General features: G+C 64.2%; 102 protein-coding genes and 1 pseudogene (2 of these 103 cut by a window edge). 38 read left to right on the forward strand and 65 right to left on the reverse strand.

Annotation, left to right across the window (positions count from 1 at the left end):
• Positions 1–625 carry the 5' end (the start) of a MocR-like pyridoxine biosynthesis transcription factor PdxR gene (gene pdxR / locus IC761_RS24885; protein WP_195799329.1) on the reverse strand. It extends 824 nt beyond the left edge of the window, so 625 of the gene's 1,449 nt are visible here — the first part of the coding sequence; its start codon is at positions 623–625; its stop codon lies off the left edge, out of view.
• An 82-nt stretch (positions 626–707) separates the two neighbouring features.
• Between pdxR and IC761_RS24890 the strand changes: the two genes are divergently transcribed.
• Positions 708–1,625: a DMT family transporter gene (locus IC761_RS24890; protein WP_195799330.1), complete on the forward strand. Its 918-nt coding sequence runs from the start codon at positions 708–710 to the stop codon at positions 1,623–1,625.
• On the opposite strand, the gene IC761_RS24895 is transcribed toward IC761_RS24890, so the two are convergent.
• The 16 genes from IC761_RS24895 to IC761_RS24970 form a co-directional block, all read right to left on the reverse strand.
• The gene (locus IC761_RS24895; RefSeq protein ID WP_195799331.1) at positions 1,604–2,659 is read right to left on the reverse strand and encodes a YeeE/YedE family protein; all 1,056 of its coding nucleotides are present in this window, start codon (positions 2,657–2,659) and stop codon (positions 1,604–1,606) included. The two genes, IC761_RS24890 and IC761_RS24895, sit on opposite strands and share 22 nt — an antisense overlap.
• Before the next feature lie 114 nt (positions 2,660–2,773).
• Complete coding sequence (locus tag IC761_RS24900) at positions 2,774–3,778, reverse strand: quinone oxidoreductase family protein (RefSeq protein WP_195799332.1); 1,005 nt, start codon at positions 3,776–3,778, stop codon at positions 2,774–2,776.
• 64 nt (positions 3,779–3,842) lie between these two features.
• A complete protein-coding gene (gene paaK / locus IC761_RS24905) occupies positions 3,843–5,174 on the reverse strand; it encodes a phenylacetate--CoA ligase PaaK (RefSeq protein ID WP_195799333.1) in 1,332 nt (443 codons plus the stop codon).
• A gap of 28 nt (positions 5,175–5,202) precedes the next feature.
• Positions 5,203–5,652 (reverse strand): hydroxyphenylacetyl-CoA thioesterase PaaI, encoded by a 450-nt coding sequence (gene paaI, locus IC761_RS24910; RefSeq protein WP_195799334.1) that lies wholly within the window; start codon positions 5,650–5,652, stop codon positions 5,203–5,205.
• A 50-nt stretch (positions 5,653–5,702) separates the two neighbouring features.
• Positions 5,703–6,785, reverse strand: a complete 1,083-nt coding sequence (gene paaE / locus IC761_RS24915; protein ID WP_195799335.1) for a 1,2-phenylacetyl-CoA epoxidase subunit PaaE — start codon at positions 6,783–6,785, stop codon at positions 5,703–5,705.
• Between the two features lie 2 nt (positions 6,786–6,787).
• Complete coding sequence (gene paaD, locus IC761_RS24920; protein WP_195799336.1) at positions 6,788–7,291, reverse strand: 1,2-phenylacetyl-CoA epoxidase subunit PaaD; 504 nt, start codon at positions 7,289–7,291, stop codon at positions 6,788–6,790.
• Positions 7,285–8,061 carry a 1,2-phenylacetyl-CoA epoxidase subunit PaaC gene (paaC, locus tag IC761_RS24925; RefSeq protein ID WP_195799337.1) on the reverse strand — a complete coding sequence of 259 codons (777 nt, stop codon included), beginning with the start codon at positions 8,059–8,061 and terminating at the stop codon, positions 7,285–7,287. Before paaC ends, paaD begins: the two co-directional genes overlap by 7 nt.
• Positions 8,061–8,348, reverse strand: coding sequence for a 1,2-phenylacetyl-CoA epoxidase subunit PaaB (gene paaB, locus IC761_RS24930; RefSeq protein ID WP_195799338.1), 288 nt, complete (start codon positions 8,346–8,348; stop codon positions 8,061–8,063). The genes paaC and paaB overlap by 1 nt, the downstream gene beginning before the upstream one ends.
• A gap of 10 nt (positions 8,349–8,358) precedes the next feature.
• Positions 8,359–9,351, reverse strand: a complete 993-nt coding sequence (gene paaA, locus IC761_RS24935) for a 1,2-phenylacetyl-CoA epoxidase subunit PaaA (protein ID WP_195799339.1) — start codon at positions 9,349–9,351, stop codon at positions 8,359–8,361.
• 76 nt (positions 9,352–9,427) lie between these two features.
• Positions 9,428–10,294 (reverse strand): phenylacetic acid degradation operon negative regulatory protein PaaX, encoded by an 867-nt coding sequence (gene paaX / locus IC761_RS24940; RefSeq protein WP_195799340.1) that lies wholly within the window; start codon positions 10,292–10,294, stop codon positions 9,428–9,430.
• A 101-nt stretch (positions 10,295–10,395) separates the two neighbouring features.
• A complete protein-coding gene (locus IC761_RS24945) occupies positions 10,396–11,166 on the reverse strand; it encodes an esterase/lipase family protein (RefSeq protein ID WP_195799341.1) in 771 nt (256 codons plus the stop codon).
• A gap of 188 nt (positions 11,167–11,354) precedes the next feature.
• On the reverse strand, positions 11,355–12,641 hold the full coding sequence (locus tag IC761_RS24950) for a DUF445 domain-containing protein (RefSeq protein WP_195799342.1): 1,287 nt from the start codon (positions 12,639–12,641) through the stop codon (positions 11,355–11,357).
• A 159-nt stretch (positions 12,642–12,800) separates the two neighbouring features.
• A complete protein-coding gene (locus IC761_RS24955; protein WP_195799343.1) occupies positions 12,801–13,256 on the reverse strand; it encodes a phasin in 456 nt (151 codons plus the stop codon).
• 201 nt (positions 13,257–13,457) lie between these two features.
• Positions 13,458–14,051, reverse strand: coding sequence for a GNAT family N-acetyltransferase (locus IC761_RS24960; RefSeq protein ID WP_195799344.1), 594 nt, complete (start codon positions 14,049–14,051; stop codon positions 13,458–13,460).
• Complete coding sequence (locus IC761_RS24965; RefSeq protein ID WP_195799345.1) at positions 14,048–15,130, reverse strand: PHA/PHB synthase family protein; 1,083 nt, start codon at positions 15,128–15,130, stop codon at positions 14,048–14,050. Before IC761_RS24965 ends, IC761_RS24960 begins: the two co-directional genes overlap by 4 nt.
• Positions 15,127–15,507, reverse strand: a complete 381-nt coding sequence (locus tag IC761_RS24970; RefSeq protein WP_195799346.1) for a hypothetical protein — start codon at positions 15,505–15,507, stop codon at positions 15,127–15,129. Before IC761_RS24970 ends, IC761_RS24965 begins: the two co-directional genes overlap by 4 nt.
• A gap of 154 nt (positions 15,508–15,661) precedes the next feature.
• Between IC761_RS24970 and IC761_RS24975 the strand changes: the two genes are divergently transcribed.
• Positions 15,662–16,582, forward strand: a complete 921-nt coding sequence (locus IC761_RS24975) for an alpha/beta fold hydrolase (RefSeq protein ID WP_195799347.1) — start codon at positions 15,662–15,664, stop codon at positions 16,580–16,582.
• On the opposite strand, the gene IC761_RS24980 is transcribed toward IC761_RS24975, so the two are convergent.
• From IC761_RS24980 to IC761_RS25005, 6 genes are all read right to left on the reverse strand, one after another.
• Complete coding sequence (locus tag IC761_RS24980) at positions 16,579–17,253, reverse strand: spermidine synthase family protein (protein ID WP_195799348.1); 675 nt, start codon at positions 17,251–17,253, stop codon at positions 16,579–16,581. The two genes, IC761_RS24975 and IC761_RS24980, sit on opposite strands and share 4 nt — an antisense overlap.
• A gap of 136 nt (positions 17,254–17,389) precedes the next feature.
• Positions 17,390–20,620: a bifunctional cytochrome P450/NADPH--P450 reductase gene (locus IC761_RS24985; protein ID WP_195799349.1), complete on the reverse strand. Its 3,231-nt coding sequence runs from the start codon at positions 20,618–20,620 to the stop codon at positions 17,390–17,392.
• Positions 20,621–20,751: 131 nt separating this feature from the next.
• Positions 20,752–21,747, reverse strand: coding sequence for an alpha/beta fold hydrolase (locus IC761_RS24990; RefSeq protein ID WP_195804764.1), 996 nt, complete (start codon positions 21,745–21,747; stop codon positions 20,752–20,754).
• A 22-nt stretch (positions 21,748–21,769) separates the two neighbouring features.
• Positions 21,770–23,320, reverse strand: a complete 1,551-nt coding sequence (locus tag IC761_RS24995; protein WP_195799350.1) for a WS/DGAT/MGAT family O-acyltransferase — start codon at positions 23,318–23,320, stop codon at positions 21,770–21,772.
• 48 nt (positions 23,321–23,368) lie between these two features.
• Complete coding sequence (locus IC761_RS25000; protein WP_195799351.1) at positions 23,369–24,169, reverse strand: esterase/lipase family protein; 801 nt, start codon at positions 24,167–24,169, stop codon at positions 23,369–23,371.
• The gene (locus IC761_RS25005; RefSeq protein WP_011085662.1) at positions 24,170–24,427 is read right to left on the reverse strand and encodes a DUF6489 family protein; all 258 of its coding nucleotides are present in this window, start codon (positions 24,425–24,427) and stop codon (positions 24,170–24,172) included.
• A 381-nt stretch (positions 24,428–24,808) separates the two neighbouring features.
• Between IC761_RS25005 and IC761_RS25010 the strand changes: the two genes are divergently transcribed.
• The 12 genes from IC761_RS25010 (at position 24,809) to IC761_RS25065 (ending at position 38,556) form a co-directional block, all read left to right on the forward strand.
• A complete protein-coding gene (locus tag IC761_RS25010; protein ID WP_195799352.1) occupies positions 24,809–26,410 on the forward strand; it encodes an ABC transporter substrate-binding protein in 1,602 nt (533 codons plus the stop codon).
• Between the two features lie 115 nt (positions 26,411–26,525).
• Positions 26,526–27,506 (forward strand): ABC transporter permease, encoded by a 981-nt coding sequence (locus IC761_RS25015; protein ID WP_195799353.1) that lies wholly within the window; start codon positions 26,526–26,528, stop codon positions 27,504–27,506.
• A gap of 1 nt (position 27,507) precedes the next feature.
• A complete protein-coding gene (locus tag IC761_RS25020; protein ID WP_195799354.1) occupies positions 27,508–28,470 on the forward strand; it encodes an ABC transporter permease in 963 nt (320 codons plus the stop codon).
• A 13-nt stretch (positions 28,471–28,483) separates the two neighbouring features.
• On the forward strand, positions 28,484–29,470 hold the full coding sequence (locus IC761_RS25025; protein WP_195799355.1) for an ABC transporter ATP-binding protein: 987 nt from the start codon (positions 28,484–28,486) through the stop codon (positions 29,468–29,470).
• Positions 29,467–30,456, forward strand: a complete 990-nt coding sequence (locus tag IC761_RS25030) for an ABC transporter ATP-binding protein (protein ID WP_195799356.1) — start codon at positions 29,467–29,469, stop codon at positions 30,454–30,456. Before IC761_RS25025 ends, IC761_RS25030 begins: the two co-directional genes overlap by 4 nt.
• 87 nt (positions 30,457–30,543) lie before the next feature.
• Positions 30,544–32,349, forward strand: a complete 1,806-nt coding sequence (locus IC761_RS25035; RefSeq protein ID WP_195799357.1) for a gamma-glutamyltransferase family protein — start codon at positions 30,544–30,546, stop codon at positions 32,347–32,349.
• Positions 32,350–32,359: 10 nt separating this feature from the next.
• The gene (locus tag IC761_RS25040) at positions 32,360–33,070 is read left to right on the forward strand and encodes a DUF1028 domain-containing protein (protein ID WP_195799358.1); all 711 of its coding nucleotides are present in this window, start codon (positions 32,360–32,362) and stop codon (positions 33,068–33,070) included.
• Positions 33,067–34,056 carry an ABC transporter ATP-binding protein gene (locus tag IC761_RS25045; RefSeq protein ID WP_195799359.1) on the forward strand — a complete coding sequence of 330 codons (990 nt, stop codon included), beginning with the start codon at positions 33,067–33,069 and terminating at the stop codon, positions 34,054–34,056. The genes IC761_RS25040 and IC761_RS25045 overlap by 4 nt, the downstream gene beginning before the upstream one ends.
• A complete protein-coding gene (locus tag IC761_RS25050) occupies positions 34,056–35,156 on the forward strand; it encodes an ABC transporter ATP-binding protein (RefSeq protein WP_195799360.1) in 1,101 nt (366 codons plus the stop codon). The genes IC761_RS25045 and IC761_RS25050 overlap by 1 nt, the downstream gene beginning before the upstream one ends.
• Positions 35,157–35,179: 23 nt before the next feature.
• Positions 35,180–36,691: an ABC transporter substrate-binding protein gene (locus IC761_RS25055; RefSeq protein WP_195799361.1), complete on the forward strand. Its 1,512-nt coding sequence runs from the start codon at positions 35,180–35,182 to the stop codon at positions 36,689–36,691.
• Positions 36,692–36,722: 31 nt separating this feature from the next.
• Positions 36,723–37,664 (forward strand): ABC transporter permease, encoded by a 942-nt coding sequence (locus IC761_RS25060; RefSeq protein WP_195799362.1) that lies wholly within the window; start codon positions 36,723–36,725, stop codon positions 37,662–37,664.
• Between the two features lie 4 nt (positions 37,665–37,668).
• Entirely contained in the window at positions 37,669–38,556 is an 888-nt protein-coding gene (locus tag IC761_RS25065; RefSeq protein ID WP_195799363.1) for an ABC transporter permease, read from the forward strand.
• On the opposite strand, the gene cnbZ is transcribed toward IC761_RS25065, so the two are convergent.
• From cnbZ to IC761_RS25115, 10 genes are all read right to left on the reverse strand, one after another.
• Positions 38,553–39,299, reverse strand: coding sequence for a 2-amino-5-chloromuconate deaminase CnbZ (gene cnbZ, locus IC761_RS25070; RefSeq protein WP_195799364.1), 747 nt, complete (start codon positions 39,297–39,299; stop codon positions 38,553–38,555). The two genes, IC761_RS25065 and cnbZ, sit on opposite strands and share 4 nt — an antisense overlap.
• 9 nt (positions 39,300–39,308) lie before the next feature.
• Positions 39,309–40,559, reverse strand: a complete 1,251-nt coding sequence (locus IC761_RS25075; RefSeq protein ID WP_195799365.1) for an adenylate/guanylate cyclase domain-containing protein — start codon at positions 40,557–40,559, stop codon at positions 39,309–39,311.
• Complete coding sequence (locus IC761_RS25080; RefSeq protein WP_195799366.1) at positions 40,556–40,945, reverse strand: response regulator; 390 nt, start codon at positions 40,943–40,945, stop codon at positions 40,556–40,558. The genes IC761_RS25075 and IC761_RS25080 overlap by 4 nt, the downstream gene beginning before the upstream one ends.
• Complete coding sequence (locus IC761_RS25085; protein WP_195799367.1) at positions 40,942–43,521, reverse strand: sensor histidine kinase; 2,580 nt, start codon at positions 43,519–43,521, stop codon at positions 40,942–40,944. Before IC761_RS25085 ends, IC761_RS25080 begins: the two co-directional genes overlap by 4 nt.
• 54 nt (positions 43,522–43,575) lie before the next feature.
• On the reverse strand, positions 43,576–44,556 hold the full coding sequence (locus IC761_RS25090; protein ID WP_195799368.1) for an ABC transporter substrate-binding protein: 981 nt from the start codon (positions 44,554–44,556) through the stop codon (positions 43,576–43,578).
• A 112-nt stretch (positions 44,557–44,668) separates the two neighbouring features.
• Positions 44,669–47,767 (reverse strand): MexW/MexI family multidrug efflux RND transporter permease subunit, encoded by a 3,099-nt coding sequence (locus tag IC761_RS25095; protein ID WP_195799369.1) that lies wholly within the window; start codon positions 47,765–47,767, stop codon positions 44,669–44,671.
• A gap of 74 nt (positions 47,768–47,841) precedes the next feature.
• The gene (locus tag IC761_RS25100; protein ID WP_195799370.1) at positions 47,842–49,035 is read right to left on the reverse strand and encodes an efflux RND transporter periplasmic adaptor subunit; all 1,194 of its coding nucleotides are present in this window, start codon (positions 49,033–49,035) and stop codon (positions 47,842–47,844) included.
• Between the two features lies 1 nt (position 49,036).
• Entirely contained in the window at positions 49,037–49,738 is a 702-nt protein-coding gene (locus IC761_RS25105; RefSeq protein WP_195804765.1) for a TetR/AcrR family transcriptional regulator, read from the reverse strand.
• Positions 49,739–49,873: 135 nt separating this feature from the next.
• Entirely contained in the window at positions 49,874–50,464 is a 591-nt protein-coding gene (locus IC761_RS25110) for a thiamine pyrophosphate-dependent enzyme (protein ID WP_195799371.1), read from the reverse strand.
• On the reverse strand, positions 50,461–51,003 hold the full coding sequence (locus IC761_RS25115) for a phosphonopyruvate decarboxylase (protein WP_195799372.1): 543 nt from the start codon (positions 51,001–51,003) through the stop codon (positions 50,461–50,463). The genes IC761_RS25110 and IC761_RS25115 overlap by 4 nt, the downstream gene beginning before the upstream one ends.
• A gap of 107 nt (positions 51,004–51,110) precedes the next feature.
• Between IC761_RS25115 and IC761_RS25120 the strand changes: the two genes are divergently transcribed.
• The 3 genes from IC761_RS25120 to IC761_RS35935 are packed head-to-tail and all read left to right on the forward strand — an operon-like array spanning position 51,111 to position 53,030.
• Positions 51,111–52,343, forward strand: coding sequence for a cytochrome P450 (locus tag IC761_RS25120; protein WP_195799373.1), 1,233 nt, complete (start codon positions 51,111–51,113; stop codon positions 52,341–52,343).
• 10 nt (positions 52,344–52,353) lie between these two features.
• Positions 52,354–52,857, forward strand: coding sequence for an ion transporter (locus tag IC761_RS25125; protein ID WP_246791310.1), 504 nt, complete (start codon positions 52,354–52,356; stop codon positions 52,855–52,857).
• Complete coding sequence (locus tag IC761_RS35935; protein WP_246791311.1) at positions 52,854–53,030, forward strand: potassium channel family protein; 177 nt, start codon at positions 52,854–52,856, stop codon at positions 53,028–53,030. Before IC761_RS25125 ends, IC761_RS35935 begins: the two co-directional genes overlap by 4 nt.
• A gap of 138 nt (positions 53,031–53,168) precedes the next feature.
• Here IC761_RS35935 and IC761_RS25130 read toward each other — a convergent pair whose 3' ends face one another.
• The 9 genes from IC761_RS25130 to IC761_RS25170 all read right to left on the reverse strand — a co-directional run bounded on the left by IC761_RS25130 (position 53,169) and on the right by IC761_RS25170 (position 62,887).
• The gene (locus IC761_RS25130) at positions 53,169–54,032 is read right to left on the reverse strand and encodes a sugar phosphate isomerase/epimerase family protein (RefSeq protein ID WP_195799374.1); all 864 of its coding nucleotides are present in this window, start codon (positions 54,030–54,032) and stop codon (positions 53,169–53,171) included.
• A complete protein-coding gene (locus IC761_RS25135) occupies positions 54,032–55,222 on the reverse strand; it encodes a dihydrodipicolinate synthase family protein (protein WP_195799375.1) in 1,191 nt (396 codons plus the stop codon). Before IC761_RS25135 ends, IC761_RS25130 begins: the two co-directional genes overlap by 1 nt.
• A gap of 119 nt (positions 55,223–55,341) precedes the next feature.
• The gene (locus IC761_RS25140) at positions 55,342–56,493 is read right to left on the reverse strand and encodes a Gfo/Idh/MocA family protein (RefSeq protein ID WP_195799376.1); all 1,152 of its coding nucleotides are present in this window, start codon (positions 56,491–56,493) and stop codon (positions 55,342–55,344) included.
• Positions 56,490–57,887 carry an enolase-like domain-containing protein gene (locus tag IC761_RS25145; RefSeq protein WP_195799377.1) on the reverse strand — a complete coding sequence of 466 codons (1,398 nt, stop codon included), beginning with the start codon at positions 57,885–57,887 and terminating at the stop codon, positions 56,490–56,492. Before IC761_RS25145 ends, IC761_RS25140 begins: the two co-directional genes overlap by 4 nt.
• Before the next feature lie 208 nt (positions 57,888–58,095).
• The gene (locus IC761_RS25150; RefSeq protein ID WP_195799378.1) at positions 58,096–58,941 is read right to left on the reverse strand and encodes an ABC transporter ATP-binding protein; all 846 of its coding nucleotides are present in this window, start codon (positions 58,939–58,941) and stop codon (positions 58,096–58,098) included.
• Positions 58,942–59,092: 151 nt separating this feature from the next.
• Positions 59,093–60,085, reverse strand: coding sequence for an ABC transporter substrate-binding protein (locus tag IC761_RS25155; protein ID WP_195799379.1), 993 nt, complete (start codon positions 60,083–60,085; stop codon positions 59,093–59,095).
• A 51-nt stretch (positions 60,086–60,136) separates the two neighbouring features.
• A complete protein-coding gene (locus IC761_RS25160) occupies positions 60,137–60,946 on the reverse strand; it encodes an ABC transporter permease (RefSeq protein WP_195799380.1) in 810 nt (269 codons plus the stop codon).
• A gap of 225 nt (positions 60,947–61,171) precedes the next feature.
• Complete coding sequence (locus IC761_RS25165; protein ID WP_195804766.1) at positions 61,172–61,831, reverse strand: TetR/AcrR family transcriptional regulator; 660 nt, start codon at positions 61,829–61,831, stop codon at positions 61,172–61,174.
• Between the two features lie 207 nt (positions 61,832–62,038).
• Positions 62,039–62,887 (reverse strand): VOC family protein, encoded by an 849-nt coding sequence (locus IC761_RS25170; protein ID WP_195799381.1) that lies wholly within the window; start codon positions 62,885–62,887, stop codon positions 62,039–62,041.
• Positions 62,888–63,107: 220 nt separating this feature from the next.
• Here IC761_RS25170 and IC761_RS25175 point away from each other — a divergent pair, with 220 nt between their 5' ends.
• Together IC761_RS25175 and IC761_RS25180 are read left to right on the forward strand one after the other, a co-directional pair.
• The gene (locus IC761_RS25175) at positions 63,108–64,001 is read left to right on the forward strand and encodes a sugar kinase (protein WP_195799382.1); all 894 of its coding nucleotides are present in this window, start codon (positions 63,108–63,110) and stop codon (positions 63,999–64,001) included.
• 9 nt (positions 64,002–64,010) lie between these two features.
• Positions 64,011–64,943 carry a ribokinase gene (locus IC761_RS25180; RefSeq protein ID WP_195799383.1) on the forward strand — a complete coding sequence of 311 codons (933 nt, stop codon included), beginning with the start codon at positions 64,011–64,013 and terminating at the stop codon, positions 64,941–64,943.
• On the opposite strand, the gene IC761_RS25185 is transcribed toward IC761_RS25180, so the two are convergent.
• Positions 64,940–66,160 (reverse strand): NAD(P)/FAD-dependent oxidoreductase, encoded by a 1,221-nt coding sequence (locus IC761_RS25185; protein ID WP_195799384.1) that lies wholly within the window; start codon positions 66,158–66,160, stop codon positions 64,940–64,942. The genes IC761_RS25180 and IC761_RS25185 overlap by 4 nt on opposite strands.
• 251 nt (positions 66,161–66,411) lie before the next feature.
• On the opposite strand from IC761_RS25185, the gene IC761_RS25190 reads away from it, so the two are divergent.
• Positions 66,412–67,206, forward strand: a complete 795-nt coding sequence (locus IC761_RS25190) for an enoyl-CoA hydratase/isomerase family protein (protein WP_195799385.1) — start codon at positions 66,412–66,414, stop codon at positions 67,204–67,206.
• 12 nt (positions 67,207–67,218) lie between these two features.
• On the opposite strand, the gene IC761_RS25195 is transcribed toward IC761_RS25190, so the two are convergent.
• The 4 genes from IC761_RS25195 to IC761_RS25210 all read right to left on the reverse strand — a co-directional run bounded on the left by IC761_RS25195 (position 67,219) and on the right by IC761_RS25210 (position 72,053).
• Positions 67,219–68,556 carry a TRAP transporter large permease gene (locus IC761_RS25195; protein ID WP_195799386.1) on the reverse strand — a complete coding sequence of 446 codons (1,338 nt, stop codon included), beginning with the start codon at positions 68,554–68,556 and terminating at the stop codon, positions 67,219–67,221.
• Positions 68,553–69,131, reverse strand: coding sequence for a TRAP transporter small permease (locus IC761_RS25200; protein WP_195799387.1), 579 nt, complete (start codon positions 69,129–69,131; stop codon positions 68,553–68,555). The genes IC761_RS25195 and IC761_RS25200 overlap by 4 nt, the downstream gene beginning before the upstream one ends.
• Before the next feature lie 134 nt (positions 69,132–69,265).
• Positions 69,266–70,273, reverse strand: a complete 1,008-nt coding sequence (locus tag IC761_RS25205) for a TRAP transporter substrate-binding protein (RefSeq protein ID WP_195799388.1) — start codon at positions 70,271–70,273, stop codon at positions 69,266–69,268.
• A 61-nt stretch (positions 70,274–70,334) separates the two neighbouring features.
• A complete protein-coding gene (locus tag IC761_RS25210; protein ID WP_195799389.1) occupies positions 70,335–72,053 on the reverse strand; it encodes an IlvD/Edd family dehydratase in 1,719 nt (572 codons plus the stop codon).
• 173 nt (positions 72,054–72,226) lie between these two features.
• Between IC761_RS25210 and IC761_RS25215 the strand changes: the two genes are divergently transcribed.
• Positions 72,227–72,910 carry a GntR family transcriptional regulator gene (locus tag IC761_RS25215; RefSeq protein ID WP_195799390.1) on the forward strand — a complete coding sequence of 228 codons (684 nt, stop codon included), beginning with the start codon at positions 72,227–72,229 and terminating at the stop codon, positions 72,908–72,910.
• A gap of 136 nt (positions 72,911–73,046) precedes the next feature.
• On the opposite strand, the gene IC761_RS25220 is transcribed toward IC761_RS25215, so the two are convergent.
• The 3 genes from IC761_RS25220 to IC761_RS25230 form a co-directional block, all read right to left on the reverse strand.
• A complete protein-coding gene (locus IC761_RS25220) occupies positions 73,047–73,514 on the reverse strand; it encodes a universal stress protein (RefSeq protein ID WP_195799391.1) in 468 nt (155 codons plus the stop codon).
• Positions 73,515–73,659: 145 nt separating this feature from the next.
• The gene (locus IC761_RS25225) at positions 73,660–74,067 is read right to left on the reverse strand and encodes a hypothetical protein (protein WP_195799392.1); all 408 of its coding nucleotides are present in this window, start codon (positions 74,065–74,067) and stop codon (positions 73,660–73,662) included.
• Positions 74,068–74,317: 250 nt separating this feature from the next.
• Positions 74,318–75,142 (reverse strand): NAD-dependent epimerase/dehydratase family protein, encoded by an 825-nt coding sequence (locus IC761_RS25230; protein WP_195799393.1) that lies wholly within the window; start codon positions 75,140–75,142, stop codon positions 74,318–74,320.
• 91 nt (positions 75,143–75,233) lie between these two features.
• Between IC761_RS25230 and IC761_RS25235 the strand changes: the two genes are divergently transcribed.
• A complete protein-coding gene (locus tag IC761_RS25235) occupies positions 75,234–76,214 on the forward strand; it encodes an SMP-30/gluconolactonase/LRE family protein (RefSeq protein WP_195799394.1) in 981 nt (326 codons plus the stop codon).
• A gap of 119 nt (positions 76,215–76,333) precedes the next feature.
• A pseudogene (locus IC761_RS25240) lies at positions 76,334–77,618 on the forward strand (IS701 family transposase).
• Between the two features lie 311 nt (positions 77,619–77,929).
• Here the strand turns inward: IC761_RS25240 and IC761_RS25245 are convergent.
• Positions 77,930–79,360: an aldehyde dehydrogenase family protein gene (locus IC761_RS25245; protein WP_195799395.1), complete on the reverse strand. Its 1,431-nt coding sequence runs from the start codon at positions 79,358–79,360 to the stop codon at positions 77,930–77,932.
• Positions 79,361–79,652: 292 nt separating this feature from the next.
• Positions 79,653–82,016, reverse strand: a complete 2,364-nt coding sequence (locus tag IC761_RS25250; RefSeq protein WP_195799396.1) for a thiamine pyrophosphate-binding protein — start codon at positions 82,014–82,016, stop codon at positions 79,653–79,655.
• Between the two features lie 131 nt (positions 82,017–82,147).
• Here IC761_RS25250 and IC761_RS25255 point away from each other — a divergent pair, with 131 nt between their 5' ends.
• The 3 genes from IC761_RS25255 to IC761_RS25265 all read left to right on the forward strand — a co-directional run bounded on the left by IC761_RS25255 (position 82,148) and on the right by IC761_RS25265 (position 85,107).
• The gene (locus IC761_RS25255) at positions 82,148–82,609 is read left to right on the forward strand and encodes an Lrp/AsnC family transcriptional regulator (protein ID WP_195799397.1); all 462 of its coding nucleotides are present in this window, start codon (positions 82,148–82,150) and stop codon (positions 82,607–82,609) included.
• Between the two features lie 97 nt (positions 82,610–82,706).
• The gene (gene ppk2, locus IC761_RS25260) at positions 82,707–83,627 is read left to right on the forward strand and encodes a polyphosphate kinase 2 (protein WP_195799398.1); all 921 of its coding nucleotides are present in this window, start codon (positions 82,707–82,709) and stop codon (positions 83,625–83,627) included.
• A gap of 49 nt (positions 83,628–83,676) precedes the next feature.
• Positions 83,677–85,107, forward strand: coding sequence for a TAXI family TRAP transporter solute-binding subunit (locus tag IC761_RS25265; RefSeq protein WP_195799399.1), 1,431 nt, complete (start codon positions 83,677–83,679; stop codon positions 85,105–85,107).
• A 93-nt stretch (positions 85,108–85,200) separates the two neighbouring features.
• Here IC761_RS25265 and IC761_RS25270 read toward each other — a convergent pair whose 3' ends face one another.
• The 6 genes from IC761_RS25270 to IC761_RS25295 form a co-directional block, all read right to left on the reverse strand.
• Entirely contained in the window at positions 85,201–86,136 is a 936-nt protein-coding gene (locus IC761_RS25270) for a DMT family transporter (protein ID WP_195799400.1), read from the reverse strand.
• 205 nt (positions 86,137–86,341) lie between these two features.
• Positions 86,342–87,181, reverse strand: a complete 840-nt coding sequence (locus IC761_RS25275) for an aldo/keto reductase (protein WP_195799401.1) — start codon at positions 87,179–87,181, stop codon at positions 86,342–86,344.
• A gap of 228 nt (positions 87,182–87,409) precedes the next feature.
• Complete coding sequence (locus IC761_RS25280) at positions 87,410–90,115, reverse strand: nitrate reductase (protein WP_195799402.1); 2,706 nt, start codon at positions 90,113–90,115, stop codon at positions 87,410–87,412.
• 16 nt (positions 90,116–90,131) lie between these two features.
• The gene (locus IC761_RS25285) at positions 90,132–91,346 is read right to left on the reverse strand and encodes an NAD(P)/FAD-dependent oxidoreductase (protein WP_195799403.1); all 1,215 of its coding nucleotides are present in this window, start codon (positions 91,344–91,346) and stop codon (positions 90,132–90,134) included.
• 10 nt (positions 91,347–91,356) lie between these two features.
• Complete coding sequence (locus IC761_RS25290; protein WP_195799404.1) at positions 91,357–91,785, reverse strand: globin family protein; 429 nt, start codon at positions 91,783–91,785, stop codon at positions 91,357–91,359.
• A 122-nt stretch (positions 91,786–91,907) separates the two neighbouring features.
• Positions 91,908–93,290, reverse strand: coding sequence for an MFS transporter (locus IC761_RS25295; protein ID WP_195799405.1), 1,383 nt, complete (start codon positions 93,288–93,290; stop codon positions 91,908–91,910).
• Positions 93,291–93,989: 699 nt separating this feature from the next.
• Here IC761_RS25295 and IC761_RS25300 point away from each other — a divergent pair.
• Positions 93,990–94,829 (forward strand): formate/nitrite transporter family protein, encoded by an 840-nt coding sequence (locus tag IC761_RS25300; RefSeq protein WP_195799406.1) that lies wholly within the window; start codon positions 93,990–93,992, stop codon positions 94,827–94,829.
• A 66-nt stretch (positions 94,830–94,895) separates the two neighbouring features.
• A complete protein-coding gene (locus IC761_RS25305) occupies positions 94,896–96,629 on the forward strand; it encodes a bifunctional protein-serine/threonine kinase/phosphatase (RefSeq protein WP_195799407.1) in 1,734 nt (577 codons plus the stop codon).
• Between the two features lie 15 nt (positions 96,630–96,644).
• On the opposite strand, the gene IC761_RS25310 is transcribed toward IC761_RS25305, so the two are convergent.
• The gene (locus IC761_RS25310; protein WP_195799408.1) at positions 96,645–97,562 is read right to left on the reverse strand and encodes an intradiol ring-cleavage dioxygenase; all 918 of its coding nucleotides are present in this window, start codon (positions 97,560–97,562) and stop codon (positions 96,645–96,647) included.
• Between the two features lie 172 nt (positions 97,563–97,734).
• Here IC761_RS25310 and IC761_RS25315 point away from each other — a divergent pair, with 172 nt between their 5' ends.
• Positions 97,735–99,009 (forward strand): serine hydrolase domain-containing protein, encoded by a 1,275-nt coding sequence (locus IC761_RS25315; RefSeq protein WP_195799409.1) that lies wholly within the window; start codon positions 97,735–97,737, stop codon positions 99,007–99,009.
• A 151-nt stretch (positions 99,010–99,160) separates the two neighbouring features.
• Here IC761_RS25315 and IC761_RS25320 read toward each other — a convergent pair whose 3' ends face one another.
• Complete coding sequence (locus IC761_RS25320) at positions 99,161–99,394, reverse strand: hypothetical protein (RefSeq protein WP_195799410.1); 234 nt, start codon at positions 99,392–99,394, stop codon at positions 99,161–99,163.
• Positions 99,395–99,531: 137 nt separating this feature from the next.
• Here IC761_RS25320 and IC761_RS25325 point away from each other — a divergent pair, with 137 nt between their 5' ends.
• From IC761_RS25325 to IC761_RS25340, 4 genes are all read left to right on the forward strand, one after another.
• Complete coding sequence (locus IC761_RS25325; RefSeq protein WP_195799411.1) at positions 99,532–99,876, forward strand: DUF1236 domain-containing protein; 345 nt, start codon at positions 99,532–99,534, stop codon at positions 99,874–99,876.
• Positions 99,877–100,223: 347 nt separating this feature from the next.
• On the forward strand, positions 100,224–101,681 hold the full coding sequence (locus IC761_RS25330; protein WP_195804767.1) for a sensor histidine kinase: 1,458 nt from the start codon (positions 100,224–100,226) through the stop codon (positions 101,679–101,681).
• Between the two features lie 16 nt (positions 101,682–101,697).
• On the forward strand, positions 101,698–102,816 hold the full coding sequence (locus IC761_RS25335) for a mandelate racemase/muconate lactonizing enzyme family protein (protein WP_195799412.1): 1,119 nt from the start codon (positions 101,698–101,700) through the stop codon (positions 102,814–102,816).
• Between the two features lie 216 nt (positions 102,817–103,032).
• The gene (locus tag IC761_RS25340) at positions 103,033–104,124 is read left to right on the forward strand and encodes an amidohydrolase family protein (protein ID WP_195799413.1); all 1,092 of its coding nucleotides are present in this window, start codon (positions 103,033–103,035) and stop codon (positions 104,122–104,124) included.
• Positions 104,125–104,135: 11 nt separating this feature from the next.
• Here the strand turns inward: IC761_RS25340 and IC761_RS25345 are convergent, their stop codons facing one another.
• Positions 104,136–104,867 carry a cytochrome c biogenesis CcdA family protein gene (locus IC761_RS25345; protein ID WP_195799414.1) on the reverse strand — a complete coding sequence of 244 codons (732 nt, stop codon included), beginning with the start codon at positions 104,865–104,867 and terminating at the stop codon, positions 104,136–104,138.
• A 207-nt stretch (positions 104,868–105,074) separates the two neighbouring features.
• On the reverse strand, positions 105,075–105,341 hold the full coding sequence (locus tag IC761_RS25350; RefSeq protein WP_195799415.1) for a hypothetical protein: 267 nt from the start codon (positions 105,339–105,341) through the stop codon (positions 105,075–105,077).
• 495 nt (positions 105,342–105,836) lie between these two features.
• On the opposite strand from IC761_RS25350, the gene IC761_RS25355 reads away from it, so the two are divergent.
• From IC761_RS25355 to IC761_RS25375, 5 genes are all read left to right on the forward strand, one after another.
• Positions 105,837–106,886: a LysR family transcriptional regulator gene (locus tag IC761_RS25355; protein ID WP_195799416.1), complete on the forward strand. Its 1,050-nt coding sequence runs from the start codon at positions 105,837–105,839 to the stop codon at positions 106,884–106,886.
• Between the two features lie 29 nt (positions 106,887–106,915).
• Positions 106,916–107,287 carry a helix-turn-helix domain-containing protein gene (locus tag IC761_RS25360; RefSeq protein ID WP_028179980.1) on the forward strand — a complete coding sequence of 124 codons (372 nt, stop codon included), beginning with the start codon at positions 106,916–106,918 and terminating at the stop codon, positions 107,285–107,287.
• A 318-nt stretch (positions 107,288–107,605) separates the two neighbouring features.
• Entirely contained in the window at positions 107,606–108,958 is a 1,353-nt protein-coding gene (locus IC761_RS25365; protein WP_195799417.1) for a L,D-transpeptidase family protein, read from the forward strand.
• A gap of 108 nt (positions 108,959–109,066) precedes the next feature.
• The gene (locus IC761_RS25370) at positions 109,067–109,882 is read left to right on the forward strand and encodes an enoyl-CoA hydratase (protein ID WP_195799418.1); all 816 of its coding nucleotides are present in this window, start codon (positions 109,067–109,069) and stop codon (positions 109,880–109,882) included.
• A 395-nt stretch (positions 109,883–110,277) separates the two neighbouring features.
• Positions 110,278–112,053, forward strand: a complete 1,776-nt coding sequence (locus IC761_RS25375) for a B12-binding domain-containing radical SAM protein (RefSeq protein WP_195799419.1) — start codon at positions 110,278–110,280, stop codon at positions 112,051–112,053.
• A 51-nt stretch (positions 112,054–112,104) separates the two neighbouring features.
• Here IC761_RS25375 and IC761_RS25380 read toward each other — a convergent pair whose 3' ends face one another.
• The 3 genes from IC761_RS25380 to IC761_RS25390 form a co-directional block, all read right to left on the reverse strand.
• A complete protein-coding gene (locus tag IC761_RS25380; protein WP_195799420.1) occupies positions 112,105–113,184 on the reverse strand; it encodes an isocitrate/isopropylmalate dehydrogenase family protein in 1,080 nt (359 codons plus the stop codon).
• A 135-nt stretch (positions 113,185–113,319) separates the two neighbouring features.
• Entirely contained in the window at positions 113,320–114,387 is a 1,068-nt protein-coding gene (locus IC761_RS25385) for an alcohol dehydrogenase (protein ID WP_195799421.1), read from the reverse strand.
• A gap of 67 nt (positions 114,388–114,454) precedes the next feature.
• Positions 114,455–115,343, reverse strand: partial view of a CaiB/BaiF CoA transferase family protein gene (locus tag IC761_RS25390; RefSeq protein ID WP_195799422.1) — the 3' portion only. The gene runs 284 nt beyond the window's last position; only the last 889 of its 1,173 coding nucleotides appear in the window; the start codon falls outside the window, past its right edge; the stop codon is at positions 114,455–114,457.

The following is a 115,343-nucleotide window of genomic DNA, read 5'->3' on the forward strand; positions in this document are numbered from 1 at the left end:
TCGCCGCAATCAGGGTCAGCGCGGCCTGCGCGCTCGGCAAAATCATGATCTGGTCGGCGGTGGCGCGGACACCCCTGCTGGTCGCGAGATAATGCGCCAACACCTCGCGCAGCCGCGGCCGGTTGACCGGGCCGAGCTCGCGCCGTGCCGCCCGCACCGCGCTGCGGCGCAGGCAGCGCGCCCAGACCTCGTTCGGAAACTCCCTGGCATCGCCATGCCCCGGGCGCAGCGGCCGCAGCGGCGCCTGATAGGACATTGGCCAGTCGGTCTGCGTGAGCTTCGCGGCCCACGGCGACAGCCGCGGCCTGGTCGCGCGTGCCTGCGGCTTCGCGGCGCCCGCTCCCTGGACAGCGTCGCCGCCATCAGCCATCGCCACCGGCCGCCGCCCGTGCGACGCCACCAGATATCCTTCGGCGGCGAGCTGCTCAAAGGCATAGGTGACGGTGTTGCGGGACACGCCGAGATCGCTCGCGAGCTGCCGGCTCGACGGCAACGCGCGGCCCCTGCCGATACGGCCACTTCCGATCAGGCCCCTGAGCTGGCTCGTCAACTGCGCCGTCAGCCCGTGCTCGCCTGATCGCTTCAGCTCGATCAGCCCGGCGATCGTGTCGTCCGAAACTGGCACCTTATTCCTTCTCGATCTGGCGCTTTTTCAGGAGCCATTCGGGATGCTATCCGCAGCATCGGACTGCTTCAAGGACCTTGCAATGAACTCTCCCCTGTCTCCCCGCACAGCCGTCGGCCTCTTCCTGATCGTCGTCTTGGCCTGGGGTGTGAACTGGTCGATCACGAAGCAACTGGTCCAGTTCCTTCCGCCACTATGGACTTCGGCGATCCGGAGCTGGATCGCGCTGGCTGGACTGTTCGTGATCCTCGGGCTCAGCAACAATCTGATGATCCCGGAGCGGCGCGACATTCCGGTGGTCCTGAGCGTGGCGCTGTTGCACATGACGGTGTTCTCTGTCCTGGTTGCGGCCGGTGTGCGCTTCCTCCCCGCGAGCAAGGCCATCGTGCTCGGCTACACCACGCCGCTCTGGGTCGCGATCGCCGCGCCTCTGCTCGGGAAAGACACGCTGACGGCGCCAAAGCTCGCCGGCGCCCTGCTCGGGCTGATTGGGCTAGCCGTGATCCTGAACCCGGCATCGATCGACTGGACCAATGCGAACGTCCTGCTCGGCGCCGGCATGGTGATCCTGGCCGCGATCTCCTGGGCCGCGAACATCATCTATATCCGCGCGCATCGCTGGATCGCCTCCCCGCTCCAGCTCCTGATCTGGCAGGTGCTCGTGGCGACGATCGTGCTGACAGCGTCGGCGGTGGTCGTGGATGGCCTGCCGCACGTGCAGTGGTCGTGGAAGCTCGTGCTGCTGTTTCTGTATTCCGGCCTGATCGGAACAGCGCTGGCCTATTGGGCGATGTCGATGGTCAACAAGAGCATCTCGGCGCTGACGACGTCGCTCGGCACCACCGCCACGCCGCTGGTCGGCATCGCCAGTGCCGCGATCCTGCTCGGTGAGCCCATCGACATGAGTCTGGCGGCTGCGGCCGGACTGATCGTCACCGGCATTGGCCTGGCGACTTTGGGCGACCGGCTGCTGCGCCGTCAGGCCGTCGCGAGAGGCTGAACGCGGAGCATGCCGCGAAGGCCTGCCGTTGTGCCCGACAGGATGCCGGCGACCGCGACGAACGACGCCAGCGCCAGCGTCGACACGCCGGTGAGCCCCTGCCCGATCGAGCAGCCGAACGCCATCACGCCGCCGATACCCATCAGCGCCGCGCCGCTCGCTGAACGCAGCATGTGGCGCGGCGAGGAATAACCTTCGAGCTTGAAGCGGCCCGTGGCGAGCGCCGTCACCAGGCTGCCGGCGAACACGCCGGCCACAGTCGCGATGCCAAAATTCAGCGTCAGGCCGGTCGAGAGCATGGCGTATTGCAGCGTGTCCGCAATCGGCGCGACGAAAGTGAGCGACGTCACCGGCACCGGATTGAAATCATCGGCGCCGAGATAGCCGGTGACGAACCAGCCGCCGGCGACGAGGAGACCGACGATCATTCCGGCCGCAATCTGGCCCGGGGAACGGCGGAATGCCGGATGCGCGAACGCGAACAGAAGGAGTGCGACGACAATCGCGGCCGCGGCGAGCGCGCGCGAAAATGCTTCGCCAGCCCCGAGCGTCACCAGCAGCGACGGTAGCGAATTCGCATTGACGGCGGTCTGCGAGACCTGAACCAGCGCAATACGGGCCGGCGCAATCAGGCCCTTGAGCGTCATCTGCGCGGCAATCGCGAGCACGGTCACGACGACGAAGGAGCGGAGATTGCCGCGCCCGAGCAGCACCAGCGCGCGCGAGCCGCAGCCATTCGACAGCACCATGCCGTAGCCGAACAAGAGGCCGCCGAGGAACAGCACCGGCACCGAAAAATTCTGCTGCAAATAGATCGACTTGCCGAGGTCGACCATGCGACCTCCGGCGAGGAACTGGCTCGCGGCAATCGCAACGGCGATCGCGAGCGCATAGGTCCGCACCAGCCGTTCGTCGCCCTTCGCGAGCCAGCCGCGCATGCTGCTCATGAGGCAGAAACCGCTGAGCAGGCCGACGGCACCATAGATCAGCCCAATGGCGAAGCCGGCGAGGATGACGAGTTGGCTGGATTCCATCAGTTGTTCTCAGGTCTCTCGCCATTCTCCGTCATTGCGAGCGCGGCGAAGCAATCAGAATCTTTCCACGGCGACAGTCTGGATCGCTTCGCTGCGCCCGGAATGACGGGTGTATTACGGCTTCAGGATCACCCGGTCGCGCGATGAGCCGGCGACGGCGACATAGGCCTGCCTGGCGCGCTCGAGCGGATAGACCGCATTCGGCTTGATCGGGAATGGCTTCAGGTGGCCGCTGGCAAAGCCGGGACCGAGATCGCGCAGCACATCTCCTGTCGCGGCAGAGGACAGGCCGAGCGTGTCGATGCCGACATAGGTGTGCTGCCCGCGGTAGAATTCGAGGATGTTGAACTGGACGATGCGGTCGATCGCGGCAATGAAGATCTGACGGCCACGCAAGGCGAGTGACTTGTGCGCGGCCTGAAAATAGGGATCGCCCACGGTGTTGAAAATGATGTCAGCGCCCTTGCCGACGGTCACTTCGCGCACGTGCGCGGCAACGTCGGTGGCGGACGCATCGATCACCTCGACCGGCGCGTTGGCGTGGCCTTCATAGGCCTCCGCCTTGCGCACCACGCCGATGACACGGGCGCCCTGCCAGGTCGCGATCTGCACCGCGGCCTGGCCGACCTTGCCGTTGACGCCGAACACAAGAACAGTCTCGCCGGGTTTGGGAATGCCGGCGCGACGAAAGCCTTCCATCGCGGTGACGAAGGGCACGCCGATGCCGGCGGCCTCCTCCCACGACACGGTCTTCGGCTTCTCCACGACCGCGTCAGCCTCGACCACAAGATGGGTTGCATGCGTGCCGTCGCGGCGGATGCCGAGATCGCCGGAGGAGCCGAACAGCTCCCGGCCGAGCGTGCCGGCCGGTCCGTCGATCACCACGCCGGCGTAATCGCGGCCTGGCGTGCGCGGGAAAACGGCATAGGGCATCAGCCCGGTCGCGGCCTTGACGTCAGACGGATTGACGGCCGCGGCCTTGACCTCGATCAGGAGATCGTTCGGACCGCGCGCGAGCGTATGACGCTCGACAACCGGCGCAATCGCAGCGGCGTCTTTGGCCTTGGCAGTGAGGCGCACACAGCGCGCTTCGACGGTTTTGGGATCGGCTGGAGACATGGAAAGACCCGCGGTTTCTCGCGGGCCTTGTCGCCCCTGGGGGCGGTCAAGTCAATCCGTCAAGTCAGTCCTTGGGCCGCTTGTCGTAGAGCCGCTTGGCCTTGCCGAGCGAGCGCTCCAGCGTGGCGGGGGCGACCACCCGGACGTTGGAGCTGATGCCGATCGTGTTCTTGATCTGGGTCGAGATCCCTTCGGCATGGTCGAGGAGGCCGCGGCCGTCCCAGCTCTCGGGCCGCGCCTCGGCGATGATGGTCAATTCGTCCATGCGGCCCTCGCGGGTCAATTCGAGGATGAAGTGGCCGCCGCACCAGTCGGTCGCGAGCAGCACCTCCTCGATCTGGGTCGGGAACAGATTGACGCCGCGCAGGATGATCATGTCGTCCGAGCGGCCCGTCACCTTCTCCATCCGCCGCATGCCCGGCCGCGCCGTCCCCGGCAGCAGCCGCGTCAAATCGCGGGTGCGATAGCGGATCACCGGAAACGCTTCCTTGGTGAGCGAGGTGAAGACCAGCTCGCCCTTCTCGCCATCCGGCAGCACCGCGCCGGTCACGGGATCAATCACCTCGGGATAGAAATGATCCTCCCAGATGTGCAGGCCGTCCTTGCTCTCGATGCATTCCTGCGCGACGCCGGGGCCGATCACCTCGGAGAGGCCGTAGATGTCGGTGGCATCCATGTCGAAGGCCTCCTCGATCTCGCCGCGCATGGCGTTGGTCCAGGGCTCGGCCCCGAAGATGCCGACCTTGAGCGAGCACTGCCGCGGATCGAGCTTCTGGCGCTTGAACTCGTCGAGGATCGCCAGCATGTAGCTCGGCGTCACCGTGATGATATCAGGGCGGAAATCGTTGATGAGCTGCACCTGCCGCTCGGTCATGCCGCCCGAGATCGGCACCACGGTGCAGCCGAGCTTTTCCGCGCCGTAGTGCACCCCGAGCCCACCGGTGAAGAGGCCATAGCCATAGGCGTTGTGGATGATCATGCCGGTGCGGCCGCCGGCGGCACGGATCGAGCGCGCCATCACCTCAGACCAGGTGTCGATGTCGGCTCGCGTATAGCCGACCACGATCGGCTTGCCTGTCGTGCCGGAGGACGCATGCACGCGCACCAGCTTTTCGCGCGGCACGGCGAACATGTTGAACGGGTAGTTGTCGCGCAGGTCCGTCTTCACCGTGAACGGAAATTTCGCAAGATCGGACAGTTCGCGAAAGTCGGACGGATGCGCGCCAGCCTTGTCGAAGGCTTTGCGGTAATGCCCGACATTGTCGTAGGCGTGCTTCAGCGACCAGGCCAGCCGCTGCGTCTGCAAGGCCTTGATCTCGTCACGGGACGCGCGCTCATGCGCGTCCATCTCCGGACTATAGGTGTTGCCACCTTCCTTGAGCCTGGTCAGAGCCATCCTCGTTTCCCCACATTGGTGTTCTTCTTTATCGATCCTGCACCGGCAGCCAGGTGCCGGGGATGACACGTGAGTGCCCGCGGAATTCCGCGATGACGGTGTCGCCTGCGGTGACGCGCACATCGTAGATGCCGGAGCGACCGCTGCGGGTGACTTCGCGCGCCTTCGCAACGAGCCGGTCGCCGAGCCTGCCCGGCCTGATGAAGGTGATCTGCCCCTGCGCCGCCACCACACGGTCGTTGTGCGAGTTGCAGGCAAAGGCAAATGCGGAATCGGCGAGCGTAAAGATAAAGCCGCCATGGGCGATGCGCTGGCCGTTGACCATGTCCGGCCGCACCGTCATTGCGAGCGTCGCGAAGCCGGGGCCGATCTCGACGATCTCCATGCCGAGCCCCTTCGAGGCATCGTCCTCCGCCCACATCGCATCGGCGCAGGCGCGGGCAATATCCTCAGGCGACAGGGCGGCTTTGACGTTCACGCGCTTCTCCCGGTCAACTCTCATGATGTTCTGCCGGATGGCCAACACTGTCAAACATGGTCGTAATCGACCACAACCCGCTCGGAACATGGCTTGGCCTGGCAGGTCAAAACGAAGCCGGCCTTCAGCTCCCAGGGCTCCAGCGAATAATTGAGGTCCATCGGCGCCTCGCCTTCGACCAGCTTGGCCCGGCAGGTCGAGCACATGCCGCCCTTGCAGGCGAAGGGCAGATCGATTCCGGCGCGTAGCGCGGCATCGAGGATCGCCTCGTCCTCCGCGACCGGCACGTCGCGGCGCTTGCCATCGATGATCAGCGAGGCGATCGCCTTCGGCGGCGCGTCGGGCGCAACGATCTTCTTCGGCCGCGGCTTGCCGCCATATTCGGAGACGAAACGTTCGACATGGATGCGGTCCTCGGCGATGCCGAGATCGCGGCAGGTTGCCTCGACCTCCTCGCTCATCGCGACCGGACCACAGACGAAGACATGGTCGATGCTTTCGGCCGGCACCAGCGAGCGCAGCAGCACCCTCACCTTGTCGCGGTCAAGCCGGCCATGCAGGATCGGGATGTCCTGCTCCTCGCCGGAGATGACGTGGAAGATCGAGAGCCGTTCGATGAAGCGGTCCTTCAATTCCTCGAGCGCCTCGAGGAACATGATGTTGTCGGTCGCGCGGTTGCCGTAGAACAGGAAGAAGCGGCTGTCGGGTTCGCGCGCCAGCACGCCCTTGACGATCGACAGGATCGGCGTGATGCCGGAGCCTGCGGCAAAGCCGACATGAACTTGCCCGCCGTCGGCCGGCGGGACCCATCCGAAGCGTCCGGTCGGTGTCATCACCTCGAGCTCATCGCCGCATTTCAGCTCGTCTGCCGCCCAGCTCGAGAACGCACCGCCCTCGACCTTCTTCACGGCAATGCGGATCTCGCCATCGTCAGGGCCTGAGCAGATCGAATAGGAGCGGCGCACCTCCTCCCCGTCGAGTGTGGTGCGGAGCGTGAGATACTGGCCGGGGCTGAAGGCATAATCGCCCGCGAGTTCGCGCGGGATCGCGAAAGTCATCGAGACGGCGTCCGACGCCTCGCGGCGGAGGTCGTTGACGGCCAGGCGATGGAAGCGCGGTGCAGCTGCTGACATGGTCAATGACACTTGAAATAGTCGAAGGGTTCGCGGCAGGCCTTGCAGCGCCACAGCGCCTTGCAGGAGGTCGAGCCGAATTCAGACAGAAGCTCGGTCTTCGCCGAGCCGCATTGCGGGCACGCGACCGCCTGCTCCCCGAACAACGTGCGGCGCGAGTGTGAGGCTTGCGGCGGCGCAATGCCGTAGGCGTGCAGCTTGCGGCGGCCCTCCTCGCTCATCCAGTCCGTGGTCCAGGCCGGCGACAGCACGGTGCGCACCTTGGGATGCCGGAAACCGGCGCGCTCCAGCGCGAGCTCGATTTCGACCGCGATCATGTTCATCGCCGGACAGCCCGAATAGGTCGGGGTGATCGCGACCTCGACGACATCGCCGTCGACGGCAACGTCGCGCAGCACACCAAGGTCGGCGATCGTCAGCACCGGAATTTCGGGGTCGACGACGCTCGCCGCGGCATCCCAGGCGCGCTGGCGCAGATCGGTGTCATGATCGAGCATCGTCACCATGTCAGCCCCGGGAAAGTCCGCTGCATCGATTGCAGCTCCGACAGAAGATGGCCGAGATGCTCGCTGTGGCGGCCGGCGCGGCCGCCCTGCTGCATCCAGTCGTTCTTCGGCAATTCGAGCGTGGCTTCACCGGCGACGTCTGAGAGCGTCGTCAGCCAACGACCGCGCAAGGTGCCGGGATCGATGGCGATGCCGGCATGGATCAGGGCGCGCTCGCTGTCATCGACACCAAACATTTCGCCCGTGAAGGCCCAGAGATGATCGATCGCTCCTTGCGCGCGCGCGTGGCTTTCGTCCGTGCCGTCGCCGAGCCGGACGATCCACTCAGAGGCGTGGCGCAGATGATAAGCAGTCTCCTTCTCCGACTTGGCGGCGATGGCCGCGAGCGTCGCATCGCGCGAAGTCATCATCGCGCGCCAGTAGAGATCGGCGAAGGCGGAATAGAAGAACTGCCGCACCAGGGTCTGGGCAAAGTCGCCGTTCGGCTGCTCGACCAGCAGCAGATTGCGGTACTGCCGGACGTCGCGCAAATACGCGAACTTGTCCTCGTCGTTGTCCTTGCCCTCGACCTTGGCCGCATAGGAGTAGAGCTCGCGGGCCTGGCCGATCAGGTCGAGCGCGATGTTGGAGAGCGCCATGTCCTCTTCCATCATCGGCGCATGCCCGCACCATTCGGACAGCCGGTGGCCGAGGATCAACGCATCATCGGCACGGCGCAGCGCGTACAGAACCAGCGGCGTCTCCGAGATCTGGATGTTGGCGACCGGCATCACATGTGCCCCACGTCTTCGGGCACTTCGTAGAAGGTCGGGTGCCGGTAGATCTTCGATTCCGCCGGCTCGAACATCATGCCCTTCTCGGCGGGATCGCTCGCCGTGATCGCGGTCGACGGCACCACCCAGATCGAGAGGCCCTCGCCGCGGCGGGTGTAGATATCGCGGGCAGCCTGAAGCGCCATGGTGGCATCGTTCGCGTGCAGCGAGCCGACATGCTTGTGCGCGAGCCCGTTGCGGCTGCGAATGAAGACTTCCCACAGCGGCGTGTTCGGCGTGGCCATATTGATCCCTTTATTCGGCAGCTTGCGCGGTCTGGCGATGCGCGCGCTTTGCGGCGTAGGCGGCGGCCGCCTCGCGCACCCAGGCGCCGTCATCATGTGCCTTGCGACGCGCGACCATGCGGTCGCGGTTGCAGGGGCCGTTGCCGGCAAGCACCTGCTTGAATTCCGTCCAGTCGATCTCGCTGTAGCGCCAGTGCCCCTCGGCATCCTGACTCATGCCGGGATCTGGAATATTGAGGCCGAGAAATTGCGCCTGCGGCACGGTGGCATCGACGAACTTCTGGCGCAGCTCGTCGTTCGAGAAGCGCTTGATCTTCCATTTCGTCGAGATGTCGCTGTGCTGGCTGGTGGCATCCGGCGGGCCGAACATCATCAGCACCGGCCACCACCACCGGTTCAGCGCATCCTGCGCCATGGCCTTCTGCTCGTCCGAGCCGCGGCATAGCGTCAGCATGATCTCGTAGCCCTGACGCTGATGGAACGATTCCTCCTTGCAGACGCGGATCATCGCGCGCGCATAGGGGCCGTAGGAGCAGCGACACAGCGGGATCTGATTCATGATCGCGGCGCCATCGACCAGCCAGCCGATGGTGCCGATATCGGCCCAGGTCAGCGTCGGATAGTTGAAGATCGAGGAATATTTGGCCTTGCCGGCGAGCATGGCATCGACCAGCTCCTCGCGCGAGGTGCCGAGCGTCTCGGCGGCGGCATAGAGATAGAGCCCGTGGCCGCACTCGTCCTGCACCTTGGCGAGCAGCGCGGCCTTGCGGCGCAAGGTCGGCGCGCGCGTGATCCAGTTGCCTTCGGGCAGCATGCCGACGATCTCGGAATGGGCGTGCTGGGAGATCTGTCGGGTGAGCGTCTTGCGATAGGCCGCCGGCATCCAGTCGTTCGGCTCGATGCGCTCCTCGGCATCGATGCGGGCCTGGAACTGCGCGGCCCGCGTCGCATCCTCGACGTTGCGGTCGTCGGCCTCGGCCGTATTGAGCGCCTGGGTGTACATGCGCATCCTCCCGAATTGTCGGGAGGCAACATATAACAAAAATTATTTCATGCAAGATATTTCTGTAACATAAAACTCAACTGCCAAATCTCCGTTCCAAGAGCTTCCGCGCCGGCGGCAACGGCCCTTTTTCGTTGGTTCCATGGTCATCCAGCCATTGTTCCGACGGGAGGAGCAGCGCGCGATAGATCTCGCCGCAGAGCTCTCGCGCAGCCCTGCCCGGCCAGTCCGCCGGCAAGAGGCTCTCGGGCAATAGCGGATCGCGCAGCACGACGCGACGGTAATAATGGATCAGCAAAACGCGCGCAGTGAAGGCGTCGGCCTCGGAGAGAGACGCCCCGCGTGCGATGGCGGCGCGCAGCGGCTCGAACATCTTCATGAACTTCAGATAGGCGTCCGCAGTCCGCTCCAATGGCCAGCTCTCGCTGAGTAACCGACGCCCGCTGTCGCCCTCGGCGGAGACTTCGAGGCGGATAGCACCGGCAGCCTCCTCCGGCACCGGCACGCCCGACGGCGCGACCCAGACGCCCGGCAGCGGACTGCCAAAACCGGCATTTCGCAGCGCCTCGCGCGAGGCGTCGCGGTCCTCGCCGTTACCGATCAGCAGCAGCTCGAAACGGCCGGTCCAGCCGGATGGCGGCGGATCGTAGATGTGGCGGGTCGCGGCCTCGAACGTCTGGCGGCCTTTGTCGGCGAGACGATAAAAGCTGTTGCGGCCCACCTTCTCCCGCGTCAGCCAGCCATCGGCCGCAAGCCGCGACATCGCCGTGCGCACCACGCCGCTGTCGATGTCGAGGCCCTCGAAGAATTCCAGCAGCGTGCCGAGCCACACCACACCGCCGCGCGGCACGATGGCGTCGCCGAACACGGTGATGACGATGGAGCCGGTGCGCGACGGCTCGCGCTTGAGCTGGTCGATGATGCGGGAGAGCGGATGCGCCATGCGCGAGGCATAGCGCGTTTGATGCGGGCGGGACAATGGACGGGAGCGACGCTGGCTGCGACGCCGCCTCCCCCGCAAGCGGAGCGAGGCGAAGAAGAGCGCTACCTGTGCGGGTCGGGATAGACCAGGCTGCGCCAGCCGCTGCGGTCGAACGGCCGCCATTCGCCTTCCTGCTGCGCGAGGCGATCGGCGACTGCATAGACCGCGGCGGGGTGATGCCCCATGCCGCAATGGCTGCTGTCGATCTCGATGCTCTCGGTCTCGGCGCCCGTCTTCTCCATGCAGCCCTGCCAGGCGCAGACGCCGTCGGTGCGGCTGAAGATGGCGGTGGTCGGCACCGGCGGCGGCACGGCGAGCTCGCCGCCGAACTGCGGATCGACCTCGTCGGACTTGCGGCCGCTCGCCCATTCATAGACACGCCAGGCATTGGTCGAATGGGGATCACCGGCAAAGGGGCTGCCGAGCGTGATCACCTGGCGAACGCGCTCCGGCATCATCTTGGCGAGCTGGCGCGCATAGAGGCCGCCGAGGCTCCAGCCGACCAGGCTGACCTTGCGGCCGTGCTTGTCGCTGAGCTCCTGGACCAGATCGACCATCGCATCCTGCACGCCCGGGCGCAGGCCGTAATTGCGGCCCTGCCGCCAGCCGCTCTCCGCATAGCCCTTGCTGGTCAGAAACGTGCGCAGCGCGCGCGTCGACACGTCGGAGGCCACGAGGCCCGGCAGCACGAGAACGGGGTGCCCATCACCGCGCGGCGCGAGGCTAAGCAAGGGCAGCGCGCCGAGGAATGCGCCGAACTCGTGGATCGCGCGCCCCTCCAGAAACATCAGAGTGCGGGACGGCGGGCGCAGCGTCTGGGCAGTAGCGGTCATCAACGAATCCCCCGGGAAAGACGCCGGCTCGATGCCGGCAAATGGGCAAGAATTCCAATACGCCGGCTTCTTGAACGTTCCGCAGCGCAGCATGAATCAGGTAGGCGGGCGGTTCCCCACATTCAAGCGGGAGAGACACGAGGCCACAATAGGCCTGTGCGTTAATGCTAACGGGCGTGACGCAAAAGTCACAACAATCGAAGCAGGAATTCTACGGAGTAGAGCGCGAGGCCCGCGAGCCCACCGATCAGCGAGCCGTTGAAACGGATGTATTGCAGGTCGCGCCCGATGTTGATTTCGATCAGCGAAATCAGCTGCGTCATATTCCACGATTTCACCTGGTCGGAGATGAAGGTGGAGACGCCGCTCTTCTGGTCGGCGACGAAGCTGCGCAGCACCGTCACCAGGCCGTTGTTGATCTCGCCGCGCAGCTCGGCATCGCCGGCGAGCGCCTCGCCGGCGGCGACGAACATGCCGGCGAGATGGTTCTGCAAGACCTGCGTCTCGCCGGACGCGCTGCGTTCGATGAAGGAGCGCGTGTTCGCCCAGACGTTCCGGGCAAGGTCGGCAAGCTCGGGCCGCGCCAGGAGGTCGCGCTTCAAGCCGTCGATCCGATCGATATAGGCCTGATCGGTGCCGAGCCGGTCGACAAATGTCAGCACCATGCGGTCGAACTCGCCGCGGAACGGATGCTTGGGGTCGCTGCGCACCTCATCGAAGAAGGCCGTGGCCGTGCTCACCAGCTTGTTCACGAGAAACTTGTCGGCACGATAGATCCTGAGCAGGGTCGGCAATTCCGCGCGCACCTTGTCGCGGATCATCGCCATCGTGTCCTTTTGATGCAGCGTCTCGTGCATCACGCGCAGGAGATCATCGAACAGGATCTGGTGCCGTCCCTCCGCGACGAAGCCGCGCAAGGTGCCGGCGGCAAGCGGCGCAAGGTCGATCGCCTGGAGCTGCGACGACATGCGCCGGATGATGAAGGTCATCAGGCCGGAGGTCTCGGTCGCCGAGACGGCTTCCGGCAGGAGACGCAGCGCAAAGCGCGCCAGATCGTCGCTGCGCTTGCGGTCGCGCAGCCAGTCGGCGACGAAGGAGCCGAAATCAATCTCCTTCAGCTTGGCCTCGACCGGACCAGCCTCGAGGAAATGCACCTGGATGAATTCGCCGAGCTTGTCGGCGATACGCGCCTGGTTGCTCTGGATGATCGCGGTGTGCGGAATCGGCAGGCCAAGCGGCCGCTTGAACAGCGCGACCACGGCGTACCAGTCGGCCAGGCCGCCGATGGTCGCGGCTTCCGCGAAGGCTGCGACAAAGCCGAACGCGGGATGCACGGGCAACAGCCATTTCGCGACGACGAAGAGCAAGAGCGTGGAAGCCAGCACCAGCGTCGCCAGCGCCTTGACGCGGCGCAGCTCGGCCGCGCGTTCGGCATCGCCTGGAGCGTCGAAGGAGAAGGTGGCGGATGAGTCCATGACTGCGTCACAGTACTCCGTCAGTGCGAGCGAAGCGAAGCAATCCAGACTGTCTCTGCGGAGAGGCTCTGGTTTGCTGCGCTCGCGATGACGGCAGCGCAAAAAACAAGGCCCGCCGAAGCGGGCCTTAAAATTCAGTTTGTCAACGCAGGCGCCAGATCAGGCGGTCTTGTTGTAGACCTTGGCGAAATTGTCCTGAGCGGACTTCGCACCGTTGGCGGCGAGGTTGCCGAGATAGTCGGCGGTCGCCTTGGCGCGCGAGACGAAGGCTTCGCCGCGGGCGCGGAGCAGGCTCGACTGGATCTCGACGGCTTCGCTGACCGACTTGGCGGAGGCGAGCTTGTCGATGCCCGAGAAGAACGCCTCGGCGTCCTCGTAGATCGCCTGCTGGATGTTGCGGCTGATCTTGCCGGCCTCGGTGACGGACTCGGTCACCGCGTTCTCGACGGCGGCGGTCACGCGCTCGGAGCCAGCGAACACCTCGGCAGCACGGTCCTTGGCGGTGTTGGCGGTCTTCTTGACGAATTCGCGGGCAGCCTCGGGAACTTCCAGGTTCTGGATGTTCTTGAAAGCGTCCTTGAAGCCCTCGAAAGCGGTATTGGTCTCAGTGGTCATAGGGTTCTCTCCATCCTCATTGGGTTGAGCTATGGGCTCACCCCGTCCGCATTGGCCCGGGGCACGACTTATATGGCATAGTTAATTGTGCGATGCAATATTCGTATTGCACTGCGATATCACGAAACCGTGAAAAGCCTTAATGGGAGGCAATTTGGCGCCCCCTTGGTCAGCCGGGTTCCCGGACAGCTGACCGGGCCTCTAATGCTGGACGGCGCCCGGAAGCCCATAGGCCTCCATCTGGGCCTGCACCTGCGCGATGTTGTGGCCGAGCACGACGATGTCGTGGGTCTTGTCGCCAACGTCCCTAACATGATCCCGCAGCAGCGCCTCGGCCTTGAAGCCGAGGCTCTCGAACAGCGCAATGGCCGCCTGCTGGTCGACCGTCATCTGGACCGAGAGCTTCTTCAGGCCCGCCCCGAGCGCGAGCGCAAAGGTCTCCTGCGACAGCGCCTTCCCCACCCCCTTCCCGCGAACGTCGGGCGAGACCACCATGCGGATCTCGCCGACATGCGGCGACCACGAATGCGGGTCGCGCACCAGCGTACCGCAGCCGACGACCTGGCCCGCCCTCACCGCAAGCAGGCTCGTGATCGCGCCCCGCTCGATCTCCTTGACCCAGGCCGACAGCACTTTCGGCTCGCTGATGTTGCGCGGCAGGAACAACAGGTCGTGTGTCGGCAGGCCCTTGCCGAAGGCGAGCACGGCGGCCTCGTCCGCAGGCGACATCAGGCGGATCTCGATGTCGCCGGCCTCGGTCTTGACGCGACGCGGATAGGAGCGCTGCTCAGTCATGTCGATCTCTTTCCCAGCCAGGTATCCAGTTTCGGCCACAGCCGCTTCACTGCGTTGGCGCCGGCGACCAGCGAGACGTGACCGCCCTTCAGCATCACCTCTTCCTTGTCGCCGGATCCGATCTTGGCGATCAGATGCTTTGCGGCCTCATAGGGCACGATGTGATCGTGCTCGGCGACCGCGTGCAGGATCGGCACCTTGACGTTCTCGAGCTTCGCGGACCGCCCGCCAACCGACATGGTGTCGTTGAAGAGCTTGTTGTCCCACATCAGGTCCTTGGTGATGGTGCGGAAATATTCGCCGGCCAGCGGCAGCGTGTCGGTCGCCCAGCGGTCGAACATCCGGTAGGATTTCACGAACTCGTCGTTCCAGATGTTCTCCCAGAGCTGGATCTGGCTCACCGCGCGCGAGGCCGGGCGCAGCATCTCGAACGACGACAGGATCATCTCCGGCGGCACATTGCCGATGCTGTCGACGAGACGGTCGACGTCGAAGTAGCGGCGGTCGGAGAAGTTCGAGAACAGTTTCATCTCGCGGAAGTCGACCGGCGTGGTGAAGCAGATCAGATTCTTCATCGGCCCGTCCTGGAAGATCGAGCCGTAGAGCAGCGACAGCACCCCGCCGAAGCAATAACCGATGACGGAGATCTCCTGCTCGCCGGAATCGGCCTGCACGCGGCGAACGCAATCCGGGATGAAGTCGAGGACGTAGTCCTCCATCCGCAGGCTCTTCTCTTCCGGCCGCGGCGCGCTCCAGTCGAGCATGTAGACGTCGTAGCCGCGCTTGAGCAGGAACTCGATGAAACTCTGGCCGGGCACGAGGTCGAGAATGTAGCCGCGATTGGTGGTCGCCATCACGATCAGAACCGGGACGCGGTAGATCTCGTCCGTCATCGGTCGGTAGTGGTAGAGGCTCATCGTGCCACGCGAATGCAGCACGTCCTTCGGTGTCGATCCGAGCGTGGGGCCGGACGTCGAAAAATACTCGACGCCCTTGATGCTGCGCTGGATGGCGCGCTGCACCTCGGACTGGATGCGCTCCGGGATTGCCGCGAAGTCAAGTCCCGTCGCCGCGTTCATTTTTGCTCTCCGCCCTCTGACGGCGGACGTTTCGTGCGCGGCGGCCGCGGTGCGGCGCCAGCCTGCGCTCCGACCGAATGTGCTGACATCTGGCTCAGCATCGACTTGATCTCGCCAATCTGACCTTCGATGACTTGCAGTCGTTCGGCGATGCCGGTCATCTGCTCGCGACTCGGCAGGTTCATCGAGAGCAGGTACTTCTCCATGAGATCGCCGAACTGCTTCTGAGCACCCGCAGCAACGCCGCCGGCGCGATTCATGGCCTGCGAGAATTCAGGCGTCTCCATGGCCTTGGTGGCGAAGGAGTTGAACCCCTTCTCCATCTCGCCAACCATCTTCTGCCACAAGGCGACCGGATCGTTGATCTTGTCGGTCATCGGCATCCTCCCAATGTGGAGGGCTTGTGCCCTTCTTTTCCGCCATACCACACCGTTGCGGCGTGCCGGTCAACCGGTGTCGCGCACGCGGCTTCTTCGCGGAACGAAACCGTGCGATACAGCGAAGATCAGAGAATTTCGAGGGAACGCGCCCGTGACCGCCTCCACCCATCAGCCGCCGCAGACCGTCCGCGCCAATGGCATCGACATCTGCTACGAGATCTTTGGCAACGACAATGCCGAGCCGCTGCTACTGATCATGGGGCTCGGGGCGCAGATGATCCATTGGGACGATGCCTTCTGCGAGCGGCTTGCCGCACGCGGCTTCCGCGTGATCCGCTTCGACAACCGCGATATCGGCAAGTCCAGCCATCTGACCGGCGGCAAACGCCTGACGCCGCTTGAGCTGTTGAAGCTGCGGTTCCTGAAGGTCCCGGTCGCCGCGACCTACAAGCTGATCGACATGGCGAAAGACACGGTCAGCCTGATGGACGCGCTCGGCGTCAAGTCCGCACACCTCGTCGGCGTGTCCATGGGCGGCATGATCGCGCAGGAAGTGACCCTGTCGTTTCCACAGCGCGTGCGCTCGCTGACCTCGATCATGTCGACAACGGGCAATCCGCGCCTGCCGCCGCCGAGCCGCGAAGCAGCCGCGGTGCTCATGGCGCCACCGCCGCGCAGCAAGGAAGAGTACATCGCGCGCTTCTGCCGAAACTGGACGGTGCTGCGCGCCGGCTCTTTCCCCGAAGAGGAAGCACTCGATCCCGGCCGGGCCGAACGCACGTTTGCGCGCGGTCTCAATCCGGCTGGCGTCGGCCGCCAGCTGCGCGCGGTGCTCGCCTCGGGCAGCCGCAAGGAGCGGCTGCACGCCGTCAAGACGCCGTCACTCGTGATCCATGGCACTGTCGATCCGCTGGTGCATCCTGAAGGCGGCAAGGACACCGCCGCCTCGATCCCCGGCGCGAAATTGTTGATGATCGAGGACATGGGCCATGCCCTGCCGATGCGGTTCTGGCCGCAAATCATCGACGCCATCGACAAGCACGCGCATGGCGCGGCAGTGAAGGCGGCTTAAGCCTTCCGCGCGATCCAGATCACATGGCGCGCACCGCCACCCTTGCCGGTGGCACGGACATTGACCTCGTTGACTTCGAAACCCGCCGTCCGGAGTTGGCGTGAAAACTTTGCATGAGGTCCAGACGACCAGACCGCGAGCACTCCGCCTCGCCGGAGCGCGGTGTGCGCTCGCCTCAACCCCGCGGCATCGTACAGCGCGTCATTGGCCTTTCGGGTGAGACCTTCGGGACCGTTGTCGACATCCAGCAGGATGGCATCAAACGTGAGGGGATGCCGTTCGATCAGCTGAGCAACATCGACTTCACGAACATCGACGCGAGGATCGCCGAGGCTGTCGCCGAAAATTTCCGCCATCGGGCCGCGCGCCCAGGCCACCACGGACGGCACCAGTTCAGACAGCACGATCTGCGCCTTGCTCCCGAACGCCCCGAGCGCGGCACGCAGCGTGAAGCCCATCCCCAATCCGCCGATGAGCACGACCGGCTTGGCAACTTTTTCGATCTGCTTCGCCGCGAGTGTCGCGAGTGCTGCCTCGGAACCCGACAGACGGCTGTTCATCAGCTCGTTGGTGCCGAGCTTGATGGAAAACTCCTTGCCGCGCCGCATCAGGCGGAGCTCCTCGTCGGAGCCGGGGATTTTGGCGGTGTCGATCGTTTCCCAGGGAATCATGGGAGAGCTTTAGCACGGTTTGCTTCATGGCTTCGTCGCCTGGATGGAGCGCAGCGCAATCCGGGATTGCCTCCTCCGCGGAAAGACCTCCCGGATTTCGCTTCGCTCCATCCGGGCGACGAGAGCAGGCCGTGGGCTACCCGCCCGCCCAGACGTCCAGCACATAGCGGTTCTTCGCACCCATCTCCTCAATCCAGCGTGCGCTGGCGACCGCATCGCTGCCGGTCTTTTCACGATGGATCGCAACCAGCGCCGCCTTCACATCGGGCTCCATCTTGCTGCCGTCGCCGCAGACATAGACGATCGCACCGTGCTCGATCAGCGGCCAGACCCTGTCCTTTTGCGCGGCGAGGACGTGCTGCACATAGGTCTTCGGTCCGTCCGCACGCGAGAACGCGGTGAAGAGCTCGGTGATGCCGTTGGCCGCCAGCGTCTTCAGTTCGTCCGCATAGAGAAAATCCTGATCGGGATGGCGGCAGCCGAAGAACAACATCGCCGGACCGAGGGCGGCGCCTTTCGCCTTGCGCGCAGCGCGCTCCTGAAGGAAGCCGCGGAATGGAGCCAGACCTGTGCCCGGGCCGATCATGACGATCGGCACGGATGCATCATCGGGCAAGCGGAAGCCGGCCTTGGTCTCGCGCACGGTGGCATACATCGCATCGCCCGCGCGCCGATTGGCGAGATAGTTCGAGCAGATGCCCTTGTAGGTGCCGCGCCCAGAGGCGGCTGGCCCCTCGACCACGCCGACCGTGACGCTGCAACGCGCGGGATCGACCGACGGCGAGGACGAGATCGAGTAATAGCGCGGCGCCAGCAACGAGAGCATTTCGAGATAGACGTGGAACGGTAGTTCACAGGCTGGATATTCGAGCAGCAGGTCGAACACCGATTTCCGTCTGGCCAGAATCTCGGTGCGATAGCGCTCGAGCGGCTCAGCCTCCTCGCCGACAAAGGCCAGCAGCTTCGGCTTGGTCACCGGACAGCGGGTGTGCTCGGCCATGATCTGGATCTGCTTGCGCGTCGCGACCTGCTGCAGCTCGACGAACTCGCTGAGCAGGCGACCGACCGACACGGCCTCACCGACCGGCAATTGCGCCCGGCGGCCCTCGGCGACCTGGAGCCTGATCTGGTCGGCCGGCAGAAAGCCGAAGCGGCGGGCGACCGAATCCACCAGTGTCGGATCGTTGCGCGGAACGACGCTCAGATGATCGCCGACACGGTAGGCGACATTCGACGGCAGCTGCACCTCGATGTGACGCGTCGAACGCTCCGACGGATTGGCCCCGCTCTTGCTCTGGAGCTCGTCATTGACCAGCACCTTCATCGCCACCGCCCCACCCTGGGCCACGATGGTGTTGACGGCGGTCACCGCCACCGGCTCGATCGCGTAGAGCGGATCGTCCTCCGCGGTGCGGGTGAAATTCCAGTCGATGCCGAATTCGTTGGTTGCAACCTGGGCTGCCGCCGGGAACCATTTCTGGAACTGGCCGTCGAGATCGCTGCGCGCATCGCCCTCACCGCGCGGATAGACCGCGCGGGCACCATGCTTCAACAATTGTTCGTCGATGAAACGTGGCACCGATTGATAGGTCGCCGCCCAGTCGCTGTTGCCGCAACCGAACACGGCATAGCGCACATTGGCAAAGGCATCCTTGGGCAGATCGTCGCCGAGCCATTTGACGAATTGGGAGGCATTGTCCGGCGGCGCGCCGTTGTAGGAGGCGCAGATGATCAGCACGCCACCCTCCTGCGGCAGCTTGCCGACATAATCGTCGAGCGGCCCGAGATGCACGGCAAAGCCGTTGATCTCGGCAAGGTCGGCCATGCGGGTCGCCAGTTCCTCGGCGGTGCCGAGATTGGAGCCGTAAAGCACCAGCATCGGCGTGTTATGGCCGGGCCGCGTGGTCGGCTGGCGCGGCGCTTTCAACGTCGAAGCTACCAATGGTCCGCCATAGGCACCACGCTCACGATCGGCGCGCGGGCGCACCCTGATCTTGAAGCCTTCCGGCTTCATCGTCAGCGTTTCCTTCAAATGCATCTGGTAACGCTGGTGGTCGATCAGCCTGAAGCGCTGGAGGATCATGCCGAGCGCGAGCGCGGCCTCGTGCATGGCGAAGCCGCGACCGATACAGGCGCGCTGGCCGTTGCCGAACGGCTTCCAGGCATTGACCGGCCGCCTGGCCTCCGCCTCGCGGCTGAAATTCTCCGGGTCGAACGCATCCGGGTTCGGCCCCCAAACGCTGGGATCGCGATGCAGCGCCGTCACCAGGATGGTGATGAACGTGCCCTTTCGGAGCTTGTACTTGCCGCCGCCGATGGCCTCGTCCTTTAGCGGCGAGATGCCGTAGGCGGGCGCCGGCGGCCACAGACGCAGCGCCTCTTTCAGGATCTGCGTGACGTAGCTGAGCTGCGTCACCTGCTGATAGGTCGGCCTGGCATCGACATCCGGACCGAACACGCGATCGACCTCATCATAGGCCTTCTTCAGAATGTCCGGATGCTTCAACAGCGCATAGAGCGTGTACGATAACAGGCCGCTGGTGGTCTCGTGCCCCGCGATTAGGAACGTGTTGATCTGGTAGCGGATGTTGACGTCGTCGAGCTGCTCGCCGGTCGAGCGGTCGACGCCGGTCATCATCGCGGCCAGCATGTCCTTCTTGTCGTCGACGGCCTCGGCGCTCTTGCGGCGCTCGGCGATGATCTCGTCGACCATCCTGTTCATGAAGTCGACGTCTTCGCCCAGGGTCTTGCGCCGCTTCTGCATCCAGAGCTGCTCGAACGGCAGGCCGCGCGTCATCATGATGGTTTCGAGCGAGCGCACCAGCGACTCGACGAATGGGTGATAGTCGCGCCGGTAAAACGAGTTGAAGCGATAGTCGAAACCACAGAGGCCGATCGTGTCGAGCGTCAACGCGGTCATGTCGTGGACGACGTCGATCTCGTCGTCGGCGTTGAGCCGCTCCCATTTCTTGACGAGCTGCTCGGCGATGTCGACCATGCTCGGATGATAGGACTGCATGGCGCGGTTGCCGAACGGCTGGAGCAGGATGTTGTGCGCCTTGCTCCAGTTCGGCTCGCGGGTGTCGGCCGTGAACAGGCCGTCGCCGCCGACCGCGCGCACGCGCCGCAGCGCGCCACGCACGGTCTTGTCGAAGCGCTTCTCGTCCGAGAGCTCGTCGACGAGATCATGGCCGGAGACGACGACGATCGGGGAGCCCATCATGTCGAGCCAGAAGACCGGACCGAGATCCTTGGCAAGCCGCGTCAGATGCTGCACGGGAGCAGCCGAATCCAGCGACAGCATATTGCCGACCACCGGCTTGGTCGGCGGCTGCGGAATCGGGTCCAGTCGGTTCTTGGATGACATCGAAATGTAGTCCCCCTGCCTCAATGTCGTCATTGCGAGCGAAGCGAAGCAATCCAGAAATGTATCCGCGGTGACAGATCTGGATTGCTTCGTCGCTTCGCTCCTCGCAATGACGAGTTCGCGATAACGAGCTAGCCAAACCGCCTTCTACGCCATTCGATCAGCCTGGCGCTGACCTCTTCCGGCTTCTCCTGCTGCGTCCAATGGCCGCTGTCCTTCACCAGATACTTCTCCAGGTCCGGAATAAGCTTCTCCATGCCATCGGCCGCCGACGGTGGCAGCACCGCGTCGTTCTCGGCCATGATCATCAGCGACGGCACGTGGATGTGGTGGTCCAAGCCCTTCGACCGCTCCCAATTACGGGTGAAATTACGATACCAGTTGATGCCGCCGGTGAAGCCGGTCTTTGCAAAGGTGTCGACGAACACCTTCTTCTCGTCGGCGGACAGAATCGGCGTGCGCGCATCGACCTTGGCATCGTAGGCCGCGATCATCTGCGGGAACGCCAGGTTCGTCTTCGACGAGGCACCGATGCCGGCAAGCGGCAGCTCATCGGACTTCGCGTCCGGCCGCGGCAGCGGCTTGCGCATGAACGCGTCGAAGGTCTGCTCGACGCGGCTGCCGAAAATCCTGTCCGGCTCGCGCGCGGGATCCTGGAACTGGACAATGTACATTTGCTCGCCGAAGCGCTGGCGGAATAGCGCAATCGGATCCATCGGCGCGCGGTCCCAATGCGGGGTATTGACGCCGACGACGCCGGCGACACGCGAAGGGTGTCGCAGCGGCATCTGCCAGACGACGAACCCGCCCCAGTCGTGGCCAACGAAGATCGCCTTCTCGATGTTCAGATGATCGAGCAGGCCGACGAGATCGCCGGTCAGGTGCTCCATATCGTACGCGTCGACCGGCTCAGGCCGGTCGGTCGCCCCATAGCCGCGCTGGTCCGGCGCGATCACGCGGATGCCGGCCCCGCTCAGCGCCTTGATCTGGTGGCGCCAGGAGAAAGCGAGCTCGGGCCAGCCGTGGCACAGCACCATCGGCGGGGCGTCGGTGACCGGGCCTGCTTCGTAATAGCCCATGCGGATTCCGTTCGTCTGCGCGAACTTGAGCGGCGGCATTTCAATCATCATGGGATTCCTGGCGAGATTCCTATTCGGCGGCGCCCTTGATGTCGGCCGCAGGCGGCGCGTAAGCCGCTTCGAGCGCGGCGAACTCCTCCGGCAGCATGTCGCACATCACCTGCACGTGCGGAATGATGTTGGCGCCGACGATGAAGCCGAAATCGAGCTGGTCGCGATAGCTCTGCACGGTGATGTTGAGCGCCTGCCCATGCGTCGAGATCGACACCGGGAAGATGTGCAGGAGCTCGGCGCCTGCGGCGTAGAGCGTCTGTCGCGGCCCCGGCACGTTGGACACGGTGATGTTGGCGGCCGGCGGCAGCACGTCCGAGAGGTTCGAACGGCTATAGAGCAGCGCCAAGATCTGCGTCATCATCGGCGCGCCCAGCATCGAGATGTTGGACACCTGCGGCATCAGGGCCCGCAGCGGATGCGACATTTCCTTGGACTTGGTCGATTGCGCGATGATGGCCTCCAACCGAGCCTTGGGATCCTCGATATTGGTCGCGATCGCGCAGATCATGCCGAACACCTGGTTGTTGGCCTCGGTGTTGCCCTCCTCGCGCAGCGAGATCGGCACGGCGGCGGTGAGCGATTTCGCCGGCAGCGTGCCGTATTGCCGGAGGTAGCGGCGGACCACGCCGGAGGCGAGCGCCAGCACGACGTCGTTGAGCTTGCCACCGGCCTGCTTGGCCAGCGCCTTGGCGCGCGACAGCGAGATCGACACGCCGGCAAAGCTGCGTTCCGAGGAGATCGACTTGTTGAGCATGGTCGGCGGCGATACCATGCTGGCGAGACTCTCGCGCGACTTCGGATCGGAGATCTTGCCGAGCACGTCGGAGACGCTCTTGACCATGGTCGGGATGTTGCCGGCAAAGCGCACCGCGCTCTCGATCTGGTACATCGCGTTGTCGAACAGGATCGAGCCGATGTCGCTCTTGCCGGTACGCGGCAGTTGCAAATTCTTCGCGGCCGCCGAGGCATCGAGCGGCTGAGTGAAAAGCTGCTGATAGGAATCGAGCAGGTTGGCCGCGATATCGCGCGGCTCCTGCCCGGGCTTCGATCCGCCGGTCGGCGGATCGACCTGCCGCGGGATCGGCGAGATGTCGTAGATCATGTTGGTCAGGGCCGCCCCGGCGCCACCGTCGATGGCGGCATGGTGCATCTTGGAATAGAGCCCGACCTCGTTGTCCTTCATGCCCTCGAAGACATAGAACTCCCAGAGCGGACGGGCGCGGTTGAGGAGCTTGGCATGCATCCAGCCGACGATGCGCTCGAGCGTGGCGCGGTCGCGCGGCGCCGGCAGGCTGGCGCGGAAGATGTGGCGGTCGATGTCGAACTGATCGTCCTCGACCCAGGAGGGATGGTCGATGTCGAGCGGTGCTTTCTCCAGCCGCGCCTTGAGGATCGGCGCGATGTGCAGGCGCGAGACGATCATCGCCTTGAAGTCTTCGAAGAAGTCGCCCTTGTAGTCGTCAGGCAGGCGAAAGATCGCCATGCTGCCGACATGCATCGGCATTTCCGGTGTTTCCAGATAGAGAAACGATGCGTCGAGCGACGACAGCTTCTTCCCGTCGGCCATAGTTCCCTCCCGAATTATTTTGGCGGGCGCCTTGGGTGGCGCTTCTCGTCAGACCGATACTGCCCGGTCCTGTGGGGCATATGCAATGGCAAACGGCCCGCCCCGGTCGAATGGCCAGAACTCTCCCTCCGGTTGCGCCAGGCGGTCCGCCACGGCCCACAGCGCAGCGGGGTTGACCCCGAGCCCGATATGGCTTGCGAGGTGCACCTCAATGTTCTCGGCGCGCTCGGACGGCTGCAACAGGCAGGTTCGCCAGTTCACGATGCCGTCGGTGCGCGAATAGATCGAGGTCGCCGGCACCGGAAGCTCGCCGGCGATCGCCGCGCGCAGCTCGGCCATATCCTCGACCCGCTCACCGGACATCATCTCGTAGAGTGCGGTCGCGTTGGTCGCCCGCACATCGTTGGCAAAGGGACTGCCGAGCGTCACGACATTGCGGACCATCTCGGGCGCCTGAAGCGCAAGATCGCGGGCATAGACGCCGCCGAGACTCCACCCGACCAGGCTGACCTTGCGTCCGCTTGCGGCGTGGATCTCGGCGAGACGGACGCGCAAGGCCTCGCGCATCCGGGCAAGGCCTCCGAGATTGCGGCCCATCCGCCAGGCATGCGCCTCATAGCCGAGCTCGCTGAGATAGCGCCGCAGCGGCGCCATCGAGAGGTCGCTTGCAAGGAAGCCCGGCAGCGCCAGCACCGGATGGCCGTCTCCCCGCGGCGCGCGCATCAGCAACGGCGAAAGCAGGAGGCTGGCGTTGAATTCGAGCAGGCCGCGCGCCTCGGCAAGCAGGAGACCGAGGGCCGGCGGGCGAAGCCGGCCAGCGTCTGGCGCCCCGTCCCCCGCGGCCGACATTTATTTCTTCTTGTCGCTGCTGCGTGTTCCGCCGAGGCCGGCCATGGTGACGAACATGTCCTGAAACCGCTCGGCGAGCTTCGGATCGAAAGTGAACCAGCTCTGGATCAACGATTCCGGCGAGACCTTGTCGATATTGCTCAGGACCTGCTGCTGCAGCTTGTCCATGACGGCAATTTGCATCGGCGAGACATCCGGCAATCCGAAGAACTGGCGAGCTTCGAGGGGGGTGCAGTCGATTTCGATGTTAACTTTCATGTCCCCTCCAGATGAGATTCGAGCGGCCCGGCGCAGTATCGCCGCGACATGGCATGCGACGCAAGCGACCTGAGACGGGGGCCGGAGGCCGGCTTCGGCAATCGGCGGATATGGTCAATCAAATCGCTCCCACGCTTGCTTGCCGCCCGGCCTGTGGGGCGTTTCCGTCTTTATTCCCGGACTCCGCAGGCCGAAAGTCCCATGTCCCCCGCGCGGCTCTCGCCCCTAAATTGTCGGTCAGCATTGCTGCACAGCGGTGCAACTTGGCGCGTTCCTTGCTGGAATGGCGCTTGCACGGGTCGAGAACTCTGGGCAACATGGATCGATCGGCCCCGCCGAACAATCAAAAATGACGGTGCGGGCGAGTGGAGAGGGTCAAGAATGTCAGTCGGACGAAGTCTGTTTGCGGCGACGCTCGCCGGTGTGTTGGCGTTGGCGGTCTCGCCGGCGTCGAGCCAGACGCTGCGCTACGCCAACCAGGGTGAGCTGAAGTCGCTCGACCCCTACACACTGAACGAGTCGACCACCAGTGCGCATCTCGGCCATGTCTACGAGGGCCTGGTTGCCCGCGACAAGAACCTGAAGATCATCCCGGCACTGGCCGAAAGCTGGGAGACGCCGGAGCCGACACGCTGGCGCTTTCACCTGCGCAAGGACGTCAAATTCCACAACGGCGACCCCTTCACCGCGGACGATGTGGTGTTCTCAGCTGAGCGCGTGCGGGCCAAAGGCTCGAACTTTCTCAGTCGCCTCCCCGCCGACGCCAAGGTCGTCAAGATCGACGATTACACCGTCGATTTCATCCTCACCGCGCCCAATCCCATCCTGACGGCGCTGTGGGCGACCTGGTACATCATGGACAAGAAGTGGGCAGAGGCGAACGATGCAGTGGCACCGACGCCGGCAGCCGCCACGACCCCGAGCTACGCCTCGCTCCATGAAAACGGCACCGGCCCCTTCACGATCGAGAGCCATCAGCCGGGCGTGAAGACTGTCTTCAAGGCGTACCCGGGTTGGTGGAGGAAGCCGGAGCATAATCTGAAGGAGATCGTCTTCACCCCGATCGCCTCCGAGGCCACGCGCGTCGCGGCCCTGCTGTCGGGCGAGGTCGACGTGATCGAGCCGGTTCCGGTCCAGGACATCCAGCGCGTCAATGCGAGCCCCAATGCGACCGTGCTGACGGGACCTGAACTCCGCACCATCTTCGTCGGCATGGACCAGTCCCGCGACGAACTCCTGTACTCGAACGTCAAGGGCAAGAACCCGTTCAAGGACATTCGCGTTCGCGAAGCCGTCTACAGGGCGATCGACGTCGACCTGATCAAGAATCGCGTCATGCGCGGCCTCTCCACGCCATCCCCGCTGATGATCGCGCCGGAGCTCTATTCGCTGTCGAAGGACTTCACCCGACCGAAGTTCGACCCTGATAGCGCCAAGAAGCTCCTGGCGGACGCCGGCTATGCCGACGGTTTCGAAGTGACGATGGATTGCCCCAATGATCGTTACGTCAATGACGCCGCGATCTGCCAGGCTATCGTCGGCATGCTTGCCCGCATCAATATCAAGGTAAACCTGCTGGCGCAGCCCAAGGCGCTGTATTTCGCCAAGGTGCTGAAGCCCGGCGGCTACAAGACCTCGCTGTTCATGCTGGGCTGGACCCCCGATACGCTCGACTCGCACAACGTGCTGCACGACATCATGGGCTGCCGTGACGATCCCAAGGATCCCAACCGCGGTGAAGCCAATCTCGCCGGCTATTGCAACAGGCAGTTCGACGAGCTCGCGGACAAGGTTCTCCTGGAACCCGATCCGGCCAAGCGCGATCTCCTGATCAAGCAGGCCTGGGAGATCTCGATCAAGGACTGGGCCTACGTTCCGCTGCACCAGCAAGCGCTCGCTTGGGGCGTGTCGAAGAAGGTGAAACTGACCCAGCGGGCGGACAACCAGGTCCTGCTCTATTGGGCGACCAAGCAGGACGAGTAGGTGTCGACAAGTTGTGAAGTCCCGGAAGCCATCGCTTTCAAGATCTGGCTTCCGGGACTTGCTGTTTCGGGCTAACGCGATGATGCGCGCCCCTGAAGAGATGTGAAAGGAACAGATGCTCGCTTTCACACTGCGCCGGGCCATCCAGGCCGTCGGCGTGATGATCGCAGTTGGAATCATCGCGTTCTCGATGTTCCGCTTCGCCGGCGATCCCGTGAACCAGATGGTCGGGATGGACACGTCCGGCGCCGAACGCGCCGCGATCCGCAAATCGCTCGGCCTCGACGATCCCGTCATCGTGCAGTTCGGCCGTTATGTCGGCAACGCCGCGCAGTTCAAGTTCGGCGTGTCCTACCAGTTCCGCCTGCCCGTCACCAACCTGCTGATGGAGCGGATGCCGGCCACGCTGGAGCTGGCCATCGTTGCCACCATCTTCGCCATGGTCAGCGGCATCCTGATGGGCGTCTATTCCGCGCTGCGTCGTGACAGCTGGCTCGCGCATGTGTTCCAGGCCGTCTCGTTGATCGGCATCTCGCTGCCGACCTTCCTGATCGGCATCCTCCTGATCTACCTGTTTTCAGTAACGCTGGGCTGGCTGCCCTCGTTCGGCCGCGGCGATGTCGTGCATATCGGCTGGTGGACGACGGGGCTGCTGACGCTCTCGGGCCTGAAGGCGCTGATCATGCCCTCGATCACGCTCGGCCTGTTCCAGATGACCCTGATCATGCGCCTCGTCCGCGCCGAGATGCTGGAGGTGATGCGCACCGATTACATCCGCTTCGCCCGCGCTCGTGGCCTCACCACGCGCGCCATCCATTTCGGCCATGCGCTGCGCAACACCTTGGTGCCCGTGATCACCGTGGCCGGCCTGCAATTTGGCTCGGTAATTGCTTTCGCCATCATCACGGAGACCGTGTTCCAGTGGCCGGGCATGGGCCTCCTGTTCGTGCAGGCCGTTCAAAACGTCGATATCCCGATCATGGCGGCCTATCTGATGATGGTGTCCCTGATCTTCGTCACCATCAATCTCGTGGTTGATATCCTCTACACCATCGTCGATCCGCGGCTGCGTTCGACGGTCAGCCGGGCGCATTGAGATGAGCGAGGCCGTCGTTCCGCACAAAGCCGAGAAAAGTGCGACCACCGCTCCTGGCTGGCTCAGGCGCGCGCTCGACAGCGACCTGTTCTATTCGTTCCGCCGCTCCAGGATCACCATGATCGCGGCGGCGGTCACGCTGCTGTTCTTCCTGGTCGCGATCTTTGCGTCCGTGCTGTCGGTACAAAATCCCTTCGATCCGGCGCAGCTCCAGCTGATGAATTCGCGCATCTCGCCGCTGTGGACCGCGGACGGCCAGAGCCCGTTCCTGCTCGGCACCGACGAGCAGGGCCGCGACGTGCTCTCCGCGATCCTCTACGGCATGCGCATCTCGCTTCTCGTCGGCGTGCTCGGCGTGGTCCTCTCCGGCGCGCTCGGCATCCTGCTCGGGCTGACGGCCGGCTATTTCGGCGGCGCCGTCGACGGGCTGATCATGCGCATCGCCGACGTGCAGCTCTCCTTCCCGGCGATCCTGATTGCGCTTTTGATCAACGGCATCGCTAAATCGGTGCTCGGCAACAGGCTCGACGAGATGAGCATGCTGGGCGTTTTGGTGTTCGCGATCGGCCTGAGCTTCTGGGTGCAATATGCCCGTACGGTGCGCGGCTCGGTGATGGTCGAGAAAAACAAGGACTATGTCGCCGCCGCGCAATTGATCGGCCTGCCCGCTCCCGTGATCATGCTGCGCCACGTGCTGCCGAACACAATGGGGCCGATCCTCGTCATCGCCACCATCAATCTCGCGCTCGCCATCATCACCGAGGCGACGCTGTCCTTTCTCGGCTCGGGCATGCCCGAGACCATGCCCTCGCTCGGCACGCTCATTCGCATCGGCAACAATTATCTGTTCGCAGGCGAATGGTGGATCGTTGCCTTCCCGGGCATCGCGCTCGCAGCGCTGATCCTGTCCATCAACCTGCTCGGCGACTGGCTGCGCGACGCGCTCAACCCGAAGCTCCGATGAGTATCCCCCGTTCATGACCGAACCCGTCCTCTCCGTGCGCAATCTCCAGGTCGAGTTCGCCTCCCGCCGCGGCACGCTGCGGGCGATCGACGGTGTCTCCTTCGACATCGCCAAGGGCGAAGTGCTGGGCGTGGTCGGCGAATCCGGCGCCGGCAAATCCGTCACCGGGCTCTCGGTGATCGGCCTGATCGATCCGCCCGGCCGCATCTCCGCCGGCGAGATCCGCCTCTCCGGCCTGCGCGTCGACAATCTGCCGCCGGAGGAAATGCGCCGTATCAGGGGAAAGCGCATCGGCATGATCTTCCAGGATCCCCTCACCTCGCTCAATCCGCTCTACAAGGTCGGCGACCAGATCGTGGAGACGATCAAGACCCACCTGAACCTGTCCGAGACGGCGGCGCGCCGCCGCGCCATCGATCTGCTCGCCGAAGTCGGCATTCCCGCACCGGAAAAGCGCATCGACGGTTATCCCCATGAATTCTCCGGCGGCATGCGCCAGCGCGTGGTGATTGCGCTCGCGATCTGCGCCGAGCCGGAACTGATCATCGCCGACGAGCCGACCACCGCACTCGACGTCTCCGTGCAAGCGCAGATCATCTCGCTGATCAAACGCCTCGGCCGCGATCACGGCACCGCGGTGATGCTGGTGACGCACGACATGGGCGTGATCGCCGAGACCTCCGACCGCGTTGCCGTGATGTATGCCGGCCGTGTCGCCGAGATCGGCCCGGTGCAGGACGTCGTGAAGAACCCGCTGCACCCCTACGCCAAGGGCCTGATGGGCGCGATCCCCACGCTTGCCGGCGATGACAAGCGCCTGGTTCAGATCCCCGGCTCGATGCCGCGGCTGTCGGCGATCCCGCGCGGCTGCTCGTTCAATCCGCGCTGCGCCTCCGCCTTCGATCGCTGCCGGGTGGACCGGCCGGAGCCGTTGTCGCGCGGCACACAGTCGGTTGCCTGCCATCTCTATGACAGCGTGCCGGCGGAGAGCGCGGCATGAGCGCGCCTTTCGTCCAGGCGACAAATCTGCGCCGCGTCTTCGACGTCTCGAAGCCATGGCTCAACCGCGTGCTTGAAGGCGGGCAGCTCGAATTTCTCAAGGCAGTCGACGGCGTCACGTTTGATATCAGGAAGGGCGAGACGTTTGCGCTGGTCGGTGAGTCCGGCTCGGGCAAGACCACGGTGGCGCGGATGGTCGTCGGCCTTTTGCCGCCGAGCTCCGGGGACGTGCTGATCGACGGAATCCCGATGGCCGATCCCCGGCAGGCGCTGGCGCGGCGAAAACTGCGACGCCGCATCCAGATGATCTTTCAGGATCCGTATGCGAGCCTGAACCCGCGCTTCCGCGTCGATGCCATCATCTCCGAGCCGATCCGCGCCTTCGACCTGATCCAGGGCGAGCGCGACATCCAGGCCCGCGTCGGCGAGCTGCTCAGCCTCGTCGGCCTGCATCCCGACGACCGATTGAAGTTTCCACACGAGTTCTCAGGCGGCCAGCGCCAGCGCATCGCGATCGCGCGCGCGCTCGCCTCAGATGCCGAGTTCATCGTCTGCGACGAGCCGACCTCGGCGCTCGACGTCTCCGTGCAGGCGCAGATCCTCAATTTGATGCGCGATCTCCAGGACAAGTTCGGCCTGACCTACATGTTCATCAGCCACAACCTCGCCGTGGTCCGCCACATGGCGAGCCGCGTCGGCGTGATGTATCTCGGCCGCATCGTCGAGATCGCCGAGGGACGCGAGCTGTTTTCCCGCCCGCGCATGCCCTACACCAAGATGCTGCTCGGCGCCGTGCCAGACCTCGCCATGAGCGGCCGCCAGCGCATTCCGGTCAAGGGCGAGATCCCGAACCCGATCAACCCGCCACCCGGCTGCGCCTTCAATCCGCGCTGCCCGCTGGCATTCGACCTCTGCCGCAAGGAAACCCCGGAATTGATCGACGGCGTCGCCTGCCACGCGGTTAACACCGCGCCGGTCCCGGCGTGACGCGCGCGTGCCATGCGGCCTGCGCATTGGCGGCACGGCGTGGCCTGTGATCAATTGCGCGCGCCGAAAATAAGGTAGCGAACTTTCATGGCCAGCAAAGTCAATCCCGATCCCTTTACAACGCGCCCCGAGATCGAGGGCACGTTCGGGGTCGTCGCCTCTACACACTGGATCGCGACCGCCGTCGGTATGGCCGCGCTCGAAAAGGGCGGCAACGCGTTCGATGCCGGCGTCGCCACAGCCTTCACGCTCCAGGTGGTGGAGCCGCATCTGAACGGCCCCGGCGGCGACGTGCCGATCATCGTGCATGACGTCAAGCGAGGCCGCACCGAGGTGATCTGCGGCCAAGGCCCGGCGCCGGCCCGCGCGACCATCGCACATTACAGGAGCGAGGGCCTCGACATGGTGCCCGGCACAGGTCTCCTTGCGGCCTGTGTCCCCGGCACCTTCGAATCCTGGATGATGCTGCTGCGCGACTACGGCACGCTGCGGCTGCGCGACGTGCTGGAGCCCGCGATCTCCTATGCTAGCTTTGGCCATCCGCTGGTCGAGCGCGCCTGCGCGACGATCCAGACCGTGGAGCAATTGTTCCGCAAGCACTGGCCGACCTCGGCCGCGGTTTACCTGCCGAACGGCGAAGTGCCGCGCCCCGGCACGCTCTTCACCAACAAGACATTGGCCGCGACCTACACCCGCATCCTCAGCGAAGCCGAGAGTGGCGGCGGAGGACGCGATGCCGAGATCGATCGCGCGCGAAAGGCCTGGTCGCAAGGTTTTGTCGCTGAGGCCATCGACAAGTTCTGCCGGACGCAAGAGGTGATGGACGTCAGCGGCTCGCCACATCGCGGCGTGCTCTCGGCCGACGACATGGCGCGCTGGCAGCCGACGATCGAGACGCCGCTCACCTACGATTATGGCCGCTACACCGTCTGCAAGGCCGGCGTCTGGAGCCAGGGCCCGGTCACGCTGCAACAGCTGGCGCTGCTGAAGGGCTTTGCACTCGACGGGCTCGACCCGACCGGGCCGGAGTTCATCCATCTCCAGATCGAATGCGCCAAGCTCGCCTTCGCGGACCGCGAGAAATTCTACGGCGATCCGAAGTTCAACGAGATCCCGATCGCGACGCTGCTGTCGGACGCCTACAACGATGAGCGCCGCAAGCTCGTCGCCGACAAGGCCTCGCTCGACTTCCGGCCCGGCGCGGTCGAGGGCTTTGGCGGCGTGGTCAAGCTGCGCCGCGCCGAGGGACAGCGTGAGGCGGTGGGCGCGCTCGGCGCTGGCGAGCCAACGGTCGGCCGCTTCGGCGAAGTGCGCGGCGACACCGTGCATTTCGACATCATCGACAAGGCCGGCAACATGGTGTCCTCGACACCGTCGGGCGGCTGGCTGCAATCCTCACCGGTCATTCCGGAAATCGGCTTCTGCCTCGGCAGCCGGGCCCAGATGTTCTGGCTGGAGGAAAACCATCCGGCCTCGCTCGCGCCCGGCAAACGGCCACGCACCACGCTGTCCCCGACCATGGCGCTGCATGACGGCGAGCCGTATCTGGCCTGGGGCTCGCCCGGGGGCGACCAGCAGGATCAGTGGATCACGCAGTTCTTTCTGCGCCACGTCCATTGCAACCTCAATCTCCAGGAAGCGATCGACGCGCCGGCCTGGCACTCCGAGCACTTCCCGATCTCGTTCTGGCCGCGCACCGCGCGCCCCGGCGTGCTTGTGGTCGAGAACCGCGTGCCGAAGGCGACGATCGAAAATTTGCGCCAGCGCGGTCATATCGTGGAAGTCGGACCCGACTGGTCCGAGGGCCGCCTCACCGCGGCCTCGCGCGTCGGGGTACGCCGCCGCGCAGCCGCCAATCCGCGGGGCATGCAGGGTTACGCCGCGGGACGCTGACAGGAAGCAAATGACCTGGTCGATCATCGCGCGCGATCCTGCCACCGGCCAGTTCGGCATCGCGGTTGCGACCCGCTTCTTCGCCGTCGGTGCGCGCGTGCCGTATATCGCCGCCGGCCTCGGCGCCATCGCGACGCAGGCCTTCGTCAATCCTTATTACGGCATCGACGGCGTCAAGCTCTTGCGAGAAGGCCTGAACGCGCATGATGTTCTCGCCGCGCTGCTCGCGACAGACGATGGCCGCGAGAGCCGCCAAATCCACATCATGGATGCGAGCGGTGCGATCGCGGCGCATACGGGTCGTGATTGCGTCGCCTGGTGCGGGCACGTGGCGGGCAGCGGCTTTTCCATCGCCGGCAACATGCTTGCGGGCTCCGATGTTCTCAGCGAGACCGCGAAGACCTATATCGCCAGTGACAGCCTGCCCTTCCCGCGCCGTCTGCTCGCGGCGATGCGCGCAGGCGAAGCCGCCGGCGGCGACAAGCGCGGCAAGCAGTCGGCCGCGCTATTGATCCACGGCGAGGAGGAATGGCCGGCACTGGACATTCGTGCCGATGATCATCCTGATCCGCTCGGCGAGCTCGAACGGCTCGACCAAGTCAGCCACGAGCTCTGGGTGCACTTCCGCAACTCGATGCCGACGCGGCAGAACTCGGCCGGCAACACCGATCGCAGCGTCATCGACGCCAGCATCGCCGCAGCGCGCGCAAGGCAGACATGAGCACTAACCCTCTCATCGAGATCAGGGATCTGCGCATCCGCTTCCACGGCGACGACGGCCGGATCACCCATGCGGTCGACAGCGTCGATCTCAGCGTCGCCAATGGCGCAACGCTTGGCCTCGTCGGCGAATCCGGCTGCGGCAAGAGCGTGACGTCGCTCGCGATCATGGGTCTGCTGCCGAAGAGCAACGCCGAGATATCAGGGGCGATCAAGTTCGACGGTTTCGACCTGCTCAAGACTCCCGACCAGACTCTGCGCGACCTCCGCGGCAACCGGCTCGCGATGATCTTCCAGGAGCCGATGACCTCGCTCAATCCGAGCTTCACCATCGGCGACCAGATCGTCGAGACGATCCTGCGTCATCGTGGCGGCTCACGGAAGAGCGCGCGCGACCGCACGATCGCGCTGCTTCGGCGGGTCCACATCCCCTCGCCCGAGCGGCGGATCGACGAATATCCGCACAAGCTCTCGGGCGGCATGCGCCAGCGCGTCATGATCGCGATGGCGCTCGCCTGCGATCCCCGGCTCCTGATCGCGGACGAACCGACCACCGCGCTCGACGTCACCTTGCAGGCGCAGATCCTGGAGCTGATGCGCGAGCTCAAGGCCGCCAGCGGTGCCGCCATCATCCTGATCACCCATGATCTCGGCGTGGTCGCCGAGGTCTGCGACGAGGTCGCGGTGATGTATGCCGGCGAGATCGTCGAGCGCGCGCCTGTGGATGAATTGTTCTCGGCGCCACAGCATCCCTATACGGTCGGCCTGCTCGGCTCGATCCCGCGGCTCGATCATCGCGCCGAGCAGCTCGCCACGATCGAGGGCATGGTGCCGAACATGGCACAGCCGCCCGCCGGCTGCCGCTTCGCCGCGCGCTGCCCGTTCGTGCTGGAGGCCTGCACCAGGGCGCCGCCGCCGCTGGTCGAAGTCAGCGCCGGCCACCTCTCGCGCTGCATCCGCGCGCCGCTCGAACTGTTGGTGTCGTGATGGCGCTGCTCGAGGTCAACGGCCTGGTCAAGCATTTCGTCGCCGAACGCTCATTGTTCGGCCGCGCGCTGGCGCATGTCAAAGCGGTCGATGGTGTTAGCTTTTCTCTTGAGGCCGGAAAGACGCTGGCGCTGGTCGGCGAGTCCGGCTGCGGCAAATCCACCGTCAGCCGCCTCGTGCTGCGTCTGATCGAGCCGGATGCAGGCGCGGTGCGCTTCGAGGGCCGCGACCTGCTCGCGCTCGATGCCGACGCGCTGCGCGCCTTTCGCCGCGAGGCCCAGATCATCTTCCAGGATCCCTACGCCTCGCTCAATCCGCGCATGACGGTCGGCCAGATCCTGACCGAGCCGCTGACGCTGCACAATCTCGTGCCGCCGGCGCAGCGCCGGGAGCGGGTCGCGGAGATATTGCGGCTGGTCGGGCTGGAGCCGCGGCTCGAGCGACGCTATCCGCACGAATTCTCCGGCGGCCAGCGCCAGCGCATCGCCATTGCCCGTGCGCTTGCGGTCGAGCCAAAACTGATCATCTGCGACGAGCCGGTCTCGGCGCTGGACGTCTCGATCCGCTCGCAGATCCTGAACCTCTTGCGCGAGCTTCAGGACCGGCTTGGCCTCGCCTATATCTTCGTCTCGCACGATCTCGCCGTGGTCAAGCACATCGCCGACCACGTCGCGGTGATGAATCTCGGCCAGATCGTCGAGACGGCCGAAGCGGATGCGCTGTTCGCGGCGCCCCGCCACCCCTATAGCCGGGCGCTGCTGTCCGCGATCCCCGTGCCTAAACCGCGGGCAAAAAGCAGCCGGATTGTGCTCCAGGGCGAGATCCCAAGCGCCCTGAACCCGCCGCCGGGATGCCGCTTCCACACCCGCTGCCCCTATGTCGTCGACCGTTGCCGCAGCGAAATGCCACAGCTCGTGGCGGATGGCATCGGACATGCAACGGCCTGCCACCGAACGTCGGAACTGCCGCCCTCCGCGGCGATCGTCCCGTCGGACGGCGGCTTCTCGCCGGCCCTTGAAAAATTGGTCGCTGCCTTCAGCGGCGGCCCGGAAGCAGTCCGCGGCGGCGGGGTTAGTTCATTGGGGACCGACCCGGCATAGCCGCCAAACAGAGGTTGAGAACGATGCGTTTTGTGCGTTTGGCATTTCTGGCGTCGGCCCTGCTGACGTCGTTCGCGGGCATCGCCCAGGCCCAGACCACGCTTCGCATCGGCATTGCCGAGGACCCGGACATCCTCGACCCCAGCATCGGCCGCACCTATGTCGGCCGCATCGTGTTCTCGGCCTTCTGCGACAAGCTGTTCGACATCGACGAGAAGCTCAACATCGTGCCGCAGCTCGCGCTGTCCTACGAGACCTCGGCGGACGGCATGGCGATGACGATCAAGCTCCGGCCCAACGTCAAATTCCACGACGGCGAGCCGCTGGACGCGGAGGCCGCCAAATTCTCGATCGAGCGTCACATGACGCTGCCGACCTCGTTCCGGAAATCGGAGCTCGCCAGCGTCGATCACGTCGAGGTGGTCGATCCCCTGACCATCAAGCTGGTGCTCAAGACGCCCTACTCGCCGCTGATCGCCCAGCTCACCGACCGCTCCGGCATGATGGTGTCGCCGAAGGCGGCGAAAGAGGCCGGCGACAAGTTCGGCCTGCACCCGGTCTGCGCGGGTCCCTACAAATTCGTCGAGCGCGTCCAGCAGGACCGCATGGTGTTCGAGAAATTCGCCGACTACTGGAACAAGGACAATATCCATATCGATCGTGTCGTGTTCCTGCCGATCGTCGACGCCACGGTTCGGCTTGCGAACCTCAAATCCGGCGGGCTCGATCTGATCGAGCGCGTGCTCGCCACCGACATCAAGGACGTCCGCGCCGATCCCAAGCTGGTGCTGTCGACTGCTCCGGAGCTCGGCTATCTCGGCCTGACCGTCAATATCGGAAACGACAAGACCAAGGGCCCGCTGAGCCAGTCGGCGAAGGTGCGTCAGGCGCTGGACCTCTCCATCGATCGCGAAGCTATCAACCAGGTCGTGTTCAACGGCGAATTCACGCCCGGCAATCAGTGGGTCAGCCCGACGCATCCCTATTACCAGAAGGCATTCCCGGTCCATGGCCGCGACATCGCGAAGGCCAAGGCGCTGCTGAAGGAAGCCGGCGTCGCTACGCCGGTGACCGTCGACTACATGATCCCCAAGGGCGCGGAAAACGAGGCCGTGGCCCAGGTCGTGCAGTCAATGGCTGCCGAAGCAGGTTTTGACATCAAGATCCGCGCCGTCGAATTCGCAACCACTTTCAAGCAAGCCCAGGCCGGCGAGTTCCAGATCTTCCAGATCAACTGGAGCGGCCGCATCGATCCCGACGGCAATTCCTACATCTTCATGCGCAGCAAGGCGCCGCAGAACGACGGCGTATACGCGAACCCCGACGCCGACAAGTTGATGGAAGATGGGCGTGCGACATCCAATGTCGACGAGCGCAAGGCGATCTACGCGAAGCTGACCAAAATCCTGCTCGACGATCTGCCGATCATCTACATCTATCACCGCACGCTGCTGATCGCCCACACGACCAAGCTCGAGGGCTACAAGCAGATGCCCGACGGGCTCGTGCGCGTCGTCGGATTGAAGTTCAAGTGATCGCAGCTCTGCCCGGGACGCGGGCCCAACCATGCTGAACTTCCTCGCCCGCCGCATCGCGCAGATCGTGCCGACACTGTTCTTCGTGTCGGTGCTGATCTTCTCGCTCCAGCAATTGCTGCCGGGCGATCCCGCGCTGGTGATGGCCGGCGAGGAACGGGATCCCGCAGCCATCGAGCAGATCCGTCATAAATACCGGCTCGATCAGCCGATCCCGGTCCAATACGTCTATTGGCTCAAGGGCGTTCTGACCGGTGATTTCGGTGAGTCGCTGCGTAACAAGATGCCGGTGCGCGAGCTGATCGCCCAGAAGCTGCCGGTGACGCTCCAGCTCGGCTCGATGGCGATCCTGATCGCTTTCCTCATCGGCATTCCCGCCGGCATCGTCTCCGCCGTGAAGAAAGGTACCGCCTGGGACTATGGCGCCAATCTGTTTGCGCTGTGGGGCATCTCGACCCCTAATTTCTGGCTCGGGATCCTGCTGATCTTCCTGTTCTCGATCGAGCTCGGCTGGCTGCCGGCCTCGGGCTATGTGCCGCTCACCGAGAACTGGCGCATGAGCCTCGCTGCCACCATCATGCCGGCCTTCGTGCTCGGCAACGCGATCTCCGCGATCCTGATGCGGCATACCCGCAGCGCCATGCTCCAGGTGCTGGAGAGCGATTATGTGCGCACCGCGCGCGCCAAGGGCCTGTCCGAGCGCTCGGTGATCCTCAAGCATGCCATGCGCAACGCGCTGACGCCCATCATCACGCTCGGCGCGCTCGAGCTCGGCACGCTCTTGTCCGGCGCCGTGTTGACCGAGCAGATCTTCTCCATTCCCGGCTTCGGCAAGCTGATCGTGGACGCCGTGTTCAACCGCGACTACGCCGTCGTGCAGGGCGTGGTGCTTGTGACGGCCACGGTCTACATCACGCTGAACCTGGTCGCCGACGTCGCCTATATCCTCGTCAATCCGCGGCTTCGGGGCTAGCGCCATGACCGACGCCGCACTGCCCGCGCCCTCCGCCACGCAAGCCTACGAGCTCGACAGCCCGGCGCGCCGCGCGCGACGGCGGCTGTTCAAGCGCAAGGCCGCCGTATTCGGCCTCGTCGCGATCACGATCTTCATTGGCCTGGCGCTGCTCGCCCCGCTGATCGTGCCCAATGATCCCATCGCGACAAGCTGGAGCCTGGTGCGCAAGCCGCCGACCGCGGCGCACTGGTTCGGTACCGACGAGCTCGGCCGCGATATCTTCAGCCGCGTCATCTATGGCGCACGCGCTTCGCTGCTCGCGGGTCTCATTTCGGTCGTGATCGCGCTCGGCATCGGCGTGCCGCTCGGTCTGATCGCGGGTTATCGCGGCGGATTTGTCGACGCGCTGATCAGCCGGATCACCGATGCGATGCTGGCCTGCCCGTTCCTGATCCTGGCAATCGCACTGGCCGCGTTTCTCGGCCCGAGCCTCGGCAACGCCATGATCGCGATCGGCATCTCGGCGACCCCGATCTTCATCCGTCTGACCCGCGGCCAGGTGCTGGTCGTCAAGGCCGAAGATTATGTCGAGGCGGCGCGTGCGCTCGGCAATCCCGGCTGGCGGATCGCGTTCTCGCACATCCTGCCGAACATCCTGCCCGCACTGCTGGTGCAGGCCACGCTCTCGATCGCGGCTGCGATCATCGCCGAGGCCGCGCTGTCGTTCCTTGGCCTCGGCCAGCAGCCGCCGGCGCCGTCCTGGGGCAGCATGCTCAACGCGGCGCAACGCTTCCTGACCCAGGCGCCCTGGATGGCGATCTGGCCAGGGCTCGCGATCTTCCTCGTGGTGCTGTCCCTGAACCTGCTCGGCGACGGCCTGCGCGACGCGCTAGATCCGCGCCAGCGCTAGATTACGGTTTCGCGCATCACGCGGCGGCAGTCCATCTCGTATTCGAGGTCGACCACCGGTGGCCTGGCAAAATGCCAGGTCAGGCCTGAGCGCAAGGCACCACGGCGGACCAGTTCGTCGACCAGCGCGTGGTGGAAATCATGCACGGAGTAGGCCTGCACGCCGGTGGTATCCTTCCAGCCGAAGCCGAAGGCGGCCATGCGGTTTTCCATCTGAGACGTCGTCGTGAAGCGGACCTTTTCCCGCAGACCTTCCGGGCTGAGATCGCGATAGCGCACGGTGCGCTCGACATACGTGCCGCCGCCCTCGCGCGCCTCGGCGCCGCCCGCGATCACGAAGCTCGGCGCCTTCGATCCTGTCGGACGGGTGAACGAGAACGCATAGAATGACGGCTCGGATGGCGGATCGATCTCGGGGCAGACATTGCTGCGCGCCACCGGATTGGTGGCGCCGTCGAAGATGCCCCATTCGGACAGCGTCTTCACATAGTGCAGATTGAACGCGCGAAATCCTTCCTCGCTGAAGGCCGCGGGCGAACGCAGCTCGCAGGCGCAGAACGCCGTCAACGGCCGGCCCGCCTCCTGGATGTATTTCGCCGCGCGCGCAAAACCCTCGGCCAGCGGCACGAGGCGGTCGAACCGGACGCGCTCGATTTCATGACCCTCATCCGCCGCCGCGCCGGCCGAATACTGGAAGACGGACGGAATGAAGCGATAATTGCCGGCGGAGAAATCACGAACCATCACGAGCTCCTATTCGAGTTGCATGCGGATGCCCTTGGCGCCGTTGAGCAGGCGCTTCAGGTGAAAGCCGGCGAGCGGGTCGTCGGCATGCATCCCGACCAGCGCGGCAAAGGCCGGCATGGCGGCGGCATCGCCCGCCTCCATCCTGGCGAACGCCGCGGAATATTGCGTCGTCGCAGGCTGCTCGAATTTCGCCGGCGGCAGCGGCTCGAATGCCCGCAGGGGCTCGCTGCGTCCGCGCAGCACCAGTTCACCGACGGGACGGCCCTGAAATTTCCCGGCGCCCTCCGCGATGCTGGCACTGACACAGATGCGGGTGCCGAGGTGCTTGTTCGCCGCCTCCAGCCGCGCCGCGGTGTTGATGGTATCGCCGTACGCCGTGTAGTCGAAGAAGCGGTTGCCGCCGAAATTGCCGACCAGCGCGGGGCCGGCATGGGCCCCGATGCGCGTGGTCCCGAAATTGACGCCCCTGTCCTTCCAGCGCGCGCGAAAGTCCTCGGCCCAGAGGTCGAGATCGTGGGCACAGGCGATCGCACGCGTCGCGTAATCGGGCTGATCGCCGGGCGCGTTGAAGAGGATCTGGATGGCGTCGCCGATGATCTTGGCAACCGTCCCCTCATGCGCGAACACGATCTCGGTCATGCCGCCAACATATTCGTTGAGAAGTTCGCCCAGCGTCTCGGGCAAGGCGCTCTCGACCAGTGATGTGAAGCCGGTGATGTCGGTGAAGATGGTCGCGACATTGCGCCACTGCACCGCCATGCCGTCGCCCTCACCGCCGACAGCCAGACGCCTGGCGATCTCCGGCGAAAAAAACCGCGAGAGCGAAGCATGCGCCCGCTCCGCTTCCGCCTGGCGGCGCCGCACCTCGCGCAGCATCTCGATGTGGCGGATGGTCTTCTGGATCGTGGTTTCGAGATCGACGAAATCGATGGGCTTGGTCAGGAAGTCGAACGCGCCGCGGTTCATCGCGGTGCGGATGTTGCTCATGTCGCCATAGGCCGACACGATGATGGTCGACTTCTTGTCCTCGGCCTCCTGGAGCTTCGCGAGCAGCGACAGCCCGTCCATGCGCGGCATGTTGATGTCGGAGACCACCATGTCGACATGCGGATTCTGCTCGAGCGACTCCAGCGCCTCGAGGCCGTCGCGCGCGAAGATGATGGTGACCAGCCCGTCGCGAATCTGCCTGCGGAATTTTTGCAGGATCAGCGCTTCCAGATCGGGTTCGTCGTCGACGAAGAGGATGGTCGAGGTCATGCCGCCTGCTCGAGCCTCGTGTCGATTTCATGCCGCAGCAACGCAAAGTCGATCGGCTTGGTGAGGAGCCCCGTGGCGCCGCGCTCGATCGCCCGCTTGCGCGTCTCGGCGTCGCCATAGGCCGTGATCATGATGACGGGAACGTGCGGATGTTCGGCACGCACGTGCGGCAGCATGTCGAGCCCGCTCATGCCGGGCATGTTGATGTCCGACAGGATCAGGATCAACGAGGGGTCGCGAACCTCGGCGGCCCGTCTGAGCGCATCGGGCGCAGAGGGTGCAAACTCCATCTGGAAGCGACCGGCGCGCAGGTCGCGCCGGAACTGCTGCCGGAACAACGCCTCCACGTCGGGCTCGTCGTCGACGACCAGGATGTAAACGTTCAAGTCTCGCCTCCGGCATTGCCTGCTGCCATGGTTCGCGGCAGCGTGATGATGAATTCGGTGAAAACATTAGGTTCAGTATTCACGTCGACTGTGCCACCGTGCTGTTTCACGACGATGTCGTGGCTCATGGACAGGCCGAGCCCGGTGCCCTCGCCGGCCGGCTTGGTGGTGAAGAAGGGATTGAACATCTTCTCCTTCACCTCGGGCGGAATTCCGGTGCCGTTGTCTCGGATCCGGATCTCGACCTTATTGCCGAGGTTCTTGGTCGCCGCACTCAAGGTGGGCTCGAAGCCGTCACCGGCGCTCTCCTTGCGCTTGGTCGCGGCATAAAATCCGTTCGAGATCAAATTCAGAAAGACGCGGCTGATCTCCTGCGGGTAGATGTCGAGTATGCCCGCTGTCGGATCGAAGTCGCGCTTGAGCGTGATGTTGAAGCCGGATTTTTCGGCGCGAGCGCCATGATACGCAAGGTTGAGGCTCTCCTCGACGATCCCGTTGATATCGACCGCACGGTGCTCGCCGGCCCCCTCACGTGAATGCAGCAGCATGTTCTTGACGATGGAATCGGCGCGCTTGCCGTGCTGCACCACTTTTTCCAGATTGCCCCTGAGCATATGGGTGAGTTCGTCGACCTCTTCCCTGGTCTTGTCGTCAAGCGCTGCCGATCGCAGAACCTCGTTGAGCTCGTCGATCAGCTCGGTCGAGACCGAGGAGAAATTGTTGACGAAGTTGAGCGGATTCTTGATTTCGTGGGCGATGCCGGCGGTGAGCTGACCGAGGGAAGCCAGCTTCTCGGTCTGGACCAGGCGATCCTGCGCGGTGCGCAGCTCGTCAAGGGACTGCGACAGCTCCTTGGTGCGCTCCTGCACCTGCTCGAAAAGCCTGACGTTCTCGATGGCGATCACAGCCTGGTCGGCGAAGGTCTGCACCAGATCTATCTGGCGCTGGCTGAATGGTCCCGGCTCCGGCCTCCCCAGCAGCAGAACGCCCTCGACCGCTTTATCGCGCATCAGCGGCACGGCAAGCACGGCACGGTAGAGACCGATCGACGGCGCCTGACCGAAATCGTACTCTATATCCTCGCGAATGTCGGGAACATGGACCGGCTTGCCGTCCGTGAAGACGCGACCGGTAATCGTTTGGCGACCGGGACTGATCGGGTTCGCCTGCATGAAGTCGATGAAGGCCTGCGTGCAGCCCGACTGGGCCTTGAGCCGCATGATGTCGCCGTCGCGAAGGCAAATGATTCCAAGCGAAGCGCCGCACAGCGCCTGCGCCGATTCGGTAAGCGTGGTCAGAACGGATTTCAGATCGAATGCAGATCGGCTTATGACCTTGAGCACGTCGGCAGTCGCCGTCTGTTGCTGTAGCGCTTCACTGAGCTCCGCCGTGCGGCTCTCGACCTTTTTTTCGAGGTCGGCGTAGGATTCCTGCAACCGCGCGCCCATGTCGTTGAACTGGTCGGCGAGCCCTTCGAGCTCGTCGCCGGTCTTGATCGAGATGCGCTGCGAGAAGTCGCCGCCGCCGATCCGTTCGGCGCCTGCGCGCAGCGCCTGGATCGGACCGACCATGCGCCGCGCCAGGAAGACCCCCGCGAGCACGGCAAAGATCGACGCCGCGAGCAACACGATCGAGAGCCGCTGCAACGAGGCATAGAGCGAGGCATAGGCCTCCTCGACCGGCAGCTCGACGAACATGGTCCAGTGCAGCGGCTCGATCGGCGCCGAGGCCGTCAAGACCTTCTGGCCCTGGATGTTGACTGCTTCCTGAAGTGCATCGGGCATGATGCCACCACCGGCCTGCGCAGCGCGCACCTGCGGCAGCCCCGACATATCGGTATTGCGCAGCACGAGGCTGATGTCGGGATGCGCAATCAGGCGTCCCTCCGGGCCGACCACATAGGCATGGCCGTGCTCGCCGACCTTGATCTGGGAGACGACGTCCCAGATCAGCTTGAGGTTCACTTCCGCGATGCTGACGCCGGCATCCTTGCGCGCACCGGCGAGCGCCAGCGTCATATAGGGCTCGGACTCGCGGCGGAAATACACCGGGCCATAATAGACCTTGTGCGCGACCGCCTCGGTGAACTTCGGATCGGCCGACAGGTCGATGCCGCTGTCGATCGCATCCATGGCCAGCCGCGAAACCCGCAACCGCTCCTTGCCGGTCGAATCCACCTGGGCAAGCTCGGTGATGGCAGGCACCTGACGCAGCAACCGCAGCGCATCGAACCGGCGCTGTTCGATCGAGCCCGCCGACCACGGCAGTTGCGTGGTCCAGCCGAGCTGGCTCTCGATCTCCTTGACGAACTGGCTGATCTTGGCGGCGGCAGCTTCAGCCTGCTCGTGCTGGACCCGGATCAGCGAGGCCTTGTGCTCCCGGTAATAGAAGAAGACCTCGAACAAGCCATTGGCGAGCAGCGCCATACCGACCACAACGACGAACAGCGCAACGTATTTGGCGAACAGTCGCGTGCGAACACGCGGCGTCGCTTCCTCCCTGACATTGGCATCGGCTGCCGCAGCACTGGGCAGCGACCGCGCCTTCGGCGTGTCGGGATGGAGGGAAATGCTCATCGGCCCAAACCTAGCAAGAAGGCCGGACCTTGTCTCCTACCGCAGTGCACAACGCTATTCGATCACTTCGTCGGCCAACGCGAGCAAAGTGGGCGGGATCTCCAGCCCGGTCGCTTTCGCCGTCTTCAGGTTGAGAACGAGGGGATAGTGGGTCGGCTGCTCAAACGGGAGATCGCCGGGGCTTGCCCCTTTGAAGATGCGGTCGACCAGCGCAGCCGCCCGCTCGAACGATTCCGAGGAGTCCGCCCCGTAGGACATCAGTCCACCATCCCGGGCCAGGTAGTCGAATTCGTACATCGCCGGCAACTTCTTGGCCGCGGCGAACTCGAAGACCCGCTTGCGGTTCAGGATCGTCAATGCGTCAGCCACCATCAGGATGCCATCCGGCAGGTCGGCATTCATGACGGAGAATGCCTCGTTGAAATCGTCGGGCTCTCGCACGCCAAGCGCCTGCACCGTCAACCCGAGCGCCTGGGCGGCCTTGGCGGACGCCTGATAGCGCGTGGTCATACCGAGGTCGTCCTTATTCCAGAGCATCGCGACCTTGGTCAGTTTCGGCGACATTTCCTTCAGCAGCGACAGCCGCTTGGCGCTCAGCGTCGATGCGACATCGGATATCCCTGTCATGTTGCCGCCAGGATGCGCCAGGCTCTCGATCAGCCTGGTTTCGACGGGATCGCCGATCCCGCTCGCGCAAACTGTTGGAACGCCGGCCGCTTTGGCGGCCACCGCGGTCGGATAGCCGATGATCACGATAGCATCGACGTTGTGGGTCTTCAGCTCGGCAACAAGCGAGGGAAGCTTCGTGACGTCGCCCATCGCCCCGCGCGACTCGAAGGCGAGGTTTTGACCGAGGACGAAGCCCCGCTGCCCTAACGTCTTGATCAGGATCTTGCCGCCCTGGCTGGCCTCCGGGATCCCGGCAGTCGGCGTCAACGTCCCCAACCGGTAAACCTTGCTGGTCTGAGCCACCGCAGCAGACGGCCACAGCAGCGCGACAGAACCGAGCTGTCCCAGAAATTCGCGCCGTCTCATGGCTCTGTCTCTCCCGGCGCTCGTTTGCGCCAGGCCCGAGACTAGCACGGGACAAGAAAAAAGCGGCAATGGCGATGGCCATTGCCGCTTTGCAATCTTCGATCGAACGACCTCAGGTCGGCCGTAGCGCCTTGTCGGCGCCGAGGTCCAGATCGGTGACCTCTTTGTTCCGCTCGGAATCGGCAGCCGCACGATGGTCGGTCGCCAGCACGACATAGACGGCCGGCAGCACGAACAGCGTGAACAGCGTGCCGATCGACATGCCGGCAACGACGACGAGGCCGATCGAGAAGCGGCTCGCCGCACCCGCGCCAGACGCGGTAAGGAGCGGGATCAAACCCGTCACCATGGCGGCGGTGGTCATCAGGATCGGCCGCAGGCGGATGCGGGCCGACATCTCGATCGCCGAGCGGCGGTCGAGCCGTTCGTTGACCTGGAGCTCGTTGGCGAACTCCACCATCAGGATGCCGTGCTTGGTGATCAGCCCGACCAGCGTCAGCAAGCCGACCTGGGTGTAGATGTTCATGGTCGCCATGCCGAAGAACAGCGGAATCAGCGCACCGACGATCGCCATCGGCACCGAGATCATGATGACGAGCGGGTCGCGCAAGCTCTCGAACTGTGCCGCCAGCACCAGGAAGATGATGATCAGCGCGAAGCCGAAAGTGATCGCGAGCTGATTGCCTTCCTGGACATACTGCCGGCTGTCCGCGAGATAGTCGTGGCTGAAGCCCTGCGGCAGCTTCTTGGCCTCGCTTTCGAGGAAGTCGACCGCCGCACCGACAGTCACGCCCGGCATCGGCACGGCCGAGAACGTCGCCGAATTCAGCTGATTGTAGTGGGTCAGCGAATTCGGATCGGTCCTGGTCTCGATCGACACCACCGTCGACAGCGGCAGTTGCTGACCGGTGTTGGTCGTCACGTAGTAACCACCGAGAGATTCCGGCGAGAGCCGCTGACCGCGCGGCACCTGCGGAATGACCTGGTAGGACCGGCCCTCGAGATTGAAGCGGTTGATGTAGTTTCCGCCCAGCAGCACCGCCAAGGCACCGCCGACGTTCTGCATGTTGATGCCGAGGTCCTGGGCCTTGGTGCGATCGATCTTCACTGTCACCGTCGGCTGATTGTAGGCGAGGTCACTGTCGGAAACGATGAACATGCCGCTCTTGCGCGCGGCGTCCTTCAGCTTCTCCATCTGCTCGTAGACGGCCTGGAATCCGGCGGTCGAATTGATCACCATTTGCACCGGCAGGCCGCCCGGCCCACCCGGCAGCGGCGGCAGGTTGAACGCGAAGGCCTGGACGCCCTCGATCTTGGAGAGCTCAGCCTGCACCAGCGGCTTCAGCGCGATCGAGGACCGTTTCCGTTCGTCCCACGCCTTCAGCAACATGCCGGCGATGCCGCCCTGCGGCCCGTTGATGCCGTTGAGCACGAAACGAAGGTCAGTCTCCGGGAACTTCTGGAATTGCTTGTCGAGCTTCTCGCCGTAGAAATCGAGATAGTCGATGTTGGCGTATTTTGGCGCCTTGGTCACCGCGAACACGATACCCTGGTCTTCCTCCGGTGCCAGCTCCTTCGACGTATGCATGTAGAGGAAGCCGACCAGCCCGAGGATCGTCACCGCGAACAGTCCGGTGATTGCCTTGTAGTCGAGCGAGCGGTCGAGCCTGCGGCCGTACCAGCGCGTCACGGCGCCGAACACCTTGTTCACCAGTTTTGCAAACCGGCCCTCTTCCGTGTTCTTCAGCAGCACCGAGCACATCATCGGCGACAGCGTCAGCGCGATGACGCCGGACACGATCACCGAGCCCGCGAGCGTGAAGGCGAATTCGCGGAACAGCGAACCGGTCAAACCACCGAGGAAACCGATCGGGGCGTACACCGCGGCGAGCGTGATGGTCATGGAGACGACGGGACCGACGATTTCGCGCGCGCCTTGCAGCGCCGCCTGCACCGGCGTCTTGCCCTCCTCCAGATGGCGGTGGATGTTCTCCACCACCACGATGGCGTCGTCGACCACGAGGCCGATCGCGAGCACCATCGCCAGCAGCGTCAGCAGGTTGAAGCTGAAGCCCAGTGCCAGCATCAGGGTGCAGACACCGATCATCGACAGCGGGATCGTGACGACCGGAATGATCACCGACCGGAGCGAAGCCAAGAACAGGAAGATCACCACGATGACGATCATCACGGCTTCGCCCAGCGTCTTTTCGACCTCGTCGATCGACGATTGGATGAACTTGGTCGAATCGTAGGCGACCTTCATCTTCATCGACGGCGGCAAATTGCGCTCGAGCTCGGGGAACAGCGCCCGCACGCCTTTGACCAGCGTCAGCGGATTGCCCTGCGGGGTTGCCTGCACGCCGATGAAGATCGCGTGCTCGCCATTGAAGGCAACGCTCGCGTCCGTGCTCTGCGCGGCAAGCTCGACGGTCGCAATGTCCTCCATCCGCACGAAGCCGCCGTCCTTGGCCTTGACGATCATCTTCTTGAACTGCTCGACGTTACCGAGGTCGGTGTTCGTGGAGATGTTCGAGACGATCAGATAGCCCTTGGTCTGGCCTGCCGCGGACTGGAAGTTGTTGGCGGCAATCGCGGCCGACACATCGGCCGGCGATACGTTGCGGCCGGCCATCTTCACCGGATCAAGCCACAGCCGCATCGCAAAGGTCTGGCCGCCCAGGATGTCGGCTGACGCCACGCCGTCGACCGTCGACAGCACGGGCTGCACCACGCGCGTCAGGTAGTCGGAGATCGCGGAGCCCGACAGCTCATCTGACGAGAATCCGAGATACATCACAGCCGTGGTCTGGCCCGTGGTCTTCGTGACGATTGGGTCGTTGGATTCCTTCGGGATCAAATATTTGACCGAGTTGGTCTTGGCGAGCACCTCGGTGAGCGCCTGGTTCGGATCGAAATTCAGCTTGATGTAGACCTGGATCGTCGAGGTGCCCAGCACCGAGGACGAGGTGATGTAGTCGACGCCTTCGGCGGAGGCGACAGCCTGCTCGATCGGCGTGGTGATGAAGCCCTGGATCAGGTTGGCCGATGCGCCGGGATACACCGTCGTGATGTTGATGACGGTGTTCGACAGCTTTGGATATTGCCGGATCGGTAGCACCGTTGCCGCGCGCAGACCGATCAGAAGGATCAGCAGGCTGACGACGATCGACAGGACCGGGCGTTTGATGAAAATATCGGTAAAGGCCATCGCGGCAATCTCGATTTCGATCTCTTGGACTTATGAGGCATGATCCGGCCGGGCCGCATCATGCGAGCGCATTGTCAGTAGCGCGGCGGTTGCGCCGGGATGGACGGAGCCGGGTCGGTGGAAATCGACACCGCCGCGCCCGATTGCAGCTTGAGCTGGCCGACGGCGACGACCTTGTCGCCCGGCTTCAGGCCTTTGAGGATTTCAGCGCGTCCTTCGATCCGGTTGCCGGTCTGCACGAAGGTGCGAACCGCACTCAGGCTGGTCTTGCCGTCCTCTCCCTGCTTCTCGGTGATCAGGAACACCGAGTCGCCGTACAGCGTGTAGTCGACCGCCGTCTCCGGAACGGTGACCACGGCCGGCTTGTCCGGCATGACCACCGTGGTGGTCACGAACATGCCGGGCTTCAGGATTTTTTCCGGATTGGCGATCGTGGCCTGCACGCGGATGTTGCGGGTATCGGCCGCAATCTGCGGCTCGATCGTGGTGATCTTGCCGTCGAAGGTGCGGCCAGGATAGGCGTCGACCTTGAGCCGAACCGGCTGGCCGACCCTGAGATTGCCCGAATCCTTTTCCGGCACCGTGAAGTTGGCCCACAGCTCCGAGAGATCGGTCAGCGACACGATCGCCGTGCCGGCGGTCAGATACTGGCCGACCTCGACCTTGCGGACGCCGAGATCGCCGGAGAACGGTGCACGCACCAGCTTCTGCGAGATCAGCGCTTCGGTCTTGGAGATGCCGGCCATTGCCTGGTCATAGGTAGCCTGCGCGGAATCGACGGTCGACTGTGGACCGAACTGGCGCGACGCCAATTGCTTGGCGCGGTCGAGCGCGAGCTGCGCGCCGGTCGCCTGCGCCTTGTAATTGGCGAGATCGCCCTGCTCCGGTGCGTCGAACAGCTGCACCAGTGGCATGCCGGCCTCGACATGGGCGCCCGGCGCGAACTTGATCTCGGTGACGCGGCCATTGACGTCGGCGCTGACGTCGACCTGATGCACGGCGGCGAGGCCACCGACCGCGGTGAGCAGGTTCGGCACCACCTCGGACTTCGCCTCGGCCGCACTGACCGCGGTCGGCGGCGGCTTGTTGTTGGCGAAGAACTGCTTGATCATCTGGCCACGGAAGTAATTGAACCAGACGAGGCCACCGACCAGCGCCGCCAGCAGCGTGCCGACGATGATGAACCACAGCACCGGCCGGACCGGACGCTTGGGGGCCTTGTTGTCGATCGGTTGGCCCGAAATGTTGTGTTCGGCTACGATGTTCATGTCATGCGCTCTCTGCAATCGCCGTCTTGCCGGCATCCGCGGCCTGATCGCGGCCCAAATGCGAAGCAATTGCGGCGTCGTTAAGTCCGATACCCCTCAGCAGAAACTCACAGAGCTGCCGCTCCAGATCGTTCGCCTTGCCATAGGCCAGGCAAGGTGTGACGGGCAGCCTGGTCAGCGCAGCCGTCATCACCGAATGATGCGCAAACCAGAACAGGTTGAGGGGCTCGATCCCGCACGGCCTCGCATCGCCGGCGGCGACCGCACGTTCGAGCGAAGCAATGAAGACCGCTCCGATCAGATTCTCGATCTTGGCATATAGCAGACGGGCGAATTCGCCATCATCCAAATGGCTCGTGGCCATCAGTCGCAGGCGCTGCGCCTCTTCCTGGTCAGGACCGTCGGCGATGTTCAGGAAGTGCTGGACCATGCCGCGGATCAATTCGACCAGGCTGGCCGTTGACGGCTCCCGCTCCAGCAGCTCGGTGAAAGCGGGATCCGCCTCGCATTCGTCGCTGAGGATCTCGGCGTACAGCGCCGCCTTGGAAGGGAAATGCTTGAACAGCAGCGCCTCGGAAATGGCCGCTGCGGCCGCCACGCTCTTGGTCGTGGTGCCGGTATAGCCGTGTCGGGCGAAGCAGCGCTTCGCGGCTCCGAGGATCAGCTGACGCCTCAGGTCGCTCGTCATACGCAATGAGCTCATGTGGGTGAGTAAGCACTCACCCACGCAAAAAGTCAAGCCGAATGCTGCATCGCAACCTAAATGGGTGCAAAATCGGTAGAATTTTGCCAGACGTCCTCGCCTTGGCGGCGCAGCCGACTCCAGGGACCGTTGGGGTCAGATCGGCTGGAAGCCGAGATCGCCGCGGATCCGGTTGACGATGTAGGTCCCGTCCCGGCTCGGCAGGATCCGCTCCACGTTGGCGCTGTCGATCTTCACATTGGCAAAACGAGGCCCGGCCGTGACGTCGTGGACGGCTTTGGCGAAGGCCTCAACCTCCGCCATGGTCGAGATCGCCCGGCTGTCGACGATGCCGCAGGCCCTGGCGACGCCGACGAGATCGGCGGCGGCGGAGGTGTGGCTGGTCTGGCCGCCGGTCTCGCCATAGGCCTCGTTGTCGAGCACGACGATCGAAAGGTTGGATGGCTTCTGGAGGCCGATGGTGGCGAGGCTGCCCATGCCCATCAGCATCTCGCCGTCGCCGGTGATCACCAGCACCGGCAATTTTGGCTGCGCCAGCGCGAGCCCCAGCCCGATCATCGCGGCGCCACCCATCCCGCCCCAGAGATAGAAGTTGCGGGCGTGGTCACCGGCGGCGGTGATGTCGTTGGTGGAAGCCCCTAAGCCGCCGATCGCAACCACGTCCTTCCGGTTCGCAAGCAGCGCAGACACCACCTGGCGGCGGTCGAGGAGATTGGCCTTGCTCATTTGGTGAAAACCTTGGCGCCGATCAGGCGCTGCGACAGCAGGACGGCGGTGGGCGTCAGCGCGTTGTAGGCTTGCGCCGCGGCCGCCTCCAACACCGCCGGCACCTCGGCTGCGTTCGAGGCGCGCAGCACCTTGACGCCGGAGAGCTCGAACACGCCCTGCGTGGTCGATCCCATCGGCACCTGCCACGGATTGAACTCGCCCCACTCGCCGCGCATGGTCACGAGGGTGAGGAACGGAAAGCGCAGGATCGGGATCAGCGACAGCATGTTGATGCAATTGCCGACACCGCTCGACTGCATCAGCAGCACGCCGCGCTGTCCGCCGGTCCAGGCGCCGGCGAGAAGCGCGACGCCCTCCTCCTCCGTCGTCAGCGGAATGCCGCGCATCGAGGAGGAACCCAGTACGCGCTGGATCAGCTTCGAATGGCCGGCATCAGGCACGTAAGGCACCTGCCGGACATCGAAGCGTTGCAAGGTCGCGAAAATATCGTCGTGCCAGTTCGGGGCCGTGTCGGCAGCATCAGCGCGGGCGTGCATTTTCCTGTCCGGTCGGCTAGCAAATCACAGCACGACTGTAGACGGTGAGCCGCTTCGCCCGATAGAGCGAAAACGGCATATCGGTCTCAACCGGCGAGTATGGCGGCATGAACGCAGATGCGAAAGAACTGGCGGTCAGGTTCGATCTGGAAAAATTGACGGCGGAATTTTACGCCAATCCCTATCCGACCTATCGTGCACTGCGGGAGAACGAGCCGGTCAAGCGCCTGCCGAACGGCACAATGTTCCTGACCCGCTATGACGACCTCGTCGCCACCTACAAGAACACCAAGTCGTTCAGCTCGGACAAGCGGCGCGAATTCGCGCCGAAATATGGTGACACCCCACTCTACGAGCACCACACCACCAGCCTCGTCTTCAACGATCCGCCAGCACACACCCGCGTGCGGCGCCTGATCATGGGCGCGCTGTCGCCGCGCGCAATCGCCGGCATGGAAGGCGATCTCGTCAAGCTGGTCGAGGGCCTGCTCGATGCCATCGCCGCCAAGGGCCGTTGCGAGCTGATCGAGGATTTTGCTGCTTCCATCCCGATCGAGGTGATCGGCAATCTGCTCGACGTGCCCCATGACGAGCGCGCGCCGCTGCGCGACTGGTCGCTGGCTATCCTGGGCGCGCTGGAGCCGGTCGTATCACCTGAAGCCGCCGCGCGCGGCAACAAGGCGGTGACGGACTTCCTCGCCTATCTCGAGACGCTGGTCGCCCGCCGGCGCCGGAAGCCTGGCAATCCCGAGCGCGACGTGCTGACGCGACTGATCCAAGGAGAAGGGAACGGCGAGGAGAACGGCGAGCGACTGACCGAGAAGGAGCTGCTGCACAATTGCATCTTCCTGCTCAATGCCGGCCACGAGACCACGACCAATCTGATCGGCAACGGCCTCGTGGCGCTCGACCGGAATCCGGATCAGAAGCGGCGGCTGATCGACAATCCGGATATGATCAAGACCGCAGTCGAGGAAATGCTGCGCTACGAGAGCTCGAACCAGCTCGGCAACCGCATGACGACCGAAAAGGTCGAGCTCGGCGGCGTCATGCTCGATGCCGGCACGTCGGTGACGCTGTGCATTGGCGCGGCCAATCGCGATCCCGCGCAGTTTCCGGACCCCGAACGTTTCGACGTCGCGCGCACGCCGAACCGGCACCTTGCGTTTGCCACCGGCGCGCATCAATGCGCCGGCATGGCGCTGGCGCGGCTGGAGGGCGCGATTGCGATCTCGCGCTTCCTGGCGCGCTTCCCGAACTATGCCGTGAGCGGCGAGCCGGTGCGCGGCGGCCGCATCCGCTTCCGCGGCTTCCTGAGCGTGCCCTGCTCGATCGGCTGACGAGGACGTCATGAACATCGACGAGATCCGCGAGCGCTGGGCCGATCCTCTGCTGACCGGATTGACCGCCCTGGTGATGATCATGATGTTCGTGGTTGCCCCGCTCCAGGCGCTCGGAATCTTCGCGTTTCAGGCGTCCGAGCTGGTGCTGGCGCTGCTGCTGGTCGTCGGCATCTTCGTGATCTCCGGCAGCCCGATCGCGGTCGTGGCGATGTTGATCGCGCTCGTCATGATCGTGACGGGCGCGATTCTGCGGATCAGGTCGCCGTCGATCCTCGACCTCAATCTCTTCGCCGGCTCCTGGTTCATCGTCGGCATCACGATGGCCTTGACCGTGGCCCGCGCGATCTTTGCACCGGGGCGCGTGACCTATCATCGCGTGATCGGCGCGGTGCTGTTCTACCTGACGGTCGCGGTGATCTTCTCGGCGCTCTATACGTTCATCGGATCGCTGGTGCCGAGCGCGTTTTCCGGCATGAAGGTGGAGGACAGCCCGGCGCTGCGAGCCAGGTGATCTATTTCAGCTTCGCGACGCTGACGACGACCGGCTATGGCGACGTCATTCCCGTGCATCCGATCGCGCGCAGCCTGTGCAACCTCGAAGCCGTGTTCGGGCAGCTTTATCCCGCGACGCTGCTGGCGCGCCTGGTCACGCTCGAGATCGCGCATCGCGATCAGGACTCCTGACCCCTCCACAAACAAAAATGTCGAAAACAACCCCATGCACAGTAGGAAGCGGGTCGGCGAAGAATCCCAGGTGAATCGGCGGAACCAGTTGACCCATTGGGCCAATCCGGCCCGCGCGCGCAATCCTGGCGCGGGCGGCTACACCACCGTCTTGTGCCGCGCAATGCAGGTGCGGAGCACCTCGTCCATCGGCTTGCTCCACCAGTCGTTGGAGAAGATCTCGATCTCCGAATAGCCGCTAAATCCCTGCGCCTCGACGGCTGCGCGCGCGGATTTAATGTCGATGACGCCGTCGCCCATCATGCCACGGTCGTTGAGGATGTCCCTGGTCGGCACCAGCCAGTCGCAGACGTGGAACGCGAGCAGGCGATCCTTCCCGGCGCGCGCGATCTGGCCCATCAGCTCCGGGTCCCACCAGATGTGATAGACGTCGAGCGCGACGCCGAGCATGCCGCTGCGGCCGGGATCGAGCCGATCGCAGATGTCGAGCGCCTGCTTTGTGGTGTTCACGCAGGCGCGATCGGCGGCATAGGCCGGATGCAGCGGTTCGATCGCCAGCGGCAATTTTGCCTGCCTGGCGTAGTCGAGCATGTCGGCCAGGGCGTCCTCGACCTGCCCGCGCGCCGCGATGATATCCTTCGAGGCCCCGCTGCCCGGCCGCGAATATTGCGGCAGGCCGCCGACCACCAGCACGATGCAGGGTGCGCCCAGCGCCTTGGCTTCGTCGACGCAGCGCCGGTTGTCGTCGCGCACTTCGCCCCGGCGTGATGCATCGGAGGTGAACATGCCGCCGCGGCAATAGCCGGAGAGATCGAGGCCGGCATCGCGCACCGCACGCACGGCGCGGTCGAGACCGACGGATGCGACCTGGTCGCGCCAGGGATCGATGGCGCGGATGCCGTGCCTGGCGCAGGCTTCGACGATCTGAATGAGGTCGCCTTGCTTGCGGACCGTCGCCGTGTTCAGCGACAGCCAGCGATGGTCGGCCGAGAAATCACGCATCAGGAGTCGACACCGTGGCTAGCGAGCACGGTCTTCATCCGCTGGGTCGCAAGTTCGGGATTGGCGAGCAGCCCGGCCTGATCGGCCAGGCGGAACAGCTCGGCCAGATGCAGCATCGAGCGCGCGCTCTCCTGGCCGCCGGCCATGGTGAAATGATCCTGATGGCCGTTCAGATACGCCATGAACACCACGCCGGTCTTGTAGAAGCGCGTCGGCGCCTTGAAGATGTGGCGCGACAGCGGCACGGTCGGCCCCAGCACGTCGTGGAAGCCGGCCTCGTCACCGGCCGCCAACCGCGACAGCGCGTAGGACGCCGCCGGCGCGATCGCATCGAAAATGCCGAGCAGCGCATGCGAAAAGCCTTGGCTATCGCCGGCGATCAGCTCCGCATAATTGAAATCGTCGCCGGTATACATCTTGATGCGCTTGTCGAGACGCCGGCGCATGTCGATCTCGCGCTGCTTGTCGAGCAGCGACACCTTGACGCCGTCGACCTTGGCGGCGTTGTTGTTGATGATGGCCACCGCAATGTCCATCGCCTTGTCGAGATCTTTCGTGCCCCAATAGCCCGTCAGCGCCGGATCGAACATGTCGCCGAGCCAGTGGATGATCACGGGTTCACGGACTTGCGACAGCACGCGGTTATAGACCTTGGCGTAGTCGTCGGCGCCGCGACCAATTTTTGCCAGCGCGCGCGACGCCATCAGGATGATGCGGCCGCCGACCTTCTCGACCGCCGAGACCTGCTCCTCATAGGCGCGGATCACATCGTCGATGGTCCTGGCATCCTCGACCGCGAGATGGTCGGTGCCCGCACCGGAGAACACCAGCGCATTGCGCCGCTTGGCGGCGGCGACCGAACGCGTGATCAGCTCCAGCGACGTCGGCCAGTCCAGTCCCATGCCGCGCTGCGCGGTGTCCATGGCTTCGGCAACGCCGAGGCCGAGGTCCCAGACATGCTCGCGGAAGGCGATGGTCTTGTCCCAATCGACGGCGACCGAGAGCCAGGGATCGTTGTCCGCAAAGGGATCGACAACCGTATGCACGGCCGAGAACGCGATGCGATTCAGCGGTCCCTCGAGCTTCGCAGGAAACGTTCGCGAGGCGGCGAGGCGATAGATCTCGATCGAGCGATCGGCCTTCGGCAGTTTCAGCGACAATGACGACATCGGCTGGACGGGCTTGTTCATTCTGGTCCTTTCTCGTCATTGCGAGGAGCGAAGCGACGAAGCAATCCAGAGTGTATCCGCAGAGCTAGTCTGGATTGCTTCGCTTCGCTCGCAATGACGAAATCATAAGCATCGAAACATCAGGCCTCGATCGGGGCGACGTCGATCCAGCGCCGCTCCTTCCAGCTCTTCAGCGCGCATTCGGCGAGCTGCACGCCCTTGACGCCTTCGAGCAGCGTGAACTTATAGGGCGCATCCTCATAGACATGACGGATGAACATCTCCCACTGTTCCTTGAAGCCGTTGTCGTAGCTGACGTTGTCCGGCAGCTTCTGCCAGTCGCCGTAGAAATCATGCAGCCGCTTCTCGTCGGGATTCCACACCGGCCGGGGCGTCGCCTGCCGCGCCTGGATCATGCAGTCGGTGAGGCCCGCGACCGCCGAGCCGAGCGTGCCGTCGACCTGGAAGGTGACGAGGTCGTCGCGATAGACCCGCGTCACCCAGGACATGTTGATGTGGGCGATGACGCCGCCTTCGAGCTGGAAGGTCGCGTAGGCGGAATCATCCGCGGTCGCCTTGTACGTCTTGCCCTGCTCGTCAAAGCGCTCGGGGATGTCGGTGTTGCCGATGCAGACCACGCTCTGGACGTTGCCGAAGAGGTTGTCGAGCACGTAGCGCCAGTGGCAGACCATATCCAGGATGATGCCGCCGCCGTCCTCGTCGCGATAGTTCCAGGACGGCCGCTGCGCCTCCTGCCAGCCGCCTTCGAACACCCAATAGCCAAACTCGCCGCGCACCGAGAGGATGCGACCGAAGAAGCCGGAATCGCGCAGGAAGGCGATCTTCTTCAGGCCGGGCAGGAACAGCTTGTCCTGCACCGTGCCGTGCTTGACGCCCTTGGCGTTGGCGAGCTTGACGACCTCGAGGGCCTCTTCGAAATTCGTCGCGATCGGCTTCTCGCAATAGACATGCTTGCCGGCATTGATGGCCTGGGTCAGGAGGCCCGGCCGTGCCTGCGTGGTCGCGGCGTCGAAGAACATGGTGTCGTTCTTGTCGGCGAGCGCGGCATCGAGGTCGGTGGTCCAGCGGGTGATGTTGAACTGCTTGGCAAGCGCCTCGACCTTCTCGGCGCTGCGGCCGACCAGGATCGGATCGGGCATCACGCGGTCGCCGTTCTTCAAGCGGACGCCGCCCTGGTCGCGGATCGCAACGATCGAGCGGATCAGATGCTGGTTGAGCCCCATGCGGCCGGTGACGCCGTTCATGATGAGGCCGAGGCGTTGGGTGGTCATGCCGTTTGCTCCTGAAGTGATTTCGGCTGTTCCAGCGGGTGGAGCGCCGACCAGTCCGGATGGACCGACGTCGCAAAGCCCGTTGTGGTGAGCGATCCCGTCAGGAGATCGCCGTCGTGAATGGAGAGCCGGATGCCCTGCCCGGCATCGGCATAGAGATCGGGATGCGCGGCGGCGAAGGCCGCAGCTTCAGCGGCAGGCGTCTCGCCGAAGCCGTCGACATAGTGGTGGCCGTTGCGCTCGGCGTGGGTGATGCCGATGAAGGCGCCGAGCGCAAGATCCTGCTGCACGGCGAGGCCGGCCTGGCAGGTCAGATCTTCACCGGTGACAAAGAACTTGTCTCCGCCCGCACTCCATTTCACCGCGCGCGTGGCGTTGACGACGGACTTGTAGAGCCCCTTGCAGGATTTCGAGGAGATGCCGTGATAGCCGAGCGCGCGTGCTGCCGGGAAGGCATCGTAGGAATCATCGGCTTCATCGATGATGAAGCCGCGTGCGGCCAGCGAGCCGAGCGGCGACTGGCGGGTGATGTCGCGCGGCATCGGCTGTTCGATATAGAGCAATCGCGAGGCGATCGGCCGCAGCGCGGGCTCGCGATCGAGGCGATCGATCAGGGCCTGAAGCGCGGCGAGATCGGCATATTGCTCGTTCGCGTCGAGGCTCGCCTTGTAGTCGTGCCCCAACGCGTCGAGCTCATTGCCGATGCGCGTCAGCCGCAACGCATCAGCCGTGGGATCACCGGACAGCTTCAGCTTGAAATAGCGGGCGCCGGCGTTCTCGCGTAGGTCGGCGACACCGCCTTCGCCTTCAACGGTATCGTCGAGACCGACGGTATGCCTGATCGCAACGCGGGGCAGCGGCTTTCGGCCGCCGAGAAACTGCGCGATATCGGCTTCCTTCAGGTCGGGCGAGAGGCGCGCATCGATACCGGCGACGTTGCCGGCCATCCCGTCGAAGAAGTTGGTCTCAACGCCGCGCAGCAGCGCATCGAGGATCGCCTTGTCGATTTCTGCCGGACCGTAAGCGGCGGCAAGCGCCGGAATGTTCTTCTTCGCGCAGGTCGCGATCTGGGCACCGATACACGCGGCGTGCAGATCGAACGCCGTCAAAAATCCGGTCCGCGCCAGATAAAGCCCGCGCGCGATCTCCAACGAGCGGCGCAGGCCGTCGACCGTCTGTGCCGGCGACAGCTCCGGCCGCTTGTCGAACCATTTCGGCACCAGCAGCTCGGCGCTGGCACCGACCGCGGTCCCCCTGCCCTCGACTTCGATCTCGACCCGCACGAACAGCTGCGGCGTTGCATTGATCGTGATTGCGCCAAAGCGGAACGGCCGCGCGAACTGCACGGGACGTTCGAAGAAGGCGATGTCTCGCAGCTTCAGGCGGGGGGACATGGTGCTACTTGGGTCCGAAGATGTGGCCGCGGGGACGGTCACCTCTCCCGCTTGCGGGAGAGGTCGTCGCGCGAAGCGCGGCGGGTGAGGGATTTCTCCTTTTGGGGGTTCTCGCGAGCGGAGACACCCTCTCCCCAACCCTCCCCCGCAGGCGGGGGAGGGAGCGCACCGTTCGTGCGGCTGCGGTCAGAGGAAACATCACTCGCACCTAATCCAGTGACCCTTGCGAGAAGAAATGCTTGCGGATGCGTTGCACGAGCTCGGTGAAGACCGGATCGGCCATCACGTCGAGCGAGCGCGGACGCGGCAGGGGCACGTCGTAGATCGCGGCGACAGCGCCGGGCCGTTCGGTCATGACCAGCACGCGGTCGGCAAGGAACACGGCCTCGGGAATCGAATGCGTGATCAGCAGCACGGTCTTCCTGGTCTCGCGCTGGATCCGCATCAATTCGACGTTCATGCGCTCGCGCGTCAGCGCATCGAGTGCGCCGAACGGCTCGTCCATCAGCATGATCCTGGGATCATGCACCAGCGCACGACAGATCGAGGCGCGCTGCTGCATGCCGCCGGAGAGCTGCCAGGGCAGCTTCTTCTCAAACCCTTCGAGGCCGACCAGCTTCAACAACGCCTTGGCGCGGGCGAGATATTCGTCCCGCGGCAGCCGCTTCATGTCGATCGGCAGCATCACGTTGGAGAGGATGTTGCGCCACGGCAGCAGCAGCGCGTTCTGGAACACGATGCCGACATTGCCGTGCGGCTTCGTCACCTTCTCGCCCTCGACCAGAATCTCGCCTGATGTCGGCGGCAACAGGCCCGAGATCAGCTTCAGCAGCGTGGACTTGCCGCAGCCGGACGGGCCCACCACGACAAAGAACTCGCCATCATTGATGTGGAAGTCCAGCGGCCGCAGCGACGGCACGTCGCCGTCGCGCGTCCGGTAGGTTTTGGAGACGCCGGACAGCTTGATGCCCGACGCGTCGTCGCCGGCCCGGTCCGACACCAGGCGAAGATGCGCGCCTGGCTGTGGATCGACTGGTTTGGTCGCAGGGTTCATCGTTGCCCTCTCCACCCGCCGTCCCGGCGAAGGCCGGGACCCATACGCCGTGCCGGCTCGATCGGGCACGCGGGTAGAGACCCTCCGTAACAATCGGATCCGGTGGTTATGGGTCCCGGCCTCCGCCGGGACGACGGCGGAAATCTGTCGCTCACGTGCCACTCTTCGGCAGGTAGTCGTTGGTGTAGAACGCCCTCGGATTCTCCTTGGCCTTGGCATCGAGCCCGCCATATTCGACCATCAGATTGACCGTATCAGTCATGTTCTGGTCGGTGACCTGGAACGGCCGCTTGCTCTTGGTCTCGGCGGTCCGGTAGAGCGGAATGGTGAGTTCAAAGCCCTGGGTCAGCGTGTCGATCTTGCCGCCCTTCGGATTGGCATCGAGGATCGATTGCGCCGCCGCCTTCGGCTCCTTCTCGGCAGCCTCGACCGCTTTCGTCGTTGCCGACATGAAGCGGCGGACGAGATCGGCATTGGCCTTCACGTAGTCGGAGTTGGCGATGATGCCGGAGGACACCATGTTGATGCCGTAGTCGGCGAACTTGATCGGGAACACGTCCTTGCCGGTGGCGTCCTTGATCTTCATCGACTGGTCCATGACGTAGCCGAGCAGCAGGTCAGCCTGGCCGTTGATGACGGCGTTGAGCTTGGTCTGGCCGTCGCCGGCAACCGTGGTGAAGTCGCTCTCCTTCAGGCCGGTCTTCTTCAGGAACAGCGGCCAGATCTGGGTCATGGAATCCGCAGACGTGATCGCCACCGTCTTGCCCTTGATGTCGTCGGGCTTCCGGATGTTCTTGTCGGCAAAGCCCATGGCGGACATCGGCGAGGTCTGGAGCAGCACGCCGGTCGCAATCACGGGCGCACCCTTGATCGCGGCGCGCATCATGGTGGGAACGTCGACATAGCCGAAATCGGCGGTCTTGGCGGCCACGGCCTGCGTGGTCGCAGCCGAGCCGCGGCCTTCCTGGATCTCGAGGTCGATGCCTTCGGCGGCATAGATGCCCTTGGCTTTGCCGTAATAGAACGGCGCGTGCTCGCCATAGACGTACCAGTTCAGCATCAGCACGACCTTGTCGGCCGCCTGTGCCGGCATCGCCGCGAAGACCATCAGCGCCGCTGCAACAGCCCCAATCCACCGCTTCATCGTCACTCTCCCTTGTCGTTATGTTTCGGCCGTTAGTGGCCGTTGCTTAAATTAAGAAGCGAAAATCACGTCCTCACGCTGGCTGACATGCCAGGGAATGACCAGCTTCTCGATCCGGTCGACGATCCAGAACAGGATCACACCGAGCAGCGCCAGGATCACGAGCGCCGCGAACATGGTCGGCAGGTCGAAGGTGCCGATCGAGCGCTGCATCACGTAGCCGATGCCGGAATTGGAGCCGACGAACTCGCCGACGACGGCGCCGACCACGGCGAGCGTCACCGAGACCTTCAGGCCGGAGAAGATCGCGGGCAGCGCATGCGGCAGGTTCACCGCGCAAAACACCTGGAAGCGGCTGCCCTGCATGGCGCGGGCAAGATCGACCATGTCAGGATCGACCGACTTGAAGCCCTGCACCGCCGAGACCACGACGGGAAAGAAGCCGAGCAGGAAGGCCGAAATCACTTTCGGGATGATGCCGAAGCCGAACCACACCACGAACAGCGGCGCGATCGCGATCTTCGGCACGGATTGCGAGAACACCAGCAGCGGATAGACGTAGCTCTCAACCGTTTTGGAGCCCGCGATCAGCATGGCGACGGGGATGCCGAACAGGGCCGAGAGAATAAAGCCGCAGACGGTTGCATAGGTCGTCGGCCAGGACTGGCGCAGCAGTTCCGGCCAGTCGGTGCGCAGCACGGTCACGACGTCGAGCGGCGACGGGATCTGGTAGGCGGGAATCCTGAACAGCCGGATCGCGAGATCCCAGGCCACCACGATGAACACCAGGAACAGAAACGGCCGCACCCAGGCCGCATTCAGCATCTTGGACACCGCACTCTGCGGCTTCAACTCAGCCACGTCTCACTCCCGGCAGTCTTCTTCGTTCTGAAAGAAATTAACCCGTTGGATAAATACTGTCCAGCGGTTTCCCTGTGACGTTTTGCTCTACGTCGTCCCGGCGAAGGCCGGGACCCATAACCACGGGGAGAAGTTTGGCGAAGTCCGGTCGTTCGGGATCAGCACCGGGCACAGTCGATGGATCACGCGGTATGGGTCCCGGCCTTCGCCGGGACGACGATGGAGCTACACCGTCTGCGCCACTACGGCCCGCTTCTTCGGCGGCCTGACGATCTCCAAGAGTTCCGCCGACTGCCCCGTCAGCGCCGCCAGCACCAGGCCCGCCATGTGCGCGAGGCGCTCGTCCTTGGCGTCCTTGGCGAGCAGATCGCGGCCGAAGATCACGCTGAGCGTCGCCGAGTTGGAGAGATAGAAGAAGCTGAGCGCCGCGATCGAGATGTAGAGCTGCACCGGATCGACCGCGACCTGGAAGTCGCCGCTCGCGACGCCGCGCCGCACCACGGTGCGGATCATCTCGACGAAGGGCGAGTGCATCGACTTGACCTTGGTCGAGCGCTTCAAATGTTTGGCGCGCGCGAGGTTCTCGGTTTGCAGCAGCGACAGGAATTCGGGGTTGCGGAGAAAATAACCCCAGGTGAACTCGATCAGCCGCCTGATGGCCTCGGGCGGATCGAGGTGCTCGAGATCGAGCCCCCGCTCCTCGCTGCGGATCTTGTCATAGGCGCCTTCGAGCACCGCGAGGTAGAGGTCGTCCTTGTTGCCGACGTGATAATAGAGCATGCGCTTGTTGGCGCCGGCCTTCGCCGCAATGCGGTCAACGCGCGCGCCGGCAAGTCCGTGGGCGGAAAACTCCTGCTTGGCGGCTTCGAGAATGCGCAACCGCATCCCCTCGGGATCGCGCTGCCATTTCAGAGTTCGCTTTGCCTTTGCCTTCGCCAAGCCGGGTGCTCGCTGGGTGGTCACAGGATGTTGTGTAACATGGTGACGCCGTCATTGCGAGGAGCCGTTGCGACGAAGCAATCCAGGCTGTCACCGCGGAAACAGTCTGGATTGCTTCGCTGCGCTCGCAATGACGGGAGGAAGGAGCGGAGCCTACTCCACCGGCTTCGGCGAGCGCTCCAGCAGCACGGTCTGGATGCCGCAGGTGCCGCTGCGCACCGTCATGATGCGCGTGCCGGGCTTACGGCCGTTGCGGACCTCGCTGACCTCGACGCCGGCGGCGATCAGGCGGGCGCGCGTGGCCTCGATGTCGGCGACGCGCCAGCTCAGGCCCCAGAGCCGGTCATGCAGGGCGTCGCCGCCGGCGACGGGCCGGCGCACCACCTCGACGATGAGGTCGCCGCAGCGGAAAAACATCAGCTGGCCCCAATCATGGTGCGATCGGTCGAGCGCAAGATCAAGCCCGAGCCGGGCGCCGTAGAGCGCCGCGGCGCGATCGGAATCCTCGGTCGTGATGACGACGTGGTCGAGCCCGTCGATCGGCGCGACGTCGGTCGCAACCGATTTCGGGCGCTCCTCGGCGAGCTCGAGGAAGAACATGCGCACGCCGCGCGTCAGCTCGGTCGCGGCGCGGGTGCGCTTCCAGTGCAGCGCCGCGCCGGTTGCGGCGTCGCTGCTCTCGACCTCGGCGACCGGCTCTGGCCGCAAGGCCACCCGGTCGAGCCGCCGGAGCGTCTTGCCGATGTCTGCGACACGAAAGCACAGGCTGGCGAGCACACCCTCATGGTCGTCGAGCAGCGCGCGCATCCGGTCGGCGGCGACGCTGAAGCCGCTCGGCGCTATCAATTCGATGGTCATGTTGGCAAGCGTGAACAGCACCCGGTCGGCGCCCTCGCCGGAATTCTGCCAGGCCGGCGCACGTCCGAGCAGCGTCTGATAGGCGGCCTTGGCCGCTCCGATATCCCTGACCAGAGCAACGACGTGATCGAGGCCGGTGATCATCTTCTCCCTCCCGATGGGCCCGGAACCGAAACGCCCCAAGCAATGGGTCCAGGGACCGCCGGCCCCGCCCGGGCAACGTTGGCCCTATGACGGTCGTATTCCGGCCCCCGACCGACCTCAAGCGGCTATGACCATGGCTTTGCGAATATTTTTGGCTCCCGCCGAAGCGGTGCTAAGGTAAGCGGCCGGCCGGGACCACCCAGCGCATCACGGACAACCAATGCAGGCTCTCTTTATCGGACAGACCTATATCGACGTCGTCTTCATTACCGACCACATGCCGACCGGCGACGAGAAGCACGTGGCGACCGACTACGCAGTGTCCTTCGGCGGCAACGCGGTCACGGCGGCGTTCTGCTGCGCCAAGCTCGGCATCGTGCCCGATCTCGTCGCCACCGCAGCCAACGACTGGCTGGGCCGCATGTTCATGGACATGTGCGCGAAATACGCAATCTCGCTGCATGCACGGAAGGTGAACCAGTCGTCGCTGTCCTTCATCATGCCCAAGGACGGCAAGCGTGCCATCGTCCGCTGCCGCGACGATTCCCACATCCACCCCTTCCCGATCCTCAACCTCGGCGGCTGCCGCGCCCTGCATATCGACGGCCATCAGCCGGATGCCGCGATCCACTACGCAAAGGTCTGCCGCGAGGCCGGCATTCTGACGTCGCTCGACGGCGGCGGGCTGCGCACCAACACGCATGAGCTCTTGGAATTCATCGACGTCGCCATCGTCGCCGAGCGCCTGTGCGAGCAGATGGATCTGACGCCGGCGCAGATGATGGACTACCTCAAGAGCCGCGGTTGCAGGATCGGCGGCGTCACCATGGGTGAGAAGGGCCTGCTCTGGTACAACGAGACGGGTACGGTCGAGACCATGCCGGCGATGCCGATCCCGCGCGAGCGCGTGATCGACACCAACGGCGCGGGCGACGTGTTCCACGGCGCCTATGTCTATTCCTATCTCGCGCACCCCGGCAAAAGCTGGCGCGAGCATTTTGATTTTGCGCGCGCAGCCTCGACTTACAAGATCCAGCGCCTCGGGAACGAGGCGGGACTTCCGACGCTGGTCGACATCGCCAAGGTCAGGCACGAGTTCGAGGTGCGGGTCTAGGAAAGTGGCATGGGGGGCGTGTTCGTCGCCGGCAGCATCAACATGGACGTGGTGGCGACCGCCGATCGCCACCCAAGGGTCGGCGAGACCGTCGCGGGCCGCGAGGTGCTGTATTTTCCAGGGGGCAAGGGCGCGAACCAGGCGGTGGCGGCGTCGCGGCTTGGTGCGAAGACCACGCTGATCGGGCGATTGGGGAAGGATTCGTTCGGGGCCGAACTGAGGGCTTTTCTCGGCGCGCAGGGCATCGATCTCGGCCATGTGACGGAGACCGCCGAGGCGCACAGCGGCACCGCCATCATCACCGTGGCGGAGGCCGACAACACCATCATCGTTATTCCCGGCAGCAACGCGCTGGTCAGCGCGGAGGATGTCGCGGCGGTTCCGTTGGCGAAGGGCGATGTCGCCGTCAGCCAGTTCGAGATTCCGCTGGCTACGATTGCCGCGTTCTTTCGTCACGCGCGAGCAGCGGCAGCGACGACGCTGCTCAACCCCGCGCCCGCACAGAAATTCGGCCACGATCTGCTCGCACTGGTCGACATCCTCGTGCTGAACGAGACCGAGCTGAGCCTGCTGGCCGTCACCGAACTTGCGGACAGCGACCCGCACGATCGCATTGCCGATGCGGCGCGGCGGATCCGGGTGAACCGCGATCAGATCATCTGCGTCACGCTCGGCAAGCGCGGCGTTATCGCGCTGGTGGACGATCGAACCGTGCTCATCCAAGGCCGAAACGTCGCCGCGGTAGACACGACCGGCGCCGGCGATTGCTTCGTCGGCGCGGTCGCGGCGCTGCTCGCCGATGGACAGCCGATCGAGAGCGCGCTGGGCTACGCCAATGTCGCCGCATCGGTCAGCGTGCAGCGCATGGGCGCCGCCCCCTCAATGCCGACGATTGCTGAAGTGTCGGCGGCGCTACGCGCGGAGCGGCTCAGCTCGGGCTAAGCCAGCGCGCTCTTCAGGTCAAAGCTTTCATCGGCGGCCTGCGCCGGCGTGATCGAGCGGTCCATGCCCTGCAACCGGCGGCCGAACATGTGATCGCCGGCGCGGTTGATGGACTCGATGCCGAGCAGCCTGTCGCCATGGTAGCAGAACGCGGAAAACGCCTTTTTGGCGGGATCGCCGCGCAGCACGACGCGGTCGTAGCCGGTGGTGAGGCCTGCGATCTGGAGCTTGTCGTCGCCCTGGTCGCTCCAGAACCAGGGATGGCCGTCATAGGGCTTTCGATCGCCCGTCAGCCGCGCCGCGAGGCAGCGGGCGTGATCGGTTGCGTTCTGCACCGATTCCAGCCGTAGCGAGCCGCCGAAGCGCGGGCTCGCAAACAGCGCGCAATCGCCGATTGCGGAGATGTTCGGATCAGACGTCGAGAGATATTCGTCGACGATGATGCCGGCTGCGACCGGCAAACCCGCCTCCGCCGCAAGCTCGATATTCGGCAGCACGCCGACGCCGACCACGACGAGGTCGGCGGGCAGATGCCGGCCATCGCTCAAGGAGACACCGGTGACCTTGCCGCCCTCGGCCTCGATCGAGGTTGCCTGCACACCGAGATGAATGCGGATGCCGGCCTCGCGATGCCGGGCCTGGAAATAGTCCGACACCTCGGCCGTCACCGCGCGCGCCATCACGCGCGGGGCGAGCTCGAGCACGTCGACCTCGAGCCCCTTGATCCGCGCGGTGGCGGCGAATTCGAGGCCGATGAAGCCGGCGCCGATGATGACCGCGCGTTTCTTGGAGGGAATGATCGTTCGCAGCGCCTCGCTCTCGTCGAGGATGCGCAGATATTTCACGTCGGGCAGATTGGCATTGGGCAAATCAAGGAGCCGGTTGCGCGCGCCGGTGGCCAGCACGAGATGGCCGAAGGGTAGCATCTCGCCGGAGGCGAGCAGCAGCTTGCGGCCCGCGCGGTCGATCGAGACGGCGCGGCCGGCGACCAGCTCGATTTTTTGGTCCTGGTAGAATTTCTCCGGTCGGAACATCAGGCTCTCCGGCCCGGCGGAACCCTTGATGTAGGCCTTGGACAGAGGCGGCCGCTGGTAGGGCAGATGCGCCTCGTCATTGATCAGGTAGATGCGCTCGGCAAAGCCCGCCTGGCGCAGGGAGGCCGCGGCCTGGTAGCCGCCATGGCCGGCACCGACAATGATCAGCGGACTATCCGTCATTGGACAGCCCATTTCCGCAAGACACGAGCGTCACCCATGTCGTCTCCTCTCTGATTTTGGCTTGCGCCTGATTTTGGCTTGCTTGCCCAAGAGGAGCCGGCGCTCGTGTCCGTCCCTAAACGAAGGCGGCCCCATTTGAGCCGATCATTCCGCGCGACGCAAGGGGCCGGGGCACCGGCGGCCGGGGATTGTCACCCCTCGCCTTCTGCGATTTAGTTGCAGCAACGAACCTCATGCCGGGGAATTCCAAAATGCCAGCTCCCGCCTCCCAGCCCGACGATCCCGCGCTGCTGCGGATCGACGGCCCGATCGCGACCATCACGCTCAACCGCCCCGCCGCGTTCAACTCGATCAACCTTGCGATCGCGCAAAAGCTCGAACAGCTCGCGGCCTATATCGAGGGCGACGATGCCATCCGGATTTTGGTGATCGAGGGCGAGGGTCGCGCCTTCTCGGCCGGCGGCGATCTGCAAACGATCGGTGCTGCCGCCGAGGCCAACACAGTGACGCCGGTGGTTGGCGAACTCCTGAAGCACTACCATGCCTTCATCGAGATCATCCGGCGCATGCCAAAAATCTCGCTGTCGAGCGTGCACGGCTCGGCCGCCGGCGCCGGCATGGGGCTGGCCTTCGTCACCGATCTCTGCATCGCCGCCGACGATGCCAAATTCACGCCGGCCTATGCCAAGATCGGCGTTTCGCCGGACGGCGGCTCCACGGTCGGCATCGTCGGCACGGTCGGCTCCCGCCGCGCGCTCCAGATCTTTTTGTCCGAGGACAGTTTTACCGCACAGCAGGCCTGTGAATGGGGTTTGGTCGCGAAGACCGTTCCCGCGACCGAGCTGAAGGCCGCCACGCGCCAGCTCGCCGAGCGGCTGGCGCAGAACCCGCGCGCGGCCATTGCCGGCACCAAGTCGCTGGTCTATGCGGCCGCGACCACGCCCGTGAAGCAGCAGCTCGATGCCGAGGAGCACAAGATCATCATGGCGATGAACACGGAGGAGTTTCGCGTTGCTGTGAAGAAATTCACGACCAAGGGGAAATAGGCGGGGCGTGCGCTACGGACAGATGTAGCCTGTCCCCGCCGGCGACTTGAAGCAGCCGACGGACTCCGGCAGCACGTGCTTGGGCAACCACAGCACGACGCTCGGGAAGTAGATCGCGAATGCGATGGTGGCGAAGAACACGACGTAGATCGGCAGCGCCGCGCGTAGCGCCTTGGCAAAGCTGATGCCGACGAATTTCGACGCCATCAGCAGCACCAAACCGTAAGGCGGCGTGATCAGGCCGAAGGCGAGCGTTGCGATCAGCACCACGCCCATGTGGACGCCGTTGATGTCGCCGGCTTCGGTCAGCGCGTTCACCAGCGGCATGAAGATGATGATGGTCGGCACCGGCTCGATGAAGTCGCCGACCACGGTGAACAGCAGCACCATCAGCAGCATGATCAGATGCGGATCGTTGCCGGCGATGGACGTGATCATGTCGGCGATGTAGCTCGCGCCGCGCAGGTAAGCGAGCATCCAGCCGAACGCGTTGGCCGCGCCGATCGTGATCAGCGGCAGCGAGAAAATCAGGCCCGCAAGGCAGAAATCGTATGGGATCTTCCGGAAATGTCCGCGGTTGAGCGCGGGGATGACGACCAGGATGATCCAGACCACGGCGACCACACCGGCTTCCGTCGGCGTGAACCAGCCGGTGAGAATTCCGCCGAGCAGGATCACCGGGATCATCAGCGGCAACGCGGCGTCGCCGGCCGCGAACACGACCTGCCGCAACGGCGCGCGCGGCTTGCGCAGGCCGGACGGGCCGAAGAAGTAACAATAGATCATCAGCCCGAAGCCGATCATCAGGCCGGGTACGACACCGGCCATGAACAGGCCGGCGATCGAGACGTTGCCGACGGCGCCATAGACCACGGCCGTGATGCTCGGCGGCACCAGTGCCGCGATGGTCGAGGCGGACGCGATGATCGCGGCGATGAAGGCGGGCTCGTAGCCCTCGCGCTTCATCGGGCCGCCGAGCGCCCGGCTCATCACGGCGACGTCGGCGGTGGTCGAGCCCGACATCTCCGAGAAGAACATGCTGAAGACCACCACGACCTGCGACAGCCCACCCCTGATATGCCCGACCAGCGACACCGAGAGGTTCGCGATCCGTACCACCACATTGGCCGAACTCATGAGCTCGCCGACCAGGAGGAAGAACGGGATCGCCAGCAGCGCCTCGGAATCGACGCCGTCGAATATCTTCTGGATGATCGCGGCGAGCGAGACGTCGGACAGTATCGCGCCGATGAAGACGCCGGCCATCAGCGAGAACGGCACGGGCACGCCGAGATAGCCGAACGACAGGAAGCAGATCGACATCAAAGCCAGGACGACAGGTGCGCTCACGGCCGCGCCCTCGCCTGCGCTTCGGCGACATCAGGCGCAGCGTCTTCGTCTGGCGGCTCGGGATGATCAAAACCGTTGCGCAGGCCGTTGACGAGCTGCTCGATCGTGAACAGACCGATCAGCACGCCCGACAGCGGAATGACCGCGTAGAGCGAGGCGATCGGCGTGCCCGACGGCAAGCGAAAGCTGCCGAAGCCGCGGAGGTAATTCTGGTAGCCGTACCAGATCAGGCAAAAGGCAACGCCAAGCACGATGAGGCGGATGATGATTTCGACGATGGTCCGCGGCGTGCCATGCATCGCCTCGGAGATCGCCGTGAGATAGAGGTGATCGTTGCGCCGGGTCGCGACCGCCGTGCCGATGAAGATCGCATAGATGAACAGCGTCGAGGTGACTTCCTGCAGCCACAGCCAGGGATGGCCGATGGTGCGGGTGACGATGTCGGCGGTGACCGACAGCGAGAAGCCGAAGCAGAGCACGCCGCACAGGATCATCAGTGCAAGCTCGAGCCAGTCGAGCCGGCGCCATTTCAGGTGGCGCTGGCGTTGCAATACGAGCTTGTCGGCGATGGCCATTTTCGTCGTCCCGGCGAAGGCCGGGACCCATAACCCCAGGCCGTGATGATGAAAGCGAGCTGGCTGTCGTCGTGCCCCAAGCGCCGCCGCGGCGTATGGGTCCCGGCTTTCGCCGGGACGACGCGTGGAGGCAGTTAATTGATCGACCGGATCAGGTTCTTGATCTTCTCGGCGTGCGGGCCGAGCTCCTTGGCGAGCTTGTCGAGATAGGGATCGGCGATCGTCGTAAAACTCTTCTTGTCGACGTTGTCGACGATCTTCACGCCCATCTTCTTCAGCTTCTCCGCCGCCGCGCGTTCGAGATCGAACGCCTTTGCCGGCTCCTTCGCGCTGATCTCGTTGGCCGCGGTCTGCACCCAGCCCTTCTGCTCGGCCGACAGGCTCTGCCACAGCTTGTCGGAGACGAACACCAGCGCATTGTTGGCCTCGTGCTCGGTGATGTTCAGCACCGGCGCGACCTCGTAATGCTTGTTGACGAGGTAGACGTTGATGCTGTTCTCGGCGACGTCGACGACGCCGGTCTGCAAGCTCGTATAGACGCTGCCGAACGGCATGTGCACGGTCTGGGCGCCATAGGCCGGGAACATGGTGTCCTCGGTCGCGGTGGCCTGCACGCGAATCTTCAGGCCCTTGATATCAGCCACATTGTGGATCTCCTTCTTGGAGTACATGTGGCGCACGCCCTGTGATCCCGTCGCGATCACGTGCAGGCCCTGCGTGGTCTCGTCGATCATGGTCTTGAGCGCTTCGAACACGCGGGGGTCGGCGAGCCCCTTGATCACGTGGTTCTCGTCGCGGAACAGGAAATGCAGCGACATCACGCCGGCCTGCGGCGAGATCGTCGCGGTGTTGGCTGAGGAGATGATCGCGAACTCGATATCGCCCGCCTTCACGAGCTGGAGGACTTGCGGCTCCTGCCCAAGCTGCGCGCCGGGATACTGATCGATGATCATGGTGCCCTTGCTCAATTCCTTGAGCTTGTCGGCAAAGAGGTCGCCGGCGATCGAATAGCCGGTGTTGCGGGGCTGGTCGTAGGCGAAGCGATAATGCTTCACCTCCTGTGCCGACGCGCCCGTGACGAAGAGAAGTGCGGCCATTGCCGCCAGCGCATGTAAGAATCTTGGCATGGATCGCGCAATCATCGTTTCCCCCTGTTTTATCACCCGCCGCTTGTGCGGTCTGGGCGTCCGTTCGGGTGCTTGATCACCCCTTCTCAGTCTTTGGTCCAGTCCTCTGCATGAAATCGAAGTCGCAGCCCTCGTCGGCCTGCAAGATGGTCTTGTCGAACAGCCAGGCGTAGCCTCGCTTGGCCTCATCGGTCGCAGCTGCCGGCTTCAGGGCCGCACGACGGCGCTCCAGCTCGGCCGCGTCGACCAGGAGCTCGATGCTGCGCTTGGCAACATCCAGCTGAATCCTGTCGCCGTTCTTCACCAGCGCCAGCGGCCCACCGACGGCGGATTCCGGCGTGATGTGCAGCACGATGGTGCCGAACGCGGTGCCGCTCATGCGCGCATCCGAAATGCGCACCATGTCCTTGGTGCCGGCACGCGCGAGCTTCTTCGGGATCGGCAGATAGCCAGCCTCCGGCATTCCGGGCGCGCCCTTGGGGCCGGCATTGCGCAGCACCAGCACGTCATCGGCGGTGACGTCGAGATCGGGATCGTCGACGCGCAGCGTCATATCCTCGACGGATTCGAACACAACCGCGCGCCCGGTATGTTGCAACAGCTTCGGGCTCGCGGCCGACTGCTTGATGACCGCGCCGCGCGGCGCGAGATTGCCGTGGAGGACGGCGAGACCGCCTTCCTTCTTGATCGGATTGCTGCGCGGACGGATCGCGTCCTGGCCGGGCACGTCTTCCGCGTTCGCCGCGATCTCGCGCAGGGTCTGGCCGGTGATCGTCTTCGCATCGAGATCGACGAGATCGCCGAGCTGCGCCAGCAATTTCGGCACACCGCCGGCGTGATGGAAATGCTCCATGTAATGCTCGCCGGACGGCTTGAGATCGACCAGCACCGGCACCTCGCGGCCGATCTGGTCGAACACTTCGAGATCGAGCCGGTGCGGCGAGCGATGCGCCATCGCGGTGAGATGGATCAGGCCGTTGGTCGAGCCGCCGATCGATTGCAGCACGACCTGCGCATTCTTGAAAGACGCCGGTGTCAACACCTCGCTCGGCTTCGGCCCCTTGGTCTTGGCCATCTCGGCCGCAACCCGGCCGCTCGCCTCCGCAAGCCGGAAACGTTCGGCATGCGGCGCGGGAATTGTCGCGCTCATCGGCAGCGACAGGCCCATGGCTTCGATCATGCAGGCCATGGTCGAGGCCGTGCCCATCACCATGCAGGTCCCGACGGATGGCGCGAGGCGGCCGTTCACCGCCTCAATCTCAACGTCGTCGATGTCGCCGGCGCGATATTTGCCCCACAGCCTGCGACAATCGGTGCAGGCCCCCAGCACCTCGCCCTTGTGATGGCCGACCACCATCGGGCCCACCGGAATGACCACTGTCGGCAGGTCGGCGCTGATCGCGGCCATGACTTGTGCGGGAAGGGTCTTGTCGCAGCCGCCGATCACGATGACCGAATCCATCGGCTGGGCCCGGATCATCTCCTCGGTGTCCATCGCCATCAGATTGCGCAGATACATCGAGGTCGGATGCGCAAAGCTTTCGGCGATCGAGATGGTCGGGAACACGAACGGCATCGCGCCCGACAGCATCACGCCGCGCTTGGCGGCCTCGATGATCTGCGGCACGTTGCCGTGGCAGGGATTGTAGTCGCTATAGGTGTTGGTGATGCCGACGATCGGGCGCTCCAGCGCGTCGTCGGAATAGCCCATGGCCTTGATGAACGCCTTGCGCAGGAACAGCGAGAAGCCGGCATCGCCATAGCTCGTCAGACCCTTGCGCAAACCACTCGTCATCGTGCCACTCCTTCCACGTAACCATTGTGGTACAGCCTGCCCCCTGATTGTCAATAACGCAGGTACCCGAGGCAGCCATTTCTCGCTTGTGGCGCCGTACCAGACACAAATTATTGACAATCTGGCCGCTCCCTGCTCCACAGAAGACCCGGCCCAAGCCGGAGACTGAGGGCATGTCCGACATTCGCACCGCAGACGCCATGCCGCTCCGGCGCGACGATCCGGACGACGTGGTCGCGCGGCTGGAGGAGGACATCATCTTCGGTCGTCTCGCCCCGGGCGCGCGGCTGACCGAGGACGCGCTGATGTCGCGCTACGGCACCTCGCGGCATTTCGTGCGCCAGGCCTTGGTGGATGCCGAGCGCCGCGGCATCGTCCGCCGCGAAAAAAATGTCGGCGCGACCGTGCGGTTCTATTCCGCCGAGGAGGTCCGGCAGATCTACGAAGTGCGGGAGATGCTGACGCGGCAGGCCGCGCTGATGATCCCCCTGCCTGCGCCGCAAGCCCTGATCGACGAGCTGACCGCCCTGCAACGAGACTATTGCGCGAAGGCCGACATCCGCGACCTGCGCGGCATCCACGAGGCCAACGACGCCTTCCACGTCGCGCTGTTTTCGGCTTGCGGCAATCCCTATCTGGTGCGCTCGCTCCAGGACTATATGAGCCTGACCCTGCCGATGCGCGCCAAGAACCTCGCCGACCGCGACGGGCTGGCGCAGTCGCGGCGGCAACACGAGCTGATGATCGAGCTGTTGAGGGGCCGCGACAGCTGGGCGCTGGCGCAGCTGTGCGTCGATCACATGCAGTTCAGCAAGTCGGATTATCTGGCAAGGATTGCTGGTGAGACTGAGCGCTAGGGCGTGCGTGTCGGGACATGCGCACATTCAGCCCCGTCGGGTGGGTAGAGCTCTTGCGAAACCCATCGCCTTAGTCTTTCTCGTTCGGTTCAACTGCAGGGCCAAGATTGATGGGTTTCGCTTCGCTCTACCCATTCTACGAGCTAGTCCGCTGATGCACGACCAGCACCGGCACGCTTCCGTCCACCAAAACTTCCGACGTTTGGCTCCCCAGAAACAGCTTCCTGAGGCCGCGACGCCCATGAGAGGCCATCACGATTAAATCGCAGCCCCTGGACTTTGCAGTTTCAATAATTGCGGTGGCCGGGTGAGCGTTCGGAACATGAAGGAGCTCTGGAGATACCCCGACCTGCTCCGCGATCGCTTTGGCTTGATCGAGCACTTTGCCCGCACGTTCCCTGGAGGCGGCGTCAAAGCTGTCGACCTCCTGCTGCGAGGGAATCCACCCCGAATCGTGCCCGCCCCCATAATCGATCGGCAGCGCCTCCGTCACGGTGATGACTGTCACTTTGGCGTTCAGGGCCTTTGCCAAGGCGATCCCGTGCTCAAGGCCTTTTCTCGCGACGTCCGATCCGTCCGTGCTCAAGAGAATATTGGCATACATTCGGGGGCTCCCTTGCTTGTCGAAGATCTCCCTAGATTGGTCCGCCTGATCATGGTCCGATCGTCGCCGACCGTCTACCGGTCGACGCGCAGGTCAGCCCGTGCTAACAGCGCGCTAGCGTGTGCGTGTCGGACCATACGCACGTTCAGTACCGTCTCAGCAAGCCGCGATCCACGCTGGTATCGCCATAGTCGGCGCAGGCCGCCTTCGGGTCTCTGATCAAGTCCGCCCGAACGCGCCTGAACGTCTTGGTGGCCGCATCCGACACCTCGGGGCGGAATTTGCCGGGATCATAGCTCTCGCCATCGCGGGCCTTGATGGCCGCGGAGAAGGCGTCGATCATGGCCATCGCTGCATTGGTGCTGCCGAGCAGCCGGGCGCCGAGTTGAACGCCGCCGGCACCATCGACCTCGTAGCCGACGCAGCGTTGCTCCAGCACTGCGGATGCGGTGACGAGTTGGTCGAGGAACATGGCTTCGGCGTCGCTGAGCGTTGCGGCTCGCGCCGGGCCTGACACGATCGTCGCGAGCAGTACGACGACTTTGATTTTCATTGTTGCGGTTGTCGCTGACGCCGAATTACGATCGCACTGATCGAGAGCCAGACGATGTCTGCGACGTTGATCTAGATCAACGGGGCGAGTCCCCGCGATCATGTGCGCTCGCAATGACGCGTGGTGAGTGGCTGCGGGTTCAACTCTCACCTTCCCCGCTGAGACCCCCCTCACCCCAACCCTCTCCCCGCAATCGGGGCGAGGGAGCGCACCTCCGCTGCGGCAGCAGCTTGAGCTGCACTATGAAGCGTTAGCGCTTATTCCAGTCGATGATCCGGCTCGCGTCGCCATCGAACTCCTTGCTGGCGAACGCGCCGCCCTGAAAATAGTCGCCGATCGGATCGGGCTTCAGCTTGGCCTGCTCGGCCATGGCGTGCGCGACGTGATCCTCGGAGCGCCCCGTGGGGCGGTAGCCGAATTCGTAGGCGCGATGGTTGTCCCACCAGGCGCGCTCGTTCAGGGAGACGCCGTAGAACACCTCGAAATGAATGTCGGGATGCTCGAGCCCGATCCGGCAGAGTTGCACCAGATCCTCCGGCTTGAGCCACATTGCGATGCGGCGATGATCGAGCGGCTTCTCGTCGCAATTGCCGATCCGGATGCAGGTCACCTTCAGCCCGTGCTTGTCGGCATAGAGCGCGCCGACCGCCTCGCCAAACGCCTTGCTGACGCCGTAGCGGCCGTCCGGGCGCACCGTGACATCGGTGCCGATCTTGTGATGGCGCGGATAGAAGCCGACCGTGTGATTGGACGAGGCGAACACCACGCGCTTGACGCCCTTGCGGTGCGCTGCCTCGAACAGATTATAGCCGCCGATGATGTTGGCCTGGAGGATGTCGTCCCAGGGGCCCTCGACCGAATAGCCGCCGAAATGGATGATGCCGTCGACGCCGTCGCAGATCGCCTCGCACTGCGCCATGTCGGACAGGTCGGCCGCCTTGAACTTTTCATTCGGACCGAGATCGGCCGGGGGACGGATGTCGGAGAGCAGGAGATCCGGATAGATCGGCGGCAGCAATGTCCTCAGGCGCGTCCCGATTCCACCCGAAGCTCCCGTCATCAAGATACGCGGCATCTCTTCCCTCGTCGTTGGCAACCGATTTGCGGTCATAGGTCACTGATGATAGCAGACTTGGTGAGAGGGAACGCAACAACGAGAATTGCACATGAACGATGCATCGTCCCACACCCAAGATCGGCCTCAAGGCTGGCGGCCGGCGACCTATTACCCCGATCCGGCGATAAAAGCACTGGACCCCCGCTTCGAAAAATACTGGTTGAAACTCTCGGCCGTGGAACGGCTGGCGACCGGCCTGCGCTGGGCCGAGGGGCCGGTCTGGTTCGGCGACGGGCGATATCTCTTGTGCAGCGACATCCCGAACCAGCGCATCATCAAATGGGAGGAAGAGACCGGCGCGGTATCTGTTTTCCGAAAGCCCTCGAATTTCGCCAATGGCAACACCCGCGACCGCCAGGGCCGGCTCGTCACCTGCGAGCATGGCGGCCGGCGCGTGACCCGCACCGAATATGACGGCGAGATCACCGTGCTGATGGATTCGTTCGGCGGCAAGAAGCTGAACTCGCCGAACGACGTCGTGGTGAAGTCCGACGGCGCGGTGTGGTTCACCGACCCGACGTTCGGCCTGCTCGGCAATTACGAGGGCTACAAGGCGGAGTCGGAGATCGATCCGAACGTCTACCGGCTCGATCCGGCAACCGGCAAGGCGACCATCGTCGCCGAGGGCGTGCTCGGTCCGAACGGGTTGTGCTTCTCGCCGGACGAGAAAATTCTCTACGTCGTGGAGTCCCGCGGCGTGCCCAATCGAAAAATCCTCGCTTATGACGTCTCGGCGGACGGCACCACGATCTCCAACAAACGCATCTTCATCGACGCAGGCCCCGGCACGCCGGACGGCATGCGCTGCGACATCGACGGCAATCTCTGGTGCGGCTGGGGCATGGGCGATCCCGAGCTCGACGGCGTCGTGGTGTTCGCGCCCGACGGCATCATGATCGGCCGCATCGCGCTGCCCGAACGTTGCGCCAATCTCTGCTTCGGCGGCGTCAAGCGCAACCGCCTGTTCATGGCGGCGAGCCAGTCGATCTACGCGCTGTATGTGAATACGCAGGGCGCGCTGGGGGGATAGACGTTCCGGCGTCACGGTCTCGTAGGGTGGGTTAGCCTTACTGAGTCATTCGGTCGCGCCCGCGGGGGCGTAGAATCAAATATTTGAAGAGATTCAATGTTTGGCACACGGGGGGCCAGATGGATCTCAATCAGGGTGAAGGCAGCGAGGCACGGTTTACGGCGTATGTGGCGGGGCTTGGAAGTGTGATCGGTCAGGCCGTGCGGATGAGACCACTGCGTGACTATTGCACCGGCTTGATGCTGCCGGGTGAACGCAAGAGCGTCGAGCCGATGGCGGCGCGCACGGCCCCGGCGCGGACGGCAGCCCAGCACCAATCACTGTTGCATTTTGTCGGTAACGCGACCTGGTCGGACGCGGACGTGCTTGCCAAGGTCCGCGAGATGGCGCTGCCCGCGATCGAGAAGAGCGGGCCGATCGAGGCGTGGATCATCGACGACACGTCATTCCCCAAGCAGGGCAAGCATTCGGTCGGCGTCCACCACCAATATTGCGGTCAGCTCGGCAAGCAGGCCAACTGCCAGGTGGCGGTGTCTCTGTCGATCGCCAACCATGCCGCCAGTCTTCCAGCGACTTATCGGCTGTATTTGCCGGAGACTTGGGCGAAGGATCGCGCGCGCCGGAAGAAGGCGGGCGTTCCGAAGGAGATCAAGTTTAGGACCAAACCAGAGATCGCGCTGGAGCAGATACGTTGGGCTTGCGAGGCCGGCCTGCCGCGCGGTGTCGGATTGATGGACACGGCCTATGGCAATGACTCGCGGCTACGCGCGGGAATGACAGCCTTGGGCGTGCTCTATGTAGCCGGCATTTTGCCTAATACATTGATGTGGCGACCCGGCACTCGCCCACGGCGCAAGGACAAGCCGCTGAACAATACCGGCCGACGCGACGAGCCCGATCTTGTCTCGGCCAAGGAAGTGACGCTTGCTCTGCCGAAGCAGGCCTGGCGTACGGTGACGTGGCGGGAAGGCTCGGCCGACCGGCTGTCCTCGCGCTTTGCACGTGTGCGCGTCCGTGTCGGGTACAACAAACTGATCCCCGAGAAGCTGTCGCCGGAATGGCTGCTGATCGAATGGCCCGAGGGGGAAGCAGAGCCTACCAAATACTGGCTCTCAACGCTGCCGGAGACCATCAGCTTCGAGCGGCTCGTCGATCTCGCCAAGCTTCGCTGGCGCATCGAGCGCGACTATCAAGAACTCAAGCAAGAGGTCGGGCTCAGTCACTACGAGGGACGCGGCTGGCGTGGCTTCCATCACCACGCAACTCTGTGCATCGCAGCCTACGGCTTCCTGATCGCCGAGCAGGCGACGATTCCCCCCCTCAGGACCTCGTTCCGCCGCGCCAGTCCCGCTACCTCGCTTACCCGACGATTATCGACCCAGAGGCTCCGCCCACGCGGCCTGAACGCCACATCCCGAACTCGATCGCAACCATGCGCGCCCGGTTGATCCGCGCGCTCATCAAAACCCTGCCGCGATGTCCGTGCTGTGGCACCAGCGCAGCGTCAAATGGACGGCGACGACCATGACGCAGTAAGATTAGTTAGCCGAAGGCGTAACCCACTTCTTTGGCTTCTGCGGCGACAGACGTGGTGGGTTACGCCGAGCGGTCTGCGCTGCGCGCAGTCCGCGGGGCTAACCCACCCTACGAAGACGAAACGAAAAACGCCGGAGCGGTTTCCCGCTCCGGCGTCGTGTTTGTTCACCCGCTGACGCTTACGCCGCGTTGAAGCCGGCGACGGCTTTCACTTCGAGGAAGTCCTCGAGGCCGTACTTGCCCCACTCACGGCCATTGCCCGACTGCTTGTAGCCGCCGAACGGCGCGGTGCGGTCGTTGGGCACGCCCTGGAGGTTGACGTTGCCGGCGCGGATCTGCCGGCCGACGCGCTTGGCGTCCTCGACTGAAGCGCCCGTGACGTAACCCGCAAGACCGTAGGGCGTGTCGTTGGCGATCTGCACCGCCTCGGCCTCGTCCTTGGCGCCGATGATGGTCAGCACCGGTCCGAAGATCTCTTCGCGCGCAATCGTCATGTCAGGCGTGACGTCGGCGAAGATGGTCGGGCGAACGTAGAAGCCCTTGTTGACGCCTTCGGGCAGGCCCGGGCCACCGGCGACAAGCGTTGCGCCCTCGTCGATGCCCTTCTTGATCAGGCCCTGGATCTTGTCCCACTGGCCGCGGTTGACGACCGGGCCGATGGTGGTGCCTTCGGCGCGGGGATCGCCCGCCTTGGTCTTGTCGGCGACAGCCTTTGCGATCGCGGCGACGTCCTTCATCTTCGACAGCGGCACGATCATGCGCGAGGGCGCGTTACAGGACTGGCCGGAGTTGTTGAACATGTGCATCACGCCGCCGGTCACCGCCTTCGTGAGGTCGGCGCCTTCGAGGATGACGTTCGGCGACTTGCCGCCGAGCTCCTGGCTGACGCGCTTGACGGTCGGCGCCGCGCGCTTGGCCACGTCGATGCCGGCGCGGGTCGAGCCGGTGAAGGAGATCATGTCGATGTCGGGATGCTCGCTCATGGCGGCGCCGACCTCGGGGCCGAGGCCGTTGACGAGGTTGAACACGCCCTTCGGCACGCCGGCTTCATGGAGGATTTCCGCAAAAATCAAAGCCGAGGTCGGCGTAAACTCCGACGGCTTCAGGATCATGGTGCAGCCGGCAGCGAGCGCGGGCGCGACCTTGCAGGCGATCTGGTTGAGCGGCCAGTTCCAGGGCGTGATCATGCCGACCACACCGACCGGCTCGCGCAGCACCATCGCGGTGCCGACCGGCTCCTCGAAATGATAGTTCTTGAGCACGTCGAGCGTGGTCATGAGATGGCCGAGGCCGGCGCCGGCCTGGAGTTTTTCGGCCATCGGAAGGGGCGCGCCCATCTCGTCGGAGACGGCGGCACCAATCTCCTTGAGGCGGCCCTTGTAGACCTCGATGACCTTCGAGAGCAGCGCGACGCGCTCGTCGCGGCTGGTCTGGGAGAACGTTGCAAAGGCGCGCTTGGCAGCGGCGACGGCCTTGTCAACGTCAGCCTTGGAGCCCAGCGCAACCTCGTACATCGCCTCTTCCGTCGCCGGATTGACGACCGGGGTGGACTTCTTGACGGCGGGATCGACCCAGGCGCCGTCGATGTAGAACTGCATGCGATTGACCATCGTTAACCTCTTCTTGGGGGCATGGAGGGGGCGTTTCGGCAGGCATCCTTGCACGAAAGCGCCGGCAATTGAACCCGCCATATGCGGGGCCAGCGTTGCGGCGGACAGGGAGTATATGAGCCGATGGTGGGAACGTGGCAAGGTGGCGCCTCACAGTCGTCCCGGCGAAGGCCGGGACCCATAACCACAGCGCGGATTTGGTTTGCTCAGGCGATTATGACCTGTGCGCTCCAATGACCGCTGCGGCGTATGGGCCCCGGCCTTCGCCGGGGCGACGAGGAGGTTACTTCCACTACACCGCCATCTTGCGATGCACGATCGGTGCGCCTGCGGTGAGGCTTTCCGCCGCATCGATGATCGCGTTCGCATCGATGCCGTAGTGCCGATAAAGGTCCGCGATGCTGCCGGTCTGGCCGAACTGCTCGACGCCGAGCGCCTCGACGCGATGGCCACGGACGCTGCCGAGCCAGCCGAGCGCCGACGGATGGCCGTCGATCACGGTCACGAGGCCGCAGTCGCGCGGCAGCGGCGCCAACAGCTTCTCGATATGGCTGAGATGCTGCACGCCGCGACGATCGCGCCGCAATTTTCGCGCGGCGGTCCAGCCTGCGTGCAGGCGGTCGGCCGAGGTGATCGCGAGCAGGCCGATGTCGCGGCGGCTCTCGCCGATGAAGCCGGTGGCCTCGATCGCCTCCGGTGCGACGGCGCCGGTATAGGCGATCACGAGTTCGGCATTGGGACCTGGCTTGCGCAGCCAGTAGGCGCCGTCAGTGATTCCTAGCGCAAGTTCCGGCGTCATGATGCGCTGCGCCTGCTCGATCGAGCGCGTCGAGAGGCGCAAGTACACGGAACCGCCCTCGCCCGGGTCGCGCTGCATGTGGTGAAAACCCCAACCCATGATCACGGCGAGCTCGTCGACGAAGGCCGGCTCGAACGAGGCAAGCCCGTCCTGCGCCATGCCGATCAGCGGCGTTGCGATCGACTGATGCGCGCCGCCCTCGGGCGCGAGCGTGATGCCCGACGGCGTCGCCGCCACCATGAAGCGCGCATCCTGGTAGCAGGCGTAGTTCAGCGCATCGAGGCCGCGCTCGATGAACGGATCGTAGAGCGTGCCGACCGGCAGCAGACGCTCGCCGTTGATCTGGTGTGACAGGCCGAGCGCCGAGAGCATGATGAACAGGTTCATCTCGGCGATGCCAAGCTCGAGGTGCTGGCCCTTCGGCGAGAAGTCCCAGTTGAACGTGGACGGAATTTTCTCGCTGCGGAATAAGTCCGCCTTCTCACCGCGCGCGAACAGGCCGCGGCGGTTCACCCATGGACCGAGATTGGTCGAGACGGTGACGTCGGGCGAGGTCGTGACGATGCGCTTTGCCAGCTCGCTGTCGCCGCGCGCGATCTCGTTCAGCACGAGGCCGAAGCCCTGTTGCGTGGACATCTGCGGCGACGGCTTGAAGGCAAGCTGCTGCGGCACCTCGACAACGGGCGCCGAAAGCCGGCGACCGTCCTGGTTGAACGGCACGCGCGCGAGGAAGGCGTCGAGCTCGGCGGCGCCTTGCGCGAGGCCCTCATACTTGTCCCATTCGTGGCCGGGACGGATGTTCTGGCTCTCGCGATATTTCTCCATCTGCGCCACCGTCATCAGGCCGGCGTGGTTGTCCTTGTGGCCCTGGAACGGCAGGCCGATGCCCTTGATGGTGTAGGCGATGAAGCAGACCGGGCGATCGTGGTCGATCGACTCGAAGGCGTCGAGCATGCTCGCCATGTCGTGGCCGCCGAGATTCGACATCAGCGCCAGCAGTTCCTCGTCGTTGCGCTTGTCGATCAACTTGGTGATCGGGCCCTGGTCGCCGATCTCGTCGTGCAGATGCTTGCGGAAGGCCGCGCCGCCCTGGAAGCACAGCGCTGCGTAAAGCGCGTTCGGGCAATTGTCGATCCAGCGCTTCAGCGCCTCGCCGCCTGCTTCCGCAAACGCCTCGCGCATCAGGCGGCCGTATTTCACGATCACCACGTCCCAGCCGAAGTTGCGGAACATGGTCTCGAACTTTTCCCAGAGGCCTTCGCGCACGACGGCATCAAGCGACTGGCGGTTATAGTCGACCACCCACCAGGTGTTGCGCAGGCCGTGCTTCCAGCCTTCGGCAAGGGCTTCAAAAATGTTGCCCTCGTCCATCTCGGCGTCGCCGACCAGCGCAATCATCCGCCCTTCGCGGCGGTCCTTCATCCAGCCATGCGCCTTGACGTAGTCCTGCACCAGCGAGGCGAACAACGTCTGCGCGACGCCGAGGCCGACCGAGCCGGTGGAGAAATCGACGTCGTCGACGTCCTTGGTGCGCGACGGATAGGACTGCGCACCCTTGAAGCCGCGGAAATTTTCCAGCTTCTCGCGGCTCTGCCGGCCGAACAGATACTGGATGGCGTGGAACACCGGGCTCGCATGCGGTTTTACGGCGACGCGGTCCTCGGGCCGCAACACGTGGAAATACAGCGCCGACATGATGGTGGCGAGCGAGGCCGAAGAGGCCTGGTGGCCGCCGACCTTGAGGCCGTCCGCGTTGGGGCGGATGTGGTTGGCGTGGTGGATGGTCCATGACGACAGCCACAGCGCCTTGCGGCTGAGGGCGGTCAAATTATCGAGGCGCGCGGAATCGACGGGCATGGCGATGCTCCGGGAAATAAGGCGGATCATACGCCTGCGGGCCGCGCCAGATTTCTCAATTTTTCGCGTCATGGCCGTTGATATTGGGATACCATACCAATAACTGCCCAGATCATACAGGTTTTATCCCAATGCCCGAACTCGACGCCATCGACCGCAAGATCCTCTCGCTGCTCCAGAACGACAGCCGGCTGACCATGCAGGAGCTCGCCGACAAGGTCGGCCTGTCGGTCTCGCCCTGCCACCGCCGGGTCAAGCTCTTGGAGGAGCGCGGCGTCATCTCGCGCTATATCGCAACCGTCGACCAGAAGGCGCTGGGCTTGCATGTCAGCGTCTTCATCTCGATCAAGCTGGCGCGGCAGAAGGAGGAGGATCTGAACCGCTTCGCCCGCGCCATCTCGAAATGGGACGAGGTGCTGGAGTGCTATCTGATGACCGGCAACCGCGACTACCTGCTGCGCGTCGTCGCGGCCGACCTCGCCTCCTACGAGACGTTCCTCAAGACCAAGCTGACCCGACTCGACGGCATCGCCTCGATCGAGTCGAGCTTTGCGCTCAGCCAGGTGAAATATTCGATCGCGCTGCCGGTCTGATGGCCCCAGCCGGGCCGCCCGGCCGCCGGTGTCACATTGCCGCAATAAACCCCGCCGATGGTCGAGGCGACAGGCCCCCCTGCCAAGAGAGAGACCCATGACTGCATCCGACCGCACCTCCCAAACCGCCAAGCGCGAGCGCATCATCCAGGAGATGGCCGACGACCTCGACGAGGAGCTGGAGATGGAGCTGGATGACGCCCGTCTCGACGAGCTCCTGGACGAGACCGAAACGCTCAACCCGACGGTGGACCGCAAGGTCTATTTCCGCGAGCTGCTGCGGCTCCAGGGCGAGCTGGTCAAGCTCCAGGACTGGGTGCACAGCGAGAAGAAGAAGGTCGTCGTGCTGTTCGAGGGCCGCGATTCCGCAGGCAAGGGCGGCGTCATCAAGCGCATCACCCAGCGCCTCAATCCCCGCATCTGCCGCGTCGCCGCCCTTCCGGCACCGAGCGAGCGCGAACGGACGCAATGGTACTTCCAGCGCTATGTGTCGCACCTGCCCGCCGGCGGCGAGATCGTGCTGTTCGACCGCAGCTGGTACAACCGCGCCGGGGTCGAGCGCGTGATGGGTTTCTGCACCGAGGAGCAGTATCAGGAATTCTTCAAGACCGTGCCCGAGTTCGAGCGGATGCTGATCCGCTCCGGCATCATCCTGGTCAAGTACTGGTTCTCGATCACCGACGACACGCAGCAGTTCCGCTTCACCATGCGCATCCGGGACCCGCTGAAGCAGTGGAAGCTGAGCCCGATGGACGTCGAGGCGCGCAGCCGTTGGGAGGCGTACACCAAGGCCAAGGAAACGATGCTGGAGCACACGCATCTGCCGGATTCGCCGTGGTGGATCGTCGACGCCGTCGACAAGAAGCGCGCCCGGCTCAATTGCATCTCGCATCTGCTGAGCCAGATCCCGTATCAGGACGTGGCGCACACCCCGGTGGTGCTGCCGGCGCGCGTGCGCAATCCCGATTATCACCGCGGCCCGATCCCGCTGGAGATGTACGTGCCTTCGAAATACTGACGGCGCCCGCCGCATTTCGGCGGGCCAGCTTGCCGATGAGGACAGCGAGATGCCCGCACTGAGCGATCTGAGCGTGACCAGGGACGGCTCGTCCCGTCGCCGCAATCGCCTCGGCGCGTGGCTCGCGATCGCCTGCGGTCTGTCCCTGCTGACGGTCGCGCTCGCGCTTGCCTATTGGTTCTGGCAGCCGGCAACGCTGCGCGTCGCCGTCGGGCCGCCCAGCAGCGACGATCAGATCATCGTGCTGGCCATCGCGAAAGCGTTCGACGCCAAGGGTGGCGCGGTGCGGCTCACACCGGTCGAGACCGACGGCACGTTGCAAAGCCTCAATCTGCTCGGTGGCGGCAAGGCCGACCTTGCGGTCGCGCGCGGCGATCTCGCGATGCCGCCCGAGACCAACTCGGTTGCGATCCTGCGGCGGAATTTTGTGGTGTTATGGGCGCCGACCGGGCGCAAGGGAGCGCCGAAGTCGAAGGTGACGGAGATAGCATCGTTGAGCGGACGCCGCATCGGTATCGTCGGCCTCGGCGATGCCAATCTCGAGTTGCTGCGCGTCATCCTCGCCGAGTCCGGCGTCAATCCGCAGAAGGTGACGATCACCCAGTTCGGCACCGACCACATCTCCGACATGACGCAGGACTCCTCGCTCGACGCCTTCATGATGGTGGGCGCGCTCGACGCCAAGGTCATCTCGGATACGATCGCCGCGACGGCGCGCCTGCGCGGCGAACCAAAGTTCCTCTCCGTCGACGTCTCCGAAGCCATCGCCGAGCGGCACCCGCTCTACGAATCCGAGGAAATCCCCGCGAGCGCATTCGGCACCACGCCGCAGCGGCCCGACGACAAGATCGAGACCATCGCGGTCAATCATCTGATCGTGGCGCCGGCGACGCTGTCAGAGGACTCGGTCGCGGCTTTCACCCGCGAGCTGTTCTCCGTCCGGCCGACGCTCGCAAAGGATCTCCCCGCTGCAGGCCACATCCAGAAGCCCGACACCGACAAGGACGCCGCGCTGCCGGCCCATCCGGGTGCTGCCGCCTATATCGACGGCAACGAGCGCAGCTTCATGGACAAGTACAGCGACTACATCTGGGGCGTGGTGCTCTTGCTCTCCGGCCTCGGCTCGGTCGCCGCATGGCTGCGGCATCTTCTGCGGCGCGAGGAGCGCAGCCAGAACGCGCTGCATCGCGACCGCCTGCTGAACGCCATCACGACCGTGCGCGAGGCGACGTCGCTCGCCGATCTCGCGTCCATGCAGAGCGAGGCCGACGATATCCTGCGCGAGACGCTGGACTGTCACGAAGACGGCGCCATCGAGGACGGCGACCTCGCCGCCTTCGGCCTCGTGCTCGCGCAATTCCACCAGGCGATCGTCGACCGCCGGGCGGTGCTCGCCCAAACCGGCGAAGCCGGTACAGCGCCGAAATCCGAGACGGCGGCGCCCCTTCAACCGGTCGCTATCTCCACGGCTGCACGGTGATCTTGGTATGCGCCTCGGGATTGCAGCGCGCATTCGACCTCCCCCTCGTTGTTGGGGCCGTCGATAGCACGAAGCGAGACTTAAGATATTGCGTCAGGGGTTCGGAGAGCGCTCGGCCTGCACAAGAATCTGGGCGCGGCGAACACGCTCGCGATGGGCGATGTAGAGACCGCTGGCGACGATGAAGGCCGCGCCGACGATGGTCCAGAGATCAGGCAGCTCACCGAAGATGAAGAAGCCCAAAATGCTGACCCACAGCAATTGCGTGTAGGAGAACGGCGCCAGCACCGAGGCATCGCCATAGCGATAAGCGAGCACGACGATCCACTGACCGGCGGTCGAGGCCACGCCAATGAAGACGCCGAGTGCAATCGCCGTCCAGGACGGCATGACCCAGACGAACGGCACCATCGCAGTGAGGATTGCAAGCCCCGTCAGCGAGGAATAGGCCATGGTGGTGACGACAGCCTCGCGGCCGCTCATCATACGGGTCAGGATCAGCGTGCCGGCCCAGCATGCCGCGGAAATCACCGGGAAGAATGCGGCCAGATGAAACGCGCTGGTGCCCGGGCGCAGGATGATCAGGACGCCGACGAGACCGAGTGCGGTGGCGAACCAGCGCCGCAGGCCGACCTTCTCGCCGAGGAAGAGGATCGAAAGCGCGGTGACGAACAACGGCGACACGAAGCCGGTGGCGGACGCTTCCGCGATCGGGAGGAAGCGCAGGCCAGTGATAAAGAACAGCGAGGAGCCGAGCAGTGCGGCGCCACGCATCAGGTGAGTGCCGAGCCGTTCCGTGCGCATCGCGTAGATCGGCGAGGCCGGCAGCATCACCGGCGTAAACATCAGCGCGAAGGTCACGAAGCGGATCCAGGTGATCTCGATCGAAGGCAGGCTCGTCGACAGATATTTCGCCGTGACGTCGGAGCAGCCGAGAAACACCGTCGATAGCAGGATCAGCGCGATGCCCTTGAAGGGATGATCGACCCGCGCAGGCGCGCGGCGTCCGACCTGTTTCTTCTCGGGCATGGACACGGAAATACTATCGAGCCTTGCGGCTACGGCGGGCGGCGGGGTCACGGCTGGAACCTGGGAAAAATGCGAATCGAGTGCGGTCGTAAAAAACGACAAACGCGCCGCTTTCACAACTTCCGAAAACAGGATGCCGATATGCGCTCAGGTCCGCGCGCGTCAATATTCCATTAAGAATGCGAGTGATGCGCGCTTTGCTGCACTACAGCATAGGCAGGCCACGCGGTTTTGGACCGCGCGGAAACGCCGCATCCAGCGCCGCGATTTCCTCTTTCATCAGCACGAGATCGCCAGCTGCCGCATTTTCGCCAGCATGTTCGGCGGACGACGCTTTCGGGATCGCGAACACCGTACTCGCACGGGTGAGGAAGCTCAGCGCGACCTGACGCGACGTCGCGCGACGCGCCTCCGCAATGCGCGCGAGCGCCGCACCGCCCTTGCTGCGCGCGTCTGGGAAATCATCGTGGCCGAACGGCGAATAGGCAACGACAGCGACGCCATGCTTCTCGCACCACGGGATCACCGCGTGCTCGATCGCGCGCTCCTTGAGATGATAGAGAACTTGATTGCAGGCGATCTTGCCTTCGCCGGAAACATCGAGAATCTCGTCGAGATCGTCGGCGTCGAAATTCGACACGCCCCACGACTTGATCTTGCCGGCCTTCACCAGCTCCTCGAACGCGGCGACGGTGTCCTCGAGCGGATAGGAGCCGCGCCAGTGCAGCAGATAACAGTCGAGCCTATCCGTCTTCAGCCGCTTCAGCGAACGCTCGCAGGCCGCGATGGTGCCGCGGCGCGAGGCGTTGCTAGGCAACACCTTTGAGACGAGAAACACGTCGTCGCGCCGGCCCGCGATCGCATCGGCAATGACGAGCTCGGCATCGCCATACATCTCGGCGGTGTCGATATGCGTCATGCCGAGATCGAGCCCGCGCTGAAGCGCCGCGATCGCGCGCTTGCGATCGCCATGGTCGAGGTACCAGGTGCCCTGCCCGACGACGGAAACATTGGTGCCGGTCTGGCCGAAGGGATTTGTGTTCATGTTTGGCTGCTGCGATTGTTGGGCTGACGGAGTGCGCGGCAACATAGAGCACAATGTCGGCAACGTCGATTGGACCACGTTCATGGCAGCGCTGGTGCCACATTCTCCGCTGTCGTCGCGGCCTAGTGCGCAATTGCGCACGGGGGCCGGGACGACGATGGGGAGATAGTACGAGCAATGCATCCACACCGTCATTGCGAACGGCGGGCTACAGGGAGGCGACCGCGCCTACCCCGCCGCGCCCGCGACCTTCGCCTGCTTAGCCGGAGCCACCTCGGTCGTCGCGATCAGCCGCTTCAGCTCGGGGATGCAGGAGCCGCAATTGGTGCCGGCCTTGAGCTTTGCGCCGATCTCGGCAGCCGTACGCGCACCGGCCGCGATGGTGTCGCAGATGGTGCCGCGGCCAACGCCGAAGCAGGCGCAGACCACCGGCCCCGTCGAGGTGGCGCCTTCGCTGGGCTTGCCGGACAGCAGCATGCGGCGCTGGTCGTCGGTGACATGATCGGCCACGAACAGGCCCTTCACCACCTCCCAATCGCCGGCATCATGCGCGGGGCCGACAAACAGGCAGGTCTCGATGCGGTCTCCGGCAAACGAAGCCGCGCGGAAAACGCCCCCGCCGAAGTCGCGGTACTCGGCGACGTCCTCGCCTGCGACGCTCTCGAGCCAGGCCGGCCAGCGCGACAGATCCGCATTATCTGCGAAGAGATAGCCGAAGCCGCCCGAAACCGTCACACGCGTCCACATCAGGTTCGGTGGCAGATCGAGCTGCTTGCGCGACAGCGCGAAGCCGCGAAAGACATATTCATAGGGGGCGATGGCCGCCGGCGTCGCCTTCGACTCCGGCTGGCCGGAGAATGGATCCGTGAACGGCGCGACCAGTGCGCCGACGCGGCCATGCGAGGCGTTCATTGCGCTCCAATGGATCGGCGCGAACAGCGTGCCGCGCTGCTGGCGGTCGCTGACGACGACCTTCAGGATGCATTGGCCGTAATCGGTGGTGATGCGGGCAAAGCCGCCATGCGCAATGTTGTACTTGTTGGCGTCATCGGGATGGATCTCGACGAACGGCTCGGGCAGGTGCGCGCCCAGCTGCTGGCTGAGGCCCGTCCGCGTCATGGTGTGCCACTGGTCACGAATGCGTCCGGTGTTGAGGCGCAGCGGCCGCGATGGCCCGATCTCGCTGCGCAGCGCCGGCACCTCCGGCGCGACGAAGCGACCCTTGCCGTCATTGGTGAAGAAGCCGCCGCTCGCAAAGAAGCGCTCACCCGGCGCCTGCCCTTCGCGCGCCGGCCATTGCACCGGCTTCAAGGCATCGAAGGCTTCGTCGGACAGCGCGGTCAGCGCGCCGATGTCGAAATCGCGGCTGCCATTGTTCTCGAAGGCCGAGAGCGCGGCATGCTCGCGAAAAATGTCGGCGGCGGATTTGTAATTGAAGCTGTCGCCAAAGCCGAGACGTTTTGCGGTCTCGCTCAGGATCCACCAATCCGGCCGCGCCTCGCCCGGCGCCGGCAGGAAGGAGCGCTGGCGCGAGATGCGGCGCTCGGAATTGGTCACCGTGCCCGACTTCTCGCCCCAGGCCAGCGCCGGCAGCAACACATGCGGGCCGGCCTCGACAGTGTCGTTGGAGAGCACGTTCTCGGAGACCACGAACAGCTCCAGCTTCTTCAGCGCCGCGCGGACGAAGTCGGCATCCGGCAGCGACACCGCGGGGTTGGTGCCCATCACCCACAGCGCCTTGACCTCGCCGCGGTTGATCGCCTCGAACAGCTGCACCGCCTTCAGTCCTTCGTGCGTGGCGATGCGCGGCGCTTTCCAGAACCGCCTGACACGGTCGATGTCGGGCGGCGTAAAATTCATATGGGCGGCGAGCTGGTTGGCGAGACCGCCGACCTCGCGGCCGCCCATCGCATTGGGCTGGCCGGTGAGCGAGAACGGCGAGGCGCCCGGCTTGCCGATGCGGCCGGTGGCGAGGTGGCAGTTCAGGATCGCGTTGACCTTGTCGGTGCCCTGCGCCGACTGGTTGACGCCCTGCGAGTACAGCGTGACGACGCGCTCGGTGTCTCGGAACATCTTGAAGAAGGCGGCAACGTCCTGCTCAGTCAGTCCGGTCGCAAGCGCGGTCGCAGTGACGCTGCCGGCGATATTGCGCGCGCGCGCCAGCGCGTCCTCGAAGCCCGACGTGTTGCCTGCGATATAGTCCTGGTCGAGCGCGCCGCTGTCGGCGAGATGGACGAACAGACCGGCGAACAATGCGGTGTCGGTGCCGGGCTTGAGGCCGAGGAACAGATCGACGTCGCCGGCAGTGTCGGTGCGGCGCGGGTCGATCACGATCATGCGCGCGCCGCGCTCCTGCCGGTTCTTCAGCATGCGCTGGAACAGCACGGGGTGGCACCAGGCGGCATTCGAGCCGACGAAGACCAGCAAATCGGCCTGGTCGAGATCCTGATAGCAGCCGGGCACGGTGTCGGCGCCGAAAGCGCGGCGGTGGCCGGCGACCGAGGACGACATGCAGAGCCGCGAATTGGTGTCGACATTGGCCGTGCCGACAAAGCCCTTCATCAGCTTGTTGGCGACGTAATAATCCTCCGTCAGCAACTGGCCGGAGAGATAGAACGCGACCGCATTGGCACCGTCGCGCGCGACGATGTGCTGCATGCGGTGGGCGACGTGATCGAGCGCATCGCTCCAGGCGACGCGTTCCAGCACACCCTTGCAGCGGATCATCGGGTAGAGCAACCGGCTCTCCAGCCCGACGGTCTCGCCAAGCGCGGAGCCCTTCGAGCACAGCCGGCCGAAATTGGCGGGATGATCGGGATCGCCGGCAATCGCAGCGCCGCCCTTGCCGTCCGGCGTTGCGAGCACGCCGCAGCCGACGCCGCAATAGGGGCAGGTCGTCTTGGTGGTGCGAAGGTTTGGGTCGATCGCCGTCATCGTCGGACCGCCTTCATCATGCCGCCTTGGGTCGCGCGAGCGCACGGCCGAACATCATGTCGGCGCGGATCGCGGCGATCCTCTCGCGGGTGCGGATCAACTCGAGATACCAGAGCGCGTCGGCGGTATCGCCGATCAGCACGGCGCCGGTCAGGCACCCGTCGGCGATGACAAGCTTCTTGTAGGTGCCGCGCCTGCGGTCGGAAAGCACGAGGCTCTCGCTGCCGGCGGCGCCCATGAAGTCGCCGGCGGAGAACACGCTGACGCCCGACACTTTCAGATTGGTCGAGACCACGCTGCCCTGATAGGTCGCGGGCCGGCCGCCGAGATGCCGCGCCAGCACGCGCGCCTGCTCATAGGCCGGCTCGACCAGGCCATAGCAGGTACCGCGATGCTCGGCGCATTCGCCGAGGGCGTAGATGTCGGGAGAGGCCGTCTGCATCACGTCGTTGACGACGACGCCGCGATTGACGGCGATGCCGGCGTCCTTGGCCAGCGCGACGTTGGGCCTGATGCCGGCCGCGAAGATCACGGCGTCCGCCACGATGCGGCTGCCGTCGGCGAGCTCGACGGCTTCGACGCGACTGTCGCCATGGATGCACTTCGTGCTGGCATTGAGCAGGATACGGATGCCCTTGCGCTCGACCAGCGTCTTGAGCAGGTCCGCCGCGGGCAGATCGAGCTGACGCTCCATCAGCCGGTCCATCAGATGCAGCAGCGTCACCGGCGCACCGGCTTTTGCCAAGCCGTAGGCCGCCTCAAGGCCGAGCAGACCGCCGCCGACCACGACGACGCGCTTCTTGGCCGACGCCAGCGTCAGCAGCAGGTCGACATCGCGCGTGTCGCGAAACGTGTGCACGCCGGCGAGATCGGCGCCGGGCACGTTGAGCCGCAGCGGCGTCGATCCCGTCGCGAGCACGAGTTTTGAGTATTCCATGCTCTCTTCGCCGGCGATCTTGAGCTCGCGGCGGCCGGTGTCGATCGCGGTGACGCGATAGCCGTAGCGCACGGTGACGCCGCGATGGCGCCACCAGTCCGCTGGCCGGAGTTCGATCTCGTGCGAGCCAGTCTCGCCGGCCAGCACGGAGGAAAGCAGCACGCGATTGTAAGCAAGCCGCGGCTCTTCGCCGATCACAGCGACCGCATAGCGGCCGAGCGCGGTCTTGGCCAGCTCGTCGACCAGACGCGCCGCCGCCATACCGTTACCGACGATGACGAGCGGTTCACTCACAAGGCATCTCCTATTCGGCGGCCTGCGACTTTGCGCCGTAGGCCTCGGAAATCATGTAGCCGGACAGTACGCCGTAGGCGTCGGTCCAGGCCGTGGCGAGTTCAGGCGTCCAGGCCTCGCCGAGCCCCTTCTCCAGGGTCCACAACAAGGTCGCGCCAACCACCGGGTAGTGCTCCGGCTTGGCGCCATAAGCGACGTGACGAACGGCGAGGGCCGACGCCGCGGGAAGAATCGATTCCAGGTTCGACAGGCCGCCGACGACGGCGGCGAGCATGGCCATCAGCTTCTTGCGCTGCTCGGTCATGTCCTCGGGAAACATCGCGCGCACCGACGGCGCCACCTCGAACAGGCGGTCGTAGAACAACACCGCGGCCGCTTCTGAAATCGGCGAGACCTTGGCAAAGCTCTGCTGGACGAGGGTGATCTGTTCGGGCGTCATGATGATCTCCTGCCTGTTTCTGTTTGTCTCTGTCCGCGGCGCTGCGGAAAAAGTTCATGATCAAACTGCTTCGGAGAGGCTTCTCCCCGCGTACGGGGAGAAGCGAGAGTTGGACCAGCGCGTCACACGCGCGCTTCGGCGAGGCTTGGCGCGCCTTCAGCCTGCGGCGACTTGCGCAGGTAGAACCACCAGGTCAGCCCAAGGCAGACGGCGTAGAACGCGAGGAAGATGGCGAGCGCGACCTGCGGGCCGCCGGTCATCGCGATAGACTTGCCGAAGCTGCTCGGGATCAAATAGCCGCCGACGGCACCGACCGCTCCGATGAAGCCGACAGCCGCACCGCTCTCGATGCTCGCGGTCTTCAGCGCCAGCACGCGCGCCGCATCGCCCTTGCCGCGCACCCTGAACAGGTTTTCCTCGCGGAAGATCGAAGGGATCATGCGATAGGTCGAGCCGTTGCCGATGCCCGTCGTCAGGAACAGGATCAGGAACATCGACAGGAAGCCGGTGAAATCCTTCTGGCCGACAAAGTACAGCACGCCGATCGTGGCTGCCGCCATCGCGATGAAATTCCAGAACGTGATGATCGAGCCGCCGACCTTGTCGGCGAGCCAGCCGCCGAACGGACGCGACAGCGAGCCGACCAGCGGACCGAGGAACGCGATCGAGATCGTTACCGCGGGAAACTGGGTCTTGATCAGCAGCGGAAACGCGGCGGAGTAGCCGATGAAGGAGCCAAACGTTCCGATGTAGATGAAGGCCATGATCCAGGTGTGCTTGCGCTTGACGATGGCGAGCTGGTTCTTGATCGACGACTTGGCCGAGGTCAGGTTGTTCATGAAGAACACCGCGCCAAACACCGCGATCGCGATCGGCAGCACCCACATCAGACCTGCGTTCTGGAGATAGACGCCGCCGACCGGCGCCGCCTGGAACAGGTTGATGACGGCGAGCGTCATCAGGATCGGCGTCAAGAGCTGCACGCTGGAGACGCCGATATTGCCGCCGGCGGCGTTCAGACCGAGCGCCCAACCCTTCATCCGATCGGGGAAGAAGAACGAGATGTTGGTCATGCTGGAGGCGAAGTTGCCGCCGCCGAGACCCGCGGTCGACGCGATCAGCAGCATCAGCCAGAACGGCGTCTCGGGCTGACCGACGAAGTAGGCAAGCGACAGCGTCGGAATGAACAGCACGGCGGCGCTGAAAATGGTCCAGTTGCGGCCGCCGAAGGTCGTGACCGCAAAGGTGTAGGGGAAGCGCATCAAGGCGCCGATCAGGCCGGGGACGGCCACGAGCTGGAACAGCTCGTCGGTCGAATAGTGGAAGCCCGCCTGGGGCAGCTTGGTCGCGACGATGCTCCAGATCAGCCAAACCGAGAAGCCGATATGCTCGGCGACGATCGACCAGATCAGGTTACGCCGGGCGATGGTCTTGCCGCCCGCATTCCAGAACGCCTCGTCCTCGGGGCGCCAGTCAGAAATCCACGTCGGATTGCCTTCCTTCATCGGAAAATTCCCTTTCGCTCGGAAGCGCGACACCGACGGATCGCGGACGCAAAGATGCACGCTCGGGGGAAGCCCCGTTTCGGCGGTGTCACAATTTGATTGATGGCTTGGTGACGGCGTCGCTGGCGTCGGGACCCCTAATTCAAGCTCTATGCCAAGTTGACCGACGTGAAAAAGAACAATAATTACAGCAAATTAATAGACATGATGAAATCTTGTTCACGCCCAAAACTGCATCAAAAACTTGCGCGTCGCTCATTTCTTGAATGCCGATTCGCCCGTTGATTGTGCGACGCACAAGACTTGAGCATAAGCCCGTTTTTTCGTCATCAGGCTGTTTCCCGCAGCCGAAAAAGCTCGATCAGGGAAGCCTATCTCTTTCAAACGAGAGCAAAATCGGGCCCCTAAGGCCGCACCGCACTGGCGGTTGGTCTGGCACATCGATTGCTTTCATTCTGCCTAGTCAACGATGACTGACAGTGAGCCGGAGCGTTGAGCCACCGGAGGCCACTGGGATAGCGAAGCCTGTTCGCTGGTCCGCCGAGGCGCGGTCATCGTGACGCTATCCCCTTGCGCATGCCGATGTCTTCTCCGGTCCGCGTTCCCGTCCCGCAAGGACGCGCGCAGCTCACTGGTCTGACACAGGCGCCGGTCCGGCAGGGACCGCGTCGATCGCGCACATGAGCAAAGGAACTGTTGATGTCGTATCTCGCACCTTCGGAATTCGTCACCAAGATGGTGGACGCCGGCGAATCCAAGATCTTCATGTCCACCCGGGATACGGTCATCCGCGCCTACATGGCCGGCGCCATCCTGGCTCTCGCGGCCTGGTTCGCCGTCACCATCAACGTCAACACCGGCCAACCGATCGTCGGCGCGCTGCTGTTTCCGGTCGGATTCTCCATGCTCTATCTGCTGGGCTTCGACCTCCTGACCGGCGTCTTCGTGCTCGCGCCGCTGGCGCTGATCGACAAGCGGCCCGGCGTGACGCTCGGCGGCGTGTTGCGCAACTGGGGCCTCGTCTTCGTCGGCAATTTCGCCGGTGCCCTCACGGTGGCCTTCATGATGGCTTTCGTGACGACGTTCGGCTTCACGCAGGACCCGGATAAGGTCGGCGCGGCGATCGGCAACATCGGCGAGGGCCGTACGCTCGGCTATGCCGCGCATGGCGCCGCCGGCATGGCGACGCTGTTCATCCGCGGCATGCTCTGCAACTGGATGGTCTCGACCGGCGTCGTCGGCGCCATGATCTCCACCACGGTCCCCGGCAAGGTGATCGCGATGTGGATGCCGATCCTGGTGTTCTTCTACATGGTGTTCGAGCACTCCGTGGTGAACATGTTCCTGTTCCCGTCCGGCCTGATGCTGCACGCCAAATTCTCGATCATGGATTATTTCATCTGGAACGAGATCCCGACCGTGCTGGGCAACCTCGTCGGCGGCCTCGCCTTCACCGGCCTGACGCTCTACACCACCCACGTGCTGACGAAGCCGAAGCGCGAGCCGGCTGCGAAGGCACAGACCCGCGCCGCGGCCTGATCGTTTTGGTTCGAGCAAGGGAGCCTCGCCTGATAGAGTGAGGCTCCCTTTGCATTGGTGGCGAGGATGGGCCGGGGCTTGCGCATTTCGATCGGGCAGCACTCCGACAAGGGGCGCAAGCCGGTCAATCAGGATTTTCACGGCGCGCTCATCCCGGCTGAGCCGCTGTTGAGCCTGAAGGGGATCGCCGTCGTGCTGGCCGACGGCATCTCGAGCAGCGCGGTGAGCCAGGTCGCGAGCGAGTCGGCGGTCAAGAGCTTCCTGACCGACTATTACTGCACCTCCGAAGCCTGGACGGTGAAGAATTCGGCGCGCCGCGTGCTGGAAGCTACCAATTCATGGCTGCATGCGGAGACGCGGCGCAGCCAATTCGCCTATGAGCGCGACAAGGGCTACGTCTGCACCTTCACGGCGATGGTCGTCAAATCGGCCATGGCCCATATCTTTCACGTCGGCGACTGCCGGGTCTACCGCATCGCCGGCAAGGCCCTCGAACAGCTCACCGAAGACCACCGCATCATCGTCTCGTCGGAGCAGACTTATCTTGGTCGCGCGCTCGGCATCAATCCGCAGATCGAGATCGACTACCAGGCACTGGAGATCGGAAAGGGCGACGTCTTCCTGCTGGCGACGGACGGTGCTTACGAGTTCGTCGATCATCGCTACGTCATGAGCGCGCTCGTCACCCATGCCGACGATCTCGACGGCGCGGCCAAATCCATCGTCGAGGAGGCCTACCGGCGCGGCAGCGACGACAACATCACGGTCCAGATCCTGCGCATCGACGAGGTGCCGCGGAGCGGCTCATCCGACATCTTCGGCGGTACGGCCGAGCTGCCATTGCCGCCGCTGCCGGAGCCGCGGGCGTTGTTCGACGGCTACCGCATCATGCGCGAAGCGCACGCCTCTAGCCGCAGCCACATCTATCTCGCCGTCGACACCGAGACCGAGGAGATGGTCGCGCTGAAGATCCCCTCGATCGATCTCCGCGACGATCCCGCCTATCTGAAGCGCTTCCTGATGGAGGAATGGATCGCGCGCCGGATCGACAGCCCGCACGTGCTGAAGCCCCGCTCGCGGTCGAAACGACGCAACTATCTCTACGTCGCGACCGAGTTCATCGAGGGGCAGACGCTGCGGCAATGGATGCTGGACAATCCGCGCCCCGATCTCGAGACGGTACGCGGCATCGTCGACCAGATCGCATCGGGCCTGCGCGCCTTCCACCGCATGGAGATGCTGCATCAGGATTTGCGGCCCGACAACGTCCTGATCGACAGGACCGGCACCGCGAAGATCATCGACTTCGGCGCGGTCAAGGTCGCCGGCATCGTCGAAGCGGCACCGTCTCCGGCTGACGCCGACATCCTCGGTACGGTGCAATACACCGCGCCGGAATATTTCCTCGGCGAAGGCGGCTCGCCGCGCTCCGACCTGTTCTCGCTGGCCGTGATTTGCTACCAGATGCTGACCGGAGATCTGCCGTACGGCGCCCAGATCGCCCGCATCCGGGGACGATCGGACGCGTGGAAGCTGAGGTATCGTCCGGCCAGTCACGATGATCGCGCTGTCCCCGTCTGGATCGACGGCGCCCTGCGCAAGGCGCTGCATCCCGATCCGAACAAGCGCCACGAGGATCTGTTCGAATTCACCTACGAGCTCAGGAACCCCAACCCGGCCTATCTCAGCACGCGGACCACGCCCCTGATCGAGCGCAATCCGCTGCTGTTCTGGAAGCTGACCACAGTGATCCTGGCCTGCGCCGTCGTCGCGCTGCTTGCGCTCTTGCACGCGCGGTAGGCTGGCCGGTTCCAATCACGCCGGCTCGGCCGCCTTCGTCCCCAGCGGCTTCGGCGCCATGCCGCCGCCCGGCTTGAGGTGGAATTCGTAGGTCATCAGGTGCCACTGCCCGTTCGCCTTGGCGCCGTCGGGCATCGCGGGATCGTTGCGCGGCTCGACCTTAGCGACGAGGTCGTCCTTGACTCCGAACACCACGTCGGAATCGAGATATTTGTCGCCGTCCATGAAGACGTGGGTGATCAGCGGCTCGTAGCCTTTCGCATTGACCAGGAAGTGCACATGCGCCGGGCGCATCGGATGGCGCTTGGTCTGCATGATCATCTCGCCGACCGGACCATCGGTCGGGATCGGATAACTGCACGGCAGAATGGTGCGGAAGAAGAAGCGGCCGTCGCTGTCGGTGATGAAGCGCGCGCGCGCCGAGGCGCCGACCTCGTCATAATTCGGCTTCTGTGAATCGTAGAAGCCGTCATCATCGGCGTGCCAGACGTCGACGGGAACGTTCGCGAGCGGCTTGCCCTTGAGATCGGTGACGCGGCTCTGCACGAACATCCGCTCACCTGCGAGGTTGTTCGGCGAGATATCGGTGCCGTGAGCCGTGACCTTGTGCTCGCCGACATAGAACGGACCGAGCACGGTGGTCTGGGTGGCGCCATCGCGGTCGCGATGGTTGACCGCATCGACCAGCATGGAGACGCCGAGCACGTCCGACAGCAGGATGAATTCCTGGCGGGTGTCGGTGCATTTCTGGCCGGTTCGGGTCAGGAAGTCGATCGCGTATTCCCATTCCTCGAAGGTGAGACCGGTCTTGCTCACGTAATCGTGCAACGACTTTACCAATTCCTGGAGCAGGAATTTGGCCCGCGGGTTCGGCGTCTGGTCGAAGCTTTTGGCGACGGCTTCGGTGAGCTCGGTCTCGTTGAACTGGGTCATGGTGCGTTTGCCTGCGTTTCTCGTTGGCCCCATTAGGGATCCGTGGGGCTCCTTGGAGGCGTTCCAAGGTGGGAGCCTACACCAACCAGCCTGCCTGCGTTAAGCGCATCGCGCTTGGAATAAGGTCGCCATTTCGGCTATCACCTTGCCGAGAAACTGCCCGGAGGAACTGATGCTTGCCCCTGCCCCCGCCTCGCCCGAATCCGTCGGCATGTCCAAAGCCGCGCTCGACCGCATCGATGCGCACTTGAGGAACCGCTACGTCGATGCCGGCCGCTTCCCGGGCTCGCATCTCCTGGTCTATCGGCGCGGCAAGATCGCCCACAGCTCCATGCAGGGCTTCGCCGATGTCGAGCGCAAGGCGCCGGTCAAGGACGACACCATCTACCGCATCTATTCGATGACCAAGCCGCTCACCAGCGTCGCCTTTATGATGCTGGTCGAGGAGGGCTTGGTCGCGATCGACGAGCCCGTCGCCAAATACATTCCGGAATGGAAGGATCTCGGCGTGTTCGTCGCCGGCACCTCGCCGGCCTTTTTGACCCGGCCGCCGAGCCGCCCGATGCTGATCGTCGACCTGTTGCGGCATACGTCCGGACTGACTTATGGCTTCCAGCAGCGTTCTAATGTCGATGCCGCCTATCGTTCCGAGAAGATCGGCGAGGTCGAGAAATCAGGCACGCTCCAGACCATGGTCGAGAGCCTGGCAAAAATCCCGCTGGAGTTCTCGCCCGGCGAGGCCTGGAACTATTCGGTTTCCACCGACGTGATCGGCTATCTCGTCGGCAAGATTTCAGGCGTGCCGTTCGAGCAGTTCCTGAAAACGCGGATTCTCGATCCGCTCGGCATGACCGACACCGATTTCCACGTGCCGGCTTCCAAGGCGCATCGTTTCGCCGCCTGCTACTCCGCGGACCCGGCTGGCGGCATGACCTTCCACGCCGGCCAGCGTCGGCTGGGGCTGACGCTCCAGGACGATCCGACCGCGAGCTCGTTCCTGTCGCCGCCTTCGTTCATCTCCGGCGGCGGCGGGCTGTGCTCGACGGTTGCCGACTATCTGACCTTCTGCCGCGCGCTGCTCAATGGCGGCGAGCTCGGCGGCGTCAGGCTGATCGGGCCGAAGACGCTGGCGCTGATGACGACCAACCACATTCCGGGGGGGCGTTCATTGCCGGAGGTGTCGCGCTCGCTGTTCTCAGAAGCGACCTATAACGGCATCGGCTTCGGCCTCGGCTTTGCCGTAACCATGCGCCCGGCCGAGACGCTGATCGCCGGCAGTCCCGGCGAGTACAATTGGGGCGGCGCAGCCACGACCTCGTTCTGGATCGACCCCGCCGAGGAGCTGATCACGATCTTCATGACCCAGGTGCTGCCGTCGAGCGCGTACCCGATCCGGCGCGAGCTGCGCAGCATGGTCTACGCCGCGATCACCGAGAGCAATCTCTGAGCTCGCAAATATCTTGCAACGGGGCTTCGCGAGCGATCGCGAAGTCCCTTTGCTCGTCGCTCAGTGAAAATGACCGATCAGATAGATGCCGCCGCCGATCACCAGGACGGCCGGTACGGCCCACAAAATCAGAACTGGCATATCATCCTCCTCAATTTGATGTGCAGACCTTGACGGTCTTCATGCCGCTTTCAGCCTCGGTGCGCGACTTGTAGACCGTGCCCGACGGGCTCACGACAGTCATGGACGTGTCCGTCGGCTTCTTGTCGACGATTGTGCACTTCTTGGTCTTGACGTCCTGGACCACGTAGAACTCGTCGGCCGCGAACGCCGGCAGGGAGAACGCAGCGACCATCAGCGCTGCTGTCATCATCTTCAGCTTCATTTTTTCCTCCTCCAATCGCCAGGCGTTCCCGCCTGGCTGGTTCGAAAACGGGAAAAAGCAGCAATTTGTTCCTAAGCCAGGGAACGCCATCCGAGGCGAGATGTTGACGCCGCGCTTATTCCAGTGAGGAGGACAATATGAAGAAGCTATTTCTGCTTTCCGCCGCCGCGGTGATGATCTCGACTGGCGCGTTCGCGCAATCCACCGTTGTGACCACCACTGGAACTGGTCACGCGGGCACCGTTCAGATCGAGCCGGAATATCGGACCAGGATCAAATCCTACGTCACGGAGCACCGCGTGCGCCCCATCGCGACACAGGAGAAAATCATCGTCGGCGCAACCATTCCAAGCGACGTCGAACTCGAAGCCGTTCCGGCGGACTGGGGTCCCGCCTTGACGAAATATCGCTACGTCTACTCCGGCGAGCGCGTGATGCTGGTGGATCCCGGCACGCGAACCGTCGTTCAGGAAATTGATTAAGACGTGATGGATGGGTGGCCGCCTTAGGGGCGGCCCCTCCCCGGAGTTGACCAATATGACATCGCATCGAGAGGCCCGGATCGCCGGGCTCAGCTTGGCCGCTGTTTACGCCATGTGCCTGCTGCTGACCGCGATCAGCATGACGTGACGCGCAGGCTTCCAGGATGCACGGCAAAAATTCCTCGCATTTGGACCGTACGTCGGATGCAAAAATCATGGCGTCGCGTAAGTCCTGCCCGTAAGGTCTGACAAAATCATAATCCGGCACCGCCGTGCCGGAACCGGGACGCCTGCGTTTGCCAAAGTTCACCCTGCCGGTCCGGCTCGCTCTCCTGGTCGCGGGAACGATGCTGCCTCTGATCGTGTTCGCGGTCGGCATCGCCGTCTACAAATACAAGCAGGACCGCAGCGACGCCACCCGCCGTGTGCTCGAGAACGTGCGCAGCATGCGCCTCGTGCTGGATTCCGAGGTGCAGCGCATGACCGGCAGCTTGCAGGTGCTTGCGCTGACCAATTCGCTCCGAAACGATGACTTCCAGAACTTTCGCCGCATCGCCCTCGGCTTCCTCGATCAGTACGGCAAGGGGGGCCTGCTGCTGATCTCCAACCGCAAGGGTCGGCTGCTATTCTCCTCGACGACTGAAGACACTGCAAGCCTGCCGCCGCGCGGCAATCAAGAGATCGTCGAGAAGGTATTTGCAACCCAGTCGCCGCAATATTCCGACCTGTTCACCGGCGCGATCAATGGGCGACAGGTTTTGACCGTCGAAGTGCCGGTGTTTCGCAACGGTGAGGTGATCTACGATCTCTGCTTCAGCCCGCCGGTCGGCATTTTCCAGGCGCTCGTCGAGAGGCAGCGGCCCGACCAGGAGTGGACGGTATCCCTGCTCGACACCGCCGGCACCGTGTTCGCCCGCGTGCCAAATCCCAGTGAAACCTTCGGCAAGCGCGCTTCGCCTTCGCTCTATGAGGCAATGTACCGCGCGCCCGAAGCAACCCTCTCCTCGATCTCGCTCGACGGCATTGCGCTCGCCTCCGCCTATACGCGATCGCGGCTGACCGGCTGGACGGTCGCCGCCGGCGTTCCGGAAAGTTCGCTGATCGCGCCGCTCTGGCGCAACATCGCGATCACCAGCCTGATCGGCGGCATCCTGCTGCTGACCGGCCTGACCTTTGCGGTCAGGATGGCGACCACCATCGCGCGCGGCGAGATGCTGCACGATCTGCTGATCGAGGAGCTCAACCACCGCGTCAAGAACACGCTGGCGCTGATGCAGGCGATCGCGGTGCAGACCTTCCGCAGCGCCAGCCGCGACGAGAAGACCAAGTTCGAGGGCCGCCTCGGCGCGCTTGCCGAGGCGCATAATCTCCTCAGCCAGGAAAAATGGACGGGCTCGGAGCTGAAGGACGTGATCGCGCGCGTGCTTCAGCCATTTCTGCTCAACACGCCCGATCGCATTCGGATGACCGGCCCCGCGGTGCCGCTGTCGCCGCGGCTCGCCGTGGTGCTTTCGATGATCGTGCACGAAATCGCCACCAACGCCGCGAAATACGGCGCGCTGTCCAACGAAAACGGACGGGTGACGCTGGAATGGGAGGTCATCGCCGACACGCCGAAGCCGCGGCTCCGGCTGATCTGGAGTGAGATCGGCGGACCACCGGTGACGGCCCCGGTGCAGCGCGGCTTTGGCTCGCGCCTGATCGAGCGCAGCGCGCGCGACCAGCTCGGCGGCGAGGCAACGGTCGACTTCCTGCCGCGCGGCGTGGTCTGCACGGTCATTTGCACGCTGGATGAGACGCGATGAGTGGGAGATACCAGCGATGAAGATCACCAACGTTCGGACGCACATTCTCGAAGCAAAGCTCTCACAGCCTTTCGCCTATTCACGGGCCTGGTACGACACCCGCACCGCGATGCTGGTCGAGATCGAGACCGACGAGGGACTGACCGGCTGGGGCGAATGCTACGGGCCGGCACGGATCAATGCGGCCGTGGTCACAAACATGGCGCCATGGCTGATCGGCGAGGATCCACTGCGGACCGACATGCTGTGGCAAATGATCTATGCGCGCTTGCGTGATCACGGCCAGAAGGGTGTCGTGATCCAGGGGCTGAGCGGCATCGACATCGCGCTATGGGACATCAAGGGCAAACATTTCGGTGTACCGGCACATCAGTTGCTCGGCGGCGCGGTGCGCACCGAGGTGCAGGCCTATTCGACCGGGCTCTACCGGCGCAAATCGGGCGATCCGCTGAAATATCTGCCGGAGGAGGCGGCCGGCTATGCCGCCGAAGGTTTCCGTGCAGTGAAGCTGAAGGTCGGCTTCGGCATCGCGGAGGACGCCGCGGTCACGCGTGCGGTGCGCGAGACGATCGGCCCAAACGTCGCGCTGATGGTTGACGCCAACCACGCCTATGACGCGGTCGCGGCGATCCGGCTCGGTCGGCTGATCGAGCGTTACGACATCGGATGGTTCGAGGAGCCGGTGCCGCCGGAGGATGTCGCAGGCTACCGCGCGGTGAAGTCCGCGCTGGCGATCCCCATCGCCGGCGGCGAATGCGAGTTCACCCGCTTCGGCTTCCGCGACCTGTTCGCCACGCACGCGATCGACATCGCCCAGCCCGACACCTGCGCGGCCGGCGGCCTCTCCGAATGCAAGAAAATCGCCGACATGAGCGAGGCGTTCGGCATCCGCTACAATCCGCATGTCTGGGGCACTGGGATCGCCATCGCGGCCTCGCTCCAGCTCCTCGCCGTGCTGCCGTCGCACTCGCCGACCTCGCTCGCGCCGCTGCTCGAACTCGACCGCACCGAACATCCGATCCGGCAAGCGATTTTGAAGCAGCCGATCGAGCACGAGCGCGGCGTGGTTCGCGTGCCCGACGGTCCCGGGCTCGGCATCGAGATCGACCGCGAGACGTTGGCGCGGTTTGCGTGAGCTAGCGGCAAGCCGTTTTCACATAAAGTTGCTGGCGCGAGGCGATGGCCTTTGGTGCGGACGTCGCTGAACGGCGATAAAACGCCGCAATTCAATCACCAACAACCACAATAGCTCTTCTATCCAGACAATCGCCAGCGGATGGGCGAAGCCCTATCGCGCATGCAAGCCTCGACGGATGCCTGGTTCGCCAGACCGTCATCGGAGAATCGCCAGATGTACACCAGGGATCGAGAATCTTCAGAGCATCGCTGCTCCATTTGTTGCGACTCGATTGGGTCGCGACGCGGCTTTCTCGCGGGACTCGGTGCGCTTGGCCTGGCCTCGACGATCCCGAGCATTGCCGCATTCGGACAAACCAAGCCAACGCTGATCGATACCCATCTTCATTTCTATCCGCCCGAATATCAAAAGCTCTGGCTTGGCTACGAAGACGCGCACAAACAACCGCACTTCCCCGGGCAGGTCGCATGGAGCCGCGAGAAGCTGGTGGAAGACATGGACGGCAATGGGGTCCGCACCGGGATCCTGTCGGTCGCCTCCACCCCCGGCGTGTGGTTCGATCTTGGGTCGGCGGAAGCCGGGCGGCTCGCACGGGCTTGCAACGAATATGCGGCGGATATGATGCGCGACCATCCGGGCCGCTTTGGCTTGTTCGCAACCTTGTCGATGTTGGACATCGATGCCACACTCAAGGAGATCGAATACGCGCTCGATACGCTGAAGGCGGACGGTATTGGATTGCAGACGAGCTATGGCGACAAATGGCTTGGCAATGCCGCCTACAAGCCGGTGCTCGAAGAGCTCAATCGCCGTAAGGCAATCGTCTATGTGCATCCGCTGGTCGCGAGTTGCTGCAGCGCTCTCAGCGTCGGCACATTTCCGGCGGTGATCGAAGTCCCGCACGACACCACGCGCACGGTGACGAGCCTGCTGCTCAGCGGCTCGTTCGCCCGCTATCGCGACATCAAATGGTTGTTCTCGCATGCCGGAGGCACGATCCCGATGATGGCCGGGCGGATCAATTCCTTCTATGGGGCTCGGCCCGACCTGAAGGAATTTGCGCCGGAGGGGATCGAAGGCGAGCTGCGCCGGCTTCATTACGACACTGCCAACGCAACGTTCGCGCCGTCCATGGCAGCACTGCTCAAGCTAGTGCCGGCGTCGCAGGTCACCTACGGCACCGACTATCCCTATTTCGGCCTTGGTCAGTTTGCTCAATTGCAGGCGCTTGGCCTCTCGGCACAGGACCTCGATGCGATTGGCCATGAGAATGCGATGCGCCTGATCCCGAGGTTGCGAGCTTAGAGGCGGACGCGCTACCCGATCGTCTGCAACGCCGGAAAGGTTTCCAGCAGCCAGATGCTCACATTCGAGACCGCGCCGGTGAGGAAGCCGATGCCGGTGATCACCATCAACACGCCCATGGCGCGTTCGACATTGACGAGCTGGCCCTTCAGGCGCGCGAACAATTTCGAGAACTGCTTGATCATCAGCGCCGCGATCAGGAAGGGAACGCCGAGGCCCGCTGAATAGACGGCGAGCAGCCCTGCTCCCTTCGTCACCGTCGCTTCTGCTGCGGCAATCGAAAGGATCGCGGCGAGGATCGGGCCGATGCAGGGCGTCCAGCCGAAGGCGAAAGCGAGCCCCATGACATAGGCGCCCCAGAGCCCGACGGGCTTCGGGATCGGCAGCCGGCCTTCACGCATCAACAGGCCGATGCGCGTCAGTCCGAGGAAGTGCAGGCCCATCGCGATGATGACGATGCCGGCAAGGATCGACAATTCCGCCGACCAGGCGCGGATCAGGCCGCCGATCAGCGAGGCGCTGGCGCCGAGCGCCACGAACACGGTGGAGAAGCCGAGCACGAACAGCAGCGCCGACATCATCACCGCGCGCTTCGAGGCAGCGGCCGGCTCGTCGCTCTCGACATGCTCGATCGTGGCGCCGGTGAGATAGATCAGATAGGGCGGAACCAGGGGCAGGACGCAGGGGGAGAGGAAGCTGACGAGGCCGGCAATCATCGCCGCGGGAATCGAGACATTTTGCATGATGCAGTCGGAGCCATCCGCGGCCCCTGGGCGGCGCGCGGGGAATGCGCGCGAGGCCGGAGCCGACCGGCTCTGGTGTAGCCGATGCCGGAGAATGCGCAACAGAGGCGCGATCAAACCAGGGCTCCTCCCGATGCCGTCTGCGATCACAGATGCGGCATCGGGACGCGCACAAATCTCGCCAAAAAGCGAGGCTCGGCGGCGCGGCTACTTCACCACGCGGAGCAGCGGACGCCGGGGCTGGTCCTGCGTCTGCTTGGAAGGCGGCTGCGGCTCGTTACCTGCGCTCCGCAGCATTTCGTCGCACAGCGCCTTGAGATCGGCGCTGTCAATTCCTTTGAGTTTCATCCGCACATCGAGGATGACGATCGAGAGCAACTCGGCCGACTCACGGCTGTTGCTCTCGTTGAGAACCTTACGGCACTCCTCGAGCGTCTCGAGCACCGACTGCAACTGTTCGTCTGAATGCGACACCGGCGTTCTTTCCGTTAGTTCGGCCTGCGAGACACGCTTGCAACGATCCCCTCGGCCCCGATCCGGAGCGGAGGATAGCATGAGGAGTCCGCGCCCCCGAAGACGATTTCAGTATGTTTCTGCGTCGAATCCGCATGCCCGCGCGACATCGTCCCGCGACGCGCGCGGCGAAAATCAAAGCAATCAAAGGCGAAGCGATCGAAGGCGAAATGCTCGCCGGTGCGCGAATGATCCATTGCGCACCGCTGCGCGAAGTCTCGCGCACAACCTCCCGGTCCAGATAAATCCGGCAATCCCGCAGCCATATTACGGCGCGCAACGGAACGCACGTGCACCCCTCTTCCGGGCGATAACTCACCCGCTTCCCAGTCCCAAACACACTCCAATACCACTTCTAGCACGGTAAGGATGGCGTTCAAAACTCGCCATTCCTCAACCCGCCGTGGTTGTGGTTTGCGCTAGATTCTGCCAGTTTACCGCCCCGAAGGGACTTGTATGCACTCCTTGGCGGAAAGGGGCGTTCCACTGGAGGAACGCCCAAAAGCAAATCTCAGCGGCCTCTCGGATTGGGATGCGGCGCGCATTTTCCTGGAAGTCGTCCGATGCGGCAGTTTCCGCTCGGCGGCCGAGCGCCTGTCGTTGTCGATCAACGCCGTCCGCCGGCGGATCGATGATTTCGAACGCCAGACCGGCACCACACTCTTCACCCGCGACGTCCACGGCACCCATCTGACCGACGAAGGCGCGCTGGTCGTCTCGGCCGTCGAGCGGATGGAGGCAGCCGCCTTCGATGTGCTGCGCACCAGCGATTCGACGGTCAACGCCCTGTCCGGTGAGGTCCGCGTCGCCGTGACCGAAGGGCTCGGGACGTTCTGGCTCGCCCCGCGGCTGGTCGAATTCCAGCAGGCCTATCCCAACATCCTGGTCGACCTGCATTGCGCGATGCGCTCGGCCGACGTCTCCCGCCACGAGGCCGACGTCGCCATCCATCTGGCGCGGCCTTCGACGCTCGACGTCAAGCTGGTGCGGCTCGGCCGCATGCACCTGATGTTCTGGGCCTCCAGGCAATATATCGAAAAACATGGCGCGCCGCGCTCCGCGGCGGAATTGATCAGGCACCGCCTGGTGCTGCAATTCGCCGATCAGATCGCCGCCAAGGAAAGCTTTGAGAGCTTCTTCCCGGGCGTTGCGGAGCGTGACCTTCTGGTCATGAAGACCAACGTCTCAAGCGCCAACTACTGGGCTGTCGCGAATGGAGCCGGAATCGGCGTATTCCCGAGCTACGCCATTGCGCTTGGCGGGAAGTTGATTCCACTGGAGGTCGAGTTGAACCGACCGCTGGATATCTGGTTGTCCTACCATCCCGGTAGCGGCCGGATTCCACGCGTGCGGCACATGATTGACTGGCTGATCGAGGCTTTCAATCCTGTTCGCTTCCCGTGGTTTAAGGAGGAATTCGTGCACCCGCATGAATTCAAGGACTCGTATATGGGCGAACCCCTGACCCAGCTCTTCGGGGGATTTTCAACCGAAGAACAACGGTGAGAACAAGTATGAAAACAGCGGCGAAAAGAATGAAGCAGCGCAGTGCCGGCAAGCCGGACATTGAGCTTGGCAAGCGGATCCGTCTGCGGCGCGTCGAGATGAAGATCTCGCAGGCTGAGCTCGGCGAAAAGCTCGGCGTCAGCTTCCAGCAGGTCCAGAAATACGAGAAGGGCGTCAATCGCGTCGGCGCGGCTCGGCTTCAGCAGATCGCCACCGCCCTCGATGTGCCCGTGACCTTCTTCTATGACGGCGACAACAAGGCCCGCGAAGTCGAGAGCCTGCTGTTCCTGGACTCGGCTTTCAGCCTCCGCCTGCTGCGCGCCTACAGCAAGATCAAGGATCAGACGGTGCAGCGTCAGCTGGTCTCGCTGATGGAATCGATCGCGGCGAACGAGAGCTGAGCCGACCTGCGGTCCGGCCTTGACGGCCGATGTTCAATCCACCGCGTCGCGGGGGCGCGGCCGGATTGGACGAGACCGGATTTGCTTTTCGGGGCGGCCTGGCCGCCCCCTTTTTCTTGACCATTTGTCGCGACTTTCGCGAACCCATCCCGATCTTGATGCGACCTAATCGAGAGCCTCCGCGTTGGACGCGCGGGAGGTCTCGATGCGTCGTGCTTAATGGGACCGCAACCCTGATGCCTTAGCTTCTCGCCGATTTTGCGAATCGGCGCCTGCGGCACGTCGGCCGGGAATTGCCTGATGGGGAAAATGAGAGACATGTCGAAGCGCCTTGCCGTGATCGTCGCCGTTGGCTTCCTCGCGAACGCCTCGGCGCTTGCGCAAACCGAGACCACCAGCCAGGCCGGTCCCAAACAGGCCACTCCGGCCGGCACGATTCCGGCGACCGCCAACCCCGCTCACACGGCCGCGCCGAAAGCTGCCGCCCCGGCGGCACCGGCCTCGACGGCGGAGAGCCGCTCGGCCGCGGCACTTGCGCTGACGCATGAGCCGACCTTCGACGAAGGCACCGCCCAGCGGATCAAGGACGCGGCGCTCAGCTATTCCGACCTTGCCGTTCGCGGCGGCTGGCCGATGATCCCTGCGGATGCCAAATTCGCGCTCGGCACCCCGGGCGCCAATGACGACCTCCTTCGCAAACGGCTGATTGTCTCCGGCGACCTCGCCGCCGACAAGGCGAGCGGCGCTTTCGACCAGGATCTTGCGGACGCGGTGAAGCGCTTCCAGACGCGCCATGGCCTCGCGTCGACCGGCATGATGACGCCGCGCACGCTCGCGGCGATGAACGTGCCGGTGCAGAAGCGCGTCCGCCAGCTCGAGGCCTCGCTCGAGCGGCTCGAGAATATCAATTTCAGCTTCGGCCAGCGCTATGTCGTGGTCAACATCCCCGCAGCCTTTGCCGAAGCGGTCGAGAACGATATGGTGGTGCGGCGCTATCGCGTCATCGTCGGCAAGACCGAAAAGCCCTCGCCGACGCTGACGGCCCAGATCACCGGTGTCGTGCTCAATCCGACCTGGACGGTGCCGTCCTCGATCGCCAAGACCGAAATCTCGGCGCATATGCGCAAGGACCCCACCTATTTGTCGCGCATGCACATGGAGGTGCTCGACGGCCACGACAATCCAATCGATCCGCATGCGGTCGACTGGTCGGGCACGCACGCGCCGAACTTCACGGTGCGGCAGCAGAACGGCACCTTCAACGCGCTCGGCGCAGTGAAGATCGACATGCCGAATTCCTATTCGGTCTACATGCACGACACCAACCAGCGCAATCTGTTCAGCGACGACTACCGCTTCGATTCCCACGGCTGCTCGCGCGTCGACAATGTGCGCGATCTCGCCGCCTGGCTGCTCAAGGACCAGCCGAAATGGACCCGCGCCGCGATCGACGCGGAGATCGCCACCGGCCAGCATCAGGAGGTCGCCATGGCCAAGAAGGTGCCGGTGGCCTGGATCTACCTCACGGCCTGGATGACCAAGGACCAGACCGTCCAGTTCCGCAACGACGTCTATGACCAGGACGAGCAGCTGCTGGAGGCGACCGCCGAAGAGGCCGCGTTCTTCGGCAATGCCGGCAACCATCCGCTGACCGCGCATATGGCGCAGTAGGCATGCAATCGCGGCACGGGCGGATGCAAGGCCGCTTCGCTTGCCGCGGTTGACCCGGGCCTTGGCCCGGCCGCACATTGCGTCTCGCCAGATACAAGCGAGCGCGCGATGCCCGACCTCCCCAACGAAACCTCCTACGCCGACGGCAAGATCCTCAAGCACACCACGGATGGCGTCGGCGTCGTCACCTTCAACAATCCCGACAAGCGCAATGCGATGTCGCTGGAGATGTGGGAGGGCTTTGGCGAGGCGCTGACAGCCTTGCGCGACGACGACGCAGTGCGCGTCGTGATCCTGCGCGGCGCCGGCGGCAAGGCGTTCGTGTCGGGCGCCGACATCAGCCAGTTCGAGCAGACCCGCCACAATGCGGCTGCGTCGGAAGAATACGCCAAACGCAGCGCCGCCCAGCGCGCGCTGCTCGCCGACTATCCCAAGCCGACGATTGCCTGCATCCAGGGCTTTTGCCTCGGCGGCGGCATGCAGGTTGCGATGCTCGCCGACATCCGCATCGCCGCGCATGACAGCCAGTTCGGCATTCCCGCGGCCAAGCTCGGCATCGCCTATGGCTATGACGGCTTGCGGCACCTGGTGTCGCTGGTCGGCCCGTCCTGGGCGCGACTGCTGATGTACACGGGCATGCGGATCGACTCCGCGGAAGCACTGCGCATCGGCCTGGTCGAACGCGTGATCCCGAACGATCAGCTCTGGGGCGAGACCATGATGATCGCCGAGACGATCTCGCAGAACGCCCCGCTCGCGATCAAGGCCGCCAAGATCACCATCGCCGAGGTGCTGAAGGACGAAAGCGCCCGCGACCTGGACGCGATCAAGGCGATCGGCACGGCCTGCATGGACTCGGCGGATTTTCGCGAGGGCCGGCAGGCCTTCATGGAGAAGCGCAAGCCGCAGTTTTCGGGGACGTAGCCGCGGCGCCCGGTCACACCTGCAAAAAACGCGAAAACAACCCCATGCACAGTAGAAATTGCTCAGCAATTTGGGCCTGGGGGGTGGCTCGCGCCGTGCAACGACGAAATTTGACTTGTCGGGCAAAACACTGGCAGAATTCCATGATGGCGCCGACTGCGTGAAAGTCGCGTCGATGCCCAATCCCAGCACCGCGAAGTGGCCCGGCCTGACATTGCCGCCGTCACTGCCCTGACACACCGATCAGGTCATCGAACTGACGGCGGTTTGTGCTTTGCATGAGTCGGCCGACACGCGAGCGGCCGTGCACAACGTCAGCGTTCGACCCAAAGCCGAGCAGCATCCGCTGCCGGGATGTGCTAAGTCTCAAAAGCCTCAAAAACGGGAAGCGATTGATGTCAACTTCGGTTCTTCAGCCAAAGCGCCGCTTCCAGCTGGTGATGATCAAACCGTCACACTACGGCGAGGATGGATATGTGATCAGATGGTGGCGGGCGACCATCCCCTCCAATTCGCTCGCCAGCCTCTATGGAATTGCGCAGGAGAGCATGGCCCATCGCGTGCTGGGGCCGGATGTCGAGATCGATATCGAGGCGATCGACGAGTTCAGCGCCCGCGTTGACATTCCAGGGTTGGTGGCTCGCTTTTCGCGGCACGACAATTTCGGCGTGATCATGCTCGTCGGCGTGCAGTCGAACCAGTACCCTCGCGCTCTCGATATCGCCCGTCCGTTTCGCGAAGCCGGGATTCAGGTCGTCATCGGCGGCTTTCACGTTTCGGGCTGCCTGTCGATGCTCGACGGCAGCGCGGTCGAACTGGACGCCTGCCGGGCAATGGGGGTCTCTCTGTTCGCAGGCGAAGCGGAAGGTCGACTCGATATCGTCCTCGGGGATGCCGCCGCCGGACGGCTGGAGCCCACTTACAATTTTCTCAAGGACTTGCCGGGCATCGAAGGGACGCCTGCGCCTTTCCTGCCCATCGAGAACGTGCGACGGACCTTGGGCCTGAGCACCAGCTTCGATGCCGGACGCGGATGCCCCTATCAGTGCTCTTTCTGTACGATCATCAACGTGCAGGGACGCAAGTCGCGCTTCCGGACACCTGACGATGTCGAGGCGCTGGTCCGCAGCAACTGGAAGCAAGGCGTCTGCAAATACTTCATCACCGACGATAACTTTGCGCGCAACAAGCACTGGGAGGACATCCTCGATCGCTTGATCTGGCTGCGGGAGTCCGAAGGCATCCCGCTCGGGCTTCTGATCCAGGTGGACACGCTTTGCCACAAAATTCCAAATTTTGTCGAGAAAGCAAAACGCGCGGGCGTCACGCGCGTGTTCATCGGGCTCGAGAACATCAATCCCGATAATCTCCTGGCCGCGAAGAAGCGGCAAAACAAGATCACCGAGTACCGCAAGATGCTGCTGGCCTGGAAGGACCAGGGCATTCTCACGCTTGCCGGATACATCCTGGGCTTTCCGGCCGATACGCCTGCATCGATCCGCAATGATATTGAGATCATCAAGCGCGAGCTGCCGATCGACATCCTCGAGTTCTTCTGTCTGACGCCGTTGCCGGGGTCGGAAGACCACAAGAATCTCTGGACCGCCCAGGTTCCGATGGATCCAGATCTCAACAATTACGACCTCGAGCATGTCTGCGCCGCGCATTCCCGCATGTCGGAAGACGAGTGGAAAGCGATCTATTCGGAGGCCTGGGCAATATATTACACGCCAGAGCACATGAGGACGCTGCTGCTCCGGGGCGCGGCGACCGGCGTCAGTCTAGGTAGCCTGGTGAAGCTGCTAGCGACGTTCTCGCTGAGCCAGAAGCTCGAGAATGTCCATCCGCTGCAATGGGGGGTCATTCGCCTGCGCCATCCCTCCGAGCGACGTCCGGGTCTTCCAGCCGAGAGCGCCTTCTGGTTCTGGCCAAGGCTGACGATCGAGATCGCATACAAGATGGCAATTGCGACTGCTGCGCTGTCACGTCTTGCGTTCCAGAGCATCAAAATCTCCCGTGACCCCAATCGGCTCAAATACATGGATCAGGCCTTGTCGCGCGCCAGCGACGATGACGAAGACTCACTCCAGCTGCTGACGCAAACTGCAAGCGCAAAGCAATCCGCAGCCCATCAGAAGAAGGTCTTCAATCTCACGCATGGCGTGGGGTAATTTCACGCGCCAGGGGATGCCTGATGCGGGACGTGATTGCCTGACACAGGACTACAACGCCCCCAGCACCGCCTTCGCAATATCCGCCGTACCGTTGCTGCCGCCAAGCTCCATCGGCTTGAGGCCGCCGGCATAGACCCGGTCCACCGCGCGCTCGATTCTTTCGCCGGCCTCCGCCGCGCTCTCGACGCCGTGCTTGTCGGCGAGCCAGTCCAGCATCATCGCCGCCGACAGGATCATGCCGGTGGGATTGGCCTTGCCCTGCCCCATGATATCGGGGGCGGTGCCGTGGCAGGGCTGGAACACGGCGTATTTGTCGCCGATGTCGGCCGACGGCGCCATGCCGAGGCCGCCGATCAGGCTCGCGGTGATGTCGGAGACGATATCGCCGAACATGTTCTCCATCACCATCACGTCGAAATCCCAGGGGCGCTTGACCAGCATCGCCGAGCAGGCGTCGACATAGAGCCGGTCGGTCTTCACCTCGGGATGCTTCTTCGCGATCTCGTCGAAGATGCCGCGGAAGAAGGCAAAGGCCTTGAACACGTTGGCCTTGTCGACACAGGCGAGGCTGCCCGGCTTGCCGCGCGCCTTGCGCCGCTCGGCGAGGCGAAACGAGAACTCGAACAGGCGCTCGGAGGTTTTTCGCGTGATCACCATGGTCTCGCGCGCATCCTCATGGGTGACGACGCCCTTGCCCATCGAGGCGAACAGGCCTTCGGTGGACTCGCGGATCACGACGAGATCGATGCCGCGCTGGTCGGCGCCGACGATCGGGCTCGGCACGCCCGGGATCAGCCGCGCCGGGCGCACGCCGGCATAGAGATCGAAGATGAAGCGCAACTCGATCTGCGGCGCGATCTCGGTGTTGTCGGGGTAGCGCACCGATGGCAGGCCGCAGGCCCCGAGCAGGATCGCGTCCGCCTCCTCGCAGAGCTTGATCGTCGAATCCGGCATCGATTTGCCGGTGGCGAGATAATTGTTGGCGCCAGCGGGCGCCTCGGTGAAGCGGAAGCGCAGATCCGACTTCGCCTCGATCTTGCGCAGGACCTCGACGGCCGGCGCCATGACCTCGGGACCGATGCCGTCGCCGGCGAGCACGGCGATGTGGAAAGCGTTGTTTGCGGACATGAGGGAGCCTCAGGGAAGGAGCAAGCCAAGTCGTCATTGCGAGCGGAGCGAAGCAATCCAGAACTGGATCTATGGAGCCATTCTGGATTGCTTCGTCGCAAGAGCTCCTCGCAATGACGGAGGAGAGAGCGGACCTTACGGCGTCAGCACCGTGCGCCCGACCACCGCGCCCTGCTGCAACTGCACCAGCGCGTCGTTGGCCCTGTCGAGCGGCGCCGTCGTCACCGGGATCGGTGGCACCTTCTTCGTCCGGACGAGGTCGAGCAGCTCCTGTGTCTCGCGCAAATTGCCGACATAGCTGCCCTGGATCGTCACCGCCTTGATCGGGATCAGCGGCAGCGCCCAGGTCGCCCCACCGCCGAACAGACCGACGATGACGAGCTTGCCGCCCTTGGTCAGGCAATCAAAGCCAAGCTGGGTGGTGGCAGCATTGCCGACGAGGTCGATCACGGCGCGGATCGGGCCACCCGCTTTCTTTGCCAGTTGCTCCAGCGCATCCGGCGCCTTGGGATCGATGGTTGCGAGCGCGCCGGCCTTCTCGGCTGCCTCGCGCTTTCTGGCGTCGATGTCGAGCATGATCGCGCCCTTGCCGCCCATGGCTTTCAACAGCGACAACGCCATCAGGCCGAGCCCACCGGCGCCGAACATCACGATCGGCGTGTCGAAATGTTGCTCGACCTTCTTCAGCGCGCTGTAGGTGGTGACGCCCGAGCAGGCATAGGGTGCGGCCGACGCGGGATCGAGGCCCTTCAGGTTGAGCAGATAGCGCGGATGCGGCACCAGCATGTGGTCGGAATAGCCGCCGTCGCAATAGACGCCGAGCGAGCGCGGGGTCAGGCACATGTTCTCGTCGCCGCCATGGCAGGTCGCGCATTTGCCGCAGCCGATCCAGGGATAGACCAGGCCGACGTCGCCGAGCTTGAGGCCGGCCTGATCGGTCGGCTTCACGTCCGGTCCGAAGGCGAGGACCTCGCCGACGGTCTCATGGCCCATGGTCAGCGGCAGATTGATGCCGCGGTCTTTCAGCGACAGCGGCTTGCGGCCGTGGCCGAGATCATAGCCGCCTTCCCAGATGTGGAGATCGCTATGGCAGACGCCGGCGGCCTTGACCTTGATCAGCACCTGCGTGCCCGACGGCTGCGGCGTCGCCTCGTCGAACTCCTTCAGCGGCGCCTTGAAATCGGCGACCTTGAAACTCTTCATCGGCGTCCTCCCGGATGCTTTTTGTCGTCATCACCATGCCACGGGCAGCGGGACGAGACAAACCTGTCTAGTCGGCGCCGGTCGACGATGGGAGGCCGACCTCGTCGCGCAATTCGCGTGTGTGCTCGCCGAGCACGGCCATGGTCTGGCCCGGCGTGGTGTCGGCGCCGCTCATCCGGAACGGCAAATTGAGCACCCGGAACGAGCCGCCCTCGTCCTTCACCTCGGAGAGCGCCCGGCGATGCGTGAGCTGCGGATCGGCCAGGGCCTCGGCGATGGTGCGATAGGCCGAGGCCGGAACGCCGGCGGCGCCGAGCGCAACAAGACATGCCGCGGTCGTGAGCCGCTTTGACCAGGCCTCGACGCCGTCCATCATGTCCGCCCAGTTCTCGCGCCGCGCGGCATAGGTGGCGAAGCGCGGATCCGCGATCCATTCGCCGCGGCCGATCACGCCCATCAGACCCTGGAACGTCTTCTCGCTGGCCACCGTGATCATGACATAGCCGTTCGCCGTCTCGGTCGGGCCAAACATCGGCCGCGGCGGCGGCTTCACCGCGAATTGCGAGCTCTGCAACTCGATCACCGTCAGGGTCAGCATCGATTCGAGCATGGAGACGTCGATGTGCTGGCCGAGCCCGGTCGCGGTGCGCTGATAGAGCGCGGACGCAATCGCGCCAAACCCGTAGGTGCCGGTGACGACGTCGGCCTGGTAGATGCCGCAATAGTCGGGACGGTTGCGGCCGGGCTGGTAGGCGAGATGCGCCATGTCGTAGCCGGAGGCAGCATGAATCACCGGCGCGTAGGCCGGCAGCTCGGCCGACGGGCCGCTCTGGCCATAGCCGGAGATCGAGCAGTAGATCAGCCGGGGATTGAGCGGGCGCAGGCTGTCGTCGTCGAGGCGCAGCCGCCGCATCACGCCGGGACGAAAATTCTCGACCAGGATATCGGCGGTCGCA

The sequence above is a fragment of the Bradyrhizobium commune genome (genome assembly GCF_015624505.1).
GTDB lineage: Bacteria > Pseudomonadota > Alphaproteobacteria > Rhizobiales > Xanthobacteraceae > Bradyrhizobium > Bradyrhizobium commune.

Bases quoted from the DNA above. Each gene is read 5' to 3' on its own strand.
- IC761_RS24890 (WP_195799330.1), top strand. From the start codon at position 708: ATGAACTCTCCCCTGTCTCCCCGCACAGCCGTCGGCCTCTTCCTGATC.
- IC761_RS24895 (WP_195799331.1), bottom strand. From the start codon at position 2,659: ATGGAATCCAGCCAACTCGTCATCCTCGCCGGCTTCGCCATTGGGCTG.
- IC761_RS24900 (WP_195799332.1), bottom strand. From the start codon at position 3,778: ATGTCTCCAGCCGATCCCAAAACCGTCGAAGCGCGCTGTGTGCGCCTC.
- paaK (WP_195799333.1), bottom strand. From the start codon at position 5,174: ATGGCTCTGACCAGGCTCAAGGAAGGTGGCAACACCTATAGTCCGGAG.
- paaE (WP_195799335.1), bottom strand. From the start codon at position 6,785: ATGTCAGCAGCTGCACCGCGCTTCCATCGCCTGGCCGTCAACGACCTC.
- paaD (WP_195799336.1), bottom strand. From the start codon at position 7,291: ATGGTGACGATGCTCGATCATGACACCGATCTGCGCCAGCGCGCCTGG.
- paaC (WP_195799337.1), bottom strand. From the start codon at position 8,061: ATGCCGGTCGCCAACATCCAGATCTCGGAGACGCCGCTGGTTCTGTAC.
- paaB (WP_195799338.1), bottom strand. From the start codon at position 8,348: ATGGCCACGCCGAACACGCCGCTGTGGGAAGTCTTCATTCGCAGCCGC.
- paaA (WP_195799339.1), bottom strand. From the start codon at position 9,351: ATGTACACCCAGGCGCTCAATACGGCCGAGGCCGACGACCGCAACGTC.
- paaX (WP_195799340.1), bottom strand. From the start codon at position 10,294: ATGGCGCATCCGCTCTCCCGCATCATCGACCAGCTCAAGCGCGAGCCG.
- IC761_RS24945 (WP_195799341.1), bottom strand. From the start codon at position 11,166: ATGACCGCTACTGCCCAGACGCTGCGCCCGCCGTCCCGCACTCTGATG.
- IC761_RS24950 (WP_195799342.1), bottom strand. From the start codon at position 12,641: ATGGACTCATCCGCCACCTTCTCCTTCGACGCTCCAGGCGATGCCGAA.
- IC761_RS24955 (WP_195799343.1), bottom strand. From the start codon at position 13,256: ATGACCACTGAGACCAATACCGCTTTCGAGGGCTTCAAGGACGCTTTC.
- IC761_RS24960 (WP_195799344.1), bottom strand. From the start codon at position 14,051: ATGACTGAGCAGCGCTCCTATCCGCGTCGCGTCAAGACCGAGGCCGGC.
- IC761_RS24965 (WP_195799345.1), bottom strand. From the start codon at position 15,130: ATGAACGCGGCGACGGGACTTGACTTCGCGGCAATCCCGGAGCGCATC.
- IC761_RS24970 (WP_195799346.1), bottom strand. From the start codon at position 15,507: ATGACCGACAAGATCAACGATCCGGTCGCCTTGTGGCAGAAGATGGTT.
- IC761_RS24980 (WP_195799348.1), bottom strand. From the start codon at position 17,253: ATGATTCCCTGGGAAACGATCGACACCGCCAAAATCCCCGGCTCCGAC.
- IC761_RS24985 (WP_195799349.1), bottom strand. From the start codon at position 20,620: ATGTCATCCAAGAACCGACTGGACCCGATTCCGCAGCCGCCGACCAAG.
- IC761_RS24990 (WP_195804764.1), bottom strand. From the start codon at position 21,747: ATGATTGAAATGCCGCCGCTCAAGTTCGCGCAGACGAACGGAATCCGC.
- IC761_RS24995 (WP_195799350.1), bottom strand. From the start codon at position 23,320: ATGGCCGACGGGAAGAAGCTGTCGTCGCTCGACGCATCGTTTCTCTAT.
- IC761_RS25000 (WP_195799351.1), bottom strand. From the start codon at position 24,169: ATGTCGGCCGCGGGGGACGGGGCGCCAGACGCTGGCCGGCTTCGCCCG.
- IC761_RS25005 (WP_011085662.1), bottom strand. From the start codon at position 24,427: ATGAAAGTTAACATCGAAATCGACTGCACCCCCCTCGAAGCTCGCCAG.
- IC761_RS25010 (WP_195799352.1), top strand. From the start codon at position 24,809: ATGTCAGTCGGACGAAGTCTGTTTGCGGCGACGCTCGCCGGTGTGTTG.
- IC761_RS25015 (WP_195799353.1), top strand. From the start codon at position 26,526: ATGCTCGCTTTCACACTGCGCCGGGCCATCCAGGCCGTCGGCGTGATG.
- IC761_RS25020 (WP_195799354.1), top strand. From the start codon at position 27,508: ATGAGCGAGGCCGTCGTTCCGCACAAAGCCGAGAAAAGTGCGACCACC.
- IC761_RS25025 (WP_195799355.1), top strand. From the start codon at position 28,484: ATGACCGAACCCGTCCTCTCCGTGCGCAATCTCCAGGTCGAGTTCGCC.
- IC761_RS25030 (WP_195799356.1), top strand. From the start codon at position 29,467: ATGAGCGCGCCTTTCGTCCAGGCGACAAATCTGCGCCGCGTCTTCGAC.
- IC761_RS25035 (WP_195799357.1), top strand. From the start codon at position 30,544: ATGGCCAGCAAAGTCAATCCCGATCCCTTTACAACGCGCCCCGAGATC.
- IC761_RS25040 (WP_195799358.1), top strand. From the start codon at position 32,360: ATGACCTGGTCGATCATCGCGCGCGATCCTGCCACCGGCCAGTTCGGC.
- IC761_RS25045 (WP_195799359.1), top strand. From the start codon at position 33,067: ATGAGCACTAACCCTCTCATCGAGATCAGGGATCTGCGCATCCGCTTC.
- IC761_RS25050 (WP_195799360.1), top strand. From the start codon at position 34,056: ATGGCGCTGCTCGAGGTCAACGGCCTGGTCAAGCATTTCGTCGCCGAA.
- IC761_RS25055 (WP_195799361.1), top strand. From the start codon at position 35,180: ATGCGTTTTGTGCGTTTGGCATTTCTGGCGTCGGCCCTGCTGACGTCG.
- IC761_RS25060 (WP_195799362.1), top strand. From the start codon at position 36,723: ATGCTGAACTTCCTCGCCCGCCGCATCGCGCAGATCGTGCCGACACTG.
- IC761_RS25065 (WP_195799363.1), top strand. From the start codon at position 37,669: ATGACCGACGCCGCACTGCCCGCGCCCTCCGCCACGCAAGCCTACGAG.
- cnbZ (WP_195799364.1), bottom strand. From the start codon at position 39,299: ATGGTTCGTGATTTCTCCGCCGGCAATTATCGCTTCATTCCGTCCGTC.
- IC761_RS25075 (WP_195799365.1), bottom strand. From the start codon at position 40,559: ATGACCTCGACCATCCTCTTCGTCGACGACGAACCCGATCTGGAAGCG.
- IC761_RS25085 (WP_195799367.1), bottom strand. From the start codon at position 43,521: ATGAGCATTTCCCTCCATCCCGACACGCCGAAGGCGCGGTCGCTGCCC.
- IC761_RS25090 (WP_195799368.1), bottom strand. From the start codon at position 44,556: ATGAGACGGCGCGAATTTCTGGGACAGCTCGGTTCTGTCGCGCTGCTG.
- IC761_RS25095 (WP_195799369.1), bottom strand. From the start codon at position 47,767: ATGGCCTTTACCGATATTTTCATCAAACGCCCGGTCCTGTCGATCGTC.
- IC761_RS25100 (WP_195799370.1), bottom strand. From the start codon at position 49,035: ATGAACATCGTAGCCGAACACAACATTTCGGGCCAACCGATCGACAAC.
- IC761_RS25105 (WP_195804765.1), bottom strand. From the start codon at position 49,738: ATGAGCTCATTGCGTATGACGAGCGACCTGAGGCGTCAGCTGATCCTC.
- IC761_RS25110 (WP_195799371.1), bottom strand. From the start codon at position 50,464: ATGAGCAAGGCCAATCTCCTCGACCGCCGCCAGGTGGTGTCTGCGCTG.
- IC761_RS25115 (WP_195799372.1), bottom strand. From the start codon at position 51,003: ATGCACGCCCGCGCTGATGCTGCCGACACGGCCCCGAACTGGCACGAC.
- IC761_RS25120 (WP_195799373.1), top strand. From the start codon at position 51,111: ATGAACGCAGATGCGAAAGAACTGGCGGTCAGGTTCGATCTGGAAAAA.
- IC761_RS25125 (WP_246791310.1), top strand. From the start codon at position 52,354: ATGAACATCGACGAGATCCGCGAGCGCTGGGCCGATCCTCTGCTGACC.
- IC761_RS25130 (WP_195799374.1), bottom strand. From the start codon at position 54,032: ATGCGTGATTTCTCGGCCGACCATCGCTGGCTGTCGCTGAACACGGCG.
- IC761_RS25135 (WP_195799375.1), bottom strand. From the start codon at position 55,222: ATGAACAAGCCCGTCCAGCCGATGTCGTCATTGTCGCTGAAACTGCCG.
- IC761_RS25140 (WP_195799376.1), bottom strand. From the start codon at position 56,493: ATGACCACCCAACGCCTCGGCCTCATCATGAACGGCGTCACCGGCCGC.
- IC761_RS25145 (WP_195799377.1), bottom strand. From the start codon at position 57,887: ATGTCCCCCCGCCTGAAGCTGCGAGACATCGCCTTCTTCGAACGTCCC.
- IC761_RS25150 (WP_195799378.1), bottom strand. From the start codon at position 58,941: ATGAACCCTGCGACCAAACCAGTCGATCCACAGCCAGGCGCGCATCTT.
- IC761_RS25155 (WP_195799379.1), bottom strand. From the start codon at position 60,085: ATGAAGCGGTGGATTGGGGCTGTTGCAGCGGCGCTGATGGTCTTCGCG.
- IC761_RS25165 (WP_195804766.1), bottom strand. From the start codon at position 61,831: ATGCGGTTGCGCATTCTCGAAGCCGCCAAGCAGGAGTTTTCCGCCCAC.
- IC761_RS25170 (WP_195799381.1), bottom strand. From the start codon at position 62,887: ATGATCACCGGCCTCGATCACGTCGTTGCTCTGGTCAGGGATATCGGA.
- IC761_RS25175 (WP_195799382.1), top strand. From the start codon at position 63,108: ATGCAGGCTCTCTTTATCGGACAGACCTATATCGACGTCGTCTTCATT.
- IC761_RS25180 (WP_195799383.1), top strand. From the start codon at position 64,011: ATGGGGGGCGTGTTCGTCGCCGGCAGCATCAACATGGACGTGGTGGCG.
- IC761_RS25185 (WP_195799384.1), bottom strand. From the start codon at position 66,160: ATGACGGATAGTCCGCTGATCATTGTCGGTGCCGGCCATGGCGGCTAC.
- IC761_RS25190 (WP_195799385.1), top strand. From the start codon at position 66,412: ATGCCAGCTCCCGCCTCCCAGCCCGACGATCCCGCGCTGCTGCGGATC.
- IC761_RS25200 (WP_195799387.1), bottom strand. From the start codon at position 69,131: ATGGCCATCGCCGACAAGCTCGTATTGCAACGCCAGCGCCACCTGAAA.
- IC761_RS25205 (WP_195799388.1), bottom strand. From the start codon at position 70,273: ATGATTGCGCGATCCATGCCAAGATTCTTACATGCGCTGGCGGCAATG.
- IC761_RS25210 (WP_195799389.1), bottom strand. From the start codon at position 72,053: ATGACGAGTGGTTTGCGCAAGGGTCTGACGAGCTATGGCGATGCCGGC.
- IC761_RS25215 (WP_195799390.1), top strand. From the start codon at position 72,227: ATGTCCGACATTCGCACCGCAGACGCCATGCCGCTCCGGCGCGACGAT.
- IC761_RS25220 (WP_195799391.1), bottom strand. From the start codon at position 73,514: ATGTATGCCAATATTCTCTTGAGCACGGACGGATCGGACGTCGCGAGA.
- IC761_RS25225 (WP_195799392.1), bottom strand. From the start codon at position 74,067: ATGAAAATCAAAGTCGTCGTACTGCTCGCGACGATCGTGTCAGGCCCG.
- IC761_RS25230 (WP_195799393.1), bottom strand. From the start codon at position 75,142: ATGCCGCGTATCTTGATGACGGGAGCTTCGGGTGGAATCGGGACGCGC.
- IC761_RS25235 (WP_195799394.1), top strand. From the start codon at position 75,234: ATGAACGATGCATCGTCCCACACCCAAGATCGGCCTCAAGGCTGGCGG.
- IC761_RS25245 (WP_195799395.1), bottom strand. From the start codon at position 79,360: ATGGTCAATCGCATGCAGTTCTACATCGACGGCGCCTGGGTCGATCCC.
- IC761_RS25250 (WP_195799396.1), bottom strand. From the start codon at position 82,016: ATGCCCGTCGATTCCGCGCGCCTCGATAATTTGACCGCCCTCAGCCGC.
- IC761_RS25255 (WP_195799397.1), top strand. From the start codon at position 82,148: ATGCCCGAACTCGACGCCATCGACCGCAAGATCCTCTCGCTGCTCCAG.
- ppk2 (WP_195799398.1), top strand. From the start codon at position 82,707: ATGACTGCATCCGACCGCACCTCCCAAACCGCCAAGCGCGAGCGCATC.
- IC761_RS25265 (WP_195799399.1), top strand. From the start codon at position 83,677: ATGCCCGCACTGAGCGATCTGAGCGTGACCAGGGACGGCTCGTCCCGT.
- IC761_RS25270 (WP_195799400.1), bottom strand. From the start codon at position 86,136: ATGCCCGAGAAGAAACAGGTCGGACGCCGCGCGCCTGCGCGGGTCGAT.
- IC761_RS25275 (WP_195799401.1), bottom strand. From the start codon at position 87,181: ATGAACACAAATCCCTTCGGCCAGACCGGCACCAATGTTTCCGTCGTC.
- IC761_RS25280 (WP_195799402.1), bottom strand. From the start codon at position 90,115: ATGACGGCGATCGACCCAAACCTTCGCACCACCAAGACGACCTGCCCC.
- IC761_RS25290 (WP_195799404.1), bottom strand. From the start codon at position 91,785: ATGACGCCCGAACAGATCACCCTCGTCCAGCAGAGCTTTGCCAAGGTC.
- IC761_RS25295 (WP_195799405.1), bottom strand. From the start codon at position 93,290: ATGAAGGAAGGCAATCCGACGTGGATTTCTGACTGGCGCCCCGAGGAC.
- IC761_RS25300 (WP_195799406.1), top strand. From the start codon at position 93,990: ATGTCGTATCTCGCACCTTCGGAATTCGTCACCAAGATGGTGGACGCC.
- IC761_RS25305 (WP_195799407.1), top strand. From the start codon at position 94,896: ATGGGCCGGGGCTTGCGCATTTCGATCGGGCAGCACTCCGACAAGGGG.
- IC761_RS25310 (WP_195799408.1), bottom strand. From the start codon at position 97,562: ATGACCCAGTTCAACGAGACCGAGCTCACCGAAGCCGTCGCCAAAAGC.
- IC761_RS25315 (WP_195799409.1), top strand. From the start codon at position 97,735: ATGCTTGCCCCTGCCCCCGCCTCGCCCGAATCCGTCGGCATGTCCAAA.
- IC761_RS25320 (WP_195799410.1), bottom strand. From the start codon at position 99,394: ATGAAGCTGAAGATGATGACAGCAGCGCTGATGGTCGCTGCGTTCTCC.
- IC761_RS25325 (WP_195799411.1), top strand. From the start codon at position 99,532: ATGAAGAAGCTATTTCTGCTTTCCGCCGCCGCGGTGATGATCTCGACT.
- IC761_RS25330 (WP_195804767.1), top strand. From the start codon at position 100,224: ATGCTGCCTCTGATCGTGTTCGCGGTCGGCATCGCCGTCTACAAATAC.
- IC761_RS25335 (WP_195799412.1), top strand. From the start codon at position 101,698: ATGAAGATCACCAACGTTCGGACGCACATTCTCGAAGCAAAGCTCTCA.
- IC761_RS25340 (WP_195799413.1), top strand. From the start codon at position 103,033: ATGTACACCAGGGATCGAGAATCTTCAGAGCATCGCTGCTCCATTTGT.
- IC761_RS25345 (WP_195799414.1), bottom strand. From the start codon at position 104,867: ATGCAAAATGTCTCGATTCCCGCGGCGATGATTGCCGGCCTCGTCAGC.
- IC761_RS25355 (WP_195799416.1), top strand. From the start codon at position 105,837: ATGCACTCCTTGGCGGAAAGGGGCGTTCCACTGGAGGAACGCCCAAAA.
- IC761_RS25360 (WP_028179980.1), top strand. From the start codon at position 106,916: ATGAAGCAGCGCAGTGCCGGCAAGCCGGACATTGAGCTTGGCAAGCGG.
- IC761_RS25365 (WP_195799417.1), top strand. From the start codon at position 107,606: ATGTCGAAGCGCCTTGCCGTGATCGTCGCCGTTGGCTTCCTCGCGAAC.
- IC761_RS25370 (WP_195799418.1), top strand. From the start codon at position 109,067: ATGCCCGACCTCCCCAACGAAACCTCCTACGCCGACGGCAAGATCCTC.
- IC761_RS25375 (WP_195799419.1), top strand. From the start codon at position 110,278: ATGTCAACTTCGGTTCTTCAGCCAAAGCGCCGCTTCCAGCTGGTGATG.
- IC761_RS25380 (WP_195799420.1), bottom strand. From the start codon at position 113,184: ATGTCCGCAAACAACGCTTTCCACATCGCCGTGCTCGCCGGCGACGGC.
- IC761_RS25385 (WP_195799421.1), bottom strand. From the start codon at position 114,387: ATGAAGAGTTTCAAGGTCGCCGATTTCAAGGCGCCGCTGAAGGAGTTC.